Origin of the sequence: Marinifilum fragile (assembly GCF_963677365.1) — a bacterium.
GTDB classification, from domain to species: Bacteria; Bacteroidota; Bacteroidia; order Bacteroidales; family Marinifilaceae; genus Marinifilum; species Marinifilum fragile.
The window spans coordinates 1,211,102-1,326,444 of the sequence record NZ_OY781962.1 but is presented as its reverse complement, the minus strand read 5'-3'; the positions used below and the strand labels follow the sequence as shown (position 1 = coordinate 1,326,444).

The window sequence follows — 115,343 nt, the reverse complement described above, 5'->3', positions numbered from 1 at the left end:
AGTACTATTGTAATCACCAGTTCTTAATGGTCTGGCTAAACAGTTGTGCCAGTAAATTGCCCGTTGTGGATTCGGGTTCTTTTCTCCTTTTAGTGCCCACAGAAAGCTTTGACCATCCAAATGATCCTGTGGACGCAAGCTCATTCCACTTGCCTCCAGGAAAGTGGAAAAAAAGTCTGTCCCCGTAATCAGTGCATCGCAAACGGAACCTGGTTTTGTCACTCCATTCCATTTTACAACTAAAGGAACGCGAACTCCACCTTCATACAAATGACCTTTACCGGCTCGCAATGGATAATTTGAGGTAGCCAATAGACGAACTTCCTTTCCTGTATTTGATAATCCTCCATTGTCTGAGTAAAAAACTACAATCGTATTATCCATTTTCTTGAGTTCTTCCAATGTTTTCAAAAGCCTTCCTAAGCTCTCGTCTACACTGTAAAGCATGGCAGCATATTCAGCATTGTCTTGCCTCATTTTAGTGTAACCATGACTTTCTCTGATGAATTCCGGCTGCTTAAATTCAATGGAATCCAATTTCCTTTTGAACTTTTCAATGTACTCTTTCTTTGCATGAAAAGGCTCATGCACTCCGTAATGAGACAGGAAGGCAAAAAATGGTTGATCAGGATGATTGCCTACATGTTGTTTCAAATACTCAATTGTCTCGTTGGTTAATCGGTCGGTAAGATATTCGCCTTCATGGCCATCTTCCAGTCCCAGGATAGGTGTTTTAAACTGGTGATGTGCAGGTGAATTATATGGGTAAAAGTAAGAAATAGGTGCTCCTGCATGCCCTCCCGCAATATTGTAGTCAAAACCTTGATTCTCCGGCATACTTTCTCCTCCCATCGTCAAATGCCATTTGCCAGCAAAGAATGTAGAATAGCCTGCTTCCTTCAGACCTTCAGCAACAGTTACTTCTTCCAGCTTCATTTTACCAGGTCCCGGACGGTTTATTCTTGCCGGATATTTCCCGGTCATTATAGAATAACGGGATGGCACACAACGTGGATGGCTCACATAGGCATTGGTGAATTTTACCCCCTGAGATGCCAGCCTATCCATATTTGGGGTTTCGTAAAAGTCTGATCCCAGGTAATGGGCATCCATTCCCCCCATATCATCTACCAGAAAGTAAAGGATATTGGGTTTTACTTCCTCCTGATGAACGGAACAAGATTCTGTAGCTGCCAGCCCCAGTAAGCCAGTTAATAATAGTGAGGAGTTTTTTATTCGTTTCATGATTAGATTGTTCTGGTCAGTTTTGAAATCACTCCTTGAGATGGATCTCAAAAAAAAGGTTAAAAAAAAGGAGAGGATGATGGAACAAACCATCCTCAACTCTCCTTTTACTTCATTTACTCTTACTCCTAAAAGTAAAGAGGTATCTTTCTACTAGTTTGCAAATACAGGACTTGTTTTTTTCATTACCTGGATATTGATTGCATTTAAACATCCTCTGGTATAACCTGTGGCCGGCATTGTTGATTGCACTCTCCATTGCAGGTATAGTTTATCCTGCGCCGGATCATCAATTACAAACTCCGTTTCGATATTCTTAAATCCAGTTTTATAATTATTCACGGCCCACTTATCGCTATCATCTGCAATTAGCAAGTTCCATTCTGCATCAACAAAATTGGCATTGTCAATCAACTCAGTTCTGCTATAACCGTAGTAAAAAAGTCTTTTCACACCATCCGCCTGAATTTTGGAAACTGAAGTCTCTCCAAATGAAACTTTCATTTTCCGGAAAGTACCATCCATATCAACTTCACGTAACAATGGTGCATCAATTTGAGTTGCTTTTCCAAAGTTATAACTGAAGCCATATGGTAAAAAGCCTGTACCAGGATCAGGCAAATGCTTGTAGGAAACAAATTCTGCGGCAGAGCCATTCAACATTACAGTTTCATATTCTGCAAACTGGTCATTTACAGGTCTGACTTCTTTATCTGCATATGAGGAAACATCCACATCATCAAAAGTAAAAGCCTCCCATGCGTTCACTACATTAATGGCAAACAGATCAGCATAGCCAACCTCAAAACCATCAGTATCAACTACAGTAATACTAACATTATAAGTTCCTTCAGCTAAATTGCTATCCTCGGTCAGAGTAATTTCTCCGGTAGCAGCATCAATGCTTAAACCATTGATATCAGTAGTTGCCAACTGATAAGAAAGACCTGTTCCTAAATCTTGAGTTGGCCCTCCAATGGCAGCAGTAAAACCACTCCATGAAGAAACCGATACACTAGAGAATTCGGTTCCCGCATTGGTATAAAACAGTTGAGGTTGAGAACCAACTGTGATTTCAACTAAATCTGAGAAAGTCTTCACCCCTTGATTTGTTTTTACTCTCACTGATAAATGATGTGTACCTGCTGCTACATTCTTAGTTCCTTTACTCAAAGCACCGGTATTTTCATCAATGGTAATTCCTTCAGGAGCAGAGATCAATTCGTAGCTCAAAACTTCCATTGTTTCATCATCACTTGTCACATTTACAGTTGCGAACTCTCCCAACTGACCAAAAGCAAGATCAAACTCATTGGTGCTGTATGCAATGGTAAATGGCAATTCCATGATGTCAATGGTGGCAATACTATCGAAAACAGATACTCCTCCAATGTAACCTACGCCAACGCTAAAGTAATATCTTCCTATGGCAAGCTCTGAGGCACTTTTATTTTCGGTTGTTTTAATAGAAATCTTGCCTGATTCTTCATCAATACTAAATAGCTCTTTTGAGTCACTAATATTCTCTCCACTATCGGTATGAACTCCTGCTAAACTGAAATAATAATCTCCAACATTAACATGAACGGTAGCCTCTGCAGTTTCAATTATATCTTTAGGGCCAGACATTACTGCTACATATTTGTTTAGTACTGGTTCAGGAATTTCCTTTTCAATATTGGTTAGTTCACTCGAGTCATCACAACTAACAAAGGCAAGCGTAAACATTGCTGCCATCAAACTATATGACGCTATATTTTTTTTCATTTTTCCTTTTTTTAGGTTAGTGAATGAAGGTGTGCAGATACTAGCCAAACCCATCTGCACACATTCATTTAATTTTTCAAATTCGACTAATAACCTGCGTTCTGATCTGAAGCAGAAACATTTGGATTCGAAGTAATTTCTGTAGCCGGAATTGGGAAAACCATAGTTCTTTCGTTATCCGGATACTCTACGTCTCTTAGTTTTGAAAAATCATAAGCACTGGTATTGTTATGTGCATCGATCACATGTGTCTTGAAGTATTCATATCCTCTTCTGCGAGCATTGAACCAATCATGACCTTCTCCCAACAACTCAAAGTTGTATTCTGCCATAATTGCTTCTCTGAATTGCTCCTGTGAAAGACCGCTCCAATCTGCTGGTTCTGTAGATGGCGAATCTGCTGAGTTTCTTGCACGATCCAATACCTCATTTACATACTGATAGGCATTGGCTGGACCATTCAATTCATTTTCAATCTCAGCCAACATGATCAATAAATCACTGTAACGATAGGCTACCAAGTTCATGTTTGTATTGTAATTCAAAGCCATAGGATTCTTAATGAAATACTTCGCCAGGAATGGATAACTTTTATCCTTGTTATTTCTCCCCTTAAATACTGGGTAGGTTACTTGAGGGGTCGATTTTCCTGTAGCATTAAACTTATCCCATTTGGTTTGGAAAGTAGCATCGATTCTTGGATCTCCAGCATAAGCACCTGCATGCTGATCGTACATTTCAATATTCGGCTTGATACGTCCCCAAACACTTCTTCCCAAGTTACCATTACTTGCAGTAAACAGTTGTAAATGACGTAGTGTATTCTCAACATTACCTGCAATTTCGAAAATAGACTCGGAAGTATAATTGCTGCTTTCCTCAATCCACAGGCTGCGGTAATCAGAAACCAATGAAAAGTTTCCATACACAAGAATGGCCTCATCGTAAGCTTTCTGCCAATACTCTGTTTCCGATGCTGTTTGATTTTCTGCCAAAGTCATGTATACTTTTGCCAACAACATGCTTGCAGCATAAATAGTCGGACGGCCATCAATACGCACGGCATTCAATTTTTCTTTTGCCAGGTTCGCATCAGCAATAATTTGCTCATAAAGTGCACTTGCCGGACTTAATGCTGCATTCACATTTCCACTACTTGCAGGCTCTGTACGCAATGGTGCCTTACCATACAAACGAACCAAATTAAAATAAGTAAAGGCTCTTAAGAAATATGCTTGTCCCATAAGGTCTCTCACTTCATCCTCGCCAAGGTCACTGTTGTTTAATCCAGAAATTAAATCGTTACATCTCTCAATGGTACGATAACATCCCTTCCAAACATTTTCTACATAGTTCTGAGAAGAATACGGGTTTAAGGCTGCAATATCTTTTAGGTTGTCATCCTTCCCTGTGTTATACATCCCCGATCCCAGATCTGTTAAATGATGAAAGTCTGCTCCCCAATAATTAAAATCTGCCACACTTGAATAACACCCATTTAATACGGTATTGGCACCTTCAACATCCGAGAACAAAACATCTGCTGAAGGAAATGTTGGATCTTCCTCTAGGGAACAAGCTCCAAGCAATGTCCCCACTAATACGAAAGAAAGTATATGTCTTATCTTAAAATTCATAATCTATTGTTTTTTTTGATCCTTAGAAAGTAATATTTAAACCAACCAAAAAGCTTCTAGCATTTGGAGTTCCTGTCCAATCTACCCCCATAATAGTACCATCATACATAAAGCTGGTTACCTGAGGATCATATCCTGAATAATCTGTAATGGTGAACAAATTGCGACCCGTCACATATAGATTCACCTTATTAAATCCTAGAGATTCTACTGGAAGATCATAGCCCAAAGTGATGTTACTCATTCTGAAATAGCTTCCATCTTCAACAATACGATCTGTGAATACCTCGTTCAAATCGTATCCTACTCTTGGAGCATTGTTATTCGGAGCATCAGGACGCCATGCATCGTAATAAGTACTTGCTAAAACATTCTTGCTGTTTCCTTCTGCAAAAGCAATTTCCATTGCATTTCCATTCACTACCTGATTTCCATATACACCTTCGAAAAGTGCGCTGGCAGTAAATCTCTTATAATTAAAGCTCAAGTTAAAACCGTAAGTAAAGTCAGGATTTGGATTACCAATGAAAGTTCTGTCTAATTCATTGATGTTACCGTCACCGTTTTGATCTACGAAAGCTACGTCACCGGCAGCATTTGCATTCCCCATGTAAGTTGGGCCCTGTGCAGCTTCGTCAGCACTGTGGTAAATACCGTTAGTCTTATATCCCCAAAGCATACCTACTGCTTTTCCTTCCATGAAGATATTGGCAGGAGCCTTAAAGTAAGTACCTGTCGATACATTGTTTCCTAAGTAAAATACTTCCTTAGACTCAACTCCATTGTTCCAAACTGAAGAAGGAGCCAATCCCAATTCTAATACCTTGTTTCTGTTGAAGGAAATGTGACCACCTACAGACAAAGAGATATCCTTCTTGTCCATTACAATACCGTTTACCGAAAGCTCGATCCCTTTATTTTCAATCTCTCCTCGGTTAATTGGCATGGTTGAGAAACCATTTGAAGGTCCAATCTGAATTTCCTGTAACAAGTCTTCTGTTCTCTTGTAGTAGATATCAGAAACTACGCTCAATCGGCCACCAAAGAATCCCATATCTAAACCTGCATTATACTGAGTGGTAGTCTCCCAGGTTAAGTCTGGATTGGAAATGTTAGAACCAACATTACCAATGGTAGTATTGTCGTTTACATCAGCATAGTAAACTGTAGAATAGTTTTTCAAAGTACTGTATGCATTAATGGCCTGGTTACCGGTTTGTCCCCATCCCATTCTGAATTTAAGATTTTGGAAAACATTCAAGTCTTTCACAAAATCCTCTTCAATCACACGCCATGCAAATGCTGCAGCAGGGAAATATCCATACTTGTTTCCTTTCGAGAATTTTGAAGAACCATCAGCTCTAAAACTCACAGTAAACACATACTTGTCCATCAAGCTATAGTTCACACGTCCCAGGAAGGAAAGAATAGACTCTTCTGTTGTTACCAAATCATATGGCTGTGTAATGATACGTCCAAGTTCTGGAGCTTCAATACCTAACGACTTAATTGGAAAGTCAGTCACCTCATAAACAGAAGCCTTAGCATGACTGCCATCGAAAGTTACACCTACTGTGGTATTAATTCTATGATTGTCATTCAACTTTTTGTTGTACATCAACAAGTTGTCCATAGTATATGAATAGCGGTCAAGAGTTGACATAGCCAATGCACCATTTTCTTTTTGTCCTTTAAATACACCAGTATTCCAGAATCTTGATCTGTCCTTATTTCTGTAGTCAAGACCTCCCTGAATTTTATACTTTAAGCCCTTTGTAATTTCATAAGTCAAAGAAGATGAAGCATTAATTCTAAGCTCCTTGGTTTCATCATCGTAGTCGGTTAACCATGCATATGGATTAGAAACATCCAGGTCAAGATCATCACTGTCTTCATTTTCATATCCTACAAGTGGAGTATAAGACAATACCTGCTTGGTAAAGCTTCGGTTACCACCCGACTTACTTCCTGACTGAGCAAAGCTACCATCCTGATACATCATCGATATTCTTGTATCCAACACCAACTTGTCAGTTAAATCGTTTGTCATGTTCAAACGAAGGTCACCTCTTTGAATGCGTGAAGTTTCAACAATACCTCTCTGATCAGCAAATCCAGCTGAGAAATAGTATTTTGATTTTTCACCTCTACCACTCACGGTTACACCTTCTGTATGGGTAACACCCATTTCATAAACCTCATCCTGCCAGTTTTTGTTCTCGTAAGGAGTATCAGCAATAACAGGAGTCTCTAATCCTGTATCAGGATCAGTTTTGTAAGAGATATTATAAACCTGGTCACCCTGAATATTGAAGCTAATCTTATTTCCTTCCAGCATGGCAGTTTCGTTACGATACTTTGCATAACCAACACCATCAAGCATATTCAGCTTTTTAGAAATCCATGAAAATTCCACAGAGCCATATGCATTCACCTTCGCTTTACCATCTCCTTTTTCTCCCTGCTTGGTTGTAATCAAAACTACACCATTAGCACCACGAGAACCATAGATCGCCGTTGCCGAAGCATCCTTCAAAATCTCGATACTTTCAATATCACGAGGGTTTAAACCTGTTAAACCATTTTGAGGCGATTGCAATTCATTGGCATCAGTGGAGGCATCCAATACATCCTCACCTGCAGAACTGATAATCACACCATCAACCACATACAAAGGCTCATTGTTACCGCGCAAACTATTTGTACCACGAATACGAACACTCACAGCCGCACCAGGAGAACCAGGATTTGAAATCACCTGCACACCTGAAGAACGTCCTTGTAATAATGCATCCACACTGGAATACTGTCTAGCAACGTTTTCCGACTCTTTCACCTTAGAAATAGATCCGGTTACATCACGCTTACGCACCTCACCATAACCAACAACCACAACCTCTTCCAAAGATTCCGTAGAATTCTGCAATACAATATCGATCACCTTCTGAGATCCAACTACGACCTCCTGGCTTTCAAAACCGATAAATGAATAAAGCAACACCGCTTCAGTATTGGGAACTTCAATCGTGTATTTCCCATCAATATTCGTTGTAGTCCCAACAGCTGTACCTCTTATTAATACATTTACTCCGGGTAGGGTCAACCCGTCAGCGCCGCTTACCGTTCCTGTTATTTGCGTCTGCGCAAAGGATTGCATCCCCAAAAACAGAAATAGAAGAATAATTTTAAGTCGTTTCATTGAAATTTAGATTTAATGTTAACGGTTGCTAAGTAAGATATCCCTCATCTGAAACGGGTTCAATCACAGTTCTAAAACCTTAACTTACCGTTCAAGCCACTACTTTCCAACATATCAACAAAGCTCTTATACACTAACAATCAACAAGAAGAGACTTCCAAAAAGAGAAAACACGATTCGTCTACTCCCTTGAACTCGCCAGAGACAATTTCTCCACTTCAATAATCATTCTCCCTTGTTATTTCTAGCTTTTCTCTCTCGAATTGCCAATTACATTAGCAAATCATACACTGCCAACATGTAAGACTGATGCTATTACTAACAAATAAACGAAAATACTTCTACAAGGGTTATCTTATAGTTTGCTTATCGTTCTTTAAAGGTGTGCTGTGCGTTCTTTTCAAGCTCTTAATCCCCGACATTCACAGTCATTCGCTATATTTGTTATTAGCTTGAATAATAGAGATATTAATCAGCAATGAAAAGTGAATATCGGAATACTAGTTGGTTCCAATCATTCTTTTAAATCAAATTACTTACAAAATATCAACTTAGAAATACTATGCAAAGACGGACGATTGTAATCACAGTGCTTCTACTAGCTCTGAGCCTTACCTTAAAAGGTATGGATCTGCGCCACCTAACCATTCACAAAGGGCTTAGCAATAACATTGTTTATTCCATAGTAAAAGATTCTAAGGGATTGCTCTGGTTTGGAACCAGAAACGGAGTAGATCGGTATGACGGTTACCAATTTAAACATTACAGCCTGACTACGGAAGACCAGTTAAACTCGGAAACAAATGTGGCCAAAGCTATGTTGATAGATCAGCATGGAACTTTATGGGTGGGGACCCTGAACGGACTCTTCTCTTACGATTCTGAAAAGGATTTATACAATAGGCTTACAGGTAAGAATGAGAAGGAGATCTCCACGCTAAGAATCAATGTCATCAAACAAGATGAAAAGGGAAATATTTTAATCGGTGCAGATAATACTGCATACATTTTTAATCCCAAGGAAGACTCCTTAATTAAAATAAAAGAGATCAATACCCCGGTTCTGTCCATTTTACCCTTCGACAATAACCACTTTATTATTGGAACCAGCAACGGAATCTACAAGATCAATACGACCAGTTACAGAATCAGTCCTTTGAACGAACTGAAATTGCCAAATGTACAATTATCCAACTCCTATTGTAATTATATTTTTCAGGATCCCCATGGGCGAATCTGGTTGTGTACCATCGACCAAGGAGTGTTTATCTGGACACCTAAAACAGGGAAAATCGTAAAATGCGAAAGCCTCTCTAATACCATTGCCAAAGGAGTATGGGTCAAAAAGATCCTTGCCATAGAGAATGGGAACTACCTGGTTGGCGTAGATGGCAAAGGGGTGTATATTCTCAACGACAAGCTGGAAATAAAGGAAAGCCTTAACCACAATGAGGATGCCCCTCACTCTTTGAGCAATAACGGGGTATATGACCTGATGAAAGATGATGCCAACCGCTTTTGGGTTGCTACATATGGGGGTGGTGTGAATGTGTATGATCCCAACTTTCTTCCTTTCGAACCCATACAACATGTGGTAAACAAGCCAAACTCTTTGGGGAACAACACTGGGCGAGCAGTTCTCGAAGATTCGAATGGAAAAATCTGGTTTGGAACCAAAAAAGGGGTGAGCATTCTGGATCCCGCTACCAATAAATGGAAGCACATCTACAACAATTCAAAACAAAAGAATCTGCTGGGAAGCAATACCATTTTAACGCTGGAACAGGTCAATAAAAATGAGGTATGGATTGGTAGTTACGGTGGTGGTATCGATAAAATAAACCCGACAACAGGGAAAACCCAGGCTGTTTTTCAGAATAACGAACTAGAAAAGAATCAGGGAACCATTTACGTTTATAAATTACTAAAGGACAGGAATGACAACATTTGGATTGGTTCCATCCGTGGTCAGCTTTTAAAATATACTCCTTCTACTAAGAAGATAACTTCCTACCCTATCTACAGTGTTCAGAACATTTACGAAGGGAGAAATAATTATCTCTACCTAGGGTGCAGGGAAGGCTTTTTCCTTTTCAACAAAAACAATGGGGAATACAAAATGTTTTTACCCAACAAAGACAATCCCGATGCCATTAGCAGCAACGCATGCTTCTGCTTTTACGAAGATGAGAATGGGAAAGTCTATATCGGCACCGAGGGAGGTGGCCTGAACATATTCGACCCGAAGACCGAGAAGTTCATGCACTTTACCGAAAGCGATGGTTTACCTTCCAATACCATCTATGGCATTCTGCCTGATGATAAAGGAAGACTTTGGCTTAGCACGACCAACGGACTTTCGCTTTTCAATCCTCACAGCAAAAAGTTTGTCAACTACGATATCTCCGATGGCTTACCCATTAAGGAATTCAATTACGGGGCATCCTGCATCACCTCCAAGGGAAAGATGATTTTCGGTGGAGAAAGTGGTTTTGTATCCTTCGACCCGCTTCATATACAGAAGATTTTAATTGCTCCCAAGCTGTTCTTTACTGATTTTAAAATCTCCAATAAATCATACCCTGTTGGGGATCCCAATACTCCCTTACAAAAGCACATCGACTTAACGCAGGAGATTGAACTCGACTACCATCAAAACTCTTTCTCCTTGGATTTTGTTGGGATCAACTATACCAACCCGGTAAAAAACAGATACTCGTGGAAACTGGAGAATTTCGAAAATGAATGGACTCCAGCCTCTTCCTCGTCTACAGCTACCTATACCAACATCCCTCCTGGCACCTACACCTTTAAGGTGAGGGCAAGTAATTTGCAGGACGACTGGAATGGAAAAGAGAGACAAATCACACTGAAGGTAAATCCTCCTTACTGGCAAACCTACTGGGCGTACGGACTATACCTGATCCTGTTTTTTGGGGCAGCCAACTTTGTGTTGAAATTTATGAAAATACGCTTGCAGGAGAAGCACTCCAATGAAAAGATTCAGTTCTTTATTAATGTAGCGCACGATTTGAAAACACCGCTTACCTTGATCAAGTCGCCTCTAACAAGCCTTTCGTCAAGAGAAAACCTGTCGGAACAGGATTCTGAACTGATCTGTATGGCGCTTAAGAATGTGGATAAGCTAACCACTCACTTTACACAGCTGCTGGATTTCCAGAAGGCTGAGATGAAGAAAATGCAGCTGCAGGTGGCCAAGCACAATCTGGTAGAACATCTTTCAGAGGTATCAGCTTCATTCAAACCCTTGTTGGAAAAGAAAAGACTTCAGTTTCAACTTCTTTCATATCGCGAGGATATTGCCTTGTGGTACGACAAATTAAAATTCGATAAGATTTTCTATAACCTGATTTCCAACGCGATTAAATACACCCCTGAGGAGGGAAAAATCAGCATTTGTATTGATGTTTCAAGGACTCAGTGTACCATCAAAGTCGAGGACAGCGGGATTGGTATTCCAGAGAAACAGCAGGAAAATATCTTTAAGAGATATTACCGTGCTACCAATGCCATTAACTCCGAAGAGACTGGTAGTGGCGTTGGACTGCTGCTAGTTAGGCAATTGGTGAATGCCCATTCAGGATCGATAGGCTTTACCAGTAAAACGAATGAAGGCACCTGCTTTACCCTCAAGTTTAAACTTGACAACAAGCACTTTAAGCCTGCCGACTTCATAGAAGAACAACCAAAAGAGAAGTACATTCCGGTATTTAAAACTTCTGTTAAAGAACTGGAAGTTAGTCCGGAGGAGCAAGGACAGGAAACAGAACTTCCCGATGAGAACCTTCCTAAACTCCTGCTTGTTGAGGACAGCAAGGAGCTAAGCTCTTTCCTGAGCAATGAGCTAAGGTCGAGCTACCATATTCTGCAGGCAGGCAACGGACAGGAAGCCTTGGATTTAATTAAGGATACGGAACCCGACATCATCGTTTCGGATATCATGATGCCTGTTATGGACGGAAGGGTGTTCTGTACTCATCTGAAGAAGAATATCGAAACCTGTCACATTCCTATTATCCTGGTAACAGCCCTAACATCTTCCGATTATAAGATTGAAGGCTATGAGCTGGGTGCAGATGGATACATAGAGAAACCTTTTGACTTGCGCATTCTGAAATCGAAGATATCCAACCTGCTCAACTCTCATAAGGTACTGAAGGAAAAGTTCCTGAAACAGGAAGATACCAGCGAGCAAATCAATTACAAAAACGAACTGGACCAGGAGTTCATTCAAAAGTGTATGGATATTGTGAATGAAAACCTCGACAACTCAAGCTTTTCGGTTGAAGAGTTCAGCAAGAAATTATTCATGAGCCGTCCGGTGCTTTACAGAAAACTAAAAGCCCTGACAGATCAGTCGCCGCAGGACTTTGTGAAGATTATTCGATTAAAGAAATCGGCAGAACTTATTCGAACAGGGAAATACAGCATCAGCGAGATTGCTTATAGCACAGGATTTTCTGATCCTAAATATTTCAGCACTTCATTCAAAAAGTTTTATGGGATAAGCCCAAGTAAATATGTAAACTGATATAGTATCAATACTTAGTTTTGTGAATATGAAGATAAAAAAGAGCAATAAAAATTACTTATTGCTCTTTTTCATTCATTAAAATGACTATTCTATCACTTCAAACTTCACATGAAGAAGGTCCTCGTCCAATGATGATCCTCCGACCATGACCTTAAAACTACCTGCTTCTACTTTCCTATTCATGTCGATATCGTAAAACTCGAGCATTTTAGGCGATATTACAAATTGTAACACAGCACTCTCATTTGCATCAAGATCAACTTTTTTGAATGCTTTCAACTCCTTTACTGGTCTGGTTACAGAACTAAATTCATCACGAATGTACAGTTGTACTATTTCATCTCCTCTGCGTTTTCCTACATTACGAACCTGTACAGTAAGCAATAGTGAGTCGTTCTTATGAATCTGTTTTTTACTTAGTGTTAAATTGTCGTATTTAAATTCTGTATAACTCAAACCATATCCAAAATGAAACAAAGCACTGGTTTTATCCGATTTGTATTTATGAAAATATTGTGATGGTTTGTGGTTGTAGACAGTTTGAATCTGTCCTACATTTCGAGGAACGGAAATGGGAAGCTTTGCACTTGGATTTATTTTTCCAAATAAAATTTCAGCCAATGCTTGCCCTCCAAAACTTCCTGGCTCCCAAGCTTCTATTAGAGCTGGAGAATGATCAGCTATCCATTCAATGCCCAATGGTCTTCCATTAACCAATACCACAATAACTGGCTTCCCACTCATGTACAAAGCTTCGACCAATTGTTGCTGCTTACCGGGCAATTGGATATTCGATCGATCTGTATTTTCACCACAGGTTTTATCATCCCATTTGTACCGCATGGAATTCTCTCCTACCACTACAATGGTCAGGTCGTGATTGCGTGCCAACGAGGCTGCTTTTTTGATTTTGGCATCCTCTAATGCCAATAATGTCTCACTACAATCGTAGAAGTTCACTTTACATCTGGCAGGAGCCTCCTGCTGAATTCCCTCAAAAATGGTTGCCACATTATCCTCAGGCTGCTCGGCCGACCAGTCACCCATAATCGTCTGGTTATTGGCATTGGGTCCCGTTACCAATATCTTTCTGTATTTCTTTGTATCGATAGGCAATACCCCTTCATTCTTCAACATGACAATGGATTTTCGAGCCATATCCAACGCCGTTTGCTGATGCTCATTGGCAAAGATTTGTTCTTTTCCCTTAGCAATATCAACATATGGATTCTCAAACAAGCCCAAGCGAAATTTGGCCTCCAACAGTTTACGTACCGATTGATTAATTCTCTCCTCGGAAAGTCTTCCTTCCTCTACCAATTCCTTTACAGGTTGATGAAAGCGAGGACCGTGCATGTGCATATCCATACCGGCATCAACAGAAAGATAGCAGGCTTCCTTTTCTGTTTCGGCAACAAAATGTTGATCCACCAACCTCTCAATATCCATCCAATCACTTACGAAAAATCCATTGAAACCCATTTCATTACGCATCAATTCAGTCATAATGTGATGATTTGAATGACATGGCACACCATTCAATTCATTGTGCGCGGCCATCATAGAGAATACATTTACATCAATCGCCGCCTGATAAGGAGGAAGAAAAATTTCTCGAAGTGTTCGTTCCGAAACATCCATGGGTGCAGCGTTAAGTCCATTTACCGGTTCGCTACCAGCAATTAAATGTTTCGCACAGGCAATTACTTTATCTTCTCCGGTGAAATTATCACCTTGCATTCCCCTGATCATAGCAACGCCAAATTTTGAAACCAAATGTGGATCTTCCCCAAAAGTTTCTCCGACTCTACCCCAACGAGCATCACGAGCAATATCAATATTTGGTGTAAATGCCCATTGTGCACCCATTGCACGCATTTCAAGAGCGGTTTCGCGAGCACTTCGCTCAACAAGAGCCGGTTCCCAGGTACTTGCCATTCCTATAGGAGTTGGGTATACAGTTGCTCCAACGTTTAATGCATTTCCGTGGATAGCATCAATTCCTATTAAAACAGGAATTCTCAATCTACTTTTCCTAGCCAATTGCTGTAAATGATTAGCTTCTTCAGGTGTTTTAACATGCAAGAAAGAGCCCACCATTCCATTTCGTGTCATTTCTTCAAGCTTTTCTACCGATAAGCCAGGATAGTATCCCATTGCATCATTGTCATGTAAATCTTTTTCACTCATCACCATTTCTGCCTCCCTGATATGCTCAGGACCTACATACTGACACATTTGGGCAATTTTTTCCTCTAAAGTCATTTGGGACAACAAATTTTCCACCCTCTGATCAACAGGTAAGTTAGGATCAAGATAGTTTACTTCTCCATGATTTTTACTCTTGCACGATGAAAAAAAGCTTATACAACCAATCAAATATATTGCCAATAATTTCTTTCTGTTTCTTTTCATTATTAATACTGTTTAAATCAAAATCTAAACATAGATATTGTTGTAATATTCATGGTTTAATCTAAATTCATATAAGTTTAAACTAGGTTCATAATTTGATTTCGAGAATCACATTACATATCTGAATAACGACTGTTTAAGACACGAAAAGTTCTACTTTTCTGCTTTTCAAAAACACTTCTATATATTTGAATTTGTGCAATAAATACATGCTCATATTTAATTGAGCTGGGGGTTCGAATCCCTCATTCCGCATCACTTTCTTTTGATTATCACTCAGTTCTCTTTAATCAAACAATAATCGTCTCCTATTTATTACCTATTTCCTATAAGTAACTGAATAACAGAATAGGGTTACTTTCTGTATCGGTAAATAAACCAATCCAAATATATCATTCAGAAAGCCTCCAATTTGGGGGCTTTTTTAGTTATAACACCAACTGTTACCAAATTTTGTAGTTAGGTTTGTGCCAAACGAGCGTATAAGTCAGGAAGACATCTTAAAAAAGTTCTTCTGTCCTATAAAGAAAACCTGCTAGCACAACCATGTAGGTCACCAGCGTGAGGCTCAACTCTTCCCTTCCAAGCACATCAAAACACAATTCCTAAACTCGGTAAATTACACTCCCTTCTTCCCTATTTAGTCCAAAATCTGACGTTTCAACATCACTTGAGTGTGAAAAAAGAGACAATTTTCGCCTTATTCTTCGAGTCTACGTTAAAATTCAAATGCATCATTAAAAGTTAGATTCCTGAATATCAACTTCAAGTTCGAATTTTTGTGACATTTTCGAGTTTACGTGAAACAAGCCTTTTTTCGTATCGCCTAAGCATTTAATATTAAACCACCTGACTTAAAACGTTATTGTCCGAGAATCTCTTTTTGGTTATTTAATGCACAACACCAATAAAACTCTGATTTTTATATTCATAGGGATATTTAGTATCCTCATATTTTTTAAGCCTTACATTCTCCCTAATTACGAGCTAAAAGCTCAATTGATCCTAATTATTGGCTGTAGCTTTTGGGGTTGCTTATCATACGCATTAAGCTTTCTGGTTTTTTCTCCTCATAGTAAAAAAATATGGACCAAATGCTTAGAAATTGGCTTGTTTAGTTTGTGTTTTGCAGTAGCATGGTTATCAATTGGGCTGCATACAATCATACATGTTAATTACGTATTTGAACAATTTTACGGATACACTGATATTCCTGAACTACCTGATAACTTTTTTATCGTACTGTTTATATACATTATTGGAATTGGCCTGTTACTATACCTTATCATACACTCATTTGATATTTTCTTGAGCTTCGAAAAGCATGGAAAAAATGATACTCTTTTAAAGAAGCCAGCAAACAACAAGACAAAGCTGGGATATGCAAATTCCGAATCTAAAGTAAGATTTAAGGGAAAAAATGAAAATGAGTTTTTAGAAATCGATATTTCTCAGTTTATAGTGGCAAAATCACTTCTATCCTGCGATTTTGTCTTCTTCCTTCTTCTGTTGTGTTGTCTGCAACAGGATGATATTCTCCTCGCCCGGCGGCAATAAGACATAGAGGATTCACTTTTGAGTTGTTAATAATGTAATTGACAACAGAATGCGCTCTTTTGCTTGAGAGCTCCAAATTGTCCATAAATTTACCATTGGTTTTACAGGCTACATCATCGGTATGCCCTTCAACCAGTACATGAAATTGAGGATGGTCAATCAGAATTTTAGCAAGGTGATCGGCTGCTTTCTTTCCATCATCACTTAGTTTCCAACTGCTTGATTCAAATAAAAGATCATTGCACAAGATTAAACGAAGCCTGTTGTCTCTCTCTTCTATACTCATTTCATTTCCTATGTGCGGATAGAGCGATTTTGTAAGTGTTTCTTTTATATCCTGAAGTTCCAGATCTTTTTCTTGTAATGATTTTTGTAGAGATCTTACTTGTAGTGAATTCTTTTCTAAAGCATTTAGTTTAGTTTGCATCAGAGTCAATTGCTTTTGCATTGACTCTATTCGTGCTTTCGTTTTTAATTCTTTGGCACATGGCTGCTTCGAAATATTTATTCGCATTCCAATTCCAAAGTTGTGAGCATGTATTTTCAGGTCGCCTGAGATATTTTTAAAAGTGCCACTTCTACTATAGGTGTATTGCGAAAAAAGCGTGATCTTATTGGAAACCTGATAGGCAGTTCCAATCCCTCCTTTTAGATTATAAATGGGCGTATCGAAATCTTCTTCTCCGGTTATCTTATAAACCTGATTATTTATGGTTTGAGTAGCTTGAACCAAAAACTCGGCAGAGCCCCCTCCTGATATATAAAAGGAGAAATCTCCAGCTCTCGCAAAATTAAAATCCAAACATGCGCCAATGCCTACATAGTTAAGGTTCCATTCGTAGTAATTGTCAAGAATACGATCGCTTCCTTTGCTTCCATAGGTATTGTAATTGGCCAGAATGTTGAAAAATAAATTCTTTGAAAATATAGAATCTCTATAGCCAATATTTATAAAGCTATTAGGTACTTTTTGCAAATTAGAAAGTTTTATTCCTTCTGCATTCTTATAAGTAAAGCTCGTTAATGATTTTCAAGCCTCAACACTAATTTCCTGACCTTTAACAAAGCTGACAATTGTTAAAAGGAATACAATGGGTAGAATTTTTTTCATACTTATCGTTTTATTAGGGTAGCTGTGTAACTTTTACTCTCGTATATCATTTTCAAGATATAAGTCCCACTTAGAACTTCATTCATAGGCAAGTTGATCTGTTGAGAATCGTATATCTTTTGAAGCATAACCACTCTTCCATTGATATCCGTTACAGATAGCAATATTTCACCTATTATTGGTTCATTAATATTGATGCTAATGGAATGTCGGAAAGGATTCGGATATACTATTGCCTTTAGTTCATTCTCAGTAGGAATAGGCACAATTTGAGCGGAAAGCAAAGGTTGTTGAAAGCCATTTCTAAGCACAAAACCTTTTTTTGATTTGCCACCTATAATACTTGATTGTCCAACACTGTAACAAATACTATATACTCCAGATTTGGTACTAATCATTTCTGAAGCTCCGGAAAGTCCGGTTGTGGAGCGAATCAAGACTTTCTTTTTATTTGCATTTTCATCATCAATAAATGCTTCAAGTTGTGATGGTGAAGAAATTAGTTTTAGGGGATAAAGGAGCATAAAACTCACCCCGATTAGAATTAGTCGATTTCTCATTTTTGTGGCTTTAAAGGTTTAATATTCAATTGAAAAGCAAAGGCGTTATTTCATTTCATATTCACTCTCCAGAACTTTTATTATTGTTTCGGTTTAATAGCAAAGCCGTTGAAACACCAGCCAATACCAATTTCATTTCTTCATCCAAGTCTGGTCTCATCCACACCCTGCCATTGTTGATTGTTTCAACTGCTGCAATTGTTTTATCATTCAGTAGAAATTCATAGCCTTCAGGATCAATTTGGAAAATTTTGCTTTTGGAAATAAATGCTGGTTTAATTATTATTTTCTGCTGAGGACTAAAGTTTACAAAACCTTTGGCTTTGGGCTTAAAAACTTCATCGCTGAAATACACTACAAAATCCCGCAGTATAAAAGTATTTTTGCAATATAGGGTTCCGGCAAAATAATTTTTTGACTTCAGATCATAAGACAAAAACTCACCAAACATTGGCATTTCTTTGTTCAAGTACACAGAAACACATTCTACCTGTAAACATTTCTCATTCTGACAGAACTGGGTAAAGCTGAAAATCTCTTCAGAACTTTCGAAGCTTATTTTCATGAATCCAGATTTTCTTTTTTCTTCATTTAAACTCTCATGAACTTTACTGGTAGAAAAATCTCCAAATTCAATTACCTTATCTTTAAATGATAAGTCATTGTTTCCTGTCACAAGCATTGGACTGGTTGATTGTTCCAGATCTTCATTTATAATTACTTCAGCTATCTTACACTGTATAAGTGTGAAGCAAAGAAATAATAAGATCAAACTTAAAATTTGTATGGATCGTTTCATTTTCAATGTCTTTTACAATTCATTACGTCTTCCAGTTCGTTCACGGTGATTGAATGTGTAGAACCTATATGTCAGGTAAAAAATAAATACCAAAATCATTGAAATACATTACCAATTTGATATAACTCTGAATCCGGACCAAGGCTTATAGAACCTAAACTATTACTAGAAAATACAGATCCAGCAATACTAATTTTATTCGATTCAAACTTTGGGGAAGTAAGCCTGAATCCATAACCCATATTTCTAGTAAATGAACAACTACTAAAAATTAATGATTGTACTCCAGTTCCTGTACCTAAAGAAGTGTGAGATAGAAAACATCCATGGCTTTGATTGTCAGAGATAATTAAATTTTGGAATTTTAAATCCTTAGAATGACGGGCAAAGACCCCAACATCTCCATTATTACGGATGGTACCATTAGAAAACTGTACTTGTTTCAAGTCATTGTCCAAACTTAATCCTGCTGCATTATTGTAGTTACAGAAAAAATCCGACACAATAATATCCTCACTGGCATAAAGGGCAATGCCATCAAAGTAGTTATGATGGAAAGATGATTTGTTGATATAAATGATTTTGGAGTGCCAACTTACTACTACTCCTCCACTCCTGGCATGATGAATATCCATTTCGGAAATATGAAGGTCGGTTACAGCTCTAACATCGATTCCATTGTTCCTGATCCAAGGGCGGTTGGGATCTATTTCAGAATCCTGAGCTGACATATTCCCATCTATTTCGAGAACTTTTACACTTATATTTTCAATGGGTACGCTTGGATTTTCTTCATCACTACCAATTAAAATCACTGGTTGGTTGACACCAGCTGCCAATCGTAGCAATGTGCCCATTTCTCCAGAAAGAGATATGTTTGACCGATCGATATGAATTCCTTCATCAAGAGAGTAAGTTCCTGCTCTTACAAAAACACTTCCTCCATCAGCTGGCAACATGTCTATGGCTGTTTGAATATCTTCTTCATCATCAGGAACAATAAATGTAGGTGAATTACCCATATCACCCTTTTTACCTTCTGGACCTTCCGGGCCAATGGGGCCTTGTTCACAATCGCAATCACAACAAGCAAACAAAAAGAGAGAAAAACAGAACGCAAGTAAGAATCTAAAATCGAAGTAGCGTGTGTGCAGATTCATGATTTCGTTAATTAAGAAACTAATGTCAATGCCAAATAGAAAAATCGTCTATTCAGTGTAAAATAGATAAGTAGGAATTCTAATCAATTCCACAATAATCTATTGACCAAAAAATCCGTAATGAAATAGATGCTTAAAATTAATTAGCATCCTATATGAGAGTTGTGTAGTGGCACAATAGTTTTTTTTTTAAAATCACCCTTTAAATCTTTCAGTTCTGAACAAACTGAATAACTTTTTATTGGAAGAATAAGTTACAAAGTCATTTATCCATACAAAACAAACAATTCTCATTATAACATTTGAATAGTTAAAAATGTAATTTAAGTTGTTGAAATTGGGTGGTGAATGGAATTATTTAAATAGAAAATAAGAATATCAGGTTCTTATTTAATTGACATTTCCTTCATAAAGTCTTTTAATCTGCCTCTTGATATAGAAACCTCAAATCGTTTTCCATTTTTAAGGAGGATACATTTTCGAGTTTTAACCTCTATGTCAGAAAGATAATCGAGATTTATAATGGTTTGCCTATCCACTTGTAAAAAATCATCTGAAGGTAGTAATTCGAGGATTCTCTTTAAAGTACAACAACCTGCTATGATCTCATGCCTATTTCCATCATAATAAATTTGAACATGTTCAGGTGATGACACATTTTTCTTAAAATAAAGCACATTGCTTAATTTAATATGCTTAAACCCTGTAATTGATGGAAGTAGTACCCTACTATTTTTATGGACCTTATGAATTAGGGTCTTTATTTCATCAATTTTACTATCATTTTTTTGCATGTTGATATATCGCTGTATTGCCATATCCAATTTTTCCGCATTAATAGGTTTAATAATACAATCAACAGCATTGTAATGAAGCGCTTCTATTAGATATTCTTTGCCTTTTGTGGTAAATACAATTTTAGGATGGTCAAAATAATTCTTTAGCAGCTCAGAAAATATATCAAAACCACTTAAATTGGACATTTCTATCGATAGAAATACTAAATCAGGCTTATGGCAAATTATCTTTTTTATACCATTATTAGATTCAGTAGCTTCACCAATTATCTCAATGTCCTTATATTCTGATAACAATATCTTCAAATCATCAATAAATAATTGATGATCATCAACTATTATTGTGCGTATCATTATCTTTGTTTATGATTTATAAAACAAAAAGCACACAAAATGCAAATACACTGATAATCTTTGTATTAGTTTGTGATTTACAAAATCTAAATTAGAATATTTTTCATTTCTGATCAAATAAATTATATAATTCAAATGCCCCCCACTAATACAATTAAAACAACTAAATAATTTAACGAAATTATTTTTGCATCATGAAATTATACTTTAATAAGAAATATATATGCTGTTTAAACAAACTGGATTCTATTTTTATTCTTAAATTTGAATATAGGTGTTGGTCATTCAATGATTCTTTGAAAATATGAGTATTTCTATTTCTTTACAATAACTAACCTATTTCTTGTTTCTTCATTGCTTATTCCTTGCGTTTAAGGATATTCTTAGATCCTGTATCGAGTAAATAAACCAATCCAAATATATCATTCGAAAGCCTCCAAATTGGGGACTTTTTTAGTTATAACACCAACTGTTACCAAATTTTGTAGTTAAGTTTATGCCAAGCGAGCATATAAGTCAGGAAAGCATCTTAAAAAAGTTCTTCTGTCCAATAAGGAAACTTTGCTGGTACGAGCTACAAGCTCACACCAGCTTGGGGTGCTTTTTTGCTGTAATTCGTTTCCTGTTCTTATTTAAATGTCAATCAGTTTTATTGGCCTTTACAAACTTATTGAATGTAAAAATGTAAATCGTTACAATTAATAAGATTACCCCATAAAGAATCCATAAAGTCCAGCTCATTTCGAAAAAACTTTTTATAATATTCCAAATGACTAAACATAGTACAAAAGTGAGTGCTACGAATACTCTTCTATTAACATCAAAGATTATTTTTTGATTACACGTCAGACAATCCCATTTTGACCATAAAACGTTAAAAAGTAGTCGTTTCACATAGTCAAGTCTAGAATATTTATAATCACAATAAGGGCATGTTCTAACTTTCACATTTCTATTATTTAAGGTGATCTCATATATGTAGTTTATTTGAATTATTACCAACGATTAGCACCAAAACTTGATGCCCTCTACCAACACGAGCTTGTAGCTCATGTTCTGATTGAAAGGATAACTAATTTACACATAAGCACGTCAGGGTGGTGATATTTGGTTTTGCGTGTTTGTGCACCCTTCATTTACTCTTACAAGCAATCATTATACCATTGGAATAAAGTTTGCTTAGCTGTATACTAGAGTTAGCTACGCTCCTTACTAGTTAGAAGAAACGCTTCTTACAAAAGTAAGAAGCGTTAATCACAAATTGCACAAAAATACCGAAGGTATTAATCACTTACCTTCTCAAACTTTACTTTACTAACCTCCTCTCGAAGCTCTCTATCTGATCTAAAACTAATGATAACACTTTTAACGTTCTTGGCAGTTACTTCATCTGCAGTGTCTGAACCGTCACTTTTTACCCTAATCGAGAATGTTCCGAGTCCTTCTACTTTTATTGCATTTCCTTTAAGCAATTCCTCTTTTATAAAATCAACAAGAGTAATGGTTACTCCTCTTGCTTCAGCTTTACTTAGTGCTGTTTTCTCAACCAGATAAGTTTCTATCTCTCTTCGTCCCCATGTTCCAGATCTAACTGGCTGAACGTAAAATTTCGATTGCGAACGGTCTTGCGGGTTCTTTTTTTCAATAGGTCTATACTTCATATTTAAATCATTTTATAAGTTTTTTTAATCTGCAGGTATTTAGAACTACTTACGCCCATCCTTAAAAAAAACACTGGCTAAAAATCCATTCTTACCGATAGATTCGAACTTTAAAATAATATTGGTAATAGAGGCAATTTGCTTGCAATAAATTAGCCCCAAGCCTAAACCATTTGCACCTCCTACTTGCTTACTTTTAATTGATTTGTTCTCTTGGTCAGCTAAGTTTTGCTTATCAAATAAATTAAATATTGAGAGTTTAATTATTTGATCTTTTTCTTCTACCGACACTATGATTTCAGAACAGGCAGGTGAAAATTTCACAGCATTGTCTAATAAATTTCTTATTATAATACTTAGAGAGTACTCGTTTGCCCTTACTTTTCCGTCTGATAAATTAATTTGCTTTTTTACTCGTATCAATTTGTCTTGAATCCTGAATTCAAATTCGCTAAGTAAATTATTAATGAGGGCTGGAAAATTAAAATCGATATCACTTTGAATAAATTTAATGATATCATAATTGAATTTTGTAAGCATCTCAGTTTGATTTATTGCATTCGTAGCTAAATGATTGATGGTTTTGTAAATTTTTTGTAATTCTTTATCATCAAGATTAGAGCCATTATTTTCCAGTAAGCTGATATATCCAAGAATAGTTCTTATGGGTGAAGATAAATCATGTGCTATTGTTTTAATCAGCAATAATTCACTTGGTTCTTCATTGATATTATGTAATTCCATATCATCCTTCATATTTCTACATTATAATTAATTCAAATTCTGTTGAAATGGGAAGATTAAGGACATCTATTCATTGCAAAATTAAAAAGTAAATAGAAACACTATTTTTGATGCCCTCAATCTTCTTCAGTCAATAAAAAACAGGATCCCCTTAAATCTTATTTAAATTTACCCCCCTAAAATTTTTCTAAGATCACTCCTGTTATTTACTACTTCTTTTTAAAACATTAATTTTGTTTTTGAAAACTAAACTGTAACAAATCTAGTAGCTAGTCTGCATCATCAAAAGAAATTTTTCACGCCGATTCTATTATTTCACAAAGATTAACTACACGGCTCAACAAATCAATCACTTGAAAATTAATGAAGCAATTGTAATTTCATAATTATCCTATTATATCGAAGGATTTAGTGCGAAAATCCACTCTTTAAATGACAGTAAAATGCATTTTACACTCTGAATGACAATAAATGATGAATTATCGATACCAATTATCCATCGTAACCATCATTTTGAATACCTGGAGAATTGTTAATTTATTAGGTGTGTTTTACCAATAGTAAAAGGATAGCAAATAAGTTTTAAAAGGAGTTGCTATAAATTAACGATAATTAACAGTTTTATTTCATGAGTAATCATACTTTTACACTGCAAAATGAAAAGTAGATAGGTTTATTCAAATCATACAGTAATGAAAAAACTTGTCAAAGACCTTAGAGAGTATTTGTCGCGAGAATCTCTTTTTGGTTATTTAATGCACAATACCAATAAAACTCTGATTTTTATATTCATAGGGATATTTAGTATTCTCATATTTTTTAAGCCTTACATTCTCCCTAATTACGAGCTAAAAGCTCAATTGATCCTAACTATTGGCTGTAGCTTTTGGGGTTGCTTATCATACGCATTAAGCTTTCTGGTTTTTTCTCCTCATAGTAAAAAAATATGGACCAAATGCTTAGAAATTGGCTTGTTTAGTTTGTGTTTTGCAGTAGCATGGTTATCAATTGGGCTGCATACAATCATACATGTTAATTACGTATTTGAACAATTTTACGGATACACTGATATTCCTGAACTACCTGATAACTTTTTTATCGTACTGTTTATATACATTATTGGAATTGGCCTGTTACTATACCTTATCATACACTCATTTGATATTTTCTTGAGCTTCGAAAAGCATGGAAAAAATGATACTCTTTTAAAGAAGCCAGCAAACAACAAGACAAAGCTGGGATATGCAAATTCCGAATCTAAAGTAAGATTTAAGGGAAAAAATGAAAATGAGTTTTTAGAAATCGATATTTCTCAGTTTATAGTGGCAAAATCTAATGGTCATTATATCCAAATATTCTACTTGTGTTGTAACACAGAATTTAAGCAATTTATTCTTCGAAATTCAATGGCTAATGTGGAGCTGCAATTGGTTCATATTGAGCAAACTTACCGATGTCACAAGTCTTATATCATTAACCTTAACTACCTTAAATCGGCCAACACCAACTCCATAAAAAAAACTTCATTCCTTAAACTCCTGCACTATTCCGAAACCATACCGGTTTCACCTAAGAAAATTGATTTTATACAGAATAAACTTGCAGAGAAAAAGAAAATGAGATGACAGTTTAGCTGAATTTCAATCGCCGCTGGCTATGCAGTATTATTTTGAAATTTTCTGATCTCGATAATTGATCTTCTTATTGTACAGACGCAAGGCCTTGCGTCTCTATCTAATATAGATTAATGAAATCATTCTGCAAACCACTAGCCTGATATTACATTCAAATGAATCCGAAGCAATAAGAGAAATCAATAGAACAAATTTATTCTATCTCATTCACCTCTTCTACCAAAAGCTCTTCAGCATCTTCAGTGCCTTCGTCGAACAGTTCGGTTTTGCCACGTTTGATGTATTGTGATAGGGCATTCCAGTTGTAATCCTTCCCATCAGATTCATGTCCGTGGTTAATCTTCATATCGAACAAATGACTTAAGCCTGCTTGTTCAAATAATTCTATCATCTGCTCATTCTCTCTTAAGTTGGCATCAATAAAATTTTGTAGGGTATCTATTTTCCAATAGGAAATTTCTTCCTTACTAAGTCCAGATAATTCTCCCAATTTATCGCCCTCGGGTGTTGAATGGTGAGTTAAAAACAGGAAGGTTTTAATAATAAGTCGATTCTTATTTATAGTGGCAACAAAATATCCACACTTGGTTTCGAAATAGTAAAAAGGAATTAAAATGCGTCCATTGTAAAATTCAATGTGTAAATCATGTCTCAGGTAGTAATTCATCGCCCAAACCACTTCAGTATCGAATAAAGGTTTAAGCCTGCTTAAAATTCTATGGTAGGCATGTCGTTGAATACATACTGGCAGGTATTTCTTCTTGCCATTGTACAAGCCTTTCAAATCTTTGGTTCGTACAAAAGTCCATTGCATTTCAAAACCATTGTTAACGTATCCGAGTTGAAAAACAGCTCTATTCCTTCCCTCTTCCTCATAGAAACTTTCTCTTGGCGCAATACTTTCTAAAGAAGATTCCCAATTCATTCTCAACGTGGGATAATTTTTAACCTTTGCATCCAATTTTAAAATGTACACATTATAGTCGAAAACATTGGTGGCATTGGCTACAAAAGCATAGTGTTGAATCATCTTTCCAAAATGACTTTCAAAATCACCAATGTATTCTACCATGGGCTGAAAGGCATCCATTAAAAATTCATAGCGTTCGGGGTAATCCTTATTAAATGAGGTAATAAAGTAATTTGCCACAAGAACTTCATAATTTGTAAGTTCAATTGCTTCGCTTTTACGCACACAATTCATTGGATCTGAGAAGAAATCGTTTACAAATTTTTCAAAAAACTGTATACTATCCGCTGTATAGTACTGTTTCTTATTGGTTTTTAATTTTAGAACAAAAACTGAACATCCAAAAGCTCTTATTTTTTCTTCCTTGCTGAGCAACTTGTATGAATCGGCACAATTCATTTTTTCGCAAACTGCCTCAACAATTTTTAAATATTTCTTTCTGAGTAGACTATTCTGATAAGGTGAGTTGTTTTGCTTCCTTTTAACCTGGGGTTTTGCTTTTTTCCTCTTTTTAGCCATAAGATTCAATTTTACAGTAGTCACCTATAAAATTAACAATATAATTTAGAAACAAAACTTTTTCTTTCGATTAATGAAATATTATTAACGATTTTATCTGATAAATCCCTTAATTACTGACAATAACATAACCATTTTATGAATTCCACAAACTTTGAATTGAATTCGCATTAAACATTTAGATCATCAAGCGATAAAGATTAACTAGATTGTAATTCCCTTTAATGGCAAAGGGAGGCACATTCCTGCACCTCCTTCGTTAACATCTATTCTTAAAGCAATCTTTGTTTAAAACCTCAAATGAAAATTCACAGTGGGTCCATGATGCAGGACATCGAAATCGGTTTCAAAATCCACATCTTCATTACTGAACAAATTGGGTCCTGTAATTTTATCGCTAAACAAATAATTGAGATTGTAGCCAAATGAAAAATCGATTTTACAGTTTTTTGAATTGCTAACAATAAAATTGAAATAGGCCTCTAATGAGAAGTCAATTGCCCAATGTGTTACATCCTGGTTTACATTTGCATAATTGCATTCATCCTGAAATAGTGCAATGTAAATATCCGATTTCCACTTGGGCGTAATGAAATACTTTAGTCTATCCCTAAAGGACAAGGGCTTATTGCTACGTTCGGTTTTGATATGTAGTAATTTGTTATTTAGTACGCCCAAACCAATTCCTATGCTATGAATGTCTTTAATTTCGGGATCTGAAATCCAATTGTACTCAATGTCTTCATCTTCAGATTTTTGAAAGTAAACAATGGGAAGGTTCAGGTTTCGATATCGAAGTCCCCAATATACCGCAGCAATATTTTTAATGGGATGCACTACTTTAAAGTCAATTTGTGTGTATTTGGAATCGAAATCATGGGACTCATCCAGGTCTCCATTTCCATTGTATTTTTTTAAACTTGAAGCAAAGCTGGAGTTCTGAAATTCTAAAAAGTAATTGCTCTTTTTGCCAAAATACCCAACTGCAAAGCCTAATAAATCGCTTGCCAGTCTTTCTTTTGACTCGTGGGAACCCGACAAGGCCAAAACCGAAAACAAGAGCTCCACTCCTATTTTCTTTCCCTTGAGTGCAACAGTGGTGGTTTCTATCCAATTGTGTTCACTCTTTAATTGATAATCCTGACCATTGATTGTAGCCTGAAGGAAACTTACATTGTAATTGCAATACCAATAGTTATTAGTAAGCTGAAAGTAATTAAAGTTATTGGGCTGATTGTAAAAGGTAAGTTTATCAGCTTTTGAGGCGAAGCAAAAGAGTAATGCAAATAAGAGTAGTGGGAATACTTTTTTCATAGGTGTATGGTATCAATTTTTGTTTGTTAATGTTGTTTTATGTGGTAGATATTAAGAACTAAATTACACAGATCGGGATGGATTCAAAGCCAATTCCAGACCTAGTAAGCAAGCTGCAATTGTTATTGTTTGAGCCATGCATTTTACTTAGCAAAGCGGTGGCTTGGAATTCCATGAGACCAGCTGTTTTTACAAGCTAACGAACCGTATATTTTTCATTAATTTGATATCATATTTGCAGAATTGAAATAAATGCTTTTATCTTTGCAGAGCATTTCACCCTTTTGTTGAATGAATTATAAGAAAGGGAAAGCAGTATGTTGGAGTTTAGATTACATATCACCAAAGAGATCGGGAAAGCTTAGAACAGTTTTAAGCTTCGTATTACTTCGTCCTGATCCACTCGAAAGGGAGTATTGTTCCCATTCGGTTTATCATGAATTATAATATTTACTGCAGGTGAAAATTGAACCTGTTGTTGTGTGCTGTGGCGATTCCTGCTACAGTTCAAATTGGTTTGTGTGCGCCATTTGTTATGGCACAGACAGGAAGGTGGGTCTGCTATCCTATTGGAATTGCTGTACCCTCTCCCATTGCACAGGCCTTAAACATGTTGATATGAGCAATCAAAAACTTAGAGGGAAAGACCTCGATAAAATAAATTATCCAACAAATCAGGCCAAGAGTATGGCCCTGGAAATTGTTCAAAAAGATTACAAACGCTTACCGAAAAAGGAAAAGTTGAACTTGTTGGAGGATATACTCCTGCATGCCAACAAGTATTTGGAGCATGCTTCCTTTTCGAAACTGGCTGAACTTTTTGTTGGAAAGCGTGATGCTGAAACTGGAACTGCTTACGAGCTGAGGGAAATCCCGGAAAACTACAAGGTATTTGGTGGAAAACTGATTCTGCCGGATTGCATGCAACAGATGGATATGGCCATGCGTCTCCCCATAAGTCATTCAGGGGCCTTGATGCCTGATGCACATGTGGGCTATGGTTTGCCCATTGGTGGTGTATTGGCAGCAAAGAATGCTGTAATTCCTTATGGTATTGGTTTGGATATTGGCTGTAGAATGTCTTTGAGCATTTACGAGCTTCCGAAGAATTTCCTGAAACGATATGCTTACCAGATTCAGAATGCTTTAAGGGAATGTACCCATTTTGGCATTGGTAAAGATTGTCATTTGAGCAATGATCATGCAGTTCTGGAGGATTCTGCTTTTGCCGCTACTCCTTTGTTGAAGCAATTGCATGGCAAAGCGAGAATGCAATTGGGAAGTTCAGGTTCGGGCAATCATTTTGTGGAATTTGGCGTGGTGGAATTGCCCGGGCAGAACCAGCTGCATCTTCCCGAAGGAGAATACCTGGGCATTTTGGCTCACTCGGGATCGAGAGGACTGGGCGCTGCCATTGCGAATTATTACCTTGACATTGCCATGCAGAAATGCCATTTGCCCAAAGGAGCTCAGCACTTGGCCTGGCTCGATTTGGATGGGGAAGCTGGTGAGGAATACTGGTTATCGATGAATCTTGCCGGTGATTATGCCAAAGCCTGTCATGATGTGATTCATGAGAACCTGGCAAAATCGCTGGGCTTAACATGCATTGCAAAGCTTGAGAATCACCACAATTTTGCCTGGAAGGAAGTACTAAACGGACAAGAGTTAATTGTGCACAGAAAGGGTGCTACACCTGCTCATGATGGTCAGATGGGTATCATTCCTGCCAATATGATGGATGCGGCTTATTTGGTTTCGGGGAAAGGGAATGCTTCTTCTCTCTGTTCTGCATCGCATGGTGCCGGCAGAAGGCTAAGCAGGAAAAAGGCGAAAGAATCGATTACTGGTAGTGAACTAAGGAAGCGTTTGAAACAAAAAGACATCTGTTTGATGGGTGGCAATGTGGACGAAGCTCCAATGGCTTACAAGAATCTGGAAGAGGTGATGCATTACCAGAAGGACCTGGTAGATGTGGAGGGGAAATTTTACCCTCGTATTGTGAGAATGGATAGAGTTTGAGCAATTAACAATGATCAATTAGCAATTAGCTGTTGGCTGAGAGCTGTAAATTTTAAAAGAGATGGACAAAATTATATTACAAATCACATCAGGACGCGGACCAGCAGAATGCTGTTTGTTGGTAGCCAAAATATATGAACAAGTGTTGAAGGAAGCATGTAAGAAAAATCTTACAGTAAATCTTTTGGAGACTGAGGTGGGACCCCAAAGAGGTACTTACCATTCTGTTACTCTTGAACTGAAAGGAGATTACGCTAATGACTTCGCCAAAGAGTGGCTGGGCAGTATTCTTTGGGTGATGCAGAGTCCATACCGAAAGAATCACAAAAGAAAAAACTGGTATGCAGCGATTAATAAACTTAGCCTACCAGATAAAATGCATGATGTTCCAGATGGTGATATTTCCTATCAGGCGATTCGTTCGGGCGGACCGGGCGGACAGCATGTAAACAAAGTGAGCACGGCCATACGAGCCACACACAAAGCCAGTAAGCTTTCTGTTTTGGCATCGGACAGCAGGTCGCAGATTCAGAATAAGAAATTGTCCAAAGAACGATTGATTGAATTGTTGCACCTGCAGCAGTTGCAGAAAAGGAAGGCTGAGGAACAAGAAGATTGGATGAATCACAATGCCTTGCAAAGAGGAAATCCTGTAAAGGTTTTTGCTGGTAGTGATTTTAAAAATCTGTAAACAAAAACAATCTGTAAACAAAAACAAAAGAAAAGTATGAGTACACTAGCAAACCAATATTATCTGAAAGCATTAGATCTGTATCCATACGATCTAGAGGAAAGCATGGAGAATTTAAACTATGCCCTAAGTTGCGATCAGGATCACATTGGAGCCAATTATTTGATGGGCAAATTGCATTTGGAGCAGTTGAACGAATATGAAAGTGCCGAAGAATATTTCATTACAGCTATGGCTTCTCATTCCGAAAATGCCAATGTTTGCATGGATTACGCTTCTCTTCTGATTCAGGTAAGAGAGTATGATAGAGCCAATGATTTGCTTTCCTATGCAAAAAAGATCAAAGGAGTTGATCTATCGAAAATCAAAGTCAGAAAGGCTTTGATACACGAGCATAAGGGCAATTACAAAAAGGCCATAAAAGTTTTTCGAAAGGCTTTGCTGCATGCCTATAACGAGGAGGAAATCAATAAAATTGAGGAGGATGTAAAACGTGTAAAAATGAAAAAGAAATTGGTGAGTAAGACCAAAAAAAAGAAGGAGGAGTAATGGCTCTTCCTTCTTCATTTATCCCTTTACTACAGCCAAGGGTTCCAACTCTACCCTAATTTTTACCAGGTCTTTTTGGTTTTCCATTACCTGGTGGATGTCTTTATAGGCACCAGCTGCTTCATCTAAATCCTTCTGTCCTCTTATGGCATGAAGAATTCCTTTTTTATCTAGGCGATTGATCTCCTCTTGCAAGTCAAGTTCACGTTGTGCCTGCTTTCTACCCATTTTACGACCTGCTCCATGCGAACAGGAGTGAAAACTTTGCGGATTTCCCAATCCTTCCACAATATAGGATTTGGTTCCCTGCGAACCGGGAATGATACCAATCTCCCCTTCTCTGGCACTGGTAGCTCCTTTTCGATGTACAATTACATCTTTTCCGAAATGATGTTCCCAAGCCGCATAATTGTGGGCGATGTTTATGATTTCTGAAAACTCAAGAGGCTCAGACAATACACTTTTAAAAGCTTCTTGCACTCTTTCCATCATCAGTTTTCGGTTGGCAAAAGCAAAATCGACACAATACTGCATGGCTTTTATGTACTCCTTTGCCTCTTGGCTTTCGATGGGCAAAAAGGCCAGGTCCCAGTTCGAAGGTACTTGAGAATGCCATCTTGAGTTCAGATTTTTAGCCAATTTATTGTAATAATCGGCAACCTGTTTTCCCAGATTTCGACTACCCGAATGTATCATCACCCAAATACAATTGTCGGAACCATACTGTATTTCAATAAAGTGATTCCCTCCTCCTAAGCTTCCCAACTGGTACAATGCATTTTGATAATGATTCTTAATCACTTCAGGCACAGACTCCACTTCCGGCATCAACTTCTCATTCTGAGCTTGTGCATGCTTGGAGAAACCCAGTGGAATTCTGCTTCGAATTCCGCTCATTATTTTTTTGAGACTTTCAGAATCGAGGTCTTCGATATTGGTTTTTACGGCACACATTCCGCAACCAATATCAACACCTACCGCATTGGGAACAACTACTCTCAGCGTGGCCAAAACGCCACCTATTGGCATTCCATATCCACAATGTGCATCGGGCATTAAGGCCACATGCTTAAAGGCAAAGGGCAGATTGGCAAGGTTCTCGGCTTGCTTTAAGGCTGATTCTTCCAAATCGCTCACCCACATTTTTATTGGGATTCTTTCTGTTGAATTTATATTTATCATGACTTTTTTTTCTTTCAGCGGTCAGCTATCAGCCAACAGCTAATCGATAATTGTTAATTGATCACTGTTTACTGTTCACAGTAAAAATTTCCTTTAACTGATTAACCACCTGGGAACCTCCCGAAAGACTGATGTTATTAATCTTTTCAGAGATTTTCTCAACATATTCCATCTCTTTCAATTTAAACAGCATCTCGTTCTCTTCCATTAGTTTCGCAGTGTTCAACAAACTTCTGGTTGATGCAGTTTCCTCTCTTCTGGTAATGATATTTGCCTGGGCTTGCTTTTGTGCAATCAATACCTGGTTCATGATCTCTTTTACATCTCCAGGCAATATAATATCTCTAATACCACTATCCAAAAGTTTAACACCTAAGGCAGCCACCCTTTCATTTGTATTTTCCTGAATGAAAGAAGATACACTCTCTTTTTTCTCTAATATTTCATCTAATGTAAGCGATCCCAAATACTCTCTTAATGCCAATTGCAATAGAATGTACAATTGTTTTTCGAAGTCCTTGTTTTCCATGATTGCTTTTTTTATATCATTCACTTGATAAAGAGCAAAGAAATTGACTCTTAAGGCAGCTTTGTCCTTACTCAGGATTTCCTGACCCGACACTTCGAACTTTTGTTGCCTGGTATCTATCTTATATACTTGGATTGGGCTTGCATTTTTCCAGAAATGATAGGTTCCAGCTTCAAGTTCTCGTTTGAACTTGCCATCCACAAAAAGCAATGCCGTTTCATATGATTCTACCTGGTATACCCTTAGGTAAGGCAGGACATTGGTTCTTGAAAGTATGGTCTTTTCAATCTGATCAGAAACTTCTATTTCCCTGGTATTTACTGTTTGAAATGACAATGGTGTATAACCTTTCCACCATGCATAGATTCCTGCGGAAAGTACCGTTTTAAATATTCCATTTTCATACATAAAACTTAACTCACCATCTTTAACTTCCACTATACTAAGCAAATTCTTCAAGTTTTCATCTTGTAAATAGATGGCCAATTCTTCGGTAGATGTAAATGCACCCTTTCTTTCTAAAACATTTACTTGTTCGAAGGGGCTTATCCAATAAGTTCCTTCAGTAAGGACTTTCTTGTATTCCTCTTTCCTGTATACAAGTCCTACAGTTCCTTTTCTAATTCTTACTCTTTTCATGATTGTTTGTTTATTGTATTGATTTTAAATTTCTTCTTTAAAAAGAAAGGAACTTGTGCCTAACCGCCTCTACAAAGTGGAAGCTCTAATGCTTGCAAATTGCAACATTTGGTTCGTAAGAGTGAATTGCCAAGTCTATTCTACTTGATTCTTCCCCCTATAAAGCAAATGTTTCCTTTGAAAGGGATTACAACTTTCGAAACCTTGTAAAGACTGCTTTATCTTTCAGAAAGAAAAGCTGGTCTGGCACAAATTACTTTCGGCTGGTAGGCTTTTTTTGAAGTGCCTGTCTTCGTTTTAATGGATTTTTTGGCCATAATTTGGTTGTTACTCTACCCGTACTGAGTTATCCTTGTTTTAGGAGAGGGATTCGAACCCCCGACACACAACGTGAATGAAAAATTCCATCAGTAACAAAAGCATATTTAACCCTATTGGGTCAATACTACCAAGCTATACAGAAACTTAAGTCAGGTCTGTGAACTGAGGATTTTTTCATGATTTTTCCTTCTTTGCAGAAGGTATTTTTTTTCATACCAAAAGTATGCGATCATCATTTTAAAGAACTTTCTGATACAAAGGTGCAGCTCCAGTGCGCAATCTTTTTGCGCAGTAAAATATTTTTTCTACTTTTCTTAAAAAAAAATCAAATGCCAGTAAATAGAAATGCCTTAATCCGCTATACAACCATTGACAAATGCCTTAGAAATCAGTATCGAAAATGGACTTTGGAAGATTTAATGGAAGCCTGTTCTGATGCACTTTATGAGTTTGAAGGAATTGACAAAGGGGTAAGCAGACGAACCATACAATTGGATATCCAAAACATGAGAAGTGAAAAATTGGGATACAATGCGCCCATTGTGGTTACCGATAAAAAATTCTACACTTATGATAATCCTGAGTATTCCATTACCCAGCTTCCTTTATCGGATCAGGATTTGAATAAATTGAATGATGCAGTAGAAATCCTAAAACAATTCCAGGGATTTTCACATTTCTCTGAAATGACCGGATTGATTCAAAAGTTGGAAAACAAAATCCATACAGAGCAAAGTAAGGAAAGATCAATCATCCACATCGACACAAATGAAAATTTAAAAGGCCTTGAGCATTTGAATGCACTCTACCAGGCTATTCAATCAAAAAAAGTTTTGAGGTTAGAATATCAATCATTTAAAGCACGAAACAGAAATTCAATATACTTCTATCCCTATTTGTTAAAGGAATTCAATAACCGCTGGTTTCTTATTGGGAGACAGAAATTAAAAAAAAACAAATTCATGACACTAGCTCTGGATAGAATTCACTCCGTTGAGCATCAGGAAAGCATGGAATTTTTGGATGATCCAGATTTTAATCCTGACGAATATTACAAACATTCTATAGGAGTTACGGTGAATGAAGGATTGAGTCCAAGAACCATAAGCATAAAACTTGACCGAACTCATGCCCCTTATGTCATTACCAAACCCATTCATGCATCACAAAAAATGATTGATAATGGGCCTAATGGCATTACCATACAAATAAAAGTGATACCAAATTATGAATTGGAACGTGTTCTTCTTGGTTTTGGTCCTGGCTTGGAAGTTATTTCTCCTCCATCAATGAGAAAGAGAATTGGCATATTAACTGAACAGGCTGGTTTAGTATATAAAAAGTGAATTCCTTTCAGTAGACATCTCAGTATCTCAAATGATTCATTTAGCGTCAACAAAAGAATGTCAACTTTGAGTAAGGCTGTTTATAAACAAGAGAATGTCCAAAAATTTCAATCATATTGTCATTCTGATCCCGAAGAATCGGAAAAAGAATCTGCTCTTTTGATGATCAGATGTTTCACTTTGTTCAACATGACACTATATTAATTTGAACTTACTTTTTGGACATCCTCTTTTTTATCTAATCAATTAAAGTGGTTGAATCATCGCGGCCATACCTCCACCGGGTGCCATTTTCAACTCATATTGAAAAGTATTGTCTACAATAATTTCTTTCATTTTAAAATCTGTGGCATTTCTGTCTGCATTGATACCATCCTGATAAATGGTCATTTTGTATTTTTTTTCCTTTGGTAAGAAAGAAAGATCAAATTGCAGTATGCGTGCATCCCAATCGGTCATGGCACCCAAATACCACTCTTTGCCTTTTCTTCTGGCAAGAAGCAGGTAGTCGGATATTTTTGCATCCAATACTTTGGTTTCATCCCATACCGCTGGAACTGCCGATAAGAACTTCATGCATTCAGGCTCTTTTCGGTAATTCGATGGGTTATCACAAAGCATTTGCAATGGGCTCTCGTAAGCAACATACATGGCCAACTGGTGGCAACGTGTTCCCATACTCATAGGGCGATCGAAAATCGGTTTGTAATTTTTCTTTTGAGCATTGTTCATTGCTCCTGGCGTATAATCCATTGGGCCAGCCACCATGCGTGAGAAAGGGGTAATCAGGTTATGCTCGGGAGTTTGTCTAATGCTCCATTTGTACTGCTCTCCTCCGTTCACTCCTTCGCGGGTAAGCACATTCGGGTATTTTCTTCTCAAACCCGCTGGCTTGTATGAACCGTGGAAGTCCACGAGAATCTCTCTCTTTGCCGATTCTTTGGCAATCTTGTGATAATAGTTTACCATCCATTGGTCATCCTTATCCATAAAATCTACCTTGATGCCTTTGATTCCCCATTTTTGGAACTGATCCAAGGCAGGCTCCAGCTGATCATCTAATGTTTTCCACACCACCCAAAGAATGAGGCCTACTCCTTTCTTTTTTGCATAGTTGGCAAGTTCTTCCATATCCATTTCAGGAACGATCTTCAGTAAATCTCCCAACTCATACCAACCTTCATCCAATATGATGTACTCCAAACCATAATCAGCGGCAAAATCGATGTAATACTTGTAGGTTTCGGTATTAATTCCTGCACGAAAATCAACACCATACACATTGTTGGCATTCCACCAATCCCAGGCTACTTTTCCCGGTTTAATCCATGAAGGATCTTTAATTTCGCAAGGATCAGCCAGCAACCATGATAGTTGGTTGGTTATCAGGTCACCATCTTTTTCAGCAATGGCAATGTAGCGCCAGGGAAATGTTCTGGTTCCCTTGGTTTTGGCGATGTAATCTTTTCTATCTCTAACGAATACATCTCTATCGCCCACCTGTTCTGTTTTATTTGGGTAAGCAGGAAAAGTAGAAACCAGAGCATTTCCTTCAGCTCCATTGAACCACATTCCCGGATAATCTTCCAAATCCGTTTCGCCAATCACCAACTTTGGGCCTTTACCTGTATCCATTAGGACGGGTAAACTTCCCAGATCCTTTGAAGATAACTCTCCCAGGGAGGTAAAGTCATAATAGACCTGGTTGTTGGAATGGAAGCTTCTTTCCTTTGGCCAGTACACCATATTGTTTTCCGGAAAATTGAAATTTCCTTTTTCTGATTTAACAGTTATTTCACCCGGCAAGTGAGTACCAAATCGATAGGCAACACCATTATTGTAGGCTCTGAAAATCACATCAAATCCTTTTTCGAAAGTCAGTTTCAGTTCGTTGAAATTTTCGTGAATCAATTCACTCTTTTCACATACTTCCGGCTTAATCATTCGGTTTACGGAATTGGTATTCTTTTGGATTACTTTCGGCTCTTTCCCCAGAATGATTCCCTCCAGCTCCAGGGCAATTACCGTAGGATTGAGCAGAGGGGTTTGCTTGTATTGTACTGCAAAAGTTAAGTCTTCTCCTGTTTGAATTCGTATGCTTGTTTTTTTATCTGGCGATTGCAATTGATAGTCCTTCGCAAATACTGCGCTTATGCACAGGCAAAGGCTAAAAAGGCAAATTATTTTTTTAGTCATGATTCACGTTTATTTGGTTAGTTCTAAGATTTGATTTTGATAGGGTGCTGGATAGGCAGAAATCCATACTTCTGGTTTGAAATCGAGATTTTCTTTGTCGAAGCCGATAACAAACACTTCAATCTCTTTTCCTTTCATGTTTTTATTTAAGGGAAGATAATAGGTGTAATTGCTATCTCTTTTAACATTCACAAATTCCCAGGTATTGGATGGAAAAGAAACGCTTCTATCTGGGCATCCTACCAGTTCACCATCTATTTTTGCGGCAGCATAAGCCCCTTCGATTCCATGCTTCCCTTCAATGGCAATTGACAAGTAGCTTCCCTCCGGAATTTCATTCAGATTGAATTTTGCACTCCATGCCTTTTGTGCTTTTTTCCTGTTTGTATGCGCAAACAGGTTGGATGCTCTCCATTTGCTTCTATCCAACATCTGTCCATCCTTCCAGGCTTCAATTTCCACAATTCGTCCTGGCTGATCCCACAATCGGATGTAGCGAACTGATCCGTTGATATCAATTCTCATTTCTTCTCCTGCATAGTAAGTAAGCGTTTTCCAGCTTTTCAGATCCGAAGAAACTTCAGCGTAATTTCCTTCATCTTTCAATAGTGGTTGTAGAGAAAAATCATCGGGAACCCTAATCATCAAATGGTCCACATCAGTGATTTCACCCAAATCAAGACGAAAACATCCTCCTTCAACTTTTTGGTCGATATTGTATTTTCTGCTAGGCCAAAATCCTGTCTTCCTATCGCCATCAAACAGGTTTTTATCCCATACTCCTCTATCTACAAAAACGGATTGATTAAAGAAAGCATCGCGAGCCTTTTGAACCTGAGGGATATTACTTGCTCCTGATCTCTCCAGTGAACGAACCTCCAATGCATTGTTGTCGGCCGCATAACAGGTTGCCTCGTAGAGTGCCTTTGCATCCTGTGGAATTTCAACCTCTTCTAAAGCCGCCAATTTTCGGTAAGCTTCCTGCTTTAAAGCTTCTCCCTCAAATTTAAGCTTAAACGTTTTTCCTTTAAGTAATGAGGAAACTGACTTTCCGTTGAGTTTTGCTGTGTTGTATTTGTCAGCATTCACCAGCTGAATTTTCGAATTGCTACCAGGCATTCCCAATAGCTTGATAAGTGTGGACTTGCCAGGAACATTTCGTACTACTTCATAATCTGCACCTATTACGCCAGGCTCATCACAATGATTGGCTGTTGCCAAAATTAAGCAGGAGCGAAATGGCGCTACTTCCACTTCAACTTCACTCCCTGCCTGATAGAAGCCTAATATTTTTTCTGTAGGGTGGAACTGACGTACTTCAATTTCACTTTCTACATTCAATCCAATCTCCTGATCTAGTTTTACCTTGTAAGTAATGGGTTCCCAAGTCAAATTTCTTAACGTAAGCAACCTTGTTTCCTTATCTCCCCTCGACACTGCAGATTTTCCATACTTCTCTTCAGGCAGTACCATTCCATTAACCAGAATTTTACCATACTTGCGATGCAGGTTGTAAATTCTTGCCAGCTTGGCAAATTCCTCATCTTTCAACAACCATGGGTTGCCATAAATCTCCGGCGCCAATATCATACTACGGTTAAAAGCCTGAAGAATCAAATCGTCATCCCAATAATCCAGACAGGAGGAAATACAAACCCCATGGTCCTCAGTCAATCTTTTCAAGCCTGGTACTAATCCTCTTTCCAATGCTCCTGCCCTGTGGTGAGGAGCTGTGGTGGTATTGGATGTAAACACATCAATATAAGTTTCCTGTCCTCCCCATAAAAATGTTGTTGCATATGGTTTTCCTTTGTTCAATCCCAATCGGTGATTCAAAAGAATCAAGTCGGGGCTGTAAGTGCGACACTCCTGCATCATCTTTATAAATGCATCTTCTTTTTCAGGACGCAAAGGACCACATACCGCATCAAATTTAAAGAGGGCAAATTCATAATCTTTACAAAGGCTTACCATCTGATTGATACGTGCCTTTTTTTCCTCTTCACTCTCTCCAAAACCATCGGGTCCTCCCCAAACCCCCAATCGGGTTCCCATGGCCTTCGCTTTTTGATACATCGGATCAAATCCATTTGGAAACTGCCTCTTAAAGCGGTCAGAATAGATGCTCCCATAAAAACGCTTTCCATCAATGGCTCCTGCATCAAAAGCATAAATATCCAAAATCATCCCATACTCATCCTGAAGCCATTGAAAAAATTCCAGGTTAATTAAGGTCTGCTCTTCAGTTGCTCCCTCATTGGTATTGTTGATCCAGGAAAAATACTGGGCCCTGGATGGGCTTTGTTCATCAGCTCCCGGAAAGACCTTTTCCTGCCCCATTACATTTTGAATGAGACACCAGAAGACCATTGCTACAATTGTTCTTTTCATTTGATTTTAATTTGTCACAGTTGCCATATAAAACTTACCATTCGCAAATAATCTTCCTTCTGAGTAAGTTCATAATTATTTACTCCTGTACGTTTCATATTAACTTCATTTCTCATGCTTTGGAATCATATCCTATAACACCAAAGCCATTCTCTTTACTTGTTTAAAACTACTTCTACTCTCTCAATCATTTTAGGGCTAAGGTTTTATTTTAACATTCCCGGAGGAATTCCTCCGGGAATAATGGTTTTTACCATCCAGGGTTTTGTTCTAAATGTGATATATCTATTTCCGTTTGTGGAATAGGCCACAGATAGTGTTTATTAGGATTAAAAGTGCGCTCTCCCCATGAAAGAGTCACCTCTTCTCCTGAGTTTGGATCGGTATATGTAAGTCCTTCAGGTACTCCAGGCATTACATTTTCAGCGATTTTCCATCTGCGAATATCCATAAGACGCAAACCTTCAAAAGCCAATTCCACTCTACGCTCACGACGCAAAATAGTACGCAGTTGTTCCTTGGTTTTGCCAGTAGTAATCAAAGGCATATTTACATCAGGGCGCTGACGCACTTCATTAATAGCATCATAAACTGACTGATCGATATCATCATTCTCTATTTTCGCTTCAGCGTAAGTCAATAATACTTCTGCATATCGAATCAGAATAAAGTGTATGGCTCCATTCCAATAATCTCCATTGTCAACATCATCTTCAGAGATGTATTTCAACCAGTTGTAACCTGTTGCTGTCTTGTTCCATTGTCCTCCTGTTCCATCGGTCAAATCATCGCCTGCAATAATTTCTTTTCCAGGATAAGTTGCTCCGGGAATGGAATTAAAAACACCATCACGCCAGTCATGACCAGGATAAAGAATAGAATGAGTCAAACGAGGATCACGATTTGCGTATGGATTATTCGGATCGAATAATGGCGATACATCGATGGTGTTACCATCAGTACATTCATAGGTATCAACCAATGACTGTAAAGGACAACCACTACTCCAACCTCCTACAGAGTTAGGCCCATAATTCTGCAAAGTGAAATTCCATTGTTTCTCGTGCATTTCCTGCAAATCGAAAATCACCTCTGAATTATTAATCCCCTCATAGGTAAACATTTTCTGATAGCTTGGATATATGGTGTAAACAGCCAAATCCATAACCTCTTTTGCAGCTGCGGCTGCTTCTCCCCATTTTTCCTGGTAAAGCAAGATGCGAGCCTTTAATGATAGTGCAGCACCTTTGGTTACTCGTCCAAGATTATCGCTTGAATATGATATCGGTAGATCTGTTGCAGCTGCAGTAAGGTCTGCAAGAATCGCATCAAGAATTGTTTGCTTTGCTGTTCTTGTGCTTTCAGCAGCTTCATCAGGCGTTAAACTATTCGTTATAAATGGCACATCCCCGAACAGATAAACCAAATCAAAATAGAAGTAGGCTCTAAGAAATTTTGCCTCTGCCAACAAGCGAGCCTTTTTCTCAGCATTTATGTCAGTTACACCATCAGCACCTTCAAATATTCTATTCGCTCTTTGAATTCCTCTGTATCGCTCTCTCCAACGATGTTCCACATACCAGTCGTATGCAGATGCCGTTCCGTCTGCCAAACGGAATCCAGCATTCCATGAATGATGATCCAGAGCATTATCGGTTAAGTTTTCAATGCGCAACAAATCTGTCGAATATCCATAAGTGGTTTCCCAGCTGTTAAAGCCAATTGATGCATAAACAGCATTCACTGCATATACCAAATCTTTCTCTTGCGTAAAGAAGTTTGTTGAAGATACCTGGTCGCTAGGTGAGCGCTCCAGGAAATCTTCGCTACAGCCTGCGAATACAAATAGTAAAGCACAAACCAGACCTATTATATTTTTTTTCATCTGTTAATATTTTTCAAGTTAAACGAATCAATAAAGCACATCTAGAAACGAAGTTGTACTCCCATGGTGTAGGTTGATACCGGAGGATAATAATTTGGTCTTCCGTCATAGGTTTCAGGATCCAACCCTGATTCCACATCTGTTATGGTAAACAGATTGGTTCCTCCAATGTAGAATCTCATCTTATCAATTTTCCATTTCTCCAAAACAGATTTTGGAAGAGAATAACCAATTTGAAGATTTTTCAGTCTAAGGTAAGAAGCATCTCTTAGCCAGAAATCATTATACAAATAGTTGTTCTTATTCGAAGCAGCTTCCAACCTTGGGAAGGATGCATCTGGATTTTCAGGAGTCCAACGATCCAATACTCTTTTGGTAGTGAAAATCTCATAAGCTGGCCCTTCGTTTGGAGCACCATAGAAATAATTTTCAGCTTTCATGACACCTTGCATAAAGGCAGAGCAATCAAACCCTTTGTACTCCATATAAAGATTTAATCCTACACTGTATCGAGGAATGGAAGAGCCTATTACCTTACGGTCTTCATCGTTAATTTCACCATCGCCATTCTGATCAACCAATTTAATATCACCAGGCTTTAACTGCGATTGGTTTGGCTGGCTTGCATGGTTATCAATCTCTTCCTGCGACTGGAACAAACCATCTGATTCATATCCGTAAAATGCATTCACAGATTCACCTTCTTTCAATATGGTCCATCCGCTTATGGAAGGTTCATTCCCTGCAAAATCTACCAACTCATTTTTTACATCAGAGATATTGAAACCTACAGAATAGTTAAAATCATTAATGGTATTTCGATGTGTTAAAGAAACTTCCCATCCGGTATTGCGAACTTTCCCGGCATTGGTTTCCGATGCTCCCAAACCTGTCAGGTAGGAAATTGGCAATACCAGCAACACATCTTTTGTATCTTTCTGATACCAGTCGGCAACCACCTCCAGCTTATTATTAAATAAGGTCAGATCAAATCCAAAATCAATCATTTCAGTGGTTTCCCAGGTAATATCAGTATTTGCATAGTACCACTGAGAATATCCATTTACCTCTGCATCGTTGAAATTGTATGGAAAATCGGCATAAACTGTAGAAGTAAATTTATAGTAACCAATATTCTGATTTCCTAGCTGTCCCCAACTTCCTCTCAACTTTAGGTTATCTACAAACTCAAGCGAAGTCATAAAGTCTTCTTCTGACATTCTCCATCCCGCTGAGAAGGACGGAAAAACACCCCACTTGTTTCCTTTTGCAAATCGAGATGAACCATCGTAGCGGATGTTTCCTTCCAGTAAATATTTGCCCTTGTAAGCGTAGTTTACTCTTCCAAGGTAAGAAAGCAATGCCCAATCTTCCTGATACCCTTTGTTGGTTTGTCCTTCGGCATCACCAGTGTTTAGCTCCACATAATCATCACTATAGATATTGGTTCTTTCACCTTTGATTACGTAAGCTTTGTTTTCGGTTACATCGATACCTGTTAACACATGAAAAGAATGATCTCCAAATGTTTTGTTGTAATCCAATAAAGCTTTAAAGTTGATTTCCTGCTGATTCCAACGTCCGTCTTCCAACTTACTTGGTGTCCACCTGTGAACTATTTCATCAGGGTTCTCAGGATTCCTGAAATCATAGGCTGCAGTATAATTCTTATACCTGTTATTAATGCTTTTATAGGAAAGATCCGATCGCAGGGTTAAACCACTCAACACTTCCAAATCAGCACCAATTTTCAAATTAAGAGCCTCTTTGTTTTCTTCATTCATTCCTCCTACTTCCAAACATGCCAAGGCGTTGGTATTGTCCTTGTTCAATCCATAAACACCATTTGGATGTTTCAGTACAGTAACTGGAGAGGTGCCTACAATTGCACCTATGGCACTATTCATCCTGTTTGGTCTTTCATTGTCTCTTCGGTTAAAAGAAACATCAGCTCTTACTTTGAAGTTATCTTTCACCTGAAAATCTGTATTCAAACGAAAGCCAAAACGCTCCGATTCCACATTCTTCAACATTCCGTCCTGCTTCATGTGATTTAGAGATAATGCAATTTTCGATTTCTCATTCCCACCGCTAATTCGAACAGATTGGTTAAAAACCGGTGCGGTTTCAAACAATTCATCGAATAAATTCACATATGGATAATTTATCGGATCGTTTCCTTCAACTGTTTTCTGAATGTACTCCTGCGTGTATTTCGGGTTCATACCTGCATTTACCAATGCTTCGTTCACCAAATTCAAGTAATCTTCAGCACCAACCAATTCAGGCAAGGTTGCCGGGGTTTGCCATCCATAGTATCCATTGTAATCTACCTTGTATCCACCTTCTTTGCCTCGTTTTGTGGTGATAAGAACTACCCCATTGGCAGCTTTTGCACCATAAATCGATGAAGATGCAGCATCTTTCAATATGGATACACTTTCGATATCATTTGGATTCACATTACTCATCGACATTTCAATCCCATCAACTAAAATCAATGGATATGTACTTGCTGATAAGGATCCGATACCACGAATATTGATATTCAAGTCTTCCTCTCCCGGAGCTCCACCACGATCCACAATCGTAACACCAGTTGAAACTCCCTGAAGTGCCTGTCTGGCATCGGTCATTGGTTTCTTCACCATTTCGTCTCCTTTTACTGCAGATACAGAACCGGTAAGGTTGGCTTTCTTTTGAGTGCCATATCCTACCACTACCACTTCATCTAAGCCCAGTACATCTTCTTCAAGGGTAACATTAATGGTGCTTTGGTTTGCCACTGTAATCTCCTGGTTGAGATACCCAATGAAAGTGAATACAAGCACTGCATCCTCCGATACATTCAGCCTGTAGTTCCCATCAAAATCAGTTATTGTTCCCGTTGTGGTTCCCTTAATAATGATGTTTACGCCAATTAGAGCTTCACCATTTTTATCAACCACCTTTCCTTCCACTAGTTTTTCCTGATTTTGCTCTGCAGCTACAAATGTGTGTTCATAACTGGATGAAGCAAATGCTGGAGTGACCATAAGTAATGATGCACTACAACACAAGCCTGCAATCCATGAAAAACTTTTCTTTAGCAAGGTGCTTTGCCTTGCTAAACTTCCTGTGATTTCTTTCATAAATTTTTGGTTAGATTAAATATTAATACAATTGTTTTTCACAAGGGAAGGTGGGAGCATCCCTTTAACATTAAGCTTGTAATTTTCATTCGATATGAATGATTCAAACAAGCAGTAAAGTCAAACTTTGACTTGTCCAAAACAACCTAAAACAGGGCATTTCAGCTTGTAAATGCTGACCAAAAATTTGTACGGAATGACCATTTTACCTTAAAATCACAGGATTTTAAACAAGAGGAATTCAAAAAAGAAAAATTAGATTAATTAGGCACATTAAAGTGCTTTTTCGGGTGTACAACAAAGCATGTTATAATGTTCTTTGTATTCCGATGGGGCGATGCCAAACTGTTGTTTAAAGCATCGTGTAAAGTAAGAAGGCGAATTGAAGCCTACTTCATAGGCGATTTCATTTACACTTTGTTTCGCCTCAATTAATAATTGTGCGGATTTTCTCAAACGAACGAAACGAATCAGTTCATTGGGCGACAAATCGGTAAATTTCTTCAACTTGCGGTAGAAGTTCGATTTGCTCATTTGTATTGCCAGGTAAAGCTCATTCACGCCAAAAGAATTATCAGAAAGGTTCTCTTCAATAACGAGTAGAGCTTTTTGCATGAACTCATCCTGAGTCCATTCCCTGTAGATTTTATCTTCAGGTGTCTCTGCTTGTTCTTCTTCCTCTTTAATAGATGGAGCCAAGTCTGCTTTTCTTGCCCTCCAATACCAGAAAACAATACCTGCCAAAATGATCAGAGTAATTCCCCACAAGCTTAGCGTATCATTCAAGGAGCGCTTGATCTGGAAACTAAATGATTTAAACTTGTCATTCATAATTCCATCTGCATTGATTGCAGCAATATCCAATTGATATGAACCTCTGTCTAGATTGGAAAAATCCAATACATGCTTGTCTCCCGGCAGGTAATTCCAACTTGAATCGGGATGAGAGAACCGATAAGCAAGTCCATTTTCCTCCTGATGATTAAAGGAGTAGTTGTAGACATTAAATATGGATGCATCTTCTTTTTTTCCCTGCCCTACTTCAAACATCGGTTTGGGAAGGTAACTGCATGCCTGTGGATTAATCGAAACCACTCCATCGTTACTTCCCCAATAAAATTCACCTTCCAAACCTTTCAATAGCTTAGCATGATTGAAACTATTCGCTTTTGATCCTCCAGTGATTTGATAGCTGGCAAAAAGTTTGGATTGCGGATCGAATCGATAAATACCCATTCGGGATCCCAACCAAAAATACCCATCTTCATCCTTTCGTATCGATGTAAATTCGATCACCTTTTTTGCAGGGTTGTAAAATATAGGCTTTGCATTCACATTTGACAGAAATGCCACTCCTTTGCCTGTAGCAAGCCAAACCTCACCATCCTTTCCAATGTAAAAGTCCGAAACTTCAGTCCCCATCTCCAATTTTTGTTGATTGAAATAAAGCTCCATTCTATAGGATAAAATCCATCTGTTATTCAAGGAATCGAGGGCAAAATTAATGGAAGGTACAGAATCTAATTTCGAAAAATTACCATCATCAAATCCATAAACAAAGGTTCCTTTAGAAGAACAGATATATAATTTTTCATTATAGCACTTTAAGGCATAGATGTAGTCATTTTTAGCCAGTCCCGCCTCTTTGGAGAACAATTGTCCTGATGCAACTACTTGTGTATTATTACCTACTGATGCAGTAATAATTCCCATATGTCTTGTTCCTACATATAGTTTGTTCTTGTGTTGCAAGATGGCTTCCACATACAAGTCATTCAAATTCCCGGGAAAAATAGGCACCGATGTTAAACTCTCCTTATTCCGATCCAGATAATACAATCCCTTGCCTGAAGTTCCCACCCATACTCTCCCATCATCATTCTGAAAGAGTGCATTGATATAACCTGCTTCAGGCTCTCGATCCTGAATATCACTTTCGTATTTTTGGTAGATTATCTTTTTTCTATCTATTCTATCCAGCCCCGCTCGATTGGTGCCAATCCAAATTGATCCGGAACGATCCTTAAACAGCACATTGATTTGAGCATCGTAAAAGTCATTAAATATCTCATTGTCCCTATTGATGTACTCCTTTAAAGCGTAGCTTTCACCAACTTTATATACTTGCTGAATAAAATTACCCAAAGTTCCCAAGAGTATTTCATTGTGTTGAGAGATATTTATTGAGGAAAAGGAGTCTTCTATTACGGGTGCCAGCTTATCTCCTTGCATTAACCACAAAGCTTTTTCAGTTAGTATTACAGGCTCTCCCTCATTCAAAAAAGAAATCGCTTTCACCGATTCTTGTTGCAATTCCGGATAAGTTCTAGTCAATGTCAATAAAGAGTCCGAATTCAACTCTGCTTCCCAAATTCCACCACTTACTTCTCCCAACAATAATTTTCCTTCAGGAGAAAGCTGTTTGCAAGAAATCGAATGATCAAGGACTTTTAGACCTCTCATGTTCTGATCATCAAATTCATAAACTCCTGATTTTGTACAGAAATAAGTTCTGTTATGAATTTTAAATTGAGAGGTAAGCATTGAAAAATCTCCCGGCACATCAATCTTCTGGTATTGTTTGCTTGACATTGAAAATGTATAATTGCCATTACTTGTTCCCAACAGAAGTTGATCTTTATTGATCTGGTCAATTAGAGTAATGGGATATCCCATTAAAGAATCCGACATAGGATAAGAAGAAAATACAACTCCATTATAAGAACTTAATCCTTCTAAAGTTCCAAACCACATTCCTCCTGTCGAATCCTGGAAAATTGAATAAATGGTGTTGTTAACAATACCATGTTCAGTAGTAAATTTGCTTAAGTTTTGAAAATAATTTGTCGCCTGAAGTTGAATACTACAGGCTAAGAGAAATATATAAAAACAAGTTACAATCCTTCTTTGCATCCCAATTGTTTACTAAAACTCAAAGATAGAAAAAACAAGAGTGCTACCCAATCTCCCACATTGTATAGCCACTCTTGCCACGCATCTAAATTTAAAAAACTTGAATCTTTTACTACTAGTTTCAAATGCACATAAACCAAAAATCAACTAGTAATATCTGATCAAATCATTAAGATCGAGACTACCAACCCCAATCTTAACACCTACGTAAAACAAGCAAAAACAAAGGCTTTCCGCTTGCACAATATGACCAAAAAGAAGTATTAACTGACCAAATGATTATATTATTGACAGAAAATTCTTGTTATTTGCTCATCCCTCTATTTTGATTCACAAATCAGACTTACTCTTTCAACAAAAGATACATTTTCCTAATAGGTAAAGACAGTATTTATGCGATCTTCCCATTTCTTCATGTAATAATGATAAACCCAAGGCTGTGCCTTGAATCTACTTATAAAGCTTTTATTCCTAACTCTTCTAAAAGCACGTTGAATATGTATCGGCATTATACCATCGCATTTTAATAGTTAAATGGTATCACAATAAATGCTACACACAATTCTCTATCCTTGAGGATAAGGCAAAGATAAGGTCAAAAAAAATCCCCCTTTAAAAAGGAGGATTTGCTTCTAAATTAATCTGGATTACAGAAATAATATCTTAATTGAATTTCAATTTATAATGTAGTCCGAATGTGAACCAACGGCCAGGCTGTTGCAGGTTACCGATATCATTGTATTTTACATCCAACAAATTGGTTACACTTGAATATAGTTTCAAATTCTTGTGCTGCCATTGCAATTTTAAATTAAGCAACCAGAAAGGATCATAAGCTACTTCTCCGGTATATTCACCATTCTCGAAATTCATATAGCTGCCATTTCTGTCCTGATAACTCAATTGCCAATTGGCCGACAAGTTATTCCATATGTCATGATTCACCGTTAAATCGATTTTATGCTTCAGGTTATCCAATACATAGTTGGAAAAATACTCATCACTTCCCTTATCCAGTTTAATGTAAGAGTAATTCAGCTTCACTTTTTTAAGGAAGATCGATTTCCCAAATAATCTCTCTGGTGAAATATCAAGTCCGGTCTCAATTCCAAATGAGTTTACCTCTGTTAGATTTTGTGTTTTCCACTTCTCTTCCTCATTTTCTCTTACCCAGTCAATTAAATCATTACCATTTCGGTAAAAGGCATTGATATGTGCTTTTAAGGCTTTGTTATTGAATTTAAAACCTCCTTCGAAAGTCAGCGATTTTTCCGGCTTTAAATCGGGATTACCAATATTGGTAGGTCCATTGTAGTACAAATCGGTAAATGTAGGCATGCGCATGGAAGAATTTACCGACGAGTATACTTTTAAATCATCGCTAATCTGATAGGCTACATCAACACCCGGATATATCTTCCAGTCAAAATCCAGATCGGAAATCCAGTTGAACATGGCTCCTACCGAGATACTCCACTTGTTTAGATATAAGGAGTGTTCGGCAAAATAGGAAACATGAGACCTGGAGTGAGATCGGGTAAAATACTGACCACTTTCTCCTGGAACTTTAATGGGCTCATCCATTTCTTCACCTAACACGTTGCTCCAAATGTTTTCCGATCGGAATTCTGCTCCAAATGAAGTTTTTCCCAAGCTGGAACTAAACCAAGTATTTAAGCCTGCTCCCAATACATCTGTTAAATGATAGTTGTGTGTGGTATACCAACTTGCCGGATTATCGCGAAACAACTCGAAACGATCCTGATGACGGCGCCAGTATAATGATGGTTTAAAGTGTAATTTCTCTCCTGTTTCGTATTGCAGGGATGCAAAAGTGGTTTTGGTTTTTTCGTACTGATTAGGAAACTTTGGTGTATAAAAGCTGTTGGCACCAAATCCTTTTTGTGTGTAGCCCAATTGCACATCTAATTTTCCTGGTTCATTTTCCAGCTGTGCATGGTAAAAAATATTATGCGTTTCGAAATCGGTATTGTCGATGTATCCATCGGAAGATTTTCGATTTGCTGCTACAAAATGTTGAAGTTTTCCGGTACTAAACGCATAGTTTGCATTCAAATCCGACAAATTGTGCTCTCCATAAGCCAAATCAAGATTCATTTCATTTTCGGTATTTTCTCCGGTAATGATATTAATCGCTCCTGAAAATGCATTGGGACCATATACACGTGCTGCGGGTCCTTGCAGGATTTCAACTCTTGAAATGTTTTTCAGACTCACCGGAAGGTTGAAGTTGTGATGTCCGGTTTGAGGATCGGAGATGTTGATGCCATTTAAAAGGATCAATGTTTGATCGAAGGAACCTCCACGAACCGAAATATCGGCCTGAACGCCATGTACTCCTCTTTGTCTGACATCAACACTAAGAGCGTATTCCAGCAGTTCCTGTATACTCTGCACAGGGGCAGCCTCAATTTCCTCTCTCTCGATTACGGATACTATCCGCGCCACCTGCGAGTAGGTAACAGGCGATCTTTGGGCACTGACTTTGATCTCATCAAGGTCGTACTGCATGCTTACATCCGATGAAACGCTTTGAGCAAAAACAATTTCGGGACTAACAACAGTTAGGTAAACTACAAGTAGAACTGTAATTTTTACCTGCTTGCTAATAGCCTGAAATAGTGAATAGTTTTTACCACCCCAGCGACGGAATGTTAACGTACGAGCCCATTGGCTTTGTTTTAACATTACTTTCATTTACTTTTTATAATAAGGATGGCAAAAGTATAAATAAAAATAATCTTCACAGCCTAAACCTACTTTTATTTAGTCTACATTAAGTATTTTCTTTCATTCTGTGTAAACACAATAATAACAAAGTCGATTAGTCAATAATTCCAAAAGGCTACATTTAATTCCATTGTGAAACTATCCAGGTCAACACATCTTAACATCTCGTAATCAATTACTTTTATTTTCAACACCTCTAATAACTTGAATTAAGTTAAGATTATTTTTGGCAGTTTCATTTTTAATTGTAACTTTTTATGAAAATTAAAAGATCGCTCTCAATTGTTATCAAATTAAACAGGAGAGTAATTAAAAACTATCACTCTAATCGACTTATTAAATTTACTTAAGTAGTATGTCAGAATTAAAAGAGGCTGTTAAGGAGCTGATGCAAGACCTAAACAGCAACGAAGTAGCTATCATTGAAAAACAAGATTTTGATAGTTCATTAGCAAAACTCCTATCCTATGGGAAGGTTGAATTAGGAGGCGATGCCATTCAGGTATTGTCGAAATATAATCAACAACTCACAGAACTTCACAACGAATTATTGATCTGTTCAAGCAGAAATCGCAAAGCTGTTTGGGATTTCATTAGCAGATCGCTCCTTTAATATTACTAATAAAACACAAACTATTATGAGTATCAATGTAGAACCTATCAAAAAGGCAATTAATGATGTAGCAACCCTTGAAGTTGCCACTTTAACCAATGCAAATGACAATAAATTTGATCTTACCAATGGATCAAACGAAAATATTTTTGAAGCCATTCGAAGCAATCTGGCTCAATCTGACCTGGTAGCATATACCCGTTTTGAACTGGATGGAGATGCAGTAAACTTTGTAAACAACAAGGAAGAGCTTACTGCTTTGGTAGAAGATCATAGCATTCTGGTTGAGTCGGCTCTGGAAACCCGAAAAACTCTGTTCAATACCATCTACAAAACGCTTAAAGATGTAATCAAATAACAAACTTTATCATCTGAAGCTGTGAAACAAAAAGTCAAATATATTTTCTGTACCCTTAAAATTAATCTTAAGGAGAGTTCATTTCAGGCCTCCAGCATTTGGAACGAATTAAAGGCACAAAATGCTCTGGAAATTACTCCTTATACAGAAGCCAATGAAGATCAACCTCATGATTCCGGAGGGTATGGAAAATATGTTGTTAGCATTCAAAAGCAATTTGTGAATTTTCTACAATTCATGAGAAAGAAACTGGATAAATCGTAAATCATGTCGATACAAGAAATTTTTAGGAGTGAGTTTTTGAAACCCGAAACAGAGGTAAACTTTACTGCCATCCATAAGCTAGAATGTGAGGAAGTTCTTGATAATTTGGGTTATATCGATCTGGATCGTAACAGCGAAAAGCAAACTGCCACCTTGGGGCAATTAAAGGAAGGCATTTCCCTATTCAGGCAGGAATATGAATTGAACAAACAGGATTTCCATAAAGGCATTGATCATTTTGGAACATTTAAAAGTCAATTGCTTTCTGAGGAAGAACTTGACTTCCTGCATGAATTATCCTCTTTGGAAGGCGAATTTGAGCTTCATCAGTACTCAATAAATAAAATTAGGCAAAACCCTATCCTATCCAGAGTTCTGAACTGGAGATTAGGAATTCTTTCCATATTCAATAAAAGTATTACCAATCAATTATCCGATGATCTCACAGAACATCTAAATCGGCTAGGATCATGGTGTAACATTTCAGATCATGAACAAATTATTGAACTGTTGGGAAACATGGAAGATCTTTCAATAGCGATTGCAAAACAAGACTCCTACCCTAAATCCCGCTATCAGCACCTGATCTATTTTAAAAACTCTTACAAAAAGTTAAAAGATCAAGATGTAAAGTTTACAAGCAACAAGAAAAGATTCGAATCCAGATTAGCATTTATTCCTAAGGAGAGCCAAAACACTTTAAACTTGGTTCAAAAAAAGAAAGTTGAATTTGATAGCTTTGAAAAGGATCAATTGCATCAGCTCATGACTCGTTTGGTACAAATTAGATTGTGGTTATTGGGCAATTATCAGGGCAAGCTCGACAATGACCTTGGCCCTTTAAGCATTACTGGTATTCATTCGCTTATTTCGTATATACACGATAGCTATGGAGGAAAACAGGGATATAAAATGAGTGATTTGTTAATGCGCTTAGGAAATGACTGGTGGGTGTTAAACGTTAGCTATCTTTTTAAGGCTTTGCTCCCTGTACTTGTTAGGATGGAAAGTGATAAGAAGATGGAAACCATATCGGAAGAGTTTAGCACCATTATTAACAAATTGGAAAAGGAAGAAGATAAAAAAAAGGTATTGAAAGTGATTGATCAACAAATAAAAGACGAGTTTACATCTCCTTCGAATCTAAAATCCAAAACAAGAGGAGGCAAAAGATTACTTCGCTCGATTGGTCGATTTTTCAAACGGATTGGTGATTTTATAAAAGATGGCATTAAATGGGTTATCGAATCGATAAAAAACCTGTTTAAATGGTTTAAAAATGGAATTAAGATCTTAGTTCGCGAGTTAAAAAAGGCATTTCATATGGCCAAAACAGCATTGTCCTTTTTCTTTTCAAAAAGGATTGTAAAATCTCAAAACACCAACAGTCAACTGATCACTGATTACGATTTTAATTTCGACAGTTTAACTACAGTTATTGGAACAGACAAGGAATTAATAGAAGAGCATATCAATAAAAACAGGTGGATTACAAAAGCACTTGAAGAAGTATCTGAATTTTTAGGTACGGTTATTTCTATTGCCATTAAAATTGCAAAAGGACCAATGGGCTGGATTCAGCTAGGTTTAGACTTAATAAAATATCTTGCCGATAATAAATTCCAGTACAATAGGTTGTCTCTTGATTTGGATCACTAATTTGGATCCCTGATATCCACTAAAATTAAAGGTATATTCTTATAAAAAGGTCAGAGCGATTTCATTAAATACATTGAATCTTTTACACACTCATTCTATACCCTATTAATAAAATCGCTCTGTTGAAGACTAACCCTAATTTTTAACACACATATATAAATAGTCTTCGTTGCAAAGAATTAATAAGTTACGAATTTTACACGTAAAATGCTAGTTTAAACTAAAGGCCTATAAACATCAAGAAAATTGAGCTCTCGCAAGATTAATATGTACTTTTTCCCAACCCGAACAAGTAATGTAACACATGATGATAGCATTTATTAATGTCAGAATTAAAATTCCCATCTATAACTCGAAGGACATTTATTAAAAATGGGTGAATTCATTCTGTTGAGATGGGAATGTGTAAAATACGAATGGTAGATGAGTATTATGTCTAAAATTATCAATTAAAACAACAATGTGCTCTATGATGAACAAAGAAAACATCTGATCCTTGAAACTAGATATTTTGTATAAATAAGAATGATAATCACACTTTATTATATGAAAAAACTCAAGGAGTTTGTGACACTCCTTGAGTTTATATATGAGGTTATAGTTAGATTCAAACCATGAGAATATAGAGGGGCCTTCTCTTGGATTTTTTTTTAAGATGTGTGCGAATATCGAGAAGGCCCTCTAACCTCCAACTAAATATTGCCTAATAGAATGAGTAAGCTATGATTTACATGTATTTAGATCATACTCTTACATATTTCCATCGCCTCTTTATTAATTATTTTTTGCTCCACGTTTAATCCACTCCAGAATCAAATCCTCTTCTTTTTGTGTAATAAAACCAGCATGCCCCCCCTTCAATTGTTTAATAATACGACTATCCTCAGGCGAATCAGTATCCACATAGTTTCCATTAACCAAAGAATTGTATGCCATTGACTCTCTCAAATCAGGATCACGATTCTCATTATGACAGGTCCAACAATCCTGATCTTTAAAAATGGGTTGAATAAGAGCACTAAAACTTAACACTTCGGGTATCGTTGTAAACTGCCATTCAAAATTACTCGCCAATGCGTTACCTGCAAGATCCTTAACATCACTGGTAAGCATGCAAGTATATACAGTCTCATACATCCATTCCACATCAGGAATAAACTTTGCAACTTTAGCTTCGTAGGTAATGCTTCCACCAACAACTGTTTCTCCTGTTTTCACAATAAATGAGTTATTATTAATCGTTTCCGGATCAACCTCTTCATCAAAATACACCAAAATTTCAATGTTTGTAAAAACTGAAATTTCCATATCAACAGGAATACTCTTTTTAATTTGGGGAGCAACCATATCCGGCTCCTCTCCTGAAGTAAAGCCCCAATGATAATCATTAGCCATTACCTCACCATTTATACCCTGCACATCAGTAGTTATAGTACATTCATATGCTTGCTCTCCATCTAATTGCTGTGAAGGCTTAAAAACAGCTTTATTTCCAACACTGCTAATTTTACCATAAACAGGATATTTCCCCTTTTTTACCAGAAAACTATTTTCATTTACCGAGCTAACATCCAATTCTTCACTAAAGAGAATCATTATTTCTGAAAAAACATCTATTCCTGTTGCACCATCAGAAATATTGGTTGATACAACATTAAGCGGATTACTTGTACTCTCATCCTTTTGACAACTAGAAACAAGGAGTAGGATTACAATCACTAACAGATTAGAAAAACTCTTTAAAATTTTAATATACTTACTCAGTACATTACCATTGGCGCATATCATAATTGATTTCATATCATTCTTATTTTTAATCTTATTTACAATTTACCAAGATGTTCATTTATGAAATCTATTTCTAATACTCACGGGAATCTGTTTTCTGTCCTATTTCTCTTCTTCCCTTTTTATTTAGGCGCTTAAACTGTAGATATTGCAGCACTAAACCACCAATTAAATAAATCGGAAGAGTATACAATTGGTTCCATGTTATTAGCTCATCATTGTTTTCAACCACGAACATAGTAACGCCAACAAACATGATCACACCCCAAATCAATCCCGGATAAATCCATGTTTTTAATCCAAAACTCGTATCGAACATTTTTTTATAATTGAGATTTTTAAAACCCCTCCCGCTTAAATACAATTACATACATAAGCAGAAGGGTATTCAAACGTCTAATTAATCCTCATCATCGCTATAATTCAACCCAAAACACATATACATTTCTGGATCTTCATTACTTACTAGATAATAAGATGATCCATATTCCTTTAGCTCAATAGGAACAATGGTCCATCCCTTAGGACTGGCTACTATATTTTTAATAGCCTGGCCTTTCTCTGTAGACATCAATCCTTCAATATATTCCAGATCATCAAATGGTGCAGACCAATCTGTTCGATAACCTAGAAATTCCATTTCTACAACATCCTCAGTTTTTTTGTTATAGTTTACTTTGATCTTCAGAGAATTCCAATCTTCAAAATTTAAATTGAATGTACAAGGGAACCAAGACGCAACATAAGTACTTGTTGTAAAATAACTAAACGCTGCATCAGGATAGATACCATCTATCAAATTGGCTAATTTTGGACTAATCACCTTTGCATCACCACCAAATGTTTTAGGTCCAAAAAACTTATCAGTCATACCTTCAATATGAGCAGGACAATCTGCTTCATATTTAAAAGTACCAGTAACTCCAGCATCCGTTACGTCAAATTGATTCTTAGCCTCGTCGTATTTAAAAGATCTAGCTCCAATACCGTTCATTACTAATGCGTGATGAAATTCAAACCCCTCATGCGTAAAATTAATTGGCATTAGTTCATGCTTCACTTCTCCATTGTCTACATAGTTAAGAAAAGCAATAAGCTTATCCCCACTATATACCATATTTACTTTTGTATCCCAACCTTCAACTGATAGGTTGAAGTAAAAAGGTACCACTACTTCCTCATTAGCTCTTTCAATATGTTTGGTATACTTGGCATATTCCCTTAGTTGTGCAGGTGTTTCCGCTGTAGCTTTAACCAATATCATAGGATCTCCACTCACTCTCTCTGCAAGATATAAAGTATCACCATCAGCTGATTTTTTAGTCATGCTAAACTCCAGTTCACCACCAAATCCTTTTCCTGGTTCTCCAATTTCAGGATCAGTCATCTTGGAGAATTTGCTATAAGTGTCGAAAATCAAAATTGGTTTTTCGAACATCTTTACAGAATATTCCGATTTATCAGGAAAATCTGAAAAATCCCAATTCATATTTACGGTACCTTTTTCATCAAATATAAAATGAAAGGTAAATGATCCTAATTTTGTTGGATTAGGATAGTAATGGGTAAGCCATCCATACTCAGATGAGGTTAAAGCATCTTTAAACTCTTTAACAGCAATACTCGCTCTTTCATCTGGTGTAAGATCAAACTCACTTTCAAAATCGTTGTCACATGCCGCAAATAAAATAAGCATGAAACATATTATATTTAAATGTATTTTTCTCATAACTCTCTTGTTTTTCTATGAATTAATTACTCAATTCGTCTAAAACCACAGCAATATCCGCCTGCAATTTATAGATGTCAATCTTCCAGATCTGCAACATGTAATCTGCAATCATTTTCTCCTTCTCACGAATTTTAATCCTAGCTAATTTTGACGCATCTTCATCTGTATAATAGTTTTCATCATACACTTTGATCTTATCAATCAATTCATTCCAATCCTCATTGCTTCGGGTTAGGAATTCAGATAACATTTCCACAAAATCTTCATCAGGATTCAACAGAGAATAAGCAGTAATAAATCCCATTCCTCTGGCCTCTGAATTACTAAAATTCATCCAGTTAGATGTATAACCTGTTGTTAGCTTCTTGTACTCTACAGGATATGCAATAGTTTGATGCAGAATATGACCAAACTCGTGATGCATAGTTTTAAACACCCTAAGGATAGTTGCCATTTCGCTACGTTTCTCATAATCCGATAAACCACTCAGGTCAAAGTTGATATAATTCAGGTCGAAAATGGTAATCTTTCTTCCTCCTTCGGCTTGGCCCAGGACAATACCTCCATTATCTTCATAATTGTGGCTGCCCACTAAAACCATCTGCTTGGGAATATAGGCCTTCATAAAATCTTCACCCCCATTCCTTGCGTATGGATCAATCCAAATTTCCTTCATTTTCTCCAAGAAAGGAATTACACGGTCCAATGTCGTTGGGGTTAAAATTTTCGTATTATCCAACTCCGAGTTGTCCCACTTGTATTTCACTTCTACATTGTAGGGATAGGTGTAATTTTCTCTTATCCATTCATCCACTTCGTTCAGTTCTGGCGTAGAGGTATCAATTAATGATTCTCCCAGATCTTCATCATTGCTACAAGAACCAAATAGCAGAACTCCCAGCATTAGAAAACATATATATTTTTTCATTTCTTAATTTTTTTTGAATATTTATTCCCCTTTTTAGTTCCAATAACTCCGAAAGGAGAAAATAACTCATTCCTTCTCTTTTTTATCTTGGATTGGACTGCAAACCAATAGCTATCGCCTGTTCAGGAATTTGAATCACTCTGCGATGGTCATCCTTTGATAATGTAATTGAACCACCGTCAATAACATCATGTGTTATTTCTATGTTGAATCGCTTCACATCGAACCATCTCATTCCTTCATGAACAAACTCACGACGACGCAAATCCAACAAGTACCATAAGTAGTATTTCTGTCCCTCTTCAACGGTATAGTATGGTGCCAATTCAGGTCCATCAGCCAATTCATATTCCTTTTGTATTTTCTCCAAATCTACTTTGTCATCTGTATTGTAGGATCTCACTCTTTTTTGCAAATAGCTATCCAAATCCTCCAATACCGATGCATAATCCTTTTTCATTGCATAGGCTTCAGCTCTATTAAACAGCACTTCTTCAGTGGTAAAAAGTGGAGCAACCATATTGGCAAGCCCCTGATCAGGATTATTATCATGACTTTCAATTCTGCCCTTTAATTTTGGGATAAAGCCCAACAGTTGAGAACCTGCAGCATACAAAACTTTGTCACCAATCACCATTTCGAAGCGCATTGCATCTGTTATTGGATCTTTTCCAAACAACTCCTGGATTTTTAGGGATGAAAGAGAATATCGAAAAACAACAGCACCATTCCCCCAATTGGAATATCCTCTGGCCAACATGATATTGGAAGCTTCTTCGGCTTTTGTATACTGTGCCCAAAGTTCGCTTGCTTCATAGGTAAGATATTTTCCGTTCCAGTCTCTCAATTTACTTGATGGGTCACTACCTAAAACAATATCAGAATGTTCAATTACTTTGTCCCAATCGCCTTTGAACAAATAGAATCTTGATGCAAAAGCATGAAGTGCAGCCTGCGTAAAGTGATATTTACCAACAGCATAACTATCATCTTTAATCAGCATAGATGCTTCCTCGATATCAGCCTCAATTCTATCGTATATGGTTTTTACAGTAGCTCTTTTATAGTCTTTAAATACAACCCTCTCTGGTTCTTCAACAAAAGGAACTCCCAAATCGCTCTCTGCTGTAGCAGGATTATAGTGCTTTCCAAACAAATTCACCAACATAAAATGTGCATAGGCACGTGCGGCAAGAGCCTCTCCCTTTTGGGCAGTGTAATTTTCTTCATCCGAAGCCTTTTCAATCGCATCTAAAGCGTGATTGGCTGCAGCAATCGCAGCATAACAAGCATTCCAATACATTGTAGGTGTATCGTACTGCGAAGAAGCAGCATCCTCCCAATAGTAAGCATTTTCATTTGGGATATATTCTGCGACATATTGTCCAATTCCTTTATCACCAGCATTATCAGACATTACTTCTGCAAATCCATGATAGAAAGCTTCTGGGTATGCAGATACCAATAATTCACTCACTGCTTCAGGTGAATCCAAAATAGTCCTGTTATCAGGTGTTTCATCTAAATAGTCATTGCATGAAGATAAGATGGTCATCCCCAAAAAGACTAAGGCTATATTTTTAATTTTTTTCATTGTCTTAATTTTTATCGATCTTCTTCACTATTTAAAAACCAAGTTTTACCGATAGAGTATATTGCTTAGGAATTGGCATTGCTACACCTCCTGAACCCATAAACTCTGGATCTTGTCCATTCAATTTTTTGTCGGAATACAACAAAAACAAATTCGACCCTTGAAGTTTAAACGTCGCACTGTTCAAACCTATTCCAGACAGTAATTTTTTTGGAAGGCTATAAGCCAGAGAAATCTCTTTCATTCTTACAAAAGAACCATCGGCAACTCGAGCTGTAGATAAATTGTATCCATTGTAAGCCTTACTATAGTTTACATTGTACTGACGTTGCGATAATATGGTAGGAATATCAGTAATCTCTTCATCTCCTTTTAGCATCCAGCGATCGTAAAATTCTTTCGGCATGGCATCCAGATCAGAATATTTTGCTTTAAACTGAGGTCGTAATCTCACCTTATTTCCAAATTGGTAAGTCATGAAAACATTCAACTTCCAGTTTTTGTAAGTGAACATATTACCAAAACCACCTGTAACTTTTGGATCAATGGATCCCTCGTATTTTAAATGATCGATTTTGGTCGATTGGAAATCCAGATCAGAAACAGTTAATACTCCATCTTCATTAATAAATGTAGGCAAACCTTCAGCATTGAGTCCCTTATATTGTACAGAGAATAGACTTCTTACTGGATATCCCTCCAATGGTCCTCCAACATCTTTCACCAAGTTGTAAATATTCTGGAACGATTTCAATTTTGTAATCTCGTTCTTGTTGTAGGCAAAAGTCACGTTGGTTTTCCATTTAAAATCATCAGACTTCACATTGTGTGTGGTTAGTGTAAACTCAATACCATGAGATTCCATATCTGCATAATTGGCATATTTCCAGAATTCACCACCAATACCAGAAGTTTTGATATAAGCAATCAAATCAAACCCCTTACGCTGATAGGCATCCACACTCAGATTGATTCTGTTGCGAAACAAACCTAAATCCATCCCCACGTTGGTTTCATACTGTTTTTCCCATGTTAGTTCTGAATTTTCCAAACCATCAATGTACATCTGAGATTCCTGCTCTGAAATATAAGGACGGTCTGTCACCTGATTCATCAATACCAATGTTGAGTTATTTGCAGCTCCCATACTTGCTGTAAGTCCATAGGTAGCTCGCAACGACAAATGCGAAATCACTTCAGAATCTCTTAAGAAATCTTCATCGTGTGCATTCCATGATCCACTTACATTCCAAGTTGGCAGCCAACGTGCAGAAGTTGATTTTCCCAACTGGTTTGAACCATCATAACGGAAAGTACCATTGATTGTATATTTTCCTGCATAAGAATAACTTCCTGTTGCAAAAAATGCAGCAAAGCGGTCTCGATATTCTTGCATTCCATAATAGGAAATTCCATTTTGCAACTGCTGTCTTACAAAGTCAGGATCAATATATGGTATTCCACCTCTTTCCCACTGGTAACCAATACCATCAAATGCACTGTTTTTTCTATTGGAAGACTTAATCTCCATACCACCCATAACATTTACGATATGAATCTCCTCAAAGATTTTATTCCAGTTTGTAGTTCCTCTAAAATAATAGTTCAACAGACTATTGTCACTTCTATTGTAAAATCCTCCTTTCGGAAGAACCACTTTTGGCAATGAGTTTGGAGTTTCTAAGTCCTTAAATAGAAATTTATTGTCCTTGGCAATCTCATATGTATCATTTGCTCTATAAGCTGATGCCATATTAGAATTTTCCAAGATTTTATGCTCCTGAGTAGATTTCACATATCTAATCGAACCCACAAAATTCAGATCCAGTCCTTTTAACAACTTATAATCGATATTCGCCTGTAATTTCAAATCCAACATGTCAATATCCAAATAGTTGTTTTTCATCTCATTAATGATATTGAAATCGGCATAATTCATTCTATAATATTCCAGATTTCCATTATCATCATAAGGACGCAAAACTCTACTTGTATTCAAGGCGTATGAAAATGGGTTAATATCAAAATCACGACTATATTCACCATTCACAGGATCTTCTGTACGACTCACAGTACCGGGTGCTTTCTGCTGACGAAATGAACCTGCTGTGATAAATCCGATCTTCAACTTTTCATTTAATTGAACAGAAGCATTTGCATTAACTGTATACCTGTCTACCTCATCAGCAATAGACCATCCCTTATCTCCGTAATAACTTGTCGAGAAATAGAAACTACTCTTTTCTGTACCTCCAGTTAAACTAACCGAATGATTTTGTGTAATGTTATTGGTAAACAATTCATCAAACCAATCGGTATTAGTCATTTCATATTTCTGTAAGAATTTAGCTCTTGCTTCAGGGGTATTTTGCAAACCAAAACCCGTTGTAGGATCGTAGGTATTAATTAAATCGTACATCTTCTTATAAATCCCACCACTTTTCTGTCGAGAGATCTCCGCATGATTCAACCACCCCTTTGCTTCCAATTCACGATAAACAGACATCTGCTCACGAGAATTCATGATATTATAGTTCGAATAAGATGGTTTTAATCTCATCGTAAATTCACCAGAATATGAAACTGAAGTTGCACCTTTTTTCCCGCGCTTGGTTGTAATAACGATTACTCCATTCATTGCTCGTGCTCCATACAGAGCTGTTGCCGATGCATCCTTCAAAATCTCAAATTTTTCAATATCGTCGGAGTTCAAACCTGCAACCGCTGAACTAATTAGGGTTGCAGCATCACCAGAAGATAAATCATCAGGAGAAACGTCTACTACATCTTCCAATACAACTCCATCTACAACCCAAAGAGGTTTCTGATCTCCATAAATGGAAGAGGCACCACGAACACGTATTTTTGGTGCTGCACCAAAACTTCCGGAAACAGTTTGAACAGATACACCTGCCGCTTTACCTTCCAGCATTTGTCCTACATCAACTACACCAGCAACCTTGGCTTCTTCAGCTTTAACTGTAGTAGCCGAACCAGTAAACAAACGACGGTCAGTTTTACGAAAACCATCTGATACAACAACCACCTCGTTTAACTGTTCTGAGTCAGTTTTCATGGTAATATTCAGATTGGTTTGCTTGCTTACCACTATCTCCTGAGATTGCATTCCAATAAAAGAAAAGGTCAATACCGACTTTCCTGTTGCAGGAATTTCTAGAGTAAATTCACCATCAAAATTGGTAGACACACCAGTGGTTGTACCTTTTATTAAAACTGATACGCCAGGAAGAGAAAGTCCTTGGTCATCTACCACCACACCAGAAATCTTACGCGTTTTCTCTTGCTGAACCTCACCTGATGGCTGTTTTTCTTTCACACTCTTACGAAGTGTAATTGCTTCCTGCTTGAATTCATATTCAAGTTCACTGTCTTTTAAACAATGTTGCAGTACAGATTTAACTGTTTCATCCTGTGCTTCAACCGAAACATCCTTCACTTCCTTAATATCTTCCGAACTATACAGGAAGATAAGGCCTGTTTGTTCATGAATTTCCCACAATACCTGCTCCAAGTCCGCTCCATTCAAGTTTATGGTAACTCTGGCATCCTGAGCTATGGTATTTGCCGATACACTCATTACACTGGCCAATAAAAACAAGGCTAGCATCTTCATAAATAACAACATTTTAAACAACTTTCGGGGTCGAAAGCCGTCATTCCAACATTTTTTCATAACTTTGTGTTAATTTAGGTTGTACTTAAATTTTATTTCTGTTGCTGCAGAAATATATACATCAGGAAATGTTGGAGCATTTCCTGTTTTATTTTGCACTGATTAAAATGGTTTTTCCATTTACTTCGATATTTATTTTTCTGGTTAACTCAAACATTTCCATAATTGATTCAAATTCTTCATCCTTGTTAAAATGACCACCAAAACGAAGGTCTTTTACAGCTGGATTCATGTAAAAAACTTTTAAATCATACCAACGAGTCAATTCATTCATAATGTCTTCAAGTCTCTTTGCCTTAAACAAAAAGACACCATCCTTCCAGGATGTAAACAGATTAACATCTACATCCTGAACAAGTATTCCTTCCTTTTTAACATCTACAACTGCCTGTTGACCCGGTTTAAGCAAAGTCGATTTATCAACTTCAGAAGGATTGACTTTCACACTCCCCTCAACCAAAGTGGTGACAATTTCATTTTCATCACTGTATGCCTTTACATTAAAAGAAGTACCCAAGACCTCTATTCTGGTTCCTGACACATTTACTAAAAATGGATGTTCTTTGTCTTTGGCAACCTCGAAGTAGGCCTCTCCTGTCAATTGCACCTCTCTTGTTTTACCTGAAAATTGGGTAGGAAATTTCAATGCGCTCATTGAATTCAGATAAACTTTGGTTCCATCAGTCAAACACAGCTGATAATTGGCTCCATTGGGAATTTCTACAGTATTATACAGGACCTTTGAATCTTCATTTGCCTTATTCTGATATTTCAATCGACCTGCATCTTTTTCAATCAAGGTTCCATCTTTCTCTTTCAAGGCAACATTTTCTTGATTCTCTAGGTTTACTTTGCTACCATCGGCCAATATCAATCTTGCCATTGGTTTCATTTGCTTTTGATCTTTGACTTGCCCATGCTGTTGAGGTAGAGAAGAAATATCATTATAAATGAAGTATCCTATTCCTGATAAAAACAAAGGAATCAGAATAACCGCCGCATATCTTAAAACTGTTTTAAAAGTATTAATGCTCCAATGTGGTTTAATTGTAGATTCGAACCTATCCCACCCCTTCTCAGTATTTATTTGATGTAACTGTTGGTCCCAATCCAAAAATTTTTCACGATTACGAATACTATGATATAAGTCAAGGTTTTCCTTGCTCTCATTGAGCCAATTATCCAATTCAAGTTTCTCTTCAGTGGTAAGTTCATAATTTACCTCTCGAGCAATCAATTGAGATATTCTTATGTAGTGGTCAATCTTATCCATTTAAAATATTTAGTGCTTAAACAATTCAGAAATAAAAGTGGGTGGGTGTCATTTGTCTTTTTTGCAAAAAAAAATGCCAGAGCTCATATAAACTCCAACATTTAACAGGTATTCAATACTTTAAATACAATCTCATTATAGAAAAACAAACATTATCAGGAGAACAACAACATCCTGCAATCTTAATCGAAGCAGACGATATGCATTGGCCTTTACTGATTTTACCGTATTTACCGAAATACTTAAACTTTCAGCAATCTCTGGATTTTTTATCCCACGCATACTCATTTCAACCACACGCTTTCCTTGTGATGGTAATACTTCAATTGCATCGTGAATAGCCATATAGGTTTCCTGTTCTATAATGTGATCTCTATAGAACAAGTCTTTCTCCATAACTTGCAAACTGTAGTCCAGAACAATTTTATTGTGTTTTAGGTAGTTCAAGCAATTGTTTCGTGTTACAGTATACAAGAAAGCCTTCACCGCACTTTGATTCTCAAAGTCATCCTTCCCTTTCCAAAGCTTAATAAAAGATTCTTGAACCATATCTGCTGCCACATCTGAATCTTGAACATACTTTTGAGCGAACAAACACAGCATTGGGTAAAATCTTTCAAAAAACTGTTGGAATTCTTTTGTCTTCCTTTTCACTTTGGTTGGTATTTATTGTTGGTTAATAATTTTTCAAAGAATTTAGAAGCTTTGGGAGACTTCCAAATCTTGCGTTTAAAATTATCTCAACAGTTGCATAAACACCTAACTTACAGCATAGACAAAAGGGGTCGTATGCTTATTGCACACCCAGACAAAAGGGGTCGCAAGTTAAAAAGTAGCATTTGAATGGTGATTATTGGCTTAGATTTCTGTGCGGACAGATCAAGTTCCAGCATGTAATTAATCCCACCCTTTTTTGCCATATGGTAAGAATTTAGAACTTGTTTTTAGAATAAAATTAGAATCTATTTAAATATTCAAATAAGCTATCCGTAGACTCTAAACTTAATTTCTTTCTCAATCTATATCGACGTTTTTCGATGGCATTAACTGAAATATTAAGGATTCTGGCAATTTCTTTGGCATCCAAATTCAATCTTAGATAGGCACAAAACCTTAGTTCATTTGTATTCAGGTCGGTATGTTTCTCCAATAAACTCTTAAAAAATCCTTGATGTACTTCCTCGAAATGCATTTTAAATTTGTCCCAATCCTGATCTAAGTGAATGTTACTTTCTATTTCTTGAATCAACTTTTTTAATGCTGTTTTCACCTCTGCATTTTGAGCCAGCAATGCATCTTCCGCGAGTTTTTTAAAACTATTCAGGGTTTCGTTCTTACTTACCATGTGCAAAGCATTAGCTGCTAACTCTCGCTCTTTGTGTTTTAATTCAGACTTGTATTTGAGTTGCTTTAACTTGTTAATCTCTTCTTTGGCTTGCATCTCTTCATTCAATCGCAGGTTCTCTTGCTCTTTTTCTCTTGTTTCAGCTTCCATTTTTAGCAGTGCGAGCTGATCCATTTGCTTTTCTTGTTCCAAAAGAAGGTTTTTCCGTTCCAGACTAGTCTGCTTCAACCTCAGAAGCCTCAATATCAATACACTTATCACAAGTAAACCTCCCAAGATAATAAGAAGATTTCTCTTTTGTGTTTTTATACGAGCTTGCAAAAACTCAATCTCATTCTCTTTTTTTTCAGTTTCGTACTTTATTTGAATCTCGCTAATTTGCTTCTGAGTTTGCTCATTATATATTTCATCCTTGTAAGAGAGATAAAGTTTTGTATTACTCAATGCCATTTTATAATCCCCTGATAATTCGTATGCATTGGCAAGTCCTTCATAGCATTCCATTACACGTGCTTTATCATGGTTTTCAAGTGATATTTTTAGTGCATTTTCATAGAACTCGATTGCTTTTTCATGTTTCTTATCAAATATGAAATACTGTCCTAAATTTATAGATGAAGAAATAATGCCACTTTCAAAATTATTCTTTTCTGCAATTTTTAATGCATCCCTATAATCATTCAATGCCTTATCAACTTTCCCTACTTTAAAATAAATACTTCCCCGATTATTCAAGGTAGACGAAAGTTTCAGTTTATTTCCCGAAGAAATAAAAATAGGGATAGCTTTATTTAAATACTGTAATCCCTCTTCGTATTTGCCAAGTTCATCGTATATATTAGAAATATTAACTGAAGTAAGTGCAGTCTGAATTGAATCATTTTCATTTTCGTAGATATGTAACAACTTAGTAAATAATTCAAGAGCTTTATCGTGATCTTTATAAATGGAATAGATAATTGCAATATTATTCTGTAAGCCTATTTCTCTTTCTTTATACCCAATTAATTCAGCCTTTTCGAGAGCTTTAAAATAATAGGTCTGAGCTTCTTTATAGTTTCCTATATGAAAATAAGTAATTCCGATTTCGTTCAATGCATTTACTAATGAATAATCCAACTCATTTTCAATGGCAATTTTTTGGGCTTTCTTAAATGTTTGAAGACCTTCAAAATAATTTCCCAAATTAGAGTGTTCGCGCCCCAAATATATTAATGCCTTAATTTCATTATCAGATTGTCTCAATTCTCTGGCTAAATCAAGAGCTTGCCTACTGTAAAGAATACATTTCTCAGAATCTTTTTCCACCAGACTTTCACAAAGTTTCAATAATACATCTAGCTTTGCTTGCCCTGAAGAACTGATAAGTTTTGTTTCCAAGCTATCAAGCCTATTTATTTGTATAGTAGAATTAGCATCTGAGTTTGAAAAAAATAATGTTAAAAGAAGTATAGTAAGTAGAAAGCTTTTCATAAGGCAAGTATTATACAGGTCAAATATATAGATTTATACCTAGCTTGAAAACAATTTTATCTATAGGATAATTAAAATATTTAGCAAAAGGCAGGCAGTAGCTTTGACTTGTTCACTTTATTCCCACAAAATCATCTTTTTAATACGTGTATTTGTTTAGATAGCTGTCATAGTAGTAAATCAATACTATAAAAATATGAAAACACGAATATATACACTATTATTTCTAATTGGTTTACTGAGCATGCAATCATGCAGCAAATCTGCCCTTAGCGATATTGAATTGACTGATCCATCACTATTGAAAGTTTCGGTGCGAATCGCACAAGATTACAATAACAATAAGGAAGTACAGGTTTTTATCAGGGATAAAAATAGTAGGCCTGTTCAACTGGAAAACGGATGGGTTGAAGTAAATGGAATTGTTGCACATTGGAGTCGCGCCGATATTCATTCACTAAGTGAGCGAGGTTATATTTACCGCCCCGATGAATATGAGCATGATTTTCGAATATACATTCACTTGAATCCTTATGATGTATACTGGTTTGATTTAAATCCATCAACCGGCTTTCCGGGTTTTATTCGTAACTATCCATTACATGATGATGAATTCCATCCTGAATATGATCCATATATCGATGATCATTATAACCTGTATGATATGCCTTTCAGAAATGAAATTGTGAAGGTAAATTATAAAATCTTAAAACCCAGATAGTAATTGAAAGGTGGCTATTTTTACTTTATAGTCACCCTTCTTTTTAATCAAAACAAAACATTTTTTACCCATGATAAATTCTCCTGTGAGTTTTCAATATTATTTTCCATTACATTCAACTCTAGAATTCTATTGGGTTTAATGAGGTGAAAAGGAAAGTATTTTAATCGGTTGTTTCTTAGGTATATGTTGCTTATTGATGTAGATTTTAAAATATGCTCTATCCCTTCGGATAACAAATTATCAGTAAAGTCGATTAGTTTTAAATTAGCACAATTTTGAATCAATTCAGGAACTTTAGTAAATAGGTTATTTCCAAGGTATAACTTTTGAAGTGCTGGTAAAGTGCTTATTGATTGAGGCAATTCTTGAAGCTGATTGTTGCGAATATCAAGGCATGATAAATTCCTGAGTTCTTTAATTTCTTCAGGAATAGATTCCAATTGATTTTCTTGAATATCCAAAAACTGCAAATGTGTTAATTTAAATAAAGCAGAAGGCCAATTCCCTTTAAAGTTGCACTTGGCTAAATTCAAATGCGTTACATGTCCTGAGTCGTTCAATTGATAGCCTTTGATTAACCATGTAACTTTTCGCACCTGTTTTAGGTTTCGATTTATTTGACCAATTAGTTCCTCAATAATCTTTACATCCTTCATTTATGCAATTCAAGTAGGTTTCTTGGGTGCAAAATAGTAAAAAGTTAATAGCTGTACCAAACAAAATAATCATTCCGAATATATTTTCTGTTTTCGTATCTCAAGCCTGCTAAGTTTTGTATACTTTTGAATCATCAAAATCGCCTCGATTAGAATAAATATAGATTTATACGAATGGAAGAAATTAAGTCAAGAGTATTACAAGTATTAACAGATGGTAATTTAAATTATCGACAAAAAAAGCACCATTTGGCCTATATTGCAGAGAGCTCTCAGGATTATCCAACAATATCGGAAGAAGCAAAGGATGCATTAGATCAAAAAATCATTTGCGACTTGTTTGAAGGAAGTGCACCTTACCGTCCAAGATATGTACTTCCAGATTATGCTTATGCCTTAAAAAATGGCGTTGAGTATCTTGAATTAGATCCTCCTACAAATTTCGATGAAGCGATTAATTTTCTATCGATTCTTTACCTTCAGGTTCCTTCCATTACTGGTTATTCAGTATATCTGGGCAATATTGATACGCTACTTCTTGATTATGTTGGCGATTTATCGGAAGATGAAATCTATAGAAAGATGAAGCTTTTTTGGCGATTTATTGATAGAAGTCTGCCAGATGCTTTTGTACACATTAACATCGGTCCGGTAGATAATGTAATTGCCAGAACTGTTTTAAGAATTGAGAGAGAATTAAAGCAGGTTGTTCCCAATCTTACTTTGAAATATGATTCTGAACTAACATCGGATGAACTTCTACTTGAGGCAAGCAAAACCGTATTTGAGGTAGCAAAACCTCATGTCGCCAATCACAAGATGACTGCTTCTGATTTTAAAGGAAATTATGGCGTAGTAAGTTGTTATAATTCTTTGCCTATAGGTGGCGGATCTCATACGCTTATTCGTTTAAACCTAAAAAAGATTACCGATCTGCATAAGGGCGATATCAAAAGTTTTTTGTCGGATACTTTAAAAAAGTATTGCGAGATGACATTGGATGTTATCGAAGCAAGAAGCAAATATCTTGTAGAAAGCGTTAAGTATTACGATACGGATTTTCTTGCCAAAGAAGGAATTATTGCCTTGGCTAATTTCTCTGCCATGTTTGGTTTTTATGGTCTTGCCGAATGTGTAAATCAATTGATGAAAAATAGTGGTAGAGAACATACCTATGGAAAGGATGAAGAAGCCAATCAACTTGCACATTTGATTTTGGAGACGATGAAGAAATATGTTGACGCCAGAGAACTACCTTATTGTGAAGCCAATGATGGCAGAGCATTTTTTCATGCTCAATCGGGTATTGACATTGATATAGAGGAAACTGCAGGAGCCAGAATTCCAATTGGAAGTGAGCCTGACATCTATTCACATATCAACACTGTTGCTCCACATCATCATCTGTTTAATGGAGGGATTAGTGATATTTTCCACTTTGATGAAACGGTAAAACGAAATCCAACTGCTATTCTGGATATCATCAAAGGAGCATTTTCAAAAGGAATGAGAATGTTTACCTTTAATTTATCGAATGGTGAATTTATCCGAATCACTGGCTATTTGGTTAGAAGAAGCGATTTAAAAGAGTTCCGAGAAGAAGGATCAAGATATGGTAGTGCTCTGTTTGCGGCCAACTCTATGGACCATGCCAATGTAGACAATCGTGTTTCGAAACGAGTAATTTCCAATGAGCAAGTTGCAAGCAAATATTAGTGGAATCATCAAATCGAGTGTGATTGATGGACCTGGCAACCGAATGGTTATTTTCTTTCAAGAATGTAATTTAAACTGTATGTATTGCCACAATTCCCACACCATAGGATTGTGCAATTTGTGTGGTACTTGTGTGGATACATGTCCCACCAACAGTTTGAAGATTGATTCCGAAAACAAACGCATCATCCACAATGAAAACACCTGTACTCGTTGTGATGAATGCATTAAAGTTTGTCCTGAAAACAGCAGCCCATTTTACAAACAAATGTCGGTTGAAGATGTTATTTGTGAAATTCTTGAAGTAAAGAATTTTATTTCGGGCATTACCGTATCTGGTGGCGAAGTAATGCTTCACGCCTCATTTTTAAACTTGCTATTTCAGGAAATCAAATCCAATTCGGAGCTGAAACATTTGTCCATTTTAATTGACTCTAACGGAAATATAAATCAAGAGAAATGGGACTCTCTCCTGCCCTATATTGATGGTGTTATGCTGGATATTAAAGCATATTCACTTGATATACATATGCAAATTACAGGATATTCCAATGAGAAAATTTTAAACTCGATTGCTTATCTGAATCGTAAAAACAAATTACTTGAGCTTCGTTTTGTTTTGGTTCCCAATTACAATAACGATGAAATTGAAATTAGGAATATTGCCAATTTAATGAAATCAGTATCTCCATCAGTAGGAAAAACTTTAATTAAGATGCGAAATCATGGTATTAGAAAAGAATTTGCATACCTGAAAGAACCAAATGAAGATGAAATGATTCATGCAAAAAGTATTCTAACACAATCAGATCTAGATATTCTTGTTATATAAGAAAACTGATTTTACCATTGATAAATTAACAGATACAGAAGTATCAAAGGAATAATCAATAAAAATCCCAACCATGCATTCGATTTGTTCTGACAGACCATCATGTACTTGGGTCTCTCCTTTCCTGAAATTAAAGATTGTATATACAGAATTGCAAAGCGAATGGCTCCTCCAATAAAACAAAAAATAGGATGCATAATTATAAAGTCTAACTTTGAGCTTACAAGATAGTATTAAAAGCATGAAGAAAAATAAATTTAAACAACTTAACGAGAAAGAGATTCAGGATTATATCGAAAAACATAAGCTTAATGCACAAAGAACGGAATCCGGTTTACACTATGTAATTGTAAACAAAGGCGAAGGCAAAAGTCCCATTGCTGATTGCAATGTATCCATTAGCTATATTGGTTACTTTACCAATGGTACTATTTTCGATAAAAGTGAAAACCTGGAAATTAACCTATCTGTGGTTATCGAAGGCTGGAAAGAAGGATTATCCTATTTTAAAGAAGATGGAGAAGGAATTTTAATCATACCATCGCATTTGGCTTATGGAAGTACTGATTATGGTGCTATTCCAGGTGGTTCTGTACTGATATTTGATATTATGCTGACTAAAGTTTTTTAAATAAAAAAAACCCGATAAAATCAATTATCAGGCTTCTTTATATCTTACCAATTAAGATTATATTCTTTTCATCATATGTTCAATCTCCTTAATTTGAGCTGAAAGCATTTTTTGTTTGTCCAAGCTCTTGGCTTCTTGCAAGTAGTATTTAGATAGCTGCTTGTTTCTTCTCGACAGATAGATTCCTGACAAGTTTAAATTGGCAACTGCTTTATCTGTTTTCATTCTTAGGCCAATATTCAAGGCTTTTTTAAACTGTTTTTCTGCCACAGAGTTTTTATGCTCTTGCGAATGAATCAACCCAGATAAATAGTAATAATACGCCTCCTGACTTTTAATCATTCTTTCGGGATGCTTTACTCCTGCTAAAACTTTCCCAGCGGATTGAAACTTATTTTTCCTTAAAAAATAAAAGGCGATTAGATTTTTCTCATTCTTAAAATGTGTTAGAACAAATAATCCAGACAATAATACTGCCAATACTCCTAATCCTATAAAAGAATTTATGAATAGAAAGATTGAACCCAACAGTAGAATTCCAGCAATAATCAATCTTATAATATTATTCAACATGATATGTAATTTTAAAATTGCACTACAAAACAAAGCATTTTTTGTTAAAAACCAAGAGTGCAATGCAGGTGTTTTTCTATTTAATATTCTTTCTATTTAATCCTTTTGTTTTTATTGATTTTACAAGTGATTGAATACGAGTCATCCAAATTGAAATAGGCTTTGGAGATTTACAAACCAAAGCCTATATTTATTTCTAATCGGTATAATTAAAGTTCCAAATATCATTTTTCCGAATTACTTTGCACGGATTACCAAATGCAATGCTATTAGCTGGAATATCTTTGGTAACTACACTGCCCATTCCAACAAATGAATTGTCACCAATCTTTACATTATTCTTGATTATTGCTCCAGAGCCTATTTCGCAACCCTTACCTATTGTTACGCTTCCAGAAGTTATCACGCCGGGATTGATATCTGTAAAATCACCAATAATATTGTGATGTCCTATTTTTACACCACGCTTAATACTTACCCCAAAACCAATATTGGTTTGTGCACTAACAACACATTGATGATCCATTAATAGTGCTGTATCAAAATGGGTACTAACACTAATAATGGATGAGTTTGCTATTAAATTGTTGTAATCCTTCTTCTCTAACACCTTTGAAAAACTCTGATAAACAGGATATTTATTTTTGGGGCTTACCAATCCAAATAGCAAAGGTAAATTGTTGTTAATATCCGCCTTATCTTTAATCTGAATAGGAATCTCCATCAAATGATCGTTAAGATTAGCCTGCATTTCAATATTCAGAAAAACCTGCAGATCTATTGTATTTTCATGATTGTAATAGAGTAAATCATGAATTACACAAATCCAATTCGGATCAAATCCTAGTAACTGGCACACAATTTTTTGCGACTTCATTATTTCTAAATCCAAGTTGACCAAATTCTTTAGGAGAAAAATACTGTTTATCGTGAATTGCAATTAGCGAATGAATGCGCTGTATCAAATCAATATTGCTTGCATGACGGGATCTGCTTTTATCCCACCAAATGTTGTCCTCCAGTCCCACTCGCACACCGTATCCCATTGCAATTGCTGCTGCATTTACTTTAAGTTGATCGGCAGCTAAGCCAGCTAAACCCACAAAATGATTTTCTGGAGTTTCGGATAAAGCCGTTCCCATTTGTTGAAAACTAGCTTGAAAACCAGCAATATTTCCAAATAATAAATTCCAATAGAATGGACCTTCTACAATTCCCTTTTTGATTAAGTATTTGCCGTAATTGATCATTCCCAAATCGAAACACTCCAATTCAGTCCTTACGCCATATTCTTTCATTTTAAGTGCCAAGCGCTGCACCATATTAGGAGCATTTACCGAGGCTTGTTTCACAAAATTAAGACTACTTAAAGTCAGCGAACACATATCCGGCTTTAACTCAATAACCTCAGATCTCTTTTCAAATTCGGGAAAATTTCTACCAGAAGTACTTCCACATATAATTAAATCGGGGCAGTATTTGCGTACCCCTTCAAAAATGTCTCGATATACATTTTTTCTGTAAGTTGGCACATCTTCCTCTCCACGTGCATGCAGATGAGCAATAGTGATCCCAATTTCGTAGGCCTCGTGAGTTTGTTCAATGATTTCTTGTGGAGAAACCGGCACAAATGGTGTCATATCCTTGGTAGGCACCATTCCGGTTGGGCAGAAATTGATAATAATCTTATTGTTCTTCATCTATTGTATAGTTAATGGTGTACTATTAAATATACAATATTTTTCCTTTTTTATACAACTACGATTATGAGTATAAACGCAGATTCACAATACTTTAACTATTATTAAACAAGATTTAGGATATCTATTTTTTAAAATCACATTAAGCTGTAAAGCAAAAAAAATCCTCCTTATCGTACAATAAGGAGGAGTATATTAAAATTTATTTATTCAGCTCCAATGGATATTCTAAATCGCAGTGCTTTTTCCCGAAAATCATCGAACTCTCCATATTCAATAAACCTGCTTACCCTGCCATTACATTTCTTGCAGGTACCTTTTATCAGGATATCATTCATATCATTCAGAAAGTTTTCCTTTACATCTACACCTTTAGCACACATTTCCTTACAATGTACACAATAAGTACCTTCCTGAACTATATAGTCGTAAGCTGCTTTTTCTTCTTCATCTAAAAGAACATTTAGTTGAAACAAGTTGAGCTTAATCTCTTTTAATTTACTCATTATATAACACTTAGTACATTTAATGCAGTAGTTTTTCTAAAAAAAAATTGTACAACGAATTTAGGAATATTCTGACTTATGACAAATTTTTTTCGATGCTTTTTATAAGCATTATTGATATTTTGCAATTAAATATCTGTCTTATCATTAACAGCCGCGAAAACATTGGTAAAACTCACCCATTAAATCAGTTAGATTGTTGGCTTCATAAATATTTACCCTCATTTTATAATCCTTTTATTTAAATCAGATATAAAACTCTTTTTCTTCAAAATATCCTATTATCTTTGTGCAAAACAATATTACAAAATGAGTTTATATCGCCTAATTATACGTCCTGTATTGATACTATTCGATGCTGAAAAAATTCACAAGTTTACTTTTTCATGCTTAATCTTTTTTCAAAAGAGTGCTCTTATTCGAAAAATTTCCTCATTATTCCTCACCCAAAAACACCCTGCCTTAGAACGCGAGCTATTTGGTTTAAAATTTCCAAACCCAGTTGGTCTTGCTGCAGGATTGGATAAAAATGCTGAAGCATTTGATATGCTTGGAAGTATGGGTTTTGGGTTCATTGAAATTGGCACCTTAACCCCAAAACCTCAAGAAGGCAATCCTAAACCTCGCTTGTTCAGATTTGTAAATGATAAGGCCATTGTGAATAGAATGGGATTTAATAATGATGGCGTTTTGGAAGCAGTAAAAAGACTGAAGAGAAAGAAAACCAATATTATAATTGGTGGAAACATTGGTAAAAACAAAGTCACGCCAAATCAACTTGCCAGCGATGATTATATTAACTGTTTTGAAGCTTTGTATCCATATGTTGATTACTTTGTGGTGAATGTGAGTTCTCCGAATACTCCTAATCTTAGGGCATTGCAAGATAAGGAACCTTTAAAAGATCTTTTGAATAAGTTAATGGGATTGAACAAAATTAAAAAGAAAACCAAAGCCATCCTACTTAAAATTGCTCCTGATGTAAACGAGACACAACTCGATGATATTATTGATATTGTTACAGAGACCCAGATTGCCGGAATTGTAGCGACAAATACAACCATATCGAGAGATGGATTAAGTTATTCAGATGAAGAAATTGAAGCGGTTGGCGCAGGTGGCTTAAGTGGAAATCCTTTAAAGCAAAAGTCTACCGAAGTAATACGCTACATTCACAAAAAATCGAATGGGAAAATACCTATTATAGGAGTTGGGGGTATCATGACCGTTGAAGATGCTCTTGAAAAATTAGATGCTGGAGCTTCGCTAGTTCAAATCTATACTGGATTTATATATGGTGGTCCTGGTCTGATAAAAAATATCAATAAAGCGCTAATCAAACGAACCAATCACAAATCCTAATTCCTAAATAAGATCTACAAGATCTCTTGTATGGTATAGTTTTGTTCTTTAAAGATAAGATCATCTCCTTTACGTTTCCCTTTAAAGGCTTGGACCAATTCGGATTGAAATGAAACGATGAAATAATTCTGTCCATTCAATTCCACTTGTCCAAGACCTGCCAAAATGTAGAAAGATATTTTGTTGGTAATTACCAATGAACCTGGCTGAACAGTCTCATTGTTAATTTTAGGACTAATCCTATCCACAATACTTTTAAGTTTTTGGTTGTTTGCTAATTGTCTCATCACCTTTTCTTGCTCAAGATGCATCATTGCTCTACCTGTTTCATGCTTGTCTCCTGCTGTACTTTTGGTTTCATTCCCGACAGATTCTTTTAATGCCGATAATGATTCATTGTTTGCCTTGATTTTAGTGTGAATTAGCTCTTGCACCATTTTGTACAAGTCTACTTTTAGTGTATTTGTTGTATTCATTCTTGTATTCCAATTAAGAAATCAAATGTACTAATAAGAAATAGTTATCCTGATTAAGATTGAAAACAATCATCTATTGTGTTTCAATCTTTAAATCAGTTGAAGCTATTTTGCGATTTTTTAAAAATTACTTTACTTTTCGAAAAATCTAAACTAGCGCTTTTTCTCATATGAATATTCCCTATTTGATTCTTTTTTGTTCAGCCCAAATCATTGGTTTGATCCTGATATTACTGCGCAAAAAATTCAGAACTCTACCTAACTTTATCTTAAAGCTCATATTCATTAATATTATATTCCACTACGTTTACTACTATTTCTTTTACAAAGGATTTATCGCTTTAGATTCAAACTGGCCATACAGCGTGGTTCCCATTGCCACAATGGCTCCAATGGTGGTATACTACTACGTAATGTCGGTATTATATGGAAAGCTTAAGTTTACGAAAGTAAGTTTATTGCATTTGCTTCCTTTCTTAATAAATGGGATCATCTTTATTTTATATCTGAATACCAATTCTCTAAAAAGCACGTATCTACTAATTGCTAAAAACATTTTGGTTTCTCTATACCTTATTTACCCTTTCTTGATTTTAAAGATGATTGGTAATTTTTACCAAATCAAAGGCATGTCGCTGAGTATATTCAATTACAACAAGAAAAGAACAAGCTTAATTAAGCTGCTATGCTTTATGATGAGCTTGCATTTTGTTATTCTTGAAATTAAAACCAACCTCCCACTCTTTGTATCGGGCTCTGAAGCTACCATGGATATTATCAACCTTAGTTTTTTGATGCTTTTGGCTTATGCAATATCATATGTAATTGTAAGTGAACCCCGAACTTTACATTTAAGCACCGAAAAAGTGGGTTTAGGTGGATTTAAAAAATATGACAAATCGAAACTTACTCGCGAATTGGCTGAAAAGAATGTGATCAAAATGAATCGGCTTATGGAAACAGAAAAGCCATATCTTGATCCAGAGCTAAACTTGTCAAGTTTCTCTCAGCAATGTAACATCTCTTCCCATGAGATTTCTGAAACCATGAATGGATTAATGAATCAAAGTTTTAATGATTACATCAACAATTACAGGGTGGAGGAATTTAAGCGTTTATCTAAACTGGAAGCTTACAAGAACTACACCATTTTGGCATTGGCATTCGAGGCTGGATTTAAATCGAAAGCTACCTTTAATGCAGCTTTTAAAAAATTCACCAATCAAACACCCTCCCAATTCCTGAAAGAACTCAAATAGTTTTCGATTTAAAATGAGGCAATTGATGGTACGATAAAATTGGAATACGTCCGAAATTATTGGTTTTGTCGCGATATCAATGTTTTAGATGCAGTTTTGAACTGTAACAAAAACATTGACGCAATGAGTAAAAACGAAAATTCATCAAAATTAAATCGAAGAGATTTCTTTAAAATTGGAGGAATAACAGCCGCTGTTGGTGCAGGTGCCTTAACTACTTTTCCGCAAAAAACTGCAGCCAAAGAATTGGACAAACGTCTTGTGGATAAAATTGTAACCACACATGATGATTTTCCCGTAGAAGTACGATCAGACTATGTTCCACCTCGAAATTGGGATCATGTGCAAGCCCGATCGTTTTTCGTGAACGAAATACGGGCAATTGGTGAAACTGTAGAAGATGATATTGTTGCAGACGGGCAAGCTTTTGTTCAGAAAATGAACTTTGCTTACGACAACGACAAAATCGGTTACAATCAAGCTGATAAAGCCCTGTTAGCAGGTGCATGGGCCATGAATAATTATGCTGCTGGTCCAAGTCCGGCTGCAGTGCCTAACTTTGGAGTAAACTCCTGGGAACAGCGCACTGAAAAAGTGCAATTTGCATTATTTGATAACGACTATGTAGTAAAAGAAAAATACAAGTTTGAAAGCAAACAAGAGGCGGCCAATCAAATTAAAAGAGCTGCTAAACTTTTTGGTGCTGATTTGGTAGGAATTACTCGAAGAGATAAAAGGTGGGATTACAGTAAATTCCTAAATCCGGTTCCTCCTTTATTCAGAAAACCATTGTTGGCTCCTCCAAGCAATGAGCAATTGGAAGAACTTCACAACTGGGGACCTGACAAATTTATTACCGACTGGAGTGACTTTCCCTTTGAACCAAAAACAGTAATTGTAATGGCTTTCAATATGGATTACGAGGGAATTTCCACCTCTCCTTCTTTTGTAGGAAGTGCCGCTGCAGGAGCTGGTTATTCGGAAATGGCAAAAGTTCCTTATCAGTTGGCTGTATATCTTAAAAACCTTGGATTTAACGCTGTTTCTGCCGGTAATGATATGGGATTAAGTGTGCCATATGCTATCGCTGCAGGTTTGGGGGAAGCTTCAAGATTGGGACAAGCCGTAACCTATAAGTATGGTCCTCGTGTTAGACTGGCAAAGGTTTATACTGATTTTGACTTTGTAGAATACGACAAGCCAAAGTCATTTGGCGTAATGGATTTTTGCAAAAACTGCATGCGCTGTGCCGATGCTTGCCCAACCAAAGCCATTTCATTCGATAAAGAACCATCCTTTGAGCCTACTCATGACAATAAAGACAATGCCTGGTACAATGTAAAAGGTGTTAAGAAGTATCATGTTGATGCGAAAAAATGCTTTAAACTATGGGGTGAATTGGGAGATGATTGCGGAATTTGCATGGCATCCTGTCCATACAACAAGCCCGACTTTTGGCATCACCGATTGGTGGATAGTATTACAGCCGCAATGCCTGGTCCGGTGCACGACCTGATGCGTGAAATGGATATACTCTTTGGATATGGTAATGTAGAAGACAAGGAATCCATTAAGAAATTCTACAGTCCTGAAGGCAAAAGCTACGATGGACATTAAAGCATAATGTATTGCAGGTTGCTTCACACAGCAATCCATATTAATCACATTTAAAAATTGAAACACATGATATTTACAGGTATAGAAATATTGTTTTTTTCCCTGGGCGTAATCACCACTCTTGCCACGGGACTTATATATTATTACAATCAAAAATTGAAATTTAATATCTCAACATGGATAAGCAGCTGCATTGGTATGTTCTTATTCATATTTGGAATTGCCTGGTCCTTTAGTTCAATACTGGAAGGCGAGCCTAGAGCAGCGAGTATGGGATTAATCGTTTTCGTGATTCCTTCGCTCATTCTACTTCTTCTATCAAGGAAACTGGCATTAAAAAAAGCGGTAAGCAAATAGTTTTTGTTTCAGGAGATTCGAAGTCATAAACAGATATGGCTTCGATCTCCATTCAATAGGATTCAATACAGTACATGAACCGAACATGTAAATTCAATCATATAATTTACACACAGGTAAATGATTGAATTTCTTGTGAGTTCCATCTGACAAATGAAGATAAATTTAAACAGATGAAAAAATATATCAATTGGATCGCCTGGATAAGTCTGGGCATGGCTTTTTGCTATGGTATCCTCTTTACCGATCATTCACATGAACTTGAGCATTTAAAAATTCTTCAAGCTGAAGACCTTCATCTGAAAGAAGCTGAGGAAGGAGTATATCCCCTTTATAAAAACGAAAAACTTTATGGATATTTAGCAACAGGTTCATCTCAAGGCTATGGTGGACCTTTACAGGTAGCGGTTATAAGCGACACCTGTGGATTAATTATTGGAACAGAACTGATTAAAAGTTTTGAAACACCGTCATTTGTCGCAAAACTCTCCAATAAAAAATACTACAAACAATACGAAGAGAAAAGTTTGAATGATGGATTTCAATTAAAAAAGGATGTAGAAGCCGTATCGGGAGCAACGGTTAGCTCACTTGCCATTGCCAATGCTGCGCGTGATGCTTCCTACCAAATTGCTCATAAGGTATTTCAGCTGGAAACTCTGCGAATTGAGAAAAGCTGGAGACTTACTCCCAAAGAGGGAATTGTTGCATTAATCATTATCATTGCCTTTTTGGCGATCTATTTTAAGAGTAAGAAACTAATATATTTCAACCTGTTTTTAGGCTTGGTGTTTATTGGCTTTCTTTTTAATGCCTCGCTTTCGCTGACTCATTTTGGAAGAATATTATTGGGATACTTTCCGGATATTCATACTCATTTAAGCTGGTGGCTTTTGGTTGCTGCAACACTAAGTATCATCATCATTTGGGGTAAAAATGTGTATTGCACAGCCATTTGCCCATTTAGAGCCAGTCAAATGTTGCTGCATCAGATATCTGGAATTAATATTAAAATGGATCCATCTCTGGCTAAAGCTCTGGCATTCACTCCAAACTTTTTGATTTGGTTGTCGTTGGTCCTGATCTTTATATCTCAAAATCCAAGTTTATCGTCTTATGAACCCTTTGCCATGATGTTCTCTTTAAAAGGCGAAGGCATTCAGTGGTATATTTTGCCTGCAGCACTCATAGGAGCCTTGTTCTTTTCGAATTTCTTTTGCCGATTCTTTTGTCCTGTAGGTGGTATTTTAAAATGGGTAATTGCCAGGAGAAATCAAGTTAAACAGTTGATTCAAAAACACAAACAAGATGCTTAAAAATATTAAAAAGGAAACATTGGCTGGATTTGCACTTTATGCATTCTGTCTTTTATCCATACTACTTTACATTGCCAGTAAGATTTAAAAGCTAAAGACATGAATAATTCAGCTTAGAAAATATAAACTTGTAGTTGGCGCTTGGGTTTATTAAAAAACGGTTTTACCACCATTGTAGTAAAACCGTTTTATTATACTCTCATTTATTTCTTATGACAGTTTTTGCAAGCAACAATTCTTGTACTTTTTTCCTGATCCACAAGGGCAGGCATCGTTACGATTCACTTTTACTTCTTGCTGTATTGGCGATTGAGCGCTTGCAAACATCTGCTCCATATGTTGGTAGTGGTTCTTCCAGTCCGGATCGCGCATTTCACAGAATGCTACTCCTTTTTGAAAGTCGGTAATCTTCCCTTCCATTACATCGATATAATACTGTAATTCAACAGCTGTATGTTTTCCTTCGAACTTTGGCAGAATCTGCTTGAACTTTGCAAGCGTATCTTTTCGCATTAAATCACCTAATACTCTCACATAGTGATCTACCCAATGGAAATTCTCCTTATCAAGCATGGCATGGATTCTTTCGAAATGATTATCCTGCGCATAGTAAAGTGCTTCGAAACAGAAAATGTATGGAGTTTTATTTTCCTTTCTGATGTTCTCTTCAATAAAGAATAAGACTTTCTCCAGAAATGCAACAGGAAATGCTTTGGCCAATAATCCAACCAAATACACTGCTTGTTCGTTCATTACATCCCAGTCTTCCTCGGTGGTAAACATTTCCAACAAAGGCTCGAAAAGCTCTTCGGATAAATGTTTCTCGGCAACCACTGCATACCATAAAGGTGCTGGCAACATGACCCTATGTTTTTCAGAATAATAGGCTTTTCCACTATAGGCGTTTTTAAGGGCATAAACCAGTTTATCATTCAACTCATCGCAAGTTTCATGATTTCTTAGGTAGTCGATTGCTTCGTAAGGAATGCCTGTTGCTTTTGTGTCTATTATATCGAATGCTTGTTTTATTGATCGGATCATATCTTTCATGTTTAGGTGGCAAAGATATGCATTCGCAATTATAATTTGGGAATTATTAATTAAGAATCCATTTGTGTTTAAGAGCAACCTACTAGGAATTGTTTTTTAGTCTTCAAGCCAGACAGGCTCTTACTTTTTCATTGATAAAAAGTAACAAAAATCTAGGTGAAAGCACTCGGCGACCCATAACGGTTTAATGATGAAAAGAAATAATAGTGAAGTTCGTTCCTCACTCCACAGAATTTCTTTTTAATCATCATTTTCACCTATGGGTACCCCACCTGCGTTGCTCATACCAAATCAACTTGAATGGATAATGCGTTTGTTTAATTGAGTTTAGATTTTAAGGAAGTTTGCAAATATTGCCTGAAAGGCAAAGATCAAAGGCGCAAAAATTGCGCCTCTTGTTGATATCAATTGGGATTTTCTATTTGTTTTTTACGCTTACCAAAGCAGCCATCTCCTTGGCTTTTTCTACTGTTGCCACTACATCGGCATCAACAGAATCGTAAGCAAGGGTAACTCCCATTCTTCGATACTCTCGTGTGGTTGGTTTTCCAAACAACCTGAAGTCTGATTTTGGATATACCGCAATCTGATCCAATCCTTCGAAATAAGGATTTTCTCCTTCTTGGTGGGCAAGAATTACCGAACTTGCTCCTACTCTTTCCAAAGTAATTTCAGGAATTGGTAAGCCCAATACGGCACGGCAATGCAACTCGAACTCCGAGAAGTTTTGTGTTCCTGCTAATGTAACCATTCCTGTATCGTGCGGACGTGGTGATAACTCCGAGAACACTACTCCATCTTCGCAAATGAAGAATTCTACTCCCCAAATGCCTGCACCTCCTAATGCAGCGGTTACTTTATCGGCCATTTCCTGAGCGGCTTTTACATCTGCATCAGAGATTAAGGCTGGTTGCCAACTTTGCTGATAATCGCCTCGCTCTTGCACATGTCCAATTGGTGGGCAAAATAGAGTAGGACCTTCTTTTTGTGTTACGGTTAATAAGGTAATCTCTGAGGTAAATTTCACGAAGGCTTCTACAATTACTTCACCTGAATCGCCTCTGCCCTTTGCTCCTGCAATTTCCCAGGCTTTTTGAATATCATCCTGACATTTTACTACCGATTGTCCTTTGCCCGAAGAGGACATTAAAGGTTTTACCACACAAGGCATTCCTACCTCTTCTACTGCGGTATACATTTCATCAAGTGATGTTGCATACAGGTATTTTGCAGTTCTTAAACCAAGATCTTTGGCAGCCAAATCGCGAATGGCTCTGCGATCCATGGTAAAGTTAGCTGCTTTGGCACTTGGTACAACCTGAATTCCCTGCTTCTCGTAATCGTAGAATCTCTCGGTGCGAATTGCTTCTATTTCCGGTACAATTAGGTCAGGCTGATGTTTTGCGACCACTGCATCCAAGGCAGCTCCATCCAACATGTTGATTACTTCGAAGTGATCTGCTACTTGCATTGCTGGTGCATTTTCGTAACTATCAACCGCTACTACTTGTTGTCCCAATCGCTGAGCTGCGATTACAAATTCTTTTCCCAGTTCACCTGATCCTAAAAGTAAAATCTTTTTTAGCATAAATGTGTCTTTCTAAATTAGATAATGGATTTATAAAATTCGTGTTTGGTTGTTTGAAGTGCAAAAATAATAGTTTATAGTTATGAATTGATAAGTGTGAGTAATGATTGGTGAAGTTTTTGGGTGACAGCGGATATCTTATTTCTTAGAGGGAGGAAATGACTGTTCCGCAATGTAATTGTTCTTGCAACTAAAATAATTAGGGTTCTTTTGTCTTCGAGCCAGACGGGCATTTATTGATCTATTCTCCTTAGTTGAAAAAAAACATTACTATTCAGAAACATCACTTAACAGTATCTATCTGATTACCCAACCACCTACAATAGCTTGGTGAAACTACTTTAGGCACTACCCTAACCTATTGCAGAAACCAAGTACATTCTCTATCGGTACTCATCCGACTCCCTATTCAGCTTTAAATAACAATATAATGTCTTTGTAAAGGGACTATTGTTTTGTAAATTGACGAGCGGTTATTGCACAATATATACCTATGGTAGATATGTTGTGCAATAAGTGATATAAAAAGAATAAATTTGACAATGCACTTATAAATACCTTAGTATACATTTAATAGAAATTATTAAACATGAAACAGAACTTACTTTTTTCTATAATACTCTTGACAAGCAATCTGATATTTGGGCAAAACCACACCATTTTAGATAAAATCTATAAGCATTCTTCTGTAATCACAGAAAATGATACCATAAACTACCATACGCACGCCAAACAAGGTATTGATTCAATTAATACTTTATTCTTATATATTCAAGGTTCAAGAGCAAGGTCCTTATATCAACTAAGAGAACGCAATGGAAAAAAATCGATAAAAACAGTTCTGCCATTTAATTTAAATACCATTCCAAATAACTATTTATTTGTTGTTATTTCACGTAAAGGCTTTCCTTTTCTGATGAAAACAAACAAACCATTCTCCACTCCAAAAACATACTTTGAGAATCAAACTCTTCAGTATAGGGCTAATCAAGCGGACCTAGTTATTAACGCTTTGTGTACAAAGTACAACAATAAGTTTGATAAAATAATTGTACTTGGGCATTCCGAAGGCAGTGATGTTACTGCCAAACTGGGAACTATAAATAATAAAATAACCCACTTTGGATATTTGTCTGGAGGTGGCAATACGCAATTTATTGATTTTGTAACTTTTATTAGAAAAGATGTTGACAAAGGAAAATTAACAGAACAACAGGCTCAAAGCAAAATTGATTCATTGTTTAACGATTTAAAAGACATCATGTCCGATCCCAATGCCACTGATAAATTTTGGCAGGGAGAAAATAATAGCTATAACCGATGGAGCCACTTTTCCGAACCTCCGGTTGAAAATTTGTTACAGATAGAGCAACCAATATTTGCTGCCATCGGAACAAAGGATCAAGCTGTTGCTTTAGAATCGGCTTACTTAATCCCAATTGAATTTATAAGACACCGAAAAAACAATCTTACTTTCAAAGTGTATCCAGATTTAGATCATGGATTTGGAAAAGAAATAGAAAGTGGAAAGTTTGAAGAACATTGGGATGATGTTTTTCAAGATTTTCTAAATTGGGTAAATCAAACAGAATAAAAAATGTATGCTTACATTGGCTATAAGTAATTGCTTGTTCTCGCCTACTTCTGAAAATCCTCGCGGATCTTCAGTTTGGTTTGTACTTGCAAAGTTAAGTGCTAACCTTCACAACTACTCATAATCAATACCCTTAGGCAAAATAGTTATGAAGACACAGAAAAATACAAACCTATGGAAAAGATTAAAATAATACTGACTGTAATATTATCAATAATTTTCATTGATAATTTACAATCACAGAATAGTAAAGTTTTTCCAGATTCTACATGGTTAAAACACGATACAATTGAAAAAGTCGGTTATGATTCAAAGAAATTTAATGAAATAAACAGATTCATAATTGATAGTTTAAATACAACTGGATTAGTTGTGATAGTTGACGGAAAAATTCTATTTGATTATGGCGATATAGATGAATTAAGTTATATCGCATCTTGCAGAAAAAGTATATTATCAATGATATACGGGAAATATGTTGAGAATAATACTATCAATTTAGATGAGACTTTAGAAGAACTTGAATTTGATGATATTCAAGGATTACTCCCAATCGAGAAAAAGGCAACAGTCCGAAATTTAATAACAGCAAGGTCAGGAATTTATCATCCTGCTTCTAATGATGGTAGTGATAACAACAATAATCCAGGAAGAGGCTCGATGAAACCAGGGACATATTTTTTATACAACAATTGGGATTTTAATGCTGCAGGGGCAATTTTTGAACAACAAACCGGACTAAACATCTATGATGCATTTAAGAAAGACATTGCTATTCCGATACGAATGCAGGATTTTGAAAGAGAGAAACAAGAAAAATCGGGGAATCAGCGAAAATCTAAATATTTAGCCTATCACTTCTGGTTTTCTACTCGTGATATGGCTCGATTAGGATTGTTAATGTTAAATATGGGAAATTGGGATGGAGAACAAATCATTCCAAAAGATTGGATAAAACTTATAACGAGTGTTACAACTTCAACTGATGAAATGAATTCATATTGGTGTAAAGAAGGTAATTATGCTTATGGATACATGTGGTGGATTTGGGAAAAGTATAATAATCCTGATTTAGAAGGTGCTTATTTAGCAACAGGTGCATATGGGCAATACATTTTGGTAATCCCTAAATTAAATATGGTGATCGCACATAAGACTAAATCAGATTATAAGCGAAATACGGATAAAGATTCATTTGAAAAATTGGTCTATAAAATACTTGATTTAAAAATGAAATAACTACTTTGCCTAGCATTGCATATAAAACATATGGCGGACAATTCTAATGGCATTACATTTATAAACTTTGCAGCGGTTTGATTGGAAATTGCTTTGAAATGCCAAATGCTTCATATCCTTATCCGTTCAAAATGAAAATAATCTATTTACTACTCTTAATTACATTATTCTCTGCGAACCATAGTTATGCGGGAAAAATCAATCTGTCTTAAACTCCGTTAATAATCATACAAACTCTCCCACGAAAGAGCAAATGATTGAAACACTATACCATCTGTATGATAATTTAAAAAGTGAAAACTATTTAAATGCAAGACAGTATTTTATTGATTTGAAAGAAATCAACGATGAGAATTTCATTGAAATTGTATCTGACCTAATTGAAAAACAAGAAATATCGAAGGAAGGAATACAAATACTTTCATCTAAAGGCCAATTCGGTAAACTCGAAAAAGTTTATGGTCAAAAAGGTGTTTCAGAAGCTTCAAGAAAAGATTTGAACATTAATAATTGTTACGGGATTTTTATTGAGAATACAAATATAGAGGCTATGGCACTATGGGATGGAAATCATTTCAAGTTTTTTCAGAATTGATAGTATTGGAAGACTAAAATAGTACATTGGATAAGACAGAGTAAAAACTGCAGTCCTACCCTACCAAGCCAGCACTGCGTTTTTTACTCTAGCCTTTGTGCCCAATTTAAACAAAAGAACTGAAAAATTGGCAACACGGCAACCCACGAAATGTTACAAGCAAGCCCAAAATAGACTATATTAAAGGAATAAAACATGTAAACCGATGAATGAACTAGAATATAGAATTGAAAAAGATACAATGGGTGAAGTAAAGGTGCCAGCTCATTGTTATTGGGGTGCTCAAACAGAACGTTCTCGTAATAATTTTAAAATTGGTCCCGAAGCGTCGATGCCCAAAGAAATAATTCATGCGTTTGCATATTTAAAAAAGGCAGCAGCGATTACAAATCATCAATTAGGTGTATTGGCAGCTGATAAAAAAGAACTGATCGGAAATGTATGTGATGAAATTATTGCAGGCAAACATGACAAGCAGTTTCCTTTGGTAATATGGCAAACTGGTTCGGGGACGCAATCCAATATGAATATAAACGAAGTAATTGCTAACCGGGCACACGTAATGCAAGGTAATAAGTTGGGAGAAGGCAAACTGTATATTCATCCCAATGATGATGTCAATAAATCACAATCGTCCAATGATGCTTTTTCATCTGCTATGCATATCGCGGCATATAAAATGGTAATCGATAAAACTATACCAGGAATAAATGCTCTGAAAGATACATTGCACAGTAAATCACAAGAATTTAAGAACATTGTTAAAATCGGACGTACACACTTCATGGATGCTACTCCACTTACCTTAGGTCAGGAGTTTTCGGCTTATGAGCAACAACTTTTTAATGGTATCAGGGCCATTAACAATGCACTGCAAATGGTTCGTGAATTAGCCTTGGGAGGAACGGCGGTTGGCACAGGACTAAACACCCCCAAAGGATATGATTTATTAGTTGTACAGAAAATTGCAGAGCTCACTGGTATCCCATTTATTACTGCGCCAAATAAATTTGAAGCCATTGCTACTCATGATGCTATGGTTGAATTATCAGGAGCATTGAAACGTTGTGCTGTTTCATTGATGAAAATAGGGAATGATATTCGTTTGTTGAGTTCTGGTCCCCGTTGCGGTATTGGTGAAATTATTATACCAGAAAATGAACCAGGTTCATCTATTATGCCTGGAAAAGTTAATCCTACGCAAACCGAAGCCTTAAGCATGGTATGTGCCCAGGTAATGGGAAATGATGTAGCCGTTTCTATCGGAGGTTCAAACGGACACTTTGAATTAAATGTATTTAAACCACTTATTGGCACGAATGTATTACAATCAGCGCGTTTGATTGGTGATTCCTGCGTCTCGTTTAACAATAAGTGTGCAACAGGCATTCGTCCCAATATCCCTGTGATAAAGCAACATCTTGAAAATTCCCTTATGCTTGTAACAGCTCTTAATTCACACCTTGGATATGAAAATGCCGCTAAAATTGCTAAGAAAGCTCATGCTGAGGATAAAACATTGCGTGAAGCAGCGATTGAACTCAATCTTTTAACTCATGAGCAATTTGATGAATTGGTGAAACCGGAAGATATGTGTGGCCCAACAGATTAGTTGATGTTTTAATACGTCTATAGTAAAACGATTTATTAAATAACTGCACCCTACTTAAACTAATATTTATGGAGTGAGGAAAAAAGAATGATTGGAACAATTAGAATCGCCATTGTCATTTTAAGACCATTTGAGAAAACTGTCCATCCATTGACGAAATTTGTCCATTTTAGAAAGCTTTAATACTCCCAATCTTTGTATTGTCGATATTGACAAACAATATTTAAAGCAATTTAAAATGGAAAATTTAATTAAAACAGAATTCAAAGTTCCAACAAGAGAGCAAGTATCTTCTACAAACCAAGAGATCTTTGATGGTTTAAACAAAGCTTTGGGAATGGTTCCAAATCTTTATGCAACATTAGCCTATTCCGACAATGGCTTAAAACGATATTTGGATTTCCAAAATTCAAAAACATCCTTATCAAACAAAGAAAAAGAGGCAATTAATTTAATTGTAAGTCAAGTAAATGGTTGTATTTATTGTCAAAGCGCGCATTTGGTCCTCGGTAAAATGAATGGGTTTGACGATGCCCAATTGTTGGATATCAGAAAAGGGAAAAGTGAGAATGCTAAATTAAACGCTCTGGTAAAATTGGCAGCAGACCTTACCAAAAATAGAGGTAATGCCAGTACTGGAAATGTTGAAGACTTTTTTAATCAAGGTTATACCAAAGAGAATTTGGTTGATCTTATTCTTCAAATTAGCGATAAAACTGCGATGAACTATTTACACAATCTTACTAAAGTTCCTGTAGATTTTCCCATTGCACCAGCCTTATAATTTATCAACAAAAGAAGGAGAAATCGTAATTAATGTATTTCTCCTTCTCTATAAAAAACTTGAACAATGAGTATAGAAGAAAAAAGATATCCACTCCCTCCTTTTACATTGGAGACTGCTCTTGAAAAAGTGAAAAAAGTAGAAGATGCATGGAATAGCAAAGATCCTGTGATCGTATCAAAAGCTTATACCATAGATTCCGAATGGCGAAATCGGACTCAATTTATCAATGGACGAGAGAAAATTGTCAAATTTCTGATCGATAAATGGAAAAAAGAAAGGAATTATAGATTAAAAAAAGAGCTTTGGGGGTTTCGTGGAAACAGAATGGCTGTAAGATTTGAATATGAATTTCAAGATGAAAACAACCAATGGTACAGAGCCTACGGAAATGAGCTTTGGGAGTTTGATGAAAATGGATTGATGCAAAAACGTTTTGCAAGTATCAATGATATGAAGATTGAGGAAAGTGATAGAAAGTTAATGTAACTTTGGACTTATGATACAAAAAAATAGTTTCACTCTTATTAATCCACAAACAGGAAGTTTGGCTTTCAAATTATTCTATTTCGAAAAGAATAACCCTTTTGACCATATTCAAAGATTGAATTATTACTCAATGGTTTGGATAACAAAAGGAAAAGGAAGTGTAAAAGCAGATTTCTCTGAGTATAACTTCAAGGAAGATGTACTATTTTCATTTTCACCTTATCAACCCTTTATGCTTAATCTAAATGGAGAAATCAAAGGTTGGGTTATCAATTTTCATCCGGATTTCTTCTGCATTCACAAACATCACAAAGAAGTAGCTTGTAATGGTGTATTGTTTAATAATATTTACAATCCTCCTTTAATTCAAATTGATGAGAAGACAAGAATAAACTTTGAAACTGTAATAGAGCAATTGAAGACCGAAATGCAAAATCCTGCATTGGCACAATATGAACTATTGATTTCCTATTTAAAAATATTCTTGATTACTGCATCGAGACTCAAAATCGAACAGCATGCAAAAGGAAATGAAGTAACTGTAGAAAAGGAAAAACCTTTTATTTTACAAAACCTAAAAAACGCCATCGAGCTACATTATAAAACAAAGCATTCTGCACGTGATTATGCGGATATACTGTCAATAACACCCAAGGCCTTAACGAAATTGACTAAAACTCATTTAAACAAGACCTTGACCAATTTAATTACGGAACGAATAATTATTGAGGCTAAACGAGAATTATATTTAACTAATAAAAGCATAAAGGAAATTGCTTTTGAATTAGGATATAATGATGAATATTATTTTAGCCGATTATTCAAAAAACACACAGAAGTTGCACCACAACTTTACAGAGAAACTGTTGGCTTTGACAGGGCTAATGCAAGCTTGTGAAAATGTAAAACGAGCACACACTATTTTGTATTAATAAATTAGATATGGAGCTAAACTTCAACGCTTGTAGCATTTAATCTGCCACAGGTTTACTCTAAATCTTCATGATCAAAAGTGCATCAGCCAACAGTGCGAAGAATTAATAACAAAAAAAGTGATTAATATTAAGGCGTGCCAAACGGCATGACGGTTAGACAGGAAAATATGCTGGAATTAATTCTCCAATTACATCAATTAACACTAAAACTTCATGAATCTTTTTTATAGAATACTTATACCTTTAATTTTCAGCATTATATCCTATTATGCTTTTGGACAGCAGAATAATGACAGGTGGGAGAAAACATTTTCGAAAAAAGGAGTCGGATTTGTGCGATTAGGTGACGATTTAGAAACTACAATTACCAACTTGCAGAACTATTTTATTATAGTAGTCGATAGTATCCCTGTTGGGTTTTTTAACAATGGTAAATACGAACAAATATATGTTGCAAAAGACCATAACAACAAAGTAGTATTTAAGTTTACACGATCAGTAACATTAAATACAATTAATTGCATCGAACTTTATTGCGAGTCATATACATCGAATAAGGGTTTAAAAATTGGCTGTACTATTAAAGATGTAAAAGAAAAATACAAGAAACTTAAAGTCAATTATTTCTTTGATTATGGGTTATATGTATATCCCCGCAATACAAATTATGCGTTACGTCTGAGTACCAATTCACTTTCAGGCTCAGCACAAGAACAGGATAATTACGAAGAGGTAACATCTGAATCAATACCAGATGAATTGGTTATTGATATGATTGCTATAGTTGATAAAAATGCTGACTCGAGAAAAAACAAAAAACTTTTAAAACAACAAGATTAACTTATGCCCGTTTGACAGGAAACTACCTCTCAATCTGCCATTACTCATACAATTTTCCCTAGGCAATCCCAATACTCTCCTCTCCCAAATCATTTTGTCTTTTTTTAATAATAACAATCAAAATCATTAAATAATATGTAAGTTTAATCAACGATCTTTAGTGTAAGTTGATAAGGCGCTAGTTTTTCCCGATGGCTATCGGAAACACGATGCCATACCCACGAAACCTTGTGCACCATTTGAAAAAAGCCATAATAATGGAATATAGAGAAAATAAGATAGACGGATTTCTATCCAACTTCATTCGTTGTTTTTGGGAATTTGAAACCCCTACAAAGGATGTTAATTATACCATCTTACCAGATGGTCATTTTGATTTAATATTTGAAATTAAAAACAATGAGCTTTCAAATATTTCTTTAACCGGCGTGTGGACAAAGCCAATTAATGTACAAATTGATAAGGATACAAAACTGATTGGAATTCGATTTAAACTAATTGCAGCAGAGTATATTTTCAAGCAGTCAATGAAAAATATTTTGAATACAACAACCAATTTTCCGATAGATTTTTTTGCGTTGAAAAATTTTCCATTTAACGACTTTGACCTTCTCACTGATCACCTTTTAAAAAAAATTAATTACGGCTTAAAAAAACTGAAAGAAATTGATAGCAGAAAGTTCAAATTATTCGAGCTGCTATATGAAAACAAAGGGAACCTAAGAGTAAATGAATTGGCAGAAAAAACTTTATGGAGCAGTCGTCAGATTAACAGATATTTCAATGCTAAATTTGGATTCTCGTTAAAGACATTTTTAAATATTTTGAAGTGTAATTCTACTTACCGCCAAATTGCAAACGGAAAATTATTCCCGCAACAAGATTATTTCGACCAAGCACATTTTATTAAAGAAATAAAAAAGTATACGGGTACAACTCCCAAAGAACTGTATAAAAATGAAAACGACCGATTTTTACAATTATCAACCCTTATGACTTCATAGTTTTGCTTTTACAACTAACAAAAAGATTAAAAATGAAAGCAAACAAGTTAACACCAAATTTTCAAGTAAAAGACATTAAGGAAACTGTAAACTTCTACCAATCCGTACTAGGGTTTTCTCTTATTATGGCAGTTCCCGAAACCCAAGATGCAATTGAACAATTTGTCGCCGACAACAAAGAGTATGTTTACGCTTTGGTGTCGAAAGACAAGGTAGAAATGATGTTTCAGCGAAGCGATAGTTTTAAGAGTGATGTGAAAATGGCAAAAAATATTTCTTTGGGAGCCTCCGTTTCATTCTATATGGAAATAGATAGTTTGGACAATTTCTATGATGAAATAAAGGATAAAGTTTCAGAAATAACCGAACCAAAACTAGCATGGTATGGTATGAAAGAATTTTACGTGAAAGATCCCAATGGCTACATACTTGGATTTGCTGAGAAATCAGAACAATAAATCGACATTGGATATTGAAAAATTAAACTGATACTAGCAATGTGTATAATGAATAGTAGGTTCCCACCTCGCTTGTTACTCCTCTTATACGGAAAATCATGACCACACCAACTTGAAAAAACAAAATAAGATGAACAAAGAATCTTTCCTTCGAGAATTTATGGATGAAGTTTGGAATAAAAAGAAACTTGAAAAAATTGAGCAATATGTCCATAATGAATATACAATCCATCTCGACCCAGGCGATCCTTGGGAAGGGAAAACATTATCCCATTCCGAATTTAAGAATCGTATGGAATTAGGTTCATTCGAGCCATTTCCTGATATGAATTTTGAAATAACTTTTGCAATTGAAGAAGAAAGTTGTGTGGCGGTCACTTGGATTTTAACAGGAACAAATCTCGGACAAATTGGGGAATACCCTCCAACTAAAAAAGCCATTAATACAAAGGGAATTACCATTTATCATTTCAAAGACAATTTGATAAATGGTCATACTCAGATTTTCGACAGAAAAACAGTAATGAAACAATTAGGGGTTATATAAAGGAAAAATCTTAATGACGGTAACATTGAACTGTTATCCCGATCCAATTCCTGTATCACCAAGAAAATTTGATTTCTTAAAGAATATTCTGGAGAATGAGAAGATTGATTCGACCGAAGAAATTTAAAATAACTAAAGAGACACTATGTAAGGCGTCTCTTTCTTATTATACCTTTATATAGTATTTCTGCATTCTTCATTCCCCGAGTAAGAAGAACCACATATGCGATACTCACCTTTAAAATAGATATTGTTAGCAATATGTCTCCCACTCCAAACTTATCAAGAAGGAAAAAGTCCTATAATTGAAAATATTATTTTAAAAGCATAATTTATTTTACAATAGACTAAAATAAATTATCTTAGTGGTATTCAAAGCCCAACAGATGATAACAGGCTGTTATATCTCTTAAGCTGATGACGAGACATACCGCCGTACTGTTAGGCCAAGCATGATAGTACAACCCATTGATTATCGGATTGATACATTTTATTGTATAAATTTATTTTAGAGATGCTCGAAAAAATTATCAATTTTAGTATCAGAAATAAGTTAATTGTAATATTGTTTACATTAACCCTGACGGGATTTGGCTTATTTTCAATTTATCATATCTCAGTTGGCTCTGTCCCGGATGTTACAAATAACCAAGTTCAGGTTATCACCACATCGGGTAACCTATCCACACAGGAAATTGAGCAATTTATAACCGCTCCGATTGAAATGGAAATGGCAAACCTTCCTGGCGTATTGGAAATACGTTCTATCTCGAAATTCGGAATTTCGATGGTAACCGTAGTTTTTGATGAAAGCATGGGAACTTACCTTCCCAGACAATTAATTGCTGAAAAAATTAAAAGTGCTGCCGGGCAAATACCCGAAAACTATGGCACTCCTGAAATGGGTCCAATTTCAACTGGACTTGGAGAAATATACCAATATATTTTAGACGTAAAACCGGGTTATGAAGACAATTATAGCCCTATGGAACTTCGAACCATTCAAGACTGGATTGTAAAACGCAGGCTATCGGGAATCAATGGCGTAGTGGAAGTCAATAGTTGGGGCGGATACCTAAAGCAATACGAAATTTCAATTAACCCGGCATGGTTAAAAAGTGCCAATGTAAACTTAATGGAAGTTTATAACGCTTTAGAGAATAATAACAATATTAGTGGCGGAGCCTATATTGAAAAAAACAAGCAAAGCTATTTTATCAGGGGCGATGGATTGGCCAAAAGCATAGAAGATATCCAAAACATTGTGATTAAAACCAATGATGGCATTCCTGTTTACATCCGCGATGTTGCTACAGTTCAATTTGGTCATGCCAACCGTTTTGGAGCAATAACAGCCAACGGAAAAGGCGAAACAATCCTTGGTCAGGTAATGATGCTTAGAGATGCCAACTCTAAAGAAGTAATAAAGGCTGTAAAAGAACGAGTTAATGAAATTCAGAATAACCTGCCAGAAGGCGTTTTTATAAACCCAATACTCGAACGCGGCGAATTAATCGCCAAAACATCAGAAACGGTTGTCGAAAACCTTGTCCTGGGTGCAATTATCGTATTTCTCACCGTACTGCTCTTGTTAGGAAATATTCGCTCTGCATTGGTAATTTCCTCGATGATTCCTTTGGCATTGTTTTTTACCATTTCAATGATGTACGTTTTTGGCATAGATGCAAATCTGATGAGTCTTGGTGCGCTGGATTTTGGAATCATAATCGACGGGGCGGTAATTATTGTCGAATTTATTGTGCTGCGGATGAGCCTGATGAGCAAAGAATTGAAAACCGCTCCCGATGATCAACGAAAGCATATGGTAGATGAAATTTCGATAAGAGGTGCATCTAAAATGATGAAATCCGCTATTTTCGGTCAAATCATTATCCTTATTGTTTTCATTCCAATTTTATCCTTACAAGGGGTTGAAGGAAAAATGTTTCAACCTATGGCTTTGGCATTCTCATTTGCCATTATCGGCGCCATGATTATGGGTTTAACATGGTTGCCTGTGGCTTGTTCATTATTCCTAAAGCCCAAGGACATGACTAAAAATAATTTGTCGAAATGGTTATTAGACAAAATTTACGAGCTCTATTATCCAACCATTAAATGGTCGTGTGGACATAAACGGATTGTACTTGGGGTAGCATTGATTTCCTTAATAATTACTGGGATTCTGTTTACAAAAATTGGTGGAGAGTTTGTCCCTACGCTCGATGAAGGTGATTTTGTGATACAACCAGCTTTAAAAACCGGAACATCGCTTTCCGAAACCATAAATATGACTACAAGGATGGAAAACATCCTGATTGACCAATTTCCAGATGAAGTTGAACAAATTGTTTGCCGAATTGGAGCTGCCGAAGTTCCCACCGATCCTATGTCAATGGAAGAAATTGATATGATTATAAAACTTAAACCCAAGAAGCAATGGATAAAGGCGAGTTCGAAGGAACAACTTGCCGGGGAATTTAAAGAGGCTTTGGAAATTATTCCAGGCATTGAATATGAATTCACTCAGCCTATTGAGATGCGCTTTAACGAACTGATTACCGGGGTGCGTGCCGATATTGCCATTAAGCTTTATGGCGAAAACCTTGAATATATCAACCAAAAAGCAAACGAAATCAAAAGCATTGTTGAAGATATTCCAGGTGCCAGTGATGTAATCCTGGAAAAAACAACAGGACTTCCGCAAATTAAAATTGCTTATAACCGACAAAAACTTGCCCGATACAATATGGATGTCAGTACACTAAACACATACCTGTCGGCAGCTTTTGGAGGTAAAACGGCGGGTGTGATTTTCGAAGGTGAAAAACGATTTGACTTAGTTGTTCGCTTGCAAAATAAAAACAGAAAGAACATAAGCGACATTCGTAACCTAATGGTTGAAACTCCACTAGGAGTTCAAGTGCCTCTTTCGGAATTTGCCGAAATTGAATATACCAAAGGACCCGCTAAAATATCGCGTGACAATACGCAGCGCAGAGTTGTGGTAAGCGTAAATGTAAGAAATCGTGATTTACAATCGGTGGTAGAAGAAATTCAACAAAAAATTAATGCCAATTTTAAATTAACACCGGGCAATTATATCGAATATGGAGGTCAGTTCGAGAATCTTAAAAATGCTTCCAAACGACTTGTAATCGCCGTACCTGTAGCCTTGTTACTAATATTTATCTTCCTTCATTTTGCATTTCAATCCTTAAAAGATGCCATTATGATATTTACTGCTATTCCACTAGCAACGGTAGGTGGCATGGTGTTGTTATGGATTCGGGGGATGCCCTTTAGCGTATCGGCTGGGGTTGGTTTTATCGCTTTATTTGGTATTGCTGTGTTAAACGGAATTGTGTTAATCGAACATTTTAAAGAATTACAAAATGAAGGTGTAAAAACGATGCGTGAACTTATTATTACAGGTACTAAAAACAGGTTACGCCCGGTATTATTAACCGCAGGTGCTGCAGCAATGGGTTTTCTGCCAATGGCAGTTTCAACAGGTGCAGGTGCCGAAGTACAACGACCATTGGCTACTGTGGTAATTGGTGGCTTGGTAACATCCACAATGCTCACGCTGATTGCATTACCATTATTATTCGAAATATTTTATAATGTTACAGGTGTTAAGTTTTTCCCATTGCGATTTATAAGATCGAAAACTTTATCAATTATCACATTTTTACTATTTGTACCATCTATTACGGGATTTGGGCAAACACCAGAGCTTATGAATCTTGAGCAATTATCGCAAATTGCTTTAGAAAATAATGAACAAGTTAAAGCTTTTGCTCTGCAAGCAAAACAAGCAAAAGTGCTCACAAAATCTGCTTATACAATTCCCAAAACGCTTATTAGTTATGGATCAGACGAAAATAACATTGCCGAAAACGGTCATCCGCTTAAAGTATGGAGTATTGAGCAAGAATTGGCATTCCCTACACTTTATTCTGCTGAAAAAAAAGTAAAACGAACCGAACAGTTAATCGCCGAATCGCAATACATTCTCGAAAAAAATAAACTGTTAAAAATGCTATCTGTGAGATACTTTGAATATGCACTAATTTCAAAGAAAATTGATATTTATAATGAACTTGACAGTATTTACGGCAAGTTATTGCTACAATACAAAAAAAGACTTGACCTTAAAGATGTTAGCAATTTAGAATACCTGAATATTAAATCAAAGCAAAATGAAATTGGTGTTTTGCTTGAAAAGTTTCAGAATCAACTTGATATTACTTTTCAGAAACTGAAAACCATCGTGAATTCACCCAATGAATTTAGCTTGCCAAAATGCTGTGAGTTGCACCCATACGGTACATTCAATGCCGATTCTCTTGAGATTTTCAACTATTATAACTTGCAAACAGAAAAAGCAACCTCGCTTGTTAAGGTTGAAAAAAACAAATTATTACCTAATCTTAAATTCAATTATTTTCTGGGGTCAAATTCTTACTATCAAGCTAAGACTTACCACGGATTTGAAGTAGGAATTGCAATACCTGTGTTTTATGGAAGTCAAAAAAGCATGTTGCAGTCGGCAAAAATAAACCTTGAAGCTGAACAGAATAAAAAAATCAGTATTACTAAACAAGTAAAAGCAAAGTTTTATGAATTAAATGCTTTATTAGTTCAAAGTAAAAACCTGATTGAACGATACGAAAAAAATGAATTGCCCCTTGCCTCTGAGATAAAACGCACAGCTTTAAAAGCTTATGAATTAAGAGAAATTGATTTCTTCAACTTTGCAAATAGTTTAGAATCAGCATTAAAAATTGAATCGGGCTATTGCGATGTCTTGTTCAATTACAATAAAAATTATCTAGAATTAAAGTATTTTACAAATTGATAGTAGCATGAAAAATTTATACATCATTTTAAATACACTCTTCCTTTTTGCAGTAGTTTCATGTAAACATGAAGTTAAAAACGAAGTACAAACTGATGAAAACCTTGTTGAAATTTCGAAAGCACAGTTTCAGGAAGAAAACATGGTATTAGGGAAAGTAGAAAAAACAGAGATAAAAGAGCAGGTGGCTTTTTCAGGTAAGATTGTTCCCAAAATAAATGGGATTGCTAAAATAAGTGTACCAGTACCAGGAAAAATTATATCTGTTCAGATAAGAGATGGGCAATATGTAAATGCCAATGAAAGCTTGCTAGAGATTGGAGGAACCGAGTTAATTGATTTACAACAGGCTTTTGCTTCGTCATCGGCCAAAATAAAACAGTTAAAATCAAACTATGATAAAGCAAAAAAACTTTTTGATGAAAACATTAAAACAGAAACTGAGTATTTACTTGCTGAAAGTAACTACAAAGTTGAACTGGCAAATTACAATGCTTTAAATGCAAAGCTTCAAAATATTGGATTAAAGCCAGCAAACATTATAAACGGAAAATATGTTTCACGCTATAGCATTAAATCTCCTATTGCAGGTCAAATAAGCGAAATAAACGTTATCAACGGACAAAATGTAAACACAGAAACTGAAATCATTGAAATCACAGATAAAACCAAAACCGAATTGCATCTCACCTTATTTGAAAAAGATTACCAGAAAATTAAAATCGGACAAAAAGTTCAATTTTGGGGCATAGACAAAAATACGTCTAAATCTCTTGCAACAATAGTTCGAATTGGAGGCAAGCTAAATTCAAACTCAAATACAATCGATTGCTTTGCTTCAATCTCAGACAAAGCAAGTACTTTTGCTATCAACCAAATGGTAAATGGAGAGATTATTGTATCTTCAGATTCTGTACCAGCAATTTCTCAAACAGCAGTTTATACTATTGGAGATAATCACTATGTTTTAATCAAAAAATCAGAAGGCGAAACCAATTATCAGTTTGAAAAAAAGAAAATAAGCACCGGAAAATCCTCAGATGATTATATTGAAATTTTAGAAATTATTAAAGAAGAAATATTGATGAATGGGACCTATAACATTAGTATAGAATGAAGAAATGCTATCGCCTAACGAACTAGTATACATGCCCAGGTTCCACTCTGCTGGAAAACCTTAGCTGTAATTAAAAAGATATAAAGTATGACAAATCGATTAAAATTTTTCATTCTAATTCTCACAACAATCTTAACGTCATTGTCGTGTAAAAATGAAACCCAAAAGAAAAATCAAACAACGCAAACCAAAAATACGGAAAGTGTTGCTATAACAGGTAATTATGTGTCTGACGGTTATGTAAATCGTAAACATGGAAGTGATTGGATATCGGTAGCTGTTACTAAGCTTAATAATGACAAGTTGAACATCTCAGTCCGTTCACGAGCCGATATAAAAAAGCCTACTTGTACTTTTGATGCAGCTGCACAAAAAGTTGATGATAAAACCTATGAAACTCAAATTGACGGAAAAAGCGTTTTATTCCTATTTTTAAAAGACGAATTATCTATAAGTACTAAAAACGAAGCTGATAAAGATTTACTCTATTTTTATTGTTCTGGTGGGGCAAGTATTGCCGGAACATATCAAAGAATTGACGAAAAACTTGACGAGACTCAAATCGATAAAACACAATTCAGTAGAGTCCTTAATTTACAAAGTATTGGATTTAATATTTCGAGTGTAGTTAAAGATGGAAACAATCAGTTAACAGTTTTAACCTTTGGCCTACCACATGATTACAATGAAATTTTTGACATTGGAAATAACATAATAGTCAATGCTGAAGTTGAAGACTTAAATGCCGATGGTTCACCTGAACTAGTTGTTTTTGCCCAAAGCCAAGACAAATCCAAAAAAATAACAGTTTATGCATTTTCGGTAAACAACCAAACATCAATGAGTCAAGTCTATTTTCAACCAACCGAAGAAAACAAAAAAATAAACAATGGTTACAATGGAAATGATGAGTTTGCTTTAGTAGAGAACTATTTGGTACAACGCTTTTCTATCTACAAAAACGGGAACAAAACAGATAAAATGAAGCAAATACAATACAAATTAATTAACGGAGAAGCTTCTCGAAGATTTGAAATCGCCAAAATAAGTGAATATGATATAAAATAACACTAATAAATTAGGTTCTCGGCTAGATCATTATAGCCTAGCTGAGAACCTCTCACCCATCCTGGTAAGAATAATCTATCCGCAAAATATTTTTTATCAGGCATTCATTTGCTCACTCCTTTCGTTACCCTCCTTCAATTTTTGCCTACTCTACTTCAGCACGTTTCACTAAAATAGTGCTAGAATGTTAAGCTTGACAAGAATATCATGACCTCCCCCTCAACATTTGGTCAACATTCATGATAATACAAATATTAAGATTTTTTACACGCAACCTATACCACATTTCACCATCATTCAATAGAATAAAATCAATAAAAAATGAATCAAAGAATATTATTTTCAGCACTAATATTATTCACACTAGTGCTACAATCTTGTTCTTCATATGTGAACAAGATATTTTGGGTTGGTGGCTTTAAAACTGAATGTTCTGCAGGAGCAGGAAAAATGCAATGTCTCAATGTAAATAGATCAGAAAGTTTGGACAATCCTAATTGGGAGAATTTCTACACTAATATTAAAAATTTCGAATTTGAAGAAGGATATCTCCAGAAAATAAAAGTAAAAGAAACAAAATTAGAAGAAAATAAAGTTTCTGCTGATGCTTCAAGCTTAGAGTATGAACTTATAAAGGTATTGGATAAACAAAAAGATATTCGCACGGAATTAAATGGCGAATGGACTTTAATAAAACTCAATGATGCTCATATAAATAGAATGGTGGCCATTCCAACAATGACCATTAATCTTTCTAATAATTTAGTCTCTGCCAATGGTGGATGTAATAATTTTAGAGGTCGAATACAATCCCTGACTAGCTCAAAAATATCTTTGGGAGCAGTTGCTGGCACAAAAAGAGCTTGTATTAAAAAAAACATCGAACCTGAGTTTATCGAAGCCTTGAATTCCATTGCAACATATCAAATAAAAGGCGAAACGCTCGCTTTTTATAATGAAAGTGGAAATAAAGTTCTTGATTTTATAAGGGGACAAGGCAACAAACCAAATTCAAATCTTCATGACATATGGATAACAACAAGAATAAACCAAAATCCTATCAACCGAATGTCTCCAGTGCCAAGATTGGAAATTAATTTATCTGAAATGAAAATTATGGGAAATGATGGTTGCAATGACTTTACAGGAGAAATAGAAGAAGTTTCTACGAAACAGTTGAAAATAGGAAATATTGCTTCAACAAATAAAATGTGTCGAAATATGGAGACAGCCCAATCTTTTAATAAGGCACTGAATCAAGCTACCTATTACAAATTAGATGGATTGAATTTGATTTTGTTTAATAACGAAAATAAAGAAGTATTGGCTTTTTTGAAAGGAGATTAAAATAAACGGTTGTAAGCAACATGACTGTTGTATAATAAAAAATAAGAAACTAGCCTTAACAACATGTGAGTTCACATGTTGTTAAGGCTTTATTTTTATAGACCTGAATTCTATTGGAATTGTTCCGTAAATTTGGTTAAGACCCTCAAATTAAGTTGAGAGTGGGAAACTGGAAAACAACTTCTCTTGTCAAAGCTTATTTCTGCTATTTTTATTTGTAAGTTAAGCAATTACAATTGCTAAGTGAAGATTTTATTGTTAGATTTATGAACAATGAGGCTCCCTCGAATATTTTAGGAGTGATGAGGTGATAGTCTTAAATCTCCCTGTACCAATATTAAAAGGCATTCTGACATGAAAATCGGACTAAATATATTATTGATATTATTCCCGAATTTGTTACTTGGACAGATCAATTTAAGGCCTCCTATTGATACCTCCTTGGTTTTCTTACCAAATATCATTTCCACAACTAACCTTGAGCATAGTGGTCCTTCGATAAATATTGACAATAATTTGATTTGTTGGTCTATGTGGGAGCGACCTAAACCTGTGAATCCAAGACAGATTATCAAGATTCTGAATTACATTTGTGATACAGTGCCAATAAGCATAGAATTTTCTAAAAAATATTCAGATGGTGGACCCATTTGGATTAACCAAAATAAAATACTTTTCTATTCAATAAGACCGATTAACAAAAATAAACCAGATGAGCTGATTAATGATCTATGGATATGTGAGAAAATTGATAGTAATTGGTGCGAGCCATATTGTTTAAACTTTTCGCAGTATACGAGATTTGCCGTCTCTCCATCCATAACAAATTCCGGAACAATATATTTTGTTGGATATGCTGATAGTGTAGAGAACAACATGGGGATTTATTATTCTATACTGGGGAATTCGGGATATGAAAAACCTAAGTTTCTTCCGTCAATGATTAATTCAAAGTATTTCGATTGGACTCCATTTATTGCCTATGATGAATCATATTTGATTTTTTCATCGAACAGACCTGAAAGTAAGTATAAGAATGGTGATTTATATATCAGCTTCAAGGATAAACACAATAACTGGTCGGAACCAATTCATATGGGAGATAAAATAAACACAGATAAACAAGAAAGATTTCCGAGTGTATCAAAAGAATTGGGGATTTTATTTTTTACAAGAGCAACAGACTCAAATTACGATGACATATTTTGGATTGATTCAAAAATAATAGAAGATATAAGAGAAAGACAAATAAAACATGCACTAAAATAACTGCATGGCATAGTTCTAAAGGAGCATCTTCTTGCAACCTAAATTTAAAGTTTTATACTTTTACGTCTCCAATAGAAAATCATACTCCAACAAGCGAATCTGCACATTCGTTTGCTAGAGCATTAAAACCAAAAGTAACAAGATCTTAAAGCATAAAAAATGGATTATCGCGATACTGTATTTATTGCTGTAGCTGAAAACTTAAGTTTTTCTAAAGCCGCCAATGATTTAAATATTAGTCAGCCAGCAGTAACCAAACATATTAAGGAATTGGAAATCAAATTTAATACGAATTTATTTGAGCGTAAAGGGAATAAAATTTTCCTTACCCGAAAAGGAAAGATTGTATACAATTCTTATAAACAGATTGAACAGCAATACCGAGAACTTGAATTTGAGATCAGCCAGTTAAACCATGATATTTCGGGTGATTTTATCATTGGTGCCAGTTCTACAATATCGCAATATCTTATTCCCAAAACCATTGCATCCTTTCACAAGCGTTACCCTAAAGTAAATATTCACCTTATCAATGGCAATTCCTTTGATATGGAGCAACTTTTGCTAAACAATAAGGTTGATATTGCTTTGGTTGAAAATCATTCCTCACAATCAGGTATACGATATAAAAGCTTTCTGGATGATGAATTGATTCTGGTAACCGGAGGAAATAGTATCTATTCAAAACGTAAAACCATAAGCAAAAATGATTTGCTTCAATTTCCTATCGTACTGAGAGAAAAAGGATCGGGTACACTTGAGGTGATTAAAGAAGCTTTGCTGAAGCAAAATCTGGATTTTGAGGATCTTAATGTACCCATTCATTTGGGTAGTACCGAATCGATTAAGAACTTTTTACTTGATTTTGATGGACTAGCAATTGTTTCCGAACAAGCTGTTAAAACCGAATTGTATCTGAAAACGCTTGTAAAAATAAAGGTAACAGGTTTACATATTCCCCGACAGTTTCGAATTGCATACAAAATGGGACACAAAAGCAGACAGGTTGAATTGTTTGAAAACTTCCTATTAGGATATAACCTTTAGTTATACTTCATAACAAATCAGTATTTGCTTTGATTATAGATCAACAATACTTTTGTAAACAAAAAAGTATAAGTATGATCGCATTGAAAGCTGTAAAAAATACCCTCGGTATTGAAAACCAATCAAAGGACTTCAATTGGCCTTATTTAACTATGGTTTGTTTGTGTTTTATGCCGTTTATATCTCCGGCTATTGCACTGTGTGTTGGCTTGGTGTTTTCATTTCTGGGAATAAAACATGAAAGCATACATCACTACACATCAAAAATACTTCAGGCATCGATCGTTTTAATGGGGTTTGGAATGAGTTTGTCTGCCGTGATCTCATCATCGAAGGATGGTTTTCTTGAAACTGCAATTTCGGTAACGGTTGTAATGCTACTGGGTATATTTCTGGGAAAACTGCTTAAGGTAGAAAAAAACATTAGTCTGCTTATTGCCTGTGGGACAGCAATTTGCGGAGGTAGTGCCATTGCGGCTGTCGCCCCCATTCTTAATAGTAAAAACTACGAAAATTCCTTTGCTCTTATTGTGGTTTTTGTGCTAAACGCAATTGCATTGCTATTATTTCCTTTTCTTGGACATCAGTTAGGGCTAAGCCAGGAAACTTTTGGCAATTGGGCTGCTATAGCCATTCACGATACCAGCTCTGTTGTTGGTGCTGGAGCAATCTATGGCGAAAAAGCCTTACAAGTCGCCACCACTGTTAAACTTATTCGTACCTTATGGATCATCCCATTATCCTTGATTGTCGCATTCATGAATCGAAATGGGCAAAAGAAATCGATTCATTTTCCTTGGTTTATATTGCTATTTGTTCTTGCCATTATATTTGCCAATATATTTCCCACTTACCAAACAAGTTACGAACACTTTAATTGGCTAGGCAAACGTGGAATGCTGATTGCTTTGTTCCTGATCGGTTCGAATATCAGTGTTGGTGAAATTAGAAAATCGGGTGTCAAAAGTTTTGCGCTTGGAATTATTCTTTGGGGTGTGATAGCAGCAGGTTCATTGTTCTTTTTAATTCATTAAGTCATGCCAAACATCTACATTTTTCTGACTGTTATTATTTCGAGTTTAATTAAAGGAGTAAGCGGCTTTGGCTTTGCACTAATTTCTTTACCGATTCTATTGACATGGTATGAACCCAAAGAAATCATCCCTGTTCTCATGATTTGTAATCTTGTTGCTTCCGTGTTTATCATCTTGCAGAAGAAAAATCAACAATTAATTGATAAAGCATCTATTTTCTTAATCCTTTCAGGAGGGATTTTTACACTTACAGGGGTATTTGTTTTAAAGTATGTTGATGCCAATCGTTTGGTTCATTTTTCAGGAGTGGTATTTTTGGTGATCACCCTATTATCTTTTATCAAAAGCAACAAAAGACATGCTATTTTGCCTGCATATGTGTATCCAATTGTTGGTGCTATTATTGGAACAATAACCGGAATTATTTCGATTAGCGGACCTCCCTTGGCCCTGTTTCTAAATAGAGCAAATGTAGACAATAAACAGTTTAGGGAGATATTTGCATGGTTTAGTGTAGTAACAGCAGTAATTGCAATCGTAGGTTACTATCAGGTTGGATGGCTCACTCCTCAGGTCTTAAAGTTATCTTTGCTCTTCTCTCCCATCTTGTTAGCAGGAACCATAGTTGGCAAATATTTTAATGGCATTATACCAATAAAAAGCTTTCGCACCATCAACATCCTACTTACATTGATTTCTTGTTTTCTGTTGTTAATTCGTTAATCGTTTTTAACAACTAAAAATATAGCGTGAAGTAAGCCATTTGCTGATTCCTGAATACCTATTAGAGTTAAAAAAATTTCTTTGTAACAAATCTTGAATTGTCTTATATTTATGAACTCAAAATGATTCTGCTATTTACCATCATTCAAACTTCACCAATTATTTTACTCATCCTAAAACGTCAAAAAAATGAAAAAGATTTTGTTTCTATTAATAGCTGTAATGCTAAGTTCTGGATTGTTCTCACAGGATCTTAAAAAAGAAAAAGAGGCAATTAAACAAGTAATTCAAACAGCTTATGTTGATGGTCTTCAAAATGAAGGTGATTTAGATAAAATTGATTCCGGAATCCATCCCGATTTTAGATTAATTGGGATTGGCGAAAACAATAGCATGTGGAGTTTGCCGATTGAAGAGTGGAAAAAGAAAACCAAAAAGAAAAAGGCTGACGGAAAATTTCCTCGTACCGGCGATAAAATGGTAAGTGTGAAATTTGAGAACATCGACATAACTGGCAATGCAGCAGTAGCAAAGATTCAATTCTTTATTGGTAAAAAACTAACTTACGTTGATTACATCGCCCTATACAAATTTTCCAATGGATGGAAAATGGTAAATAAAATCTACTATAAGTTTCCAGAAAAGAAATAAAGATAATGAAGGAGAAAGTATTCAACTTTCTCCTTTTTATTTTGTATTCAATGCCGGTGTGTTTTTTCTGTCAATAAAGCTACCAGAGAAAATTAGCCCTCCAATAATTCCCATAAAAATATACAGGATTTGTTCTCCCATATTGCTGTAAGAATTCCCTGCATGTAAAAACACACTGCTTAATCCTATAAATGCTTTACTTCCTGGAACCAGCATAATTATTCCTGGAACCAAATAAACCAATTCTGGTGCTTTTGTAATTTTGCTAAATAGTTTGCTACAACTTACCGCTACAATTGTTCCGATAAAAATACTAATTAGAATACCTGTAAAATCGAATAAAGTTGTAGTGTAGTAACTTGCAAATCCAGCTATCACACAAAACAACAAGTCTTTGGGGCGTACTTTAAATACAGGCAATAAACTTAATGCAAGTAATATTATCGCAAAATAATCTATCCAATTGGGAACATCGTTTACTACATCATTAGGACTCAAATCCACAAAACTGGAAAGCACAGCAAGTCCAAGAACAACACCAAAAAATTGCTTGAACAAAGATACCAATGCATCAAAGAGTTTTGCTGTTCCGGAAACCAAACTACGGGAGGTAATCTCCTCTAATGCCGTTGTAATGGATAATCCTGGAATAAAAACAATAATTGACGCCAAAATTGTCATGGAGATATTAATCTGCTCAAACTTTAAGGCCAACAAACCAGTTATTATGGTAACTGTGAATGCAACAAGTGATTCCAATGTACTGCGCACATAATTAGATTTTTGTGCAAATAAGGTAATTCCATATACCACTGCCCCAAGTAAAAATGCAAGAAGTGCAGAAACCCAACTTGTATCTAGAATAATACTAAAGGCTCCGGCAGATGTCATAAATGCAAACAGCTCGATTAGCTTACCATAACCCAAAGGAGCGGTTTTTATGTTCTCAATGGCCTGTTTGGCTTCTTCAAAACTAATTTTATTTGACAATACATTATTGGTGATTTCCACGATTTTAGATAATGCACCCAGATTCAGTTCTCCAGGAGGCACACATTCCACATAGTTGAAGGTATGATCATCTTCCTCGTAAAATACGTAGTTAATCCAGGTAGGCGTATCCATAAAACTGCCTTTAATTCCTTTCTTTTCGGAAATTTCGCTTAAATATATCTGTGATTTATATGATGGCACTCCATAAGTATGAAGTGCTTTCCCTAGTTGCACAATAAATTTGTATTGCTGAGGTATTTGCATTATTCTCTTACCATTTTAAAACAGCCACTACGGCTATTGTAATCAAAAATCGCACAAAAATACAATTTAAATCTCTTTCGTAAATATCTTATTTTACCCTTGCTTTTATTTATACAAGCTCATCTTTTTTTTATCTAATTTACAATAGATCAAAAGGCTAGAAATCACACCTAATAACCAAACAATTACAGATATTTTTGTCCGTAAATAAAATTTAAGCACTAATCTGAAAATTTATCAATAACAGAGAACAACGAGAGCTGTTTAGCATTACTTTTGCAGCTTAATTAATATCAATTTTCAATGAAATCGATCTTCAAGCCAAAACTATTTTCAGTTTTAAAAGGCTATAATTCTCAATCTTTTCAAAAAGATTTATTTGCAGGTATAATTGTTGGCATTGTGGCACTTCCGTTGGCAATTGCTTTTGCGGTTGCATCTGGCGTTTCACCGGAAAAAGGGTTGATAACTGCAATTATTGCCGGATTTTTAATTTCGTTTTTAGGCGGTAGTAGAGTTCAAATTGGAGGACCTACAGGAGCCTTTATCGTTATTGTTTATGGTATTGTAAGTCAGTATGGGTTAGATGGCTTAATGATATCTACCTTTCTAGCAGGTATTATACTCGTTCTCTTTGGTTTACTTCGCTTGGGTGCAGTCCTAAAGTTTATTCCGCATCCTTTGATTGTTGGTTTTACATCTGGTATTGCCTTGGTAATTTTTTCTACTCAAATTAAGGCCGCATTTGGCTTAGATATTGATTCTGTTCCTTCAGAATTCATTGAAAAATGGCTTTGTTATTTCTCAAATCTGGATAGTATTAATATCTATGCTGTTGCCATTAGTATTGGAACCATTTTAATAAGTCTGTATGCCGGGAAACTAATCCCGAAAATCCCAGGATCGTTTATTGCCATTATCACTATGACTGTATTGGTTCAGGTTTTAGAATTGCCTGTAAATACCATAGAATCGATATATGGAGAAATACCTAACTCTATTTCATTTGACATGCCAAATATCGATTGGAGCTTGGTGCACAACTATTTTCAGCCTGCGCTAACCATTGCCATTTTGGGTGCAATTGAATCCTTGCTTTCAGCAGTGGTTGCTGATGGTATGATTGGTGGAAATCATCGCTCGAACACAGAGCTTATTGCCCAAGGTATTGCCAATATCTTCTCTCCTATTTTTGGTGGAATTCCTGCAACAGGTGCCATTGCCAGAACTGCTACCAATGTAAAAAATGGCGGACGAACTCCTATTGCAGGACTTGTTCATGCCCTAACGCTTTTACTGATCATGTTGGTATTTGGAAAATGGGCAAAACTGATTCCAATGTCATGTTTAGCTGGTATTCTTATTGTTGTTTCCTACAATATGAGCGAATGGCGTTCATTCCGATCTATTTTAAGGGGATCGCGTTTCGATATAATCGTTTTACTAACTACATTCTTCCTTACCGTATTGGTTGACCTTACTGTAGCCATTGAGTTTGGAATTGTTTTAGCTGCCCTGATTTTCATGTATCGCATGTCTAAAATCAATGGTGTGATGCCTGTTGAGACTGAATCTGATGAAATTCAGAATTACAATCTTATCCCAAAAGAGATAGAAATTTATGAAATTAGTGGTCCTTTCTTTTTTGCTGCAGCCAAAAGATATCAGGAAACTTTAAGAGAACTAAAGCATTCTACCTCAGTTTTAATCATTAGAATGCGACACGTTCCTTTTATTGATGCTACAGGGATTAGAAATTTTTCAGAAATAATTAAAAATCTATCCGATCGTAAAACAAAGGTCATATTGTCTGGCGTAAATAAAGAGGTAAGACTTGAGCTGGAAAGATGTGAAATTGCCGACTATATTTCTGAGAAGGACATTTGTGACAATTTTGAAGAAGCACTTAAAAGAGCTAAAGAAAAATTATAATACCAATTTGGTGTTTAATGTAAAAAGCAGGATCAATTGATCCTGCTTTTTTTAATCATGCCAATAACCCAAATATTAAGAACATGATCACGCTACGACACTTATATTTTCAAATTCTTTGACGGATATTTTTAATTGAATTCAAGTTATTAATAAATAATATCAAGACATTTTAAAATAAAGTCTAGATGTCTTTAAAAAAAGTCTTGACCTAAAAAAAATAAAGTCTTGACTTTTTTTTCGACAAGTCTGTATGTTTTTAGGAAAAGGTCTTGATCTCTTCAATTAAAAATCTTGACCTTGCAGGATTCGAGACTGTAAAGCTTCACTTATCATGACAGGAACCCTTTTAGGTTTTCGATTACTACTATCCACAAAAACAACTGTAGTCTTAGCCAAACAGACCGTCTCTCCTTTCAAGTTTTCGAATCTAAAGTCAAATTTCATTCTGGTATCAGGCATGTTGTGAATACTGGTAATTATTCTAACTTCATCATCGTAACCTACCGGCTTTTTATACTTCAGATTCATTTCAATTACCGGCATCATTATTCCATTCTCTTCCAACACCTTATCATTAATTCCAAATGATCGCATCAACTCGGTTCGCGCAAAATGGCAATAATCTACATAATTGGCATGATACACATATCCCATCTGATCTACCTCTCCATATCTTGGTCTTATTCGACACTCTCCTTCTATCATTTTAATTCTTTAATTGGTTCAGTTACTTTGTTCCACATTTCCTCAATCTTCCCGGCAATTTCCGAATCTGGTCGATATTCAATGATTGATTTCTGATTTACAATGGCATTCACCATATCTTCGTCAAATGGAATTTTTCCTAAAAGTTGAATGCATTGTGTAAGAAAGAAGCTTTCCATTTGCTTCGTGATTTCAGAATTGATATCACATTTGTTTATCACTGCATACAATGGGATATTAAACTTCTGAACCAGTTCAATTAATCTTACGGCATCATGAAAACCTGATTTACTGGGTTCAGTTACCAGTATCACTTTATCTACTCCAGTAAGTGAAGCAATTGCAGAGCAACCAACTCCCGGAGGACCATCATTCAAAAGAAAATCAGCATTTTGTTCACGTGCTATTTCCTTTGCATTTTTTCTTACCGTGGTAACCAGCTTTCCTGAGTTCTCCTCTCCCGGCCCCATTTTAGCATGTAACATGGTTCCAAATCGAGTATTGGAAACATACCAATGATTGTTGGTACTGTGTTCTGAACTGATTGCCTGAACAGGACAGATCCTCTCACATAGGCGACATCCTTCGCATTCGAAAGGATTTACCTCCAAACCTCCTTCTGCTCTATAGTGAATTGCATCAAATCTACACTCCTTTTTACACAAACCACAATTGGTACATACTTGTCTATTGATTGTGGCAATTCTTGCACCCAAAAATTGATTCTCTTCCTTAATTTCCGGCTTCAAAATCAGATGTAAATCTGGTGTATCAACATCGATATCTGCAAAAACAGTATTCTTAGCCAAACTTGCAAAAGCCGCTGTAATGCCAGTTTTACCAGTTCCGCCTTTCCCACTTAATATTGTTATTTCAATCATGATGCATTCTGTTTTTCAGATAAATTGCCAGTTTCAGGTATTCCTGTTCTATTAGAGGTGGTATATCAGAAAGAAGTTTACCTTGTGCATATTGACCGGCATACTCTCGATTAAATGGAATTTCTGCCAGCAATTCAATATCTTCCTCTTTTATGTAAGCATAAACCTCTCTATCACCCAATCCTGCTTTATTTACCACAATTCCAAAGTCTTTCCGCATTTCCTTCATCAAACTAACAGTCAAACGCAAATCGTAAAGACCAAAAGGTGTAGGCTCAGTCACCAAAATAACAAAGTCTGCAGCGGATACAGTCTCTACTACCGGACAACTTGTTCCCGGAGGTGCATCGTAAATTGAAATATCCAATTCATCACTTGCATTCGTTTTTAAATCCTTTATGATTTTTGTCTGCATTGGAGAGCCAATTTTCAGACTTCCTTCAAGAATATCAGTTTGATTTCCTCTGGAATAGTTGGTTAACTCTCCAATGGGATGTTGTTGCTCTTGAATTGCACCAAACCTACAAGCATGCAAACAAGCACCACAAGAATGGCACATGTTGGGATCAACTGATGCATATTTTACCGATGGAATAATTGATATGGCATTAAATTCACAATACTCTTCACACTTGCGGCAAAAAGTACATTGCGATTCATCAATTACAGGAACAAGCTGATTTACTATTGAGCGGTTAATTACTTTAGCATCCTTAAAGAATAGCAAATCGTTAGGCTCCTCTACATCACAATCGATTAACTGTACATTTTTTGTCCACTTTGTTTGTATTGTTGAAAAAAGATTAACCGCAACGGTTGTTTTGCCCGTTCCTCCTTTGCCACTGCATACGGCTATTTTATAGCTCATAATTCTATTTCTTGTTTTGCTTAATCACTAAATCTCTTTTCTTAACTCCAAGCCTACTCGCTATTAAATCACATTTCGCCATTAGCATGAAAAACAACTTGTCCCTTTTTTCATCCAAAAGACCTTCCAAATTTCCTTGTCCTTTTGATATTACCACATCAGCATCTCTATATAACCTTTGGAGTTCGCTTGAACAATTTTCCAATAGAGTTGAAGGAGCATCATGACCATTAGAGATCACCTTGCACACATCCTCCATTTTTACAAACTGAGAATCTTCGAAAGTAACGTCATTGATAATTGGTTCGCCTCTTACCACAAAGGTTAAGTTGGGATGATTTAAAGTCTCAATAAAGAGTTTATCAAAAACAATTTCTCCTGCGTTATCACCTAAGTATAGAACAGTTTTGGCATTCTTTATTGCTTCAAACATTTCTTTGCTTTCATTTAAGGCGAATTCCTTGTCTAAAAGATGATTAATTTCAGATACAATATCATCGGGAACCGAATGAGCTCCATAATCAATAATATTACCTATCACAGCCAACTTTGCCGCTAAATGCAATGGATTTTCAGATTTTGAAACAAGAGATTTCCAGTACGAATAATTAAGATGAAGAAGTTTATTTGCCTTTAGCTTTTCGTTGGCATATAAATTCTCGGTTTTAAAAATTCTCTTTGCCAGACGATGTAGTAACAAACCAGAATAAGGAGTAGGAAGCGACTGACTATTGGCAACAATGTAATTTGCTTCCTCTTTAAATTTAGCAGTCGCTTTCTTATCTGATCCGAATTTATTTGCAATATGATTTATTGTTTTAGCCTGACAAGCTAAACATTCTGAATTCATATTAAACTAAGGTAATTAGTGATCACAACAGTTAGCATTAAATTCAATGGTTTCATTTAAAAAACCAGTAACCAACTCTTTTGCTTGTAATGCAGGAGCTCCTACAAAAACATTTACATTGTTGGCATTAAATATTTCAATGGCTCTCGCTCCCATTCCTCCAGCAAGAACATCAGTTACTCCAAGATTAGCCAAAAATGGAGGCAATTTTCCTGGTACATGTGGAGGTGCTTCAACCAATTCCTCTGCAATTATTTCTTTTTCTTCGACATCTATTAATGCAAAATGGCTGCAATGTCCAAAATGCGAATCTAATACGCCTTCCTTTACTGGTATTGCGATTTTCTTCTTCATTGTTTTATGATTTTAGTTCTTTTTAGAGATTATCTATTCTCCGCTTTTATTCCTTCTTTGCTTGCCTAATCCACCGCCACTCCTTCTTTTTAAGCCTAAACCTGTGCCTAGCTTATCTAATAATGTTCCGTCATCTTTACTTTGGCATTTTCCTAATCCGCGACCTGTTCTACAACCATTTCCATCAGGTCCGGTTTTATCCATTCTTGGCATAACAAATTGTTTTTATGATTTAAAATTCTCTACAATCTCTTTAATTGTTTTGCGATCATCGTTCAGAATCACCATTTGTATATCGAATTTTTCCAATAAATCTTTCGCTTTAGGTCCAAAATCTCCTGAAATAACTCTTGACACTCCCAACTCTACAACATCTTCTACCACTTTACCTCCTGCCCCTGATGGAGCATCTACGTGTTTATTTTCGAAAAACTCCATGCTATCTGTTGCATCATCGTAAATGCAGAACCATGCTGCACGTCCAAAACGCAAATCAAATAGTTTCTCTTCACCATTTCCTGTTGCTGTTATTATTGTTTTCATCGGTCTTATTTATTTAAAGATTCTATATCATTGGAATTGCATGCGGGACATTTATCACTTGTCATTGTTTTAGGAATATTAAAACGAGCGTGACATTTGTTACATACAAACCAATCTTTATCCATAATGGCATTGCCATATACTGTTTTAATGTTTTTTGTTTCAACCAAGGCCTGAGCAATTTTTCGCCTTGCTGCTTCATAGATTCTGGCAAAAGTAGGACGTGAAATCCCCATAATTTCTGCTGCTTCCTTATGATTCATCAAATCGTAATCCGCCAGCTTAATGGCTTCATATTCTTCATAAAGCAACTCAATAGACTCTCGTCTTTTTGAATTTACACCATAAGGTCTATATCCTTTAAATCGTGGAGGTTCTACAACCTTTCTTAATCTTGTACGTCGTGGCATATCAGTAATTTTAAAACAAACTTATTGAGAATATTCTCATTTCGCAAATTTTTTAACACAAAAAAAGAGATCAATACTGATCTCTTCATTAACATTTTATATTCTTGATTAGGCTTCTTGTTCTTCGGAAACAAAATGAGCAAACTGCTTTTCGATGGTAATTGGCTCTGTAAGGTACAATTCACCAACCTGTTTCGACATCATATCCGGGAATACATATTCCAGTCCCCGTTTTAATCCCATTATGATATTTTTTGCCACATTTTGTGGAGAATCTTTATCCATATCAAGATCTCTGGTCATATCCGTATCAATAGGACCGGGATAAACTCCCATGACTAATACATTCGAATTAAGAAGTTCCCCTCTCATTCCTTGAGTAATACTATGAACCGCAGCTTTTGAGGCTGAATAAGTGCCTGCAATCGGCATGCTTGCCAAACCCAATACTGAAGAAACATTTACAATAGCTGCAAATGGTTTGTTCAACAAATGATCGATTAAGGAAGTACTAAGTTTTACCAATCCCCAAACATTTACCTCAAAATTATCAGATAAACTATCCAATGTATCATCCGAAAAGAAACCACTTGCATCATACACTCCTGCATTATTAACCAAAATTTCAACATCTTTTACTTGTCGAGTAGCCCTAATAATCGTCTTATCATTTTTCAGATCTAATAAAATTGGCA

90 protein-coding genes (2 of these 90 running past the window's edge) are annotated in these 115,343 nt (G+C 36.0%); 40 read left to right on the top strand and 50 right to left on the bottom strand.

The window, feature by feature from the left end:
• The 4 genes from ACKPCA_RS05090 to ACKPCA_RS05075 form a co-directional block, all read right to left on the bottom strand.
• A protein-coding gene (locus ACKPCA_RS05090; protein WP_321281756.1) for a sulfatase crosses the window boundary here: on the bottom strand, positions 1 to 1,245 show its 5' portion. Its footprint begins 222 nt before the window's first position; 1,245 of the gene's 1,467 nt are visible here — the first part of the coding sequence; it begins with the start codon at positions 1,243 to 1,245; its stop codon lies beyond the left edge, outside the window.
• A 153-nt stretch (positions 1,246 to 1,398) separates the two neighbouring features.
• Positions 1,399 to 3,012: a putative Ig domain-containing protein gene (locus ACKPCA_RS05085; protein WP_321281755.1), complete on the bottom strand. Its 1,614-nt coding sequence runs from the start codon at positions 3,010 to 3,012 to the stop codon at positions 1,399 to 1,401.
• Positions 3,013 to 3,098: 86 nt separating this feature from the next.
• Positions 3,099 to 4,649, bottom strand: coding sequence for a RagB/SusD family nutrient uptake outer membrane protein (locus ACKPCA_RS05080; RefSeq protein ID WP_321281754.1), 1,551 nt, complete (start codon positions 4,647 to 4,649; stop codon positions 3,099 to 3,101).
• A gap of 22 nt (positions 4,650 to 4,671) precedes the next feature.
• Entirely contained in the window at positions 4,672 to 7,848 is a 3,177-nt protein-coding gene (locus tag ACKPCA_RS05075) for a SusC/RagA family TonB-linked outer membrane protein (protein WP_321281753.1), read from the bottom strand.
• Positions 7,849 to 8,410: 562 nt separating this feature from the next.
• On the opposite strand from ACKPCA_RS05075, the gene ACKPCA_RS05070 reads away from it, so the two are divergent.
• Positions 8,411 to 12,400: a two-component regulator propeller domain-containing protein gene (locus ACKPCA_RS05070; RefSeq protein ID WP_321281752.1), complete on the top strand. Its 3,990-nt coding sequence runs from the start codon at positions 8,411 to 8,413 to the stop codon at positions 12,398 to 12,400.
• An 87-nt stretch (positions 12,401 to 12,487) separates the two neighbouring features.
• Here ACKPCA_RS05070 and ACKPCA_RS05065 read toward each other — a convergent pair whose 3' ends face one another.
• From ACKPCA_RS05065 to ACKPCA_RS05030, 8 genes are all read right to left on the bottom strand, one after another.
• The gene (locus tag ACKPCA_RS05065; RefSeq protein WP_321281751.1) at positions 12,488 to 14,818 is read right to left on the bottom strand and encodes a glycoside hydrolase family 3 N-terminal domain-containing protein; all 2,331 of its coding nucleotides are present in this window, start codon (positions 14,816 to 14,818) and stop codon (positions 12,488 to 12,490) included.
• A 1,456-nt stretch (positions 14,819 to 16,274) separates the two neighbouring features.
• The gene (locus ACKPCA_RS05060; RefSeq protein ID WP_321281750.1) at positions 16,275 to 17,351 is read right to left on the bottom strand and encodes an OmpA family protein; all 1,077 of its coding nucleotides are present in this window, start codon (positions 17,349 to 17,351) and stop codon (positions 16,275 to 16,277) included.
• 137 nt (positions 17,352 to 17,488) lie between these two features.
• Complete coding sequence (locus ACKPCA_RS05055; RefSeq protein WP_321281749.1) at positions 17,489 to 18,046, bottom strand: T9SS type A sorting domain-containing protein; 558 nt, start codon at positions 18,044 to 18,046, stop codon at positions 17,489 to 17,491.
• Between the two features lie 61 nt (positions 18,047 to 18,107).
• On the bottom strand, positions 18,108 to 18,845 hold the full coding sequence (locus ACKPCA_RS05050; protein WP_321281748.1) for a hypothetical protein: 738 nt from the start codon (positions 18,843 to 18,845) through the stop codon (positions 18,108 to 18,110).
• 95 nt (positions 18,846 to 18,940) lie between these two features.
• Positions 18,941 to 20,005 carry a right-handed parallel beta-helix repeat-containing protein gene (locus ACKPCA_RS05045; RefSeq protein ID WP_321281747.1) on the bottom strand — a complete coding sequence of 355 codons (1,065 nt, stop codon included), beginning with the start codon at positions 20,003 to 20,005 and terminating at the stop codon, positions 18,941 to 18,943.
• A gap of 386 nt (positions 20,006 to 20,391) precedes the next feature.
• Positions 20,392 to 21,156, bottom strand: a complete 765-nt coding sequence (locus tag ACKPCA_RS05040) for a LytR/AlgR family response regulator transcription factor (RefSeq protein WP_321281746.1) — start codon at positions 21,154 to 21,156, stop codon at positions 20,392 to 20,394.
• A gap of 1,283 nt (positions 21,157 to 22,439) precedes the next feature.
• A complete protein-coding gene (locus ACKPCA_RS05035) occupies positions 22,440 to 22,817 on the bottom strand; it encodes an HU family DNA-binding protein (protein ID WP_321281745.1) in 378 nt (125 codons plus the stop codon).
• Between the two features lie 45 nt (positions 22,818 to 22,862).
• A complete protein-coding gene (locus ACKPCA_RS05030; protein ID WP_321281744.1) occupies positions 22,863 to 23,573 on the bottom strand; it encodes a sensor histidine kinase in 711 nt (236 codons plus the stop codon).
• Positions 23,574 to 24,253: 680 nt separating this feature from the next.
• Here ACKPCA_RS05030 and ACKPCA_RS05025 point away from each other — a divergent pair.
• Positions 24,254 to 25,186: a LytTR family DNA-binding domain-containing protein gene (locus ACKPCA_RS05025; protein ID WP_321281743.1), complete on the top strand. Its 933-nt coding sequence runs from the start codon at positions 24,254 to 24,256 to the stop codon at positions 25,184 to 25,186.
• Between the two features lie 202 nt (positions 25,187 to 25,388).
• Here the strand turns inward: ACKPCA_RS05025 and ACKPCA_RS05020 are convergent, their stop codons facing one another.
• Positions 25,389 to 26,684, bottom strand: a complete 1,296-nt coding sequence (locus ACKPCA_RS05020; RefSeq protein WP_321281742.1) for a hypothetical protein — start codon at positions 26,682 to 26,684, stop codon at positions 25,389 to 25,391.
• A 288-nt stretch (positions 26,685 to 26,972) separates the two neighbouring features.
• Complete coding sequence (locus ACKPCA_RS05015; RefSeq protein WP_321281741.1) at positions 26,973 to 27,998, bottom strand: hypothetical protein; 1,026 nt, start codon at positions 27,996 to 27,998, stop codon at positions 26,973 to 26,975.
• Positions 27,999 to 28,616: 618 nt separating this feature from the next.
• Between ACKPCA_RS05015 and ACKPCA_RS05010 the strand changes: the two genes are divergently transcribed.
• The 3 genes from ACKPCA_RS05010 to ACKPCA_RS05000 all read left to right on the top strand — a co-directional run bounded on the left by ACKPCA_RS05010 (position 28,617) and on the right by ACKPCA_RS05000 (position 31,260).
• Positions 28,617 to 30,020 carry an RtcB family protein gene (locus tag ACKPCA_RS05010; protein WP_321281740.1) on the top strand — a complete coding sequence of 468 codons (1,404 nt, stop codon included), beginning with the start codon at positions 28,617 to 28,619 and terminating at the stop codon, positions 30,018 to 30,020.
• A 61-nt stretch (positions 30,021 to 30,081) separates the two neighbouring features.
• The gene (gene prfH, locus ACKPCA_RS05005) at positions 30,082 to 30,711 is read left to right on the top strand and encodes a peptide chain release factor H (protein WP_321281739.1); all 630 of its coding nucleotides are present in this window, start codon (positions 30,082 to 30,084) and stop codon (positions 30,709 to 30,711) included.
• A 36-nt stretch (positions 30,712 to 30,747) separates the two neighbouring features.
• Positions 30,748 to 31,260: a hypothetical protein gene (locus ACKPCA_RS05000; protein ID WP_321281738.1), complete on the top strand. Its 513-nt coding sequence runs from the start codon at positions 30,748 to 30,750 to the stop codon at positions 31,258 to 31,260.
• Positions 31,261 to 31,278: 18 nt separating this feature from the next.
• On the opposite strand, the gene ACKPCA_RS04995 is transcribed toward ACKPCA_RS05000, so the two are convergent.
• Together ACKPCA_RS04995 and ACKPCA_RS04990 are read right to left on the bottom strand one after the other, a co-directional pair.
• Positions 31,279 to 32,442 (bottom strand): RtcB family protein, encoded by a 1,164-nt coding sequence (locus tag ACKPCA_RS04995; RefSeq protein ID WP_321281737.1) that lies wholly within the window; start codon positions 32,440 to 32,442, stop codon positions 31,279 to 31,281.
• 61 nt (positions 32,443 to 32,503) lie between these two features.
• Positions 32,504 to 33,610 (bottom strand): slipin family protein, encoded by a 1,107-nt coding sequence (locus ACKPCA_RS04990; protein WP_321281736.1) that lies wholly within the window; start codon positions 33,608 to 33,610, stop codon positions 32,504 to 32,506.
• A 650-nt stretch (positions 33,611 to 34,260) separates the two neighbouring features.
• Between ACKPCA_RS04990 and ACKPCA_RS04985 the strand changes: the two genes are divergently transcribed.
• On the top strand, positions 34,261 to 35,277 hold the full coding sequence (locus ACKPCA_RS04985; RefSeq protein WP_321281735.1) for a helix-turn-helix transcriptional regulator: 1,017 nt from the start codon (positions 34,261 to 34,263) through the stop codon (positions 35,275 to 35,277).
• Positions 35,278 to 35,523: 246 nt separating this feature from the next.
• Here the strand turns inward: ACKPCA_RS04985 and ACKPCA_RS04980 are convergent, their stop codons facing one another.
• The 6 genes from ACKPCA_RS04980 to ACKPCA_RS04955 all read right to left on the bottom strand — a co-directional run bounded on the left by ACKPCA_RS04980 (position 35,524) and on the right by ACKPCA_RS04955 (position 50,502).
• Positions 35,524 to 37,473, bottom strand: coding sequence for a glycoside hydrolase family 97 protein (locus tag ACKPCA_RS04980; protein WP_321281734.1), 1,950 nt, complete (start codon positions 37,471 to 37,473; stop codon positions 35,524 to 35,526).
• 9 nt (positions 37,474 to 37,482) lie between these two features.
• Entirely contained in the window at positions 37,483 to 39,864 is a 2,382-nt protein-coding gene (locus tag ACKPCA_RS04975) for a hypothetical protein (protein WP_321281733.1), read from the bottom strand.
• A 250-nt stretch (positions 39,865 to 40,114) separates the two neighbouring features.
• Complete coding sequence (locus tag ACKPCA_RS04970; protein WP_321281732.1) at positions 40,115 to 41,749, bottom strand: RagB/SusD family nutrient uptake outer membrane protein; 1,635 nt, start codon at positions 41,747 to 41,749, stop codon at positions 40,115 to 40,117.
• 41 nt (positions 41,750 to 41,790) lie between these two features.
• A complete protein-coding gene (locus tag ACKPCA_RS04965) occupies positions 41,791 to 44,880 on the bottom strand; it encodes a SusC/RagA family TonB-linked outer membrane protein (RefSeq protein ID WP_321281731.1) in 3,090 nt (1,029 codons plus the stop codon).
• Positions 44,881 to 45,153: 273 nt separating this feature from the next.
• Complete coding sequence (locus ACKPCA_RS04960; protein WP_321281730.1) at positions 45,154 to 47,793, bottom strand: two-component regulator propeller domain-containing protein; 2,640 nt, start codon at positions 47,791 to 47,793, stop codon at positions 45,154 to 45,156.
• Positions 47,794 to 48,456: 663 nt separating this feature from the next.
• A complete protein-coding gene (locus ACKPCA_RS04955; protein ID WP_321281729.1) occupies positions 48,457 to 50,502 on the bottom strand; it encodes a TonB-dependent receptor plug domain-containing protein in 2,046 nt (681 codons plus the stop codon).
• 397 nt (positions 50,503 to 50,899) lie between these two features.
• On the opposite strand from ACKPCA_RS04955, the gene ACKPCA_RS04950 reads away from it, so the two are divergent.
• From ACKPCA_RS04950 to ACKPCA_RS04935, 4 genes are read left to right on the top strand one after another with little or no spacing between them, the layout of a single operon-like run.
• The gene (locus ACKPCA_RS04950) at positions 50,900 to 51,157 is read left to right on the top strand and encodes a hypothetical protein (protein ID WP_321281728.1); all 258 of its coding nucleotides are present in this window, start codon (positions 50,900 to 50,902) and stop codon (positions 51,155 to 51,157) included.
• A 25-nt stretch (positions 51,158 to 51,182) separates the two neighbouring features.
• Positions 51,183 to 51,515, top strand: coding sequence for a hypothetical protein (locus ACKPCA_RS04945; RefSeq protein ID WP_054721261.1), 333 nt, complete (start codon positions 51,183 to 51,185; stop codon positions 51,513 to 51,515).
• Positions 51,516 to 51,536: 21 nt separating this feature from the next.
• Complete coding sequence (locus tag ACKPCA_RS04940) at positions 51,537 to 51,779, top strand: hypothetical protein (protein WP_321281727.1); 243 nt, start codon at positions 51,537 to 51,539, stop codon at positions 51,777 to 51,779.
• Between the two features lie 3 nt (positions 51,780 to 51,782).
• Entirely contained in the window at positions 51,783 to 53,438 is a 1,656-nt protein-coding gene (locus ACKPCA_RS04935) for a hypothetical protein (protein WP_321281726.1), read from the top strand.
• Positions 53,439 to 54,212: 774 nt separating this feature from the next.
• Here the strand turns inward: ACKPCA_RS04935 and ACKPCA_RS04930 are convergent.
• From ACKPCA_RS04930 to ACKPCA_RS04890, 9 genes are all read right to left on the bottom strand, one after another.
• Positions 54,213 to 55,238 (bottom strand): Ig-like domain-containing domain, encoded by a 1,026-nt coding sequence (locus tag ACKPCA_RS04930; protein ID WP_321281725.1) that lies wholly within the window; start codon positions 55,236 to 55,238, stop codon positions 54,213 to 54,215.
• 61 nt (positions 55,239 to 55,299) lie between these two features.
• Complete coding sequence (locus ACKPCA_RS04925; RefSeq protein WP_321281724.1) at positions 55,300 to 55,545, bottom strand: hypothetical protein; 246 nt, start codon at positions 55,543 to 55,545, stop codon at positions 55,300 to 55,302.
• A gap of 81 nt (positions 55,546 to 55,626) precedes the next feature.
• A complete protein-coding gene (locus tag ACKPCA_RS04920; RefSeq protein WP_321281723.1) occupies positions 55,627 to 56,922 on the bottom strand; it encodes a DUF4302 domain-containing protein in 1,296 nt (431 codons plus the stop codon).
• Positions 56,923 to 56,977: 55 nt separating this feature from the next.
• Complete coding sequence (locus ACKPCA_RS04915) at positions 56,978 to 57,886, bottom strand: substrate import-associated zinc metallohydrolase lipoprotein (protein ID WP_321281722.1); 909 nt, start codon at positions 57,884 to 57,886, stop codon at positions 56,978 to 56,980.
• Between the two features lie 82 nt (positions 57,887 to 57,968).
• Positions 57,969 to 59,480, bottom strand: coding sequence for a RagB/SusD family nutrient uptake outer membrane protein (locus ACKPCA_RS04910; RefSeq protein WP_321281721.1), 1,512 nt, complete (start codon positions 59,478 to 59,480; stop codon positions 57,969 to 57,971).
• 31 nt (positions 59,481 to 59,511) lie between these two features.
• Positions 59,512 to 63,114, bottom strand: coding sequence for a SusC/RagA family TonB-linked outer membrane protein (locus ACKPCA_RS04905; protein ID WP_321281720.1), 3,603 nt, complete (start codon positions 63,112 to 63,114; stop codon positions 59,512 to 59,514).
• A gap of 148 nt (positions 63,115 to 63,262) precedes the next feature.
• Positions 63,263 to 64,447: a FecR family protein gene (locus ACKPCA_RS04900; protein WP_321281719.1), complete on the bottom strand. Its 1,185-nt coding sequence runs from the start codon at positions 64,445 to 64,447 to the stop codon at positions 63,263 to 63,265.
• 135 nt (positions 64,448 to 64,582) lie between these two features.
• A complete protein-coding gene (locus tag ACKPCA_RS04895; protein WP_321281718.1) occupies positions 64,583 to 65,101 on the bottom strand; it encodes an RNA polymerase sigma-70 factor in 519 nt (172 codons plus the stop codon).
• A 301-nt stretch (positions 65,102 to 65,402) separates the two neighbouring features.
• Complete coding sequence (locus ACKPCA_RS04890) at positions 65,403 to 67,172, bottom strand: tetratricopeptide repeat protein (RefSeq protein WP_321281717.1); 1,770 nt, start codon at positions 67,170 to 67,172, stop codon at positions 65,403 to 65,405.
• 289 nt (positions 67,173 to 67,461) lie between these two features.
• On the opposite strand from ACKPCA_RS04890, the gene ACKPCA_RS04885 reads away from it, so the two are divergent.
• A complete protein-coding gene (locus tag ACKPCA_RS04885) occupies positions 67,462 to 67,986 on the top strand; it encodes a hypothetical protein (RefSeq protein WP_321281716.1) in 525 nt (174 codons plus the stop codon).
• 47 nt (positions 67,987 to 68,033) lie between these two features.
• On the opposite strand, the gene ACKPCA_RS04880 is transcribed toward ACKPCA_RS04885, so the two are convergent.
• Positions 68,034 to 68,645, bottom strand: coding sequence for a leucine-rich repeat domain-containing protein (locus ACKPCA_RS04880; RefSeq protein WP_321281715.1), 612 nt, complete (start codon positions 68,643 to 68,645; stop codon positions 68,034 to 68,036).
• A gap of 174 nt (positions 68,646 to 68,819) precedes the next feature.
• Between ACKPCA_RS04880 and ACKPCA_RS04875 the strand changes: the two genes are divergently transcribed.
• Positions 68,820 to 70,361, top strand: a complete 1,542-nt coding sequence (locus ACKPCA_RS04875; RefSeq protein ID WP_321281714.1) for a YjjI family glycine radical enzyme — start codon at positions 68,820 to 68,822, stop codon at positions 70,359 to 70,361.
• The gene (locus ACKPCA_RS04870) at positions 70,336 to 71,193 is read left to right on the top strand and encodes a YjjW family glycine radical enzyme activase (protein ID WP_321281713.1); all 858 of its coding nucleotides are present in this window, start codon (positions 70,336 to 70,338) and stop codon (positions 71,191 to 71,193) included. The genes ACKPCA_RS04875 and ACKPCA_RS04870 overlap by 26 nt, the downstream gene beginning before the upstream one ends.
• Before the next feature lie 11 nt (positions 71,194 to 71,204).
• Here the strand turns inward: ACKPCA_RS04870 and ACKPCA_RS04865 are convergent, their stop codons facing one another.
• Positions 71,205 to 71,390, bottom strand: coding sequence for a hypothetical protein (locus ACKPCA_RS04865; protein ID WP_321281712.1), 186 nt, complete (start codon positions 71,388 to 71,390; stop codon positions 71,205 to 71,207).
• 44 nt (positions 71,391 to 71,434) lie between these two features.
• Between ACKPCA_RS04865 and ACKPCA_RS04860 the strand changes: the two genes are divergently transcribed.
• Positions 71,435 to 71,824, top strand: coding sequence for an FKBP-type peptidyl-prolyl cis-trans isomerase (locus ACKPCA_RS04860; RefSeq protein WP_321281711.1), 390 nt, complete (start codon positions 71,435 to 71,437; stop codon positions 71,822 to 71,824).
• Between the two features lie 57 nt (positions 71,825 to 71,881).
• On the opposite strand, the gene ACKPCA_RS04855 is transcribed toward ACKPCA_RS04860, so the two are convergent.
• The 4 genes from ACKPCA_RS04855 to ACKPCA_RS04840 all read right to left on the bottom strand — a co-directional run bounded on the left by ACKPCA_RS04855 (position 71,882) and on the right by ACKPCA_RS04840 (position 74,603).
• Positions 71,882 to 72,397 carry a hypothetical protein gene (locus ACKPCA_RS04855; RefSeq protein ID WP_321281710.1) on the bottom strand — a complete coding sequence of 172 codons (516 nt, stop codon included), beginning with the start codon at positions 72,395 to 72,397 and terminating at the stop codon, positions 71,882 to 71,884.
• A 196-nt stretch (positions 72,398 to 72,593) separates the two neighbouring features.
• Positions 72,594 to 73,274, bottom strand: coding sequence for a DapH/DapD/GlmU-related protein (locus ACKPCA_RS04850; protein WP_321281709.1), 681 nt, complete (start codon positions 73,272 to 73,274; stop codon positions 72,594 to 72,596).
• On the bottom strand, positions 73,234 to 74,097 hold the full coding sequence (locus tag ACKPCA_RS04845) for a beta-keto acid cleavage family enzyme (protein WP_321281708.1): 864 nt from the start codon (positions 74,095 to 74,097) through the stop codon (positions 73,234 to 73,236). Before ACKPCA_RS04845 ends, ACKPCA_RS04850 begins: the two co-directional genes overlap by 41 nt.
• A gap of 206 nt (positions 74,098 to 74,303) precedes the next feature.
• Complete coding sequence (locus ACKPCA_RS04840) at positions 74,304 to 74,603, bottom strand: hypothetical protein (RefSeq protein WP_321281707.1); 300 nt, start codon at positions 74,601 to 74,603, stop codon at positions 74,304 to 74,306.
• Positions 74,604 to 74,912: 309 nt separating this feature from the next.
• Here ACKPCA_RS04840 and ACKPCA_RS04835 point away from each other — a divergent pair, with 309 nt between their 5' ends.
• On the top strand, positions 74,913 to 75,965 hold the full coding sequence (locus ACKPCA_RS04835) for a quinone-dependent dihydroorotate dehydrogenase (protein WP_321281706.1): 1,053 nt from the start codon (positions 74,913 to 74,915) through the stop codon (positions 75,963 to 75,965).
• Positions 75,966 to 75,979: 14 nt separating this feature from the next.
• Here ACKPCA_RS04835 and ACKPCA_RS04830 read toward each other — a convergent pair whose 3' ends face one another.
• Complete coding sequence (locus ACKPCA_RS04830; protein WP_321281705.1) at positions 75,980 to 76,441, bottom strand: hypothetical protein; 462 nt, start codon at positions 76,439 to 76,441, stop codon at positions 75,980 to 75,982.
• A 218-nt stretch (positions 76,442 to 76,659) separates the two neighbouring features.
• On the opposite strand from ACKPCA_RS04830, the gene ACKPCA_RS04825 reads away from it, so the two are divergent.
• From ACKPCA_RS04825 to ACKPCA_RS04810, 4 genes are all read left to right on the top strand, one after another.
• Entirely contained in the window at positions 76,660 to 77,700 is a 1,041-nt protein-coding gene (locus ACKPCA_RS04825; protein WP_321281704.1) for a helix-turn-helix domain-containing protein, read from the top strand.
• Positions 77,701 to 77,823: 123 nt separating this feature from the next.
• Positions 77,824 to 79,317, top strand: a complete 1,494-nt coding sequence (locus ACKPCA_RS04820; RefSeq protein ID WP_321281703.1) for a reductive dehalogenase — start codon at positions 77,824 to 77,826, stop codon at positions 79,315 to 79,317.
• A 66-nt stretch (positions 79,318 to 79,383) separates the two neighbouring features.
• The gene (locus ACKPCA_RS04815; protein ID WP_321281702.1) at positions 79,384 to 79,674 is read left to right on the top strand and encodes a hypothetical protein; all 291 of its coding nucleotides are present in this window, start codon (positions 79,384 to 79,386) and stop codon (positions 79,672 to 79,674) included.
• Between the two features lie 173 nt (positions 79,675 to 79,847).
• Entirely contained in the window at positions 79,848 to 80,990 is a 1,143-nt protein-coding gene (locus ACKPCA_RS04810; protein ID WP_321281701.1) for an FMN-binding protein, read from the top strand.
• A 210-nt stretch (positions 80,991 to 81,200) separates the two neighbouring features.
• On the opposite strand, the gene ACKPCA_RS04805 is transcribed toward ACKPCA_RS04810, so the two are convergent.
• Positions 81,201 to 82,031, bottom strand: a complete 831-nt coding sequence (locus ACKPCA_RS04805; protein WP_321281700.1) for a YecA family protein — start codon at positions 82,029 to 82,031, stop codon at positions 81,201 to 81,203.
• A 427-nt stretch (positions 82,032 to 82,458) separates the two neighbouring features.
• A complete protein-coding gene (gene purT / locus ACKPCA_RS04800) occupies positions 82,459 to 83,628 on the bottom strand; it encodes a formate-dependent phosphoribosylglycinamide formyltransferase (RefSeq protein WP_321281699.1) in 1,170 nt (389 codons plus the stop codon).
• Between the two features lie 589 nt (positions 83,629 to 84,217).
• Here purT and ACKPCA_RS04795 point away from each other — a divergent pair.
• The 20 genes from ACKPCA_RS04795 (at position 84,218) to ACKPCA_RS04700 (ending at position 106,845) form a co-directional block, all read left to right on the top strand.
• On the top strand, positions 84,218 to 85,222 hold the full coding sequence (locus ACKPCA_RS04795) for an alpha/beta hydrolase (RefSeq protein ID WP_321281698.1): 1,005 nt from the start codon (positions 84,218 to 84,220) through the stop codon (positions 85,220 to 85,222).
• 174 nt (positions 85,223 to 85,396) lie between these two features.
• Positions 85,397 to 86,461, top strand: coding sequence for a serine hydrolase domain-containing protein (locus tag ACKPCA_RS04790; RefSeq protein ID WP_321281697.1), 1,065 nt, complete (start codon positions 85,397 to 85,399; stop codon positions 86,459 to 86,461).
• A 253-nt stretch (positions 86,462 to 86,714) separates the two neighbouring features.
• Positions 86,715 to 87,056: a hypothetical protein gene (locus tag ACKPCA_RS04785; protein WP_321281696.1), complete on the top strand. Its 342-nt coding sequence runs from the start codon at positions 86,715 to 86,717 to the stop codon at positions 87,054 to 87,056.
• Positions 87,057 to 87,261: 205 nt separating this feature from the next.
• On the top strand, positions 87,262 to 88,668 hold the full coding sequence (fumC, locus tag ACKPCA_RS04780; protein ID WP_321281695.1) for a class II fumarate hydratase: 1,407 nt from the start codon (positions 87,262 to 87,264) through the stop codon (positions 88,666 to 88,668).
• 238 nt (positions 88,669 to 88,906) lie between these two features.
• The gene (locus tag ACKPCA_RS04775) at positions 88,907 to 89,452 is read left to right on the top strand and encodes a carboxymuconolactone decarboxylase family protein (RefSeq protein ID WP_321281694.1); all 546 of its coding nucleotides are present in this window, start codon (positions 88,907 to 88,909) and stop codon (positions 89,450 to 89,452) included.
• Positions 89,453 to 89,518: 66 nt separating this feature from the next.
• Positions 89,519 to 89,941, top strand: coding sequence for a nuclear transport factor 2 family protein (locus ACKPCA_RS04770; RefSeq protein WP_321281693.1), 423 nt, complete (start codon positions 89,519 to 89,521; stop codon positions 89,939 to 89,941).
• Positions 89,942 to 89,951: 10 nt separating this feature from the next.
• On the top strand, positions 89,952 to 90,839 hold the full coding sequence (locus ACKPCA_RS04765) for a helix-turn-helix domain-containing protein (protein ID WP_321281692.1): 888 nt from the start codon (positions 89,952 to 89,954) through the stop codon (positions 90,837 to 90,839).
• 250 nt (positions 90,840 to 91,089) lie between these two features.
• Positions 91,090 to 91,716, top strand: a complete 627-nt coding sequence (locus ACKPCA_RS04760) for a hypothetical protein (protein ID WP_321281691.1) — start codon at positions 91,090 to 91,092, stop codon at positions 91,714 to 91,716.
• Between the two features lie 257 nt (positions 91,717 to 91,973).
• Positions 91,974 to 92,720: an AraC family transcriptional regulator gene (locus ACKPCA_RS04755; RefSeq protein ID WP_321281690.1), complete on the top strand. Its 747-nt coding sequence runs from the start codon at positions 91,974 to 91,976 to the stop codon at positions 92,718 to 92,720.
• Between the two features lie 32 nt (positions 92,721 to 92,752).
• Positions 92,753 to 93,178 (top strand): VOC family protein, encoded by a 426-nt coding sequence (locus tag ACKPCA_RS04750; protein WP_321281689.1) that lies wholly within the window; start codon positions 92,753 to 92,755, stop codon positions 93,176 to 93,178.
• Between the two features lie 130 nt (positions 93,179 to 93,308).
• A complete protein-coding gene (locus ACKPCA_RS04745; protein WP_321281688.1) occupies positions 93,309 to 93,725 on the top strand; it encodes an ester cyclase in 417 nt (138 codons plus the stop codon).
• A gap of 514 nt (positions 93,726 to 94,239) precedes the next feature.
• A complete protein-coding gene (locus ACKPCA_RS04740) occupies positions 94,240 to 98,589 on the top strand; it encodes a CusA/CzcA family heavy metal efflux RND transporter (RefSeq protein WP_321281687.1) in 4,350 nt (1,449 codons plus the stop codon).
• A gap of 7 nt (positions 98,590 to 98,596) precedes the next feature.
• The gene (locus tag ACKPCA_RS04735; RefSeq protein WP_321281686.1) at positions 98,597 to 99,706 is read left to right on the top strand and encodes an efflux RND transporter periplasmic adaptor subunit; all 1,110 of its coding nucleotides are present in this window, start codon (positions 98,597 to 98,599) and stop codon (positions 99,704 to 99,706) included.
• Between the two features lie 87 nt (positions 99,707 to 99,793).
• On the top strand, positions 99,794 to 100,774 hold the full coding sequence (locus tag ACKPCA_RS04730) for a hypothetical protein (RefSeq protein ID WP_321281685.1): 981 nt from the start codon (positions 99,794 to 99,796) through the stop codon (positions 100,772 to 100,774).
• A 321-nt stretch (positions 100,775 to 101,095) separates the two neighbouring features.
• A complete protein-coding gene (locus ACKPCA_RS04725; protein ID WP_321281684.1) occupies positions 101,096 to 102,121 on the top strand; it encodes an META domain-containing protein in 1,026 nt (341 codons plus the stop codon).
• Between the two features lie 354 nt (positions 102,122 to 102,475).
• The gene (locus tag ACKPCA_RS04720; protein WP_321281683.1) at positions 102,476 to 103,390 is read left to right on the top strand and encodes a hypothetical protein; all 915 of its coding nucleotides are present in this window, start codon (positions 102,476 to 102,478) and stop codon (positions 103,388 to 103,390) included.
• A gap of 159 nt (positions 103,391 to 103,549) precedes the next feature.
• The gene (locus ACKPCA_RS04715) at positions 103,550 to 104,437 is read left to right on the top strand and encodes a LysR substrate-binding domain-containing protein (RefSeq protein WP_321281682.1); all 888 of its coding nucleotides are present in this window, start codon (positions 103,550 to 103,552) and stop codon (positions 104,435 to 104,437) included.
• A gap of 74 nt (positions 104,438 to 104,511) precedes the next feature.
• Positions 104,512 to 105,471: a YeiH family protein gene (locus tag ACKPCA_RS04710; RefSeq protein ID WP_321281681.1), complete on the top strand. Its 960-nt coding sequence runs from the start codon at positions 104,512 to 104,514 to the stop codon at positions 105,469 to 105,471.
• 3 nt (positions 105,472 to 105,474) lie between these two features.
• Positions 105,475 to 106,194 carry a sulfite exporter TauE/SafE family protein gene (locus tag ACKPCA_RS04705; RefSeq protein WP_321281680.1) on the top strand — a complete coding sequence of 240 codons (720 nt, stop codon included), beginning with the start codon at positions 105,475 to 105,477 and terminating at the stop codon, positions 106,192 to 106,194.
• 189 nt (positions 106,195 to 106,383) lie between these two features.
• Positions 106,384 to 106,845 carry a nuclear transport factor 2 family protein gene (locus ACKPCA_RS04700; RefSeq protein WP_321281679.1) on the top strand — a complete coding sequence of 154 codons (462 nt, stop codon included), beginning with the start codon at positions 106,384 to 106,386 and terminating at the stop codon, positions 106,843 to 106,845.
• A gap of 36 nt (positions 106,846 to 106,881) precedes the next feature.
• On the opposite strand, the gene ACKPCA_RS04695 is transcribed toward ACKPCA_RS04700, so the two are convergent.
• Complete coding sequence (locus ACKPCA_RS04695; protein ID WP_321281678.1) at positions 106,882 to 108,102, bottom strand: threonine/serine exporter family protein; 1,221 nt, start codon at positions 108,100 to 108,102, stop codon at positions 106,882 to 106,884.
• A gap of 303 nt (positions 108,103 to 108,405) precedes the next feature.
• Between ACKPCA_RS04695 and ACKPCA_RS04690 the strand changes: the two genes are divergently transcribed.
• Positions 108,406 to 110,034, top strand: coding sequence for a SulP family inorganic anion transporter (locus ACKPCA_RS04690; protein WP_321281677.1), 1,629 nt, complete (start codon positions 108,406 to 108,408; stop codon positions 110,032 to 110,034).
• 285 nt (positions 110,035 to 110,319) lie between these two features.
• On the opposite strand, the gene ACKPCA_RS04685 is transcribed toward ACKPCA_RS04690, so the two are convergent.
• The 9 genes from ACKPCA_RS04685 to ACKPCA_RS04645 form a co-directional block, all read right to left on the bottom strand.
• Positions 110,320 to 110,742 (bottom strand): acyl-CoA thioesterase, encoded by a 423-nt coding sequence (locus ACKPCA_RS04685; protein ID WP_321281676.1) that lies wholly within the window; start codon positions 110,740 to 110,742, stop codon positions 110,320 to 110,322.
• Positions 110,739 to 111,623, bottom strand: coding sequence for a P-loop NTPase (locus ACKPCA_RS04680; RefSeq protein ID WP_321281675.1), 885 nt, complete (start codon positions 111,621 to 111,623; stop codon positions 110,739 to 110,741). The genes ACKPCA_RS04685 and ACKPCA_RS04680 overlap by 4 nt, the downstream gene beginning before the upstream one ends.
• Complete coding sequence (locus ACKPCA_RS04675; RefSeq protein ID WP_321281674.1) at positions 111,616 to 112,491, bottom strand: ATP-binding protein; 876 nt, start codon at positions 112,489 to 112,491, stop codon at positions 111,616 to 111,618. Before ACKPCA_RS04675 ends, ACKPCA_RS04680 begins: the two co-directional genes overlap by 8 nt.
• Before the next feature lie 4 nt (positions 112,492 to 112,495).
• Positions 112,496 to 113,341, bottom strand: coding sequence for a damage-control phosphatase ARMT1 family protein (locus ACKPCA_RS04670; RefSeq protein ID WP_321281673.1), 846 nt, complete (start codon positions 113,339 to 113,341; stop codon positions 112,496 to 112,498).
• Positions 113,342 to 113,356: 15 nt separating this feature from the next.
• The gene (locus ACKPCA_RS04665; protein WP_054718274.1) at positions 113,357 to 113,695 is read right to left on the bottom strand and encodes a NifB/NifX family molybdenum-iron cluster-binding protein; all 339 of its coding nucleotides are present in this window, start codon (positions 113,693 to 113,695) and stop codon (positions 113,357 to 113,359) included.
• A gap of 33 nt (positions 113,696 to 113,728) precedes the next feature.
• Complete coding sequence (locus tag ACKPCA_RS04660) at positions 113,729 to 113,908, bottom strand: DUF5320 family protein (protein ID WP_321281672.1); 180 nt, start codon at positions 113,906 to 113,908, stop codon at positions 113,729 to 113,731.
• 12 nt (positions 113,909 to 113,920) lie between these two features.
• Positions 113,921 to 114,238: a NifB/NifX family molybdenum-iron cluster-binding protein gene (locus ACKPCA_RS04655; RefSeq protein WP_321281671.1), complete on the bottom strand. Its 318-nt coding sequence runs from the start codon at positions 114,236 to 114,238 to the stop codon at positions 113,921 to 113,923.
• A 5-nt stretch (positions 114,239 to 114,243) separates the two neighbouring features.
• Complete coding sequence (locus tag ACKPCA_RS04650) at positions 114,244 to 114,648, bottom strand: DUF134 domain-containing protein (RefSeq protein WP_282014110.1); 405 nt, start codon at positions 114,646 to 114,648, stop codon at positions 114,244 to 114,246.
• A gap of 108 nt (positions 114,649 to 114,756) precedes the next feature.
• Positions 114,757 to 115,343 carry the 3' portion of an SDR family oxidoreductase gene (locus tag ACKPCA_RS04645; protein WP_157471392.1) on the bottom strand. It continues 178 nt past the right edge of the window, so 587 of the gene's 765 nt are visible here — the last part of the coding sequence; its start codon lies beyond the right edge, outside the window — the gene reads right to left on this strand; the stop codon is at positions 114,757 to 114,759.

What these genes read in the sequence shown, in the direction of transcription:
- ACKPCA_RS05085 (WP_321281755.1), bottom strand. Translation starts at nt 3,012, where the DNA reads ATGAAAAAAAATATAGCGTCATATAGTTTGATGGCAGCAATGTTTACG.
- ACKPCA_RS05080 (WP_321281754.1), bottom strand. Translation starts at nt 4,649, where the DNA reads ATGAATTTTAAGATAAGACATATACTTTCTTTCGTATTAGTGGGGACA.
- ACKPCA_RS05075 (WP_321281753.1), bottom strand. Translation starts at nt 7,848, where the DNA reads ATGAAACGACTTAAAATTATTCTTCTATTTCTGTTTTTGGGGATGCAA.
- ACKPCA_RS05070 (WP_321281752.1), top strand. Translation starts at nt 8,411, where the DNA reads ATGCAAAGACGGACGATTGTAATCACAGTGCTTCTACTAGCTCTGAGC.
- ACKPCA_RS05065 (WP_321281751.1), bottom strand. Translation starts at nt 14,818, where the DNA reads ATGAAAAGAAACAGAAAGAAATTATTGGCAATATATTTGATTGGTTGT.
- ACKPCA_RS05055 (WP_321281749.1), bottom strand. Translation starts at nt 18,046, where the DNA reads ATGAGAAATCGACTAATTCTAATCGGGGTGAGTTTTATGCTCCTTTAT.
- ACKPCA_RS05050 (WP_321281748.1), bottom strand. Translation starts at nt 18,845, where the DNA reads ATGAAACGATCCATACAAATTTTAAGTTTGATCTTATTATTTCTTTGC.
- ACKPCA_RS05045 (WP_321281747.1), bottom strand. Translation starts at nt 20,005, where the DNA reads ATGAATCTGCACACACGCTACTTCGATTTTAGATTCTTACTTGCGTTC.
- ACKPCA_RS05040 (WP_321281746.1), bottom strand. Translation starts at nt 21,156, where the DNA reads ATGATACGCACAATAATAGTTGATGATCATCAATTATTTATTGATGAT.
- ACKPCA_RS05035 (WP_321281745.1), bottom strand. Translation starts at nt 22,817, where the DNA reads ATGAAGTATAGACCTATTGAAAAAAAGAACCCGCAAGACCGTTCGCAA.
- ACKPCA_RS05030 (WP_321281744.1), bottom strand. Translation starts at nt 23,573, where the DNA reads ATGAAGGATGATATGGAATTACATAATATCAATGAAGAACCAAGTGAA.
- ACKPCA_RS05025 (WP_321281743.1), top strand. Translation starts at nt 24,254, where the DNA reads ATGAAAAAACTTGTCAAAGACCTTAGAGAGTATTTGTCGCGAGAATCT.
- ACKPCA_RS05020 (WP_321281742.1), bottom strand. Translation starts at nt 26,684, where the DNA reads ATGGCTAAAAAGAGGAAAAAAGCAAAACCCCAGGTTAAAAGGAAGCAA.
- ACKPCA_RS05015 (WP_321281741.1), bottom strand. Translation starts at nt 27,998, where the DNA reads ATGAAAAAAGTATTCCCACTACTCTTATTTGCATTACTCTTTTGCTTC.
- ACKPCA_RS05010 (WP_321281740.1), top strand. Translation starts at nt 28,617, where the DNA reads ATGAGCAATCAAAAACTTAGAGGGAAAGACCTCGATAAAATAAATTAT.
- prfH (WP_321281739.1), top strand. Translation starts at nt 30,082, where the DNA reads ATGGACAAAATTATATTACAAATCACATCAGGACGCGGACCAGCAGAA.
- ACKPCA_RS05000 (WP_321281738.1), top strand. Translation starts at nt 30,748, where the DNA reads ATGAGTACACTAGCAAACCAATATTATCTGAAAGCATTAGATCTGTAT.
- ACKPCA_RS04995 (WP_321281737.1), bottom strand. Translation starts at nt 32,442, where the DNA reads ATGATAAATATAAATTCAACAGAAAGAATCCCAATAAAAATGTGGGTG.
- ACKPCA_RS04990 (WP_321281736.1), bottom strand. Translation starts at nt 33,610, where the DNA reads ATGAAAAGAGTAAGAATTAGAAAAGGAACTGTAGGACTTGTATACAGG.
- ACKPCA_RS04985 (WP_321281735.1), top strand. Translation starts at nt 34,261, where the DNA reads ATGCCAGTAAATAGAAATGCCTTAATCCGCTATACAACCATTGACAAA.
- ACKPCA_RS04980 (WP_321281734.1), bottom strand. Translation starts at nt 37,473, where the DNA reads ATGACTAAAAAAATAATTTGCCTTTTTAGCCTTTGCCTGTGCATAAGC.
- ACKPCA_RS04975 (WP_321281733.1), bottom strand. Translation starts at nt 39,864, where the DNA reads ATGAAAAGAACAATTGTAGCAATGGTCTTCTGGTGTCTCATTCAAAAT.
- ACKPCA_RS04970 (WP_321281732.1), bottom strand. Translation starts at nt 41,749, where the DNA reads ATGAAAAAAAATATAATAGGTCTGGTTTGTGCTTTACTATTTGTATTC.
- ACKPCA_RS04965 (WP_321281731.1), bottom strand. Translation starts at nt 44,880, where the DNA reads ATGAAAGAAATCACAGGAAGTTTAGCAAGGCAAAGCACCTTGCTAAAG.
- ACKPCA_RS04960 (WP_321281730.1), bottom strand. Translation starts at nt 47,793, where the DNA reads ATGCAAAGAAGGATTGTAACTTGTTTTTATATATTTCTCTTAGCCTGT.
- ACKPCA_RS04955 (WP_321281729.1), bottom strand. Translation starts at nt 50,502, where the DNA reads ATGTTAAAACAAAGCCAATGGGCTCGTACGTTAACATTCCGTCGCTGG.
- ACKPCA_RS04950 (WP_321281728.1), top strand. Translation starts at nt 50,900, where the DNA reads ATGTCAGAATTAAAAGAGGCTGTTAAGGAGCTGATGCAAGACCTAAAC.
- ACKPCA_RS04945 (WP_054721261.1), top strand. Translation starts at nt 51,183, where the DNA reads ATGAGTATCAATGTAGAACCTATCAAAAAGGCAATTAATGATGTAGCA.
- ACKPCA_RS04935 (WP_321281726.1), top strand. Translation starts at nt 51,783, where the DNA reads ATGTCGATACAAGAAATTTTTAGGAGTGAGTTTTTGAAACCCGAAACA.
- ACKPCA_RS04930 (WP_321281725.1), bottom strand. Translation starts at nt 55,238, where the DNA reads ATGAAATCAATTATGATATGCGCCAATGGTAATGTACTGAGTAAGTAT.
- ACKPCA_RS04925 (WP_321281724.1), bottom strand. Translation starts at nt 55,545, where the DNA reads ATGTTCGATACGAGTTTTGGATTAAAAACATGGATTTATCCGGGATTG.
- ACKPCA_RS04920 (WP_321281723.1), bottom strand. Translation starts at nt 56,922, where the DNA reads ATGCTTATTTTATTTGCGGCATGTGACAACGATTTTGAAAGTGAGTTT.
- ACKPCA_RS04915 (WP_321281722.1), bottom strand. Translation starts at nt 57,886, where the DNA reads ATGAAAAAATATATATGTTTTCTAATGCTGGGAGTTCTGCTATTTGGT.
- ACKPCA_RS04910 (WP_321281721.1), bottom strand. Translation starts at nt 59,480, where the DNA reads ATGAAAAAAATTAAAAATATAGCCTTAGTCTTTTTGGGGATGACCATC.
- ACKPCA_RS04905 (WP_321281720.1), bottom strand. Translation starts at nt 63,114, where the DNA reads ATGAAGATGCTAGCCTTGTTTTTATTGGCCAGTGTAATGAGTGTATCG.
- ACKPCA_RS04900 (WP_321281719.1), bottom strand. Translation starts at nt 64,447, where the DNA reads ATGGATAAGATTGACCACTACATAAGAATATCTCAATTGATTGCTCGA.
- ACKPCA_RS04885 (WP_321281716.1), top strand. Translation starts at nt 67,462, where the DNA reads ATGAAAACACGAATATATACACTATTATTTCTAATTGGTTTACTGAGC.
- ACKPCA_RS04880 (WP_321281715.1), bottom strand. Translation starts at nt 68,645, where the DNA reads ATGAAGGATGTAAAGATTATTGAGGAACTAATTGGTCAAATAAATCGA.
- ACKPCA_RS04875 (WP_321281714.1), top strand. Translation starts at nt 68,820, where the DNA reads ATGGAAGAAATTAAGTCAAGAGTATTACAAGTATTAACAGATGGTAAT.
- ACKPCA_RS04870 (WP_321281713.1), top strand. Translation starts at nt 70,336, where the DNA reads ATGAGCAAGTTGCAAGCAAATATTAGTGGAATCATCAAATCGAGTGTG.
- ACKPCA_RS04865 (WP_321281712.1), bottom strand. Translation starts at nt 71,390, where the DNA reads ATGCATCCTATTTTTTGTTTTATTGGAGGAGCCATTCGCTTTGCAATT.
- ACKPCA_RS04860 (WP_321281711.1), top strand. Translation starts at nt 71,435, where the DNA reads ATGAAGAAAAATAAATTTAAACAACTTAACGAGAAAGAGATTCAGGAT.
- ACKPCA_RS04855 (WP_321281710.1), bottom strand. Translation starts at nt 72,397, where the DNA reads ATGTTGAATAATATTATAAGATTGATTATTGCTGGAATTCTACTGTTG.
- ACKPCA_RS04850 (WP_321281709.1), bottom strand. Translation starts at nt 73,274, where the DNA reads ATGAAGTCGCAAAAAATTGTGTGCCAGTTACTAGGATTTGATCCGAAT.
- ACKPCA_RS04845 (WP_321281708.1), bottom strand. Translation starts at nt 74,097, where the DNA reads ATGAAGAACAATAAGATTATTATCAATTTCTGCCCAACCGGAATGGTG.
- ACKPCA_RS04840 (WP_321281707.1), bottom strand. Translation starts at nt 74,603, where the DNA reads ATGAGTAAATTAAAAGAGATTAAGCTCAACTTGTTTCAACTAAATGTT.
- ACKPCA_RS04835 (WP_321281706.1), top strand. Translation starts at nt 74,913, where the DNA reads ATGAGTTTATATCGCCTAATTATACGTCCTGTATTGATACTATTCGAT.
- ACKPCA_RS04830 (WP_321281705.1), bottom strand. Translation starts at nt 76,441, where the DNA reads ATGAATACAACAAATACACTAAAAGTAGACTTGTACAAAATGGTGCAA.
- ACKPCA_RS04820 (WP_321281703.1), top strand. Translation starts at nt 77,824, where the DNA reads ATGAGTAAAAACGAAAATTCATCAAAATTAAATCGAAGAGATTTCTTT.
- ACKPCA_RS04815 (WP_321281702.1), top strand. Translation starts at nt 79,384, where the DNA reads ATGATATTTACAGGTATAGAAATATTGTTTTTTTCCCTGGGCGTAATC.
- ACKPCA_RS04810 (WP_321281701.1), top strand. Translation starts at nt 79,848, where the DNA reads ATGAAAAAATATATCAATTGGATCGCCTGGATAAGTCTGGGCATGGCT.
- ACKPCA_RS04805 (WP_321281700.1), bottom strand. Translation starts at nt 82,031, where the DNA reads ATGATCCGATCAATAAAACAAGCATTCGATATAATAGACACAAAAGCA.
- purT (WP_321281699.1), bottom strand. Translation starts at nt 83,628, where the DNA reads ATGCTAAAAAAGATTTTACTTTTAGGATCAGGTGAACTGGGAAAAGAA.
- ACKPCA_RS04795 (WP_321281698.1), top strand. Translation starts at nt 84,218, where the DNA reads ATGAAACAGAACTTACTTTTTTCTATAATACTCTTGACAAGCAATCTG.
- ACKPCA_RS04790 (WP_321281697.1), top strand. Translation starts at nt 85,397, where the DNA reads ATGGAAAAGATTAAAATAATACTGACTGTAATATTATCAATAATTTTC.
- ACKPCA_RS04785 (WP_321281696.1), top strand. Translation starts at nt 86,715, where the DNA reads ATGATTGAAACACTATACCATCTGTATGATAATTTAAAAAGTGAAAAC.
- fumC (WP_321281695.1), top strand. Translation starts at nt 87,262, where the DNA reads ATGAATGAACTAGAATATAGAATTGAAAAAGATACAATGGGTGAAGTA.
- ACKPCA_RS04775 (WP_321281694.1), top strand. Translation starts at nt 88,907, where the DNA reads ATGGAAAATTTAATTAAAACAGAATTCAAAGTTCCAACAAGAGAGCAA.
- ACKPCA_RS04770 (WP_321281693.1), top strand. Translation starts at nt 89,519, where the DNA reads ATGAGTATAGAAGAAAAAAGATATCCACTCCCTCCTTTTACATTGGAG.
- ACKPCA_RS04765 (WP_321281692.1), top strand. Translation starts at nt 89,952, where the DNA reads ATGATACAAAAAAATAGTTTCACTCTTATTAATCCACAAACAGGAAGT.
- ACKPCA_RS04760 (WP_321281691.1), top strand. Translation starts at nt 91,090, where the DNA reads ATGAATCTTTTTTATAGAATACTTATACCTTTAATTTTCAGCATTATA.
- ACKPCA_RS04755 (WP_321281690.1), top strand. Translation starts at nt 91,974, where the DNA reads ATGGAATATAGAGAAAATAAGATAGACGGATTTCTATCCAACTTCATT.
- ACKPCA_RS04750 (WP_321281689.1), top strand. Translation starts at nt 92,753, where the DNA reads ATGAAAGCAAACAAGTTAACACCAAATTTTCAAGTAAAAGACATTAAG.
- ACKPCA_RS04745 (WP_321281688.1), top strand. Translation starts at nt 93,309, where the DNA reads ATGAACAAAGAATCTTTCCTTCGAGAATTTATGGATGAAGTTTGGAAT.
- ACKPCA_RS04740 (WP_321281687.1), top strand. Translation starts at nt 94,240, where the DNA reads ATGCTCGAAAAAATTATCAATTTTAGTATCAGAAATAAGTTAATTGTA.
- ACKPCA_RS04735 (WP_321281686.1), top strand. Translation starts at nt 98,597, where the DNA reads ATGAAAAATTTATACATCATTTTAAATACACTCTTCCTTTTTGCAGTA.
- ACKPCA_RS04730 (WP_321281685.1), top strand. Translation starts at nt 99,794, where the DNA reads ATGACAAATCGATTAAAATTTTTCATTCTAATTCTCACAACAATCTTA.
- ACKPCA_RS04725 (WP_321281684.1), top strand. Translation starts at nt 101,096, where the DNA reads ATGAATCAAAGAATATTATTTTCAGCACTAATATTATTCACACTAGTG.
- ACKPCA_RS04720 (WP_321281683.1), top strand. Translation starts at nt 102,476, where the DNA reads ATGAAAATCGGACTAAATATATTATTGATATTATTCCCGAATTTGTTA.
- ACKPCA_RS04715 (WP_321281682.1), top strand. Translation starts at nt 103,550, where the DNA reads ATGGATTATCGCGATACTGTATTTATTGCTGTAGCTGAAAACTTAAGT.
- ACKPCA_RS04710 (WP_321281681.1), top strand. Translation starts at nt 104,512, where the DNA reads ATGATCGCATTGAAAGCTGTAAAAAATACCCTCGGTATTGAAAACCAA.
- ACKPCA_RS04705 (WP_321281680.1), top strand. Translation starts at nt 105,475, where the DNA reads ATGCCAAACATCTACATTTTTCTGACTGTTATTATTTCGAGTTTAATT.
- ACKPCA_RS04700 (WP_321281679.1), top strand. Translation starts at nt 106,384, where the DNA reads ATGAAAAAGATTTTGTTTCTATTAATAGCTGTAATGCTAAGTTCTGGA.
- ACKPCA_RS04695 (WP_321281678.1), bottom strand. Translation starts at nt 108,102, where the DNA reads ATGCAAATACCTCAGCAATACAAATTTATTGTGCAACTAGGGAAAGCA.
- ACKPCA_RS04690 (WP_321281677.1), top strand. Translation starts at nt 108,406, where the DNA reads ATGAAATCGATCTTCAAGCCAAAACTATTTTCAGTTTTAAAAGGCTAT.
- ACKPCA_RS04685 (WP_321281676.1), bottom strand. Translation starts at nt 110,742, where the DNA reads ATGATAGAAGGAGAGTGTCGAATAAGACCAAGATATGGAGAGGTAGAT.
- ACKPCA_RS04680 (WP_321281675.1), bottom strand. Translation starts at nt 111,623, where the DNA reads ATGATTGAAATAACAATATTAAGTGGGAAAGGCGGAACTGGTAAAACT.
- ACKPCA_RS04675 (WP_321281674.1), bottom strand. Translation starts at nt 112,491, where the DNA reads ATGAGCTATAAAATAGCCGTATGCAGTGGCAAAGGAGGAACGGGCAAA.
- ACKPCA_RS04670 (WP_321281673.1), bottom strand. Translation starts at nt 113,341, where the DNA reads ATGAATTCAGAATGTTTAGCTTGTCAGGCTAAAACAATAAATCATATT.
- ACKPCA_RS04665 (WP_054718274.1), bottom strand. Translation starts at nt 113,695, where the DNA reads ATGAAGAAGAAAATCGCAATACCAGTAAAGGAAGGCGTATTAGATTCG.
- ACKPCA_RS04660 (WP_321281672.1), bottom strand. Translation starts at nt 113,908, where the DNA reads ATGCCAAGAATGGATAAAACCGGACCTGATGGAAATGGTTGTAGAACA.
- ACKPCA_RS04655 (WP_321281671.1), bottom strand. Translation starts at nt 114,238, where the DNA reads ATGAAAACAATAATAACAGCAACAGGAAATGGTGAAGAGAAACTATTT.
- ACKPCA_RS04650 (WP_282014110.1), bottom strand. Translation starts at nt 114,648, where the DNA reads ATGCCACGACGTACAAGATTAAGAAAGGTTGTAGAACCTCCACGATTT.